Here is a 115,343-nt window from a genome sequence, read left to right as displayed (position 1 = left end):
GTAGTAGGCGCCGGGGTCGGGATACGCGGCGGGGTCGGTGTAACCCGGCTCGTCACCGTAGCCCTGCTGCTGTTCGCCGTAGCCGGGGCCGTAGCCCTGCTGCGGTATGCCGTAGGCGGCGGGGTCGTCGGGGACGGGCGCGTAGGGGTCGTAGCCGGGCTGGGCCGGGATGTAGCCGTAGCCCTCGCCGTAAGCGGCCTGCTGCTCCTCGTACGTGCCGGGGGCCGGCGGCGCGGCGGGCGGCGACGGGTACTGGCCGTCCCACTGCTGGGCGGGGTCGGCGCCCTGGGCGTAGTTCGGGTCCTGGTAGCCCTGCTCCTGGTAGCCGTAGCCGGCTTCGGCGCCGACCGGGGGCGCGTAGGGGTCGTAACCGCTCTCGGCCGGGTCGTAGGCGCCGCCGTCGTACGCGTCCTGCTCGTAGGCGTCCTGCTCGTGCGCGGCCTGTTCGCCCTGCTCGGCCGGTTGTTCTTCGGCGTCGGGGAGGTCCGGGGCCGCAGGTGCGTCGGGCGCGAGAGCGCCCTCGGCCTCGGCGGCGGCCTGGAGACGGCGGGCGCGGCGGCCCTCGCCGGCGGCCTGACCGGGGATCTCGGCGGTGAAGGTGCCCGACCCGGTCGCCGTGGCGCCGTCCGCCTCCGGCAGGTCGTCGTCGATCTCGCGGCGCCGGCCGGGCAGCGCCAGCACGATCACCACGAGCAGCAGCAGGCCCTGGGCGCCGAGCCAGCCGATGTGGGTGGCGGGCTCCTCGAAGGTGACGTCGAGGCGGCCGCCGGTGGCCGGCAGTTCGAAGCCCTGTGCCCAGCCGTCCACGGTGGTGCGGGGCAGGGCGGCGCCGGCGAGGGTGGCGTGCCAGCCCGGCGCCGCGCTGTCGGCGAGTCGCAGGACGCGGCCGGCCGGACCCGCGGGTACGTCGGTGTGCGCCTCGACCCGGCCCGCGGACACCGCGACGGGCTGGGCGCCCTTGCTGGTGATGGTGATCCGGGACACGTTGACGTTGACCCGCCACAGTTCGGTGCCGCCGGTCTGGCTGACCCGGGACAGACCGGGGGTGCTGTCCAGCACCCGGCCGTAGGAGTGGGGCGCGCCCTTCTGCGCGAGGACGTAGCGGATGGCGTAGCCCGCCAGCCGGCTGCCCTGATCGGCGCCCGAGCCGGCCACGAGGTTGGCGACCACGCCGTCCAGGGCGCTGTCCGGGTCGGCCTCGGCGGCGAGCTCCGCGTCGCCGAGGCGCACTCCGGAGCCGCGGACCAGGGCGTACGAGACGCTGCCCGCGGTGCCGCTGAGGACCAGGGTGCGGGGCTGGTCGCCGGAGAGGCTCTCCTCGGCGACGAAGGCGGGGACCTGCTGTGGGTCGACGCGCTTGATCGGGCCGTTGGCGCCGTCGACCACCCAGGTGAAGGCGGCCAGCAGCGGCGCGGCGGCCGCGGCGATGGCGATCAGGCCGGCCACCGGCTGGCGCCAGCCGAAGCCGCTGGCGGCGATCCGCTCATTGGCGTTCTCCGCGCCGATGGCGGCGGCGGCCAGCAGGGCGAGGCCGTAGACGAGGGTGGCCGGGCCGGCCCAGTCCTTGCCGTTCTCGATGACGGCGAAGAGCAGACCGGTCGCGGCGGCGGCCCAGGCGGCGACGATCGCGGTACGCCGGGTGTCGCGCATCAGCGCGGCGAGGGCTGCCAGCAGCACGCCGACCAGCAGGATCCCGCCGGACGCCTTGGGGCCGCCGGGGCTGAGCAGCAGCAGGTCGGCGCCCGAGGCGGAGCCGGTGCCGTACGGCAGGCCGGCCTCGTTCATCAGCCGTCCCGGGTGGCCGAGCAGCGACAGCGACCAGGGGGCCAGCAGCACGATCGGTGTGATGATCAGCGCCGCGAACCGCAGCAGGTGCGGGACGAGCAGTTGCCGCCCGCCGCCGACCAGCCGCCAGCCGAGGGTGACCGCGGCCAGCACCAGGGCGATCGGCCAGGTGACCGGCGTGAAGGCCGTGGTGAAGGTCAGCATCAGCGCCAGCGCCCAGGTGGCGCGCCAGCTGGGGCGGGTGCCGCGTTCGATGGCGGCGGGGCTGAGCTGGAGACCGGTCGCGGCGACCGCGGCGCGGGCCATCAGCGGCAGCAGGATGGCCAGGACCGCGGTGCCGAGGCGGCCCGCGGCCAGTGCGCCGGTGACCGCGGGCAGGAAGGCGTAGGCGACCGAGGCCCAGGCCCGCAGCAGGCGGGACTCCACCAGCGGGCGGGAGGCGAAGTAGGCGGCGACACCGGCCAGCGGCACCGAGGCGACCAGGAACAGCGTCAAGGTGAGCCCGGTGGAGCCGAACAGCACGGTGGCGAAGATCGCGAGGACCGCGATGTAGGGGGGCGCGTCCTGGGTGCCGCCGGTGCCCAGCGCGTGCCAGGACCCGGCGTAGGTGGACCACAGATCGGAGGCACCGGGGTCGGCGGGCAGCAGGGCCCCGCCGGCCAGCGCGCCGCCGCCGAGCAGCGCGCGGCAGGCGGCGAGCGAGACGATCAGCAGCAGGGCGAAGAGCACCGGGCCGGGCTTGCGGGCGATCTGCTTGAGCCGGGCGAACTGCTCGATCTCCAGGAAGTCGCCGTCGTCGTCGCCGGGTCCGGACTCGACCCCGGCGCCGCCGTGGCGTCCGGCGGCGGCCGAGGCGTCGTCGGCGCGGCCGGCGAGATTGCTGACAACCTGGTCGACGGTGGCGCGGACGGTCGCGCCGGGCGGCGGGAAGAGCGGGCGCAGTTCGGAGGGGGACACCTGGCCGCGACCGCGCCGGTGCCGGGCGGCGAGCAGCCGGCCGGGCCGCAGCAGTACGCCGAGCAGGCCGACGATCTCGTCCACGGCCTGGCCGGGGACTTTGCCGACGAGATAGGCGAGGGTGCGCAGCAGGGTGCCGACGACGATCCGCAGCACCACATAGGGCAGCAGCGGGCCGCGGGTGTTGGCGAGCAGCGTGTAGACGGCGCCGGCCTTGTCGACGCGGTGCGGGTTGACCGCCGAGCGGCCGGCGCAGTCCACGGGGCGGCGCTCGCGGGAGGCGGCCTCGGCGTGGCGCAGTACGGCGTCGGGGGCGATCAGGACGGTGTGGCCGGCGGCCTGGGCGCGCCAGCAGAAGTCAACGTCGTCGCGCATCAGGGGCAGCCGGCGGTCGAAGCCGCCGAGCTCCTCCCACACGTCGCGGCGCACCAGCATGCCGGCCGAGGACACCGACAGGACCGGGCGCACCTGGTCGTGCTGGCCCTGGTCCTGCTCGCGTCGCTCCAGGCCGGTCCAGCGGCGTCCGCTGCGGGCGATGCTGACGCCGACTTCGAGCAGTTGCCTGCGGTCGTACCAGCTGCGGAGTTTGGGACCGATGATCGTGGCTGATGGGGACGACTCGGCGGTACGCAGCAGGGCGGCGAGCGCGCCGGGGTCGGGTTCGCAGTCGTCGTGCAGCAGCCACAGCCACTGGACGGGTTCGCCGTGCGGCTGTTCGGGCTCGTCGTAGACGTCGTCGTTCCAGCTCCGGCTCACCGGGTCCCAGCCGCTGCGGCGCTGGAGGTACGGCAGCTGCTCGGCGGTGAGCGGCGCGGCGACGCGGGCGGCTTCCTCCACGGCCGCGCCGAAGCCGGTGCGGCGGGCGAGGTGCAGGACCCGCTGGTCACCCAGGGACTCGATGAGCAGGCGGGCGGAGTCGTCGGCGCTGCCGGTGTCGGCGGCGATGACGTCCTGGACCGGGCGGTCCTGGGCGAGCAGCCCGGCGAGGGCTTTGGGCAGCCAGCGCGCGCCGTCGTGGGCGACCAGCACGGCGGTGACGACATGGCGCGGGAACTCAGGGGTGCCGGCCGCTTGAGCGGCCGGAGCTGGGCTGTTCACGGACATCGAGGTTCTGGCCCCGGTTCGCTGGACTGCGGGTGGACGGTTGCGCCCGCTCTGCGGCGGGCCCACGTCTTGGACGGCCCCCCACACTAACGGCTCAAGCGGGGGCCGCCGTCCGGGTGCGGGCCCTGGAGGGCTCGGCCAGGGCTCTGACGCGGTCGCCGGGAGGGCGGGCCGGGGCGGCGCGGGCCGGGGGAACGACGCAGCCCGCCCTCCGTGCCGGTGGACACGGAAGGCGGGCTGCGCGCGGGCGGTCGAGGGCGGGGCCCGCGCTTCAGACGACGCCCTTCTTCAGACGGCGGCGTTCGCGCTCGGACAGGCCGCCCCAGATGCCGAAGCGCTCGTCGTTGGCCAGCGCGTACTCCAGGCAGTCGGAGCGGACCTCGCAGGCGAGGCAGACTTTCTTCGCCTCGCGCGTGGAACCGCCCTTTTCGGGGAAGAACGACTCGGGGTCGGTCTGCGCACACAGCGCGCGCTCCTGCCAGCCGAGTTCCTCGTCGGCCTCTTCGGCCAGCAGCAACTGGAACTGCTCGGTCATGCGCGCCCCTCGTCTGTCGTGCTTCCCCGTGATGCCTGCCGTCACGATGTCCGGCTGAAACGACACGAGTGAAATTACAAGTGTGCCGATCCGGGCCAGTCAAGCCGGAATCTGCTATTGGGCCCGTTATTCACTCCGCTGAACCAAGGGGTAACGGAAAGTGTTGATATCGGCCAAAAAACTATCGTCCGCCAACCATGGTCCTGCCGACCAACCGCTCACATACCGTCAGACGCTGCGGCGACGTGCCGCGTTCCACTGTTCGAGTGAAGCGTTGTGGATCACATTTCGATCACAGAAGCACAACGTCACACCGGGTGGTGTGTGTTCCCGGACCGAAATCGGATCTGCATCGGATCTGCACGGATGCCGCACCATCTATCCGCACCTTCCCGTGCACAAACCTTTCACCACTGTGCGTTACCGGATCGGGTGAACATGGCGGAAAAAACGGACATTGAGTTGACAGCGGACCGCCCGGAACGGTCTCCTTGGCCTCATGTCCGCCGAGTACAACGCGCCTTCCCGGACTCGCCACCGCGAGTCCCGCTGCGTCGCGCTCGCGCAGAGCTGTTGTTGTTCCTGTCGCTGCCGCTGAACCCCTGCCCGGTCCCGGTACGGACCGGCACCTCCCCTTTCAGGCGCATCGCAGAGGAACACACCCCATGTACTCCGACGTCTCCATCGCCGGTGACCCACTCGCTCTGCCCCACCTGCTCCCCCCGGTGCCGCAGCACCCCAGCACCGTGGCGGAGTTCGCCGGACTCGCCCGCTCCATCGCCGCCGACCGGGAGCGCTGGGCCGCCCAAGTGCGCTACGACGCCACCACGCGTTGGTACGCCCGGCTGCGGACCGGTCCCGGCTACGAGGTGTGGCTGCTGAGCTGGCTGCCCGGCCAGGGCAGCGGTCTGCACGACCACGGTCACTCCTCCGGCGTCCTCACCGTCCTGAAGGGCGCGCTGCGGGAGCGGGTGCGGGGCCCGGGCGGTGAGTCGGTCCGGGTACTGACCGCGGGTCACCAGCGGGCGTTCGCACCGGGATATGTGCACGAGGTGGTCAACGACTCGCTGGAGCCGGCGGTGAGCGTGCACGTCTACTTCCCGGGGCTCACGGCGATGACGCCGCACGGATGCACCGGCGGCGGCCGGACGCCCGACCTGGCGGACGCGCAGGCCCCGGCGGCCCCGGCCGGGGCGTGACCGGGGCGTGACCGGTCGGCCCGGGTGGGCGGGCTGACAGACTGGGGACCATGCGAATCGTGGTTCTGGCCGGAGGTATCGGAGGAGCGCGCTTTCTGCGCGGCCTCAAGGCAGCGGCGCCGGAGGCGGACATCACCGTCATCGGCAACACCGGAGACGACATCCATCTGTTCGGGCTGAAGGTCTGCCCCGACCTCGACACCGTCATGTACACCCTCGGTGGCGGCATCCACGAGGAGCAGGGCTGGGGCCGGGCGGAGGAGACCTTCGCGGTGAAGGAGGAGCTGACCGCGTACGGCGTCGGACCCGAGTGGTTCGGGCTGGGCGACCGTGATTTCGCCACGCACATCGTCCGTACGCAGATGCTCGGCGCCGGCTATCCGCTGAGCGCGGTCACCGAAGCGCTGTGCGCCCGCTGGAAGCCCGGTGTGCGGCTCATCCCGATGTCGGACGACCGGGTGGAGACCCATGTCCTGGTCGAGGTGGACGGCGAGCGCAAGGCCGTGCACTTCCAGGAGTACTGGGTGCGGTTGCGCGCGTCGGTCACCGCGCACGCGGTCGTGCCCGTCGGGGCCGAGGGTGCCAAGCCGGCGCCCGGGGTGCTGGAGGCGATCGCCGCCGCCGATGTGATCGTCTTCCCGCCGTCCAACCCGGTGGTCAGTATCGGCACGATCCTCGCGGTCCCCGGTATCCGTGAAGCGATCGCCGAGGCCGGAGTGCCGGTGGTCGGTCTGTCGCCGATCGTCGGCGACGCGCCGGTGCGCGGGATGGCGGACAAGGTGCTGGCCGCGGTGGGCGTCGAGTCGACCGCCGCCGCGGTGGCCGCGCACTACGGCAGCGGGCTGCTCGACGGCTGGCTGGTGGACACGGTGGACGCCGGCGCGGTGGCCGAGGTCGAGTCGGCGGGCATCCGCTGCCGGGCCGTACCGCTGCTCATGGAGAGCGTCGAGGCCACCGCGCGGATGGCCCGGGAGGCGCTGGCACTGGCCGAGGAGGTACAGGCGTGACCGCGGTCGTGCCGGACCCGGGGCGCGCCGCGGAGGCCGCGCCCCGCTACGAGGTCTTCGGGGTGCCGGGGATCGGGGAGGTGCAGCCCGGGGCGGACATCGCCAAGCTGATAGCGGCGTCCGGGGCGGAGCTCGCCGACGGCGATGTGCTGCTGGTGACGTCCAAGATCGTCAGCAAGGCCGAGGGGCGCCTGCTGCGGGCCGAGGACCGTGAGGCCGCGATCGACGCCGAGGCGGTACGGCTGGTGGCGCGCCGCGGGCCGACCCGGATCGTGGAGACGCGGCACGGTTTCGTGATGGCGGCGGCGGGGGTGGACGCCTCCAACACCCCGGCCGGCACGGTCCTGCTGCTGCCCGAGGACCCGGACGGCTCGGCCCGGCGGATCCGCGAGGGGCTGCGCGAGGTGCTCGGCGTACGGGTCGGGGTCGTCGTCACCGACACCTTCGGCCGCCCCTGGCGTGAGGGCCTCACCGATGTGGCCATCGGCGCCTCCGGGGTGCGGGTGCTGGGCGATCTGCGCGGCGTCCGGGACTCGCACGGCAACGAGTTGAGCGTGACGGTCACCGCGACCGCGGACGAGCTGGCCGCCGCCGGGGACCTGGTCAAGGGCAAGGCGACGGGCCTGCCGGTCGCGGTCGTACGCGGACTGGCGGCGCTGGTGGACCCCGACCCCGGGCCGGCCGACCCGGGGGCCCGGCCGCTGGTGCGGAACGCGGCGAACGACATGTTCCGGCTCGGTACGTCGGAGGCGGTGCGCGAGGCGGTGTCGCTGCGGCGGACCGTGCGGGAGTTCACCGACGAGCCGGTGGACCCGGCCGCGGTGCGCCGGGCGGTCGACCTGGCCGTCACCGCGCCGGCGCCGCACCACACCACGCCGTGGCGTTTCGTGCTGGTGGAGTCGGCGCGGACCCGGACACTGCTGCTGGACGCGATGCGGGACGCCTGGGCGGCGGATCTGCGGCGCGACGGTTTCTCCGAGCAGAGCGTCGCCAAGCGGCTGCGGCGGGGGGACGTGCTGCGCGCGGCGCCGTATCTGGTGGTGCCGTGCCTGGTCGCCGACGGGGCGCACACCTATCCCGACCCGCGGCGGGCGGCGGCGGAGCGGGAGATGTTCGTGGTGGCCGCGGGGGCCGGGGTGCAGAACTTCCTGGTCGCGCTGGCCGGGGAGCAGTTGGGGTCGGCATGGGTGTCGTCCACGATGTTCTGCCGGGACGTGGTGCGGGAGGTCCTGTCGCTGCCGGCGGACTGGGATCCCATGGGAGCCGTCGCCATCGGCCGGCCGGCCGTCCCCCCGGCCGCGCGGACGCCCCGGTCCGGCGCGGATTTCCTGGTCGTGCGCTGAGTCATGCGCTGATCTGCCGTCCGGGCGGCCCGTGCCCGGGCTCGGCCCTGGGCACGGGCCCCGGCTTCCGGAGCGGTCAGGAATCGCGGGTCGGCGGGTTCGGCGCCAGCCGGGGCCCGTGGCGGGGCGGGGCGTGGGAGCCGAGCAGGATGAGGCGGGCGGCGCGGTGGCGCTGGCCGGCGTACGGGGCCAGCAGCCGGAGCATGTCCTCGTCGCTGGAGCGCCGGGTGCCCTCCAGCGCGTAGCCGATGTGGTGCGGGAGGTGGAGGTCGCCGACGGTGAGGGCGTCGGCGGCGCCGTGGCTGCGCTGGAGGGTCTCCGCCGCGGTCCACGGGCCGATGCCGGGGATGGTCCGCAGGCGGGTGGCGGCGTCTTCCACCGGCAGGCTCGCGAAGGTGTCGAGGCGGGCGCCGACCCGGACCGCCCGGAGGATCGTGGAGGCCCGCTTGTTGTCGACGCCTGCGCAGTGCCAGTCCCAGGAGGGGATCAGGGCCCAGCCGCGCGCGTCGGGCATGACCCGCATCCGGTCGGCCGGCGCGGGGCCGGGAGCGGGCTCGCCGTGCTGGAAGAGAAGCAGCCGCCAGGCGCGATTGGCCTCCGTCGTCGTGACCTTCTGTTCCAGGACGGTGGGGATCAGCGCTTCGAGCACCAGCCCGGTGCGGGTGAGCCGCAGACCCGGGTGACGCCGGTGGGACTGGTGGACCACCCGGTGCCGCGCCACGAAGCCCGAGGGGTCGTCGTGCGCGCCGAGCAGCCCGGGCAGGGCGTCCAGCAGCCATTCCGCGCCGGGCCCCCACGCCTGCCCCTCCAGCTTCGCCGGGCTGCCGGTGATCCGCAGGGTGCCCGGCCCGGCGGGCGTGCGGCTGGCCCGCCACACCGCGCCGTCCGGGGTGATCCGGAAGGAGGGGTCCCCGGCGCCGCGGCGCCAGGGCGCCACGGTGAGCCGGACGTCGAGCGGCCCCGGCGGCACCCAGCCGCGCGTCAGCGCCACCGGCACGGCGACGGAGGCCCCGACCACGCGCCTGGGCGCGGGCAGGGCGCCGGCCTGGGGACGCGTTCGGGGCGGAAGCACCCGCCGAGCGTACCCGGCCGCCGATCCGGGCTTCCGCCCGAGCTACTGGAGCTCCTGGGACTACTGGTCGGAGGAGAAGCGGATCGCGCCCGCCTCGATGCGTGCCCCGCACCACACCCGGGCGCCGGCGAGCAGTTCGTTGTCGGGGCCGACCTCGGCGCCGTCGCCGATGACGACACCGTCGAGGACGGTCCGGGCGCCGACGGTCGACGCCGCGCCGATCAGTGAGTTCTTGATCACCGCGCCGGTCTCCACCCGCGCCCCGGCCAGCACCGTGCTGCCGTCGATCCGGGCCCCGGAGCCGATGACGGCGCCCTCGGAGACGCAGGTGCCGCCGGAGAGCTTCGCGTCGTCGGCGACCCGGGCGCCGGGCAGCACGAGGCGTTCGCCGTGCCGGCCGGGCACGGCGGGCGAGGGGGCCCGGCCGAGGACGAGATCGGCCGAGCCGCGTACGAAGGCGTGCGGAGTGCCGAGGTCGAGCCAGTAGGTGGAGTCGACCATGCCCTGCAGATGAGCCCCGGCGGCGAGCAGTTCGGGGAAGGTCTCGCGCTCGACGGAGACCGGGCGCCCGGCCGGGATCATGTCGATGACCGAGCGGGTGAAGACATAGGCGCCCGCGTTGATCTGGTCGGTGACGATCTCCTCGACCGTCTGGGGCTTCTCCAGGAAGGCGGTGACGCGGCCGTCCGGGTCGGTGGGGACCAGGCCGAAGGCCCGCGGGTCCGGCACCTTCGTCAGGTGCAGCGAGATGTCGGCGCCGCTGCGGCGGTGGGTGGCGACGAGGGCGGGGATGTCGAGTCCGGTGAGGATGTCGCCGTTGAAGACCAGCACGGGGTCGCCGGGTGCGGAGCGCAGCCGGTGCGCGACGTTGCGGATCGCGCCGCCGGTGCCGAGCGGATCGCTCTCGGTGACGTACTCCAGGTGCAGGCCGAGCGCGGAGCCGTCGCCGAAGTACGGTTCGAAGACCTCGGCGAGGTAGGAGGTGGCGAGCACGATGTGCTCGATCCCGGCCGCGCGGGCCCGCGCCAACTGGTGGGTGAGAAAGGGCACACCGGCCGCCGGGATCATCGGCTTGGGGGTGTGCACGGTGAGCGGCCGCAACCGGGTCCCCTTGCCGCCGACCAGCAGAATGGCCTCGGTCGCGACGCGACGCGGCGTGCGCCCGGTGATGTCGGTGGCATCCCTGAGATCCGTGGCGCCGGGGCTCACCGGAAGACTCTGTGCGGGAATCGGTGCTGACATGGGGAAGATAGTGACATAAGCCTTAAAGCCGATGAAACAGAGCCTGATGGCCGATCAGCTGCGTCGCGCAACGGTACCTGTACGGCCCACCGCCGCCGGCCCGATCACGCCAGGTAGCCTGACCGGCGTGACGCCCACCACTCGCACGCCCGCCGCGCTGCTCGCCGATGCCCTCCGCGCGGATTCCGCCAGGCCGTTGATCACCTTCTATGACGACGAGACCGGCGAAAGGGTTGAGTTGTCGGTGGCGACTTTCGCCAACTGGGTCGCCAAGACGGCGAATCTGCTGCAGAACGATCTCGGGGCCCAGCCCGGCGACCGGCTCGCGCTGCTGCTGCCCGCGCACTGGCAGACCGCGGCGTGGCTGCTGGCCGCCTTCTCCACCGGCGTGATCGTCGCACCGGGCGGAGATCCGGGCGGCGCCGACCTGGTGGTGAGCGGACCGGACACCCTGGACGAGGCGCGTGCCTGCCGGGGCGAGCGGGTGGCGCTGGCGCTGCGGCCGCTCGGCGGGCGTTTCCCGCAGCCGCCGGCCGGTTTTTCCGACTACGCGGTAGAAGTACCGAGCCAGGGTGACCGCTTCACCCCCTACGCGCGGCTGGGCGCGGACGCGCCCGCGCTGGAACTGCCGGGCGGCGGCGCCGTACTGACCGCCGGCGAGGTGGTGGACCGCGCGCTGGTCTCGGCGCGGGACCTCGGCATCGAGCGCGGCTCCCGGCTGCTGTCCGGCCGGTCGTACGACACCTGGGACGGGCTGGCGGCCGGGCTGCTGGCGCCGCTGGCCGTGGACGCGTCGGTCGTCCTGTGCCGTCATCTGGACGCGCTGCCGGCCGAGCGGTTGGCCCGGCGCGAGGACGCCGAGCGCGTCACGCACAGCGTGGTCAGCTGATCGCACGATCGACCGGGTAGGCCGTACGACAAGCGCTTCATCGTACGACCGTCCACATCGTCGTATGATCGGCCGCATTACCGTACGACTGTCCGCATGGCCGCACAGCGCGGCACATCGCCGTACGACCATCCGCATCGTCGTACCAGTACATGTCCTATGAGTATTAAGTCGTCATACGCGCAACGCCATCGACCGACGCGGGCCGACCCGGCACCGTCCGTCCTCCTGGTGGACGCCCGGGTTTCCTCCGGACCGCACGGGGAATTCGGCAACGCGGGCAACCAACCGGCGCGTTCGACTGTCTGAACGAGTGCCGGTCGGGCATTCGGGTCCGATCCCCCGAACACGACCGGCCCCGGCCACCGCCGGGCGAACAACCGAGGGACGGGCACCGACGTGACCACGCCAGACGAGCCCCAGCAGGACGGGCCCGCCGCCACCGCGGCCGCCGAGGGCTCCCCCGAAAAAGACAGCGGTGATGGCGGTGACAGCACCGGAGCCGGCGACATAACCCCGCCCGGGGCCGGGTCCGCGGCCGAGAGCACGCCCGAGCCCGAGGCGACACCCGTCCCGGTGACCGATGCTCGGCCGGTGGTCCTCACCAAGGCCGCGGCCGAACCCGTCGCCGAGTCCCCGTCCGCGCCCCCGGCCGAGACCGCCGACCCGGCCGTCGTCCCCCGGCCGAAGTCCCCTTACCGCTGGCTGAAGATCCTGGCCGCCTGCGTCGCGTTCCTCGTCCTCGCCCTCGGAGCGGGCGGCTGGTACTTCTACCAGCGGCTCAACGCCAACATCACCACCGACACCACGGCCGAGAACGAGCTGAGGGCGCAAGCCGCGCAACGGCCCGCCGAGGGCCCGACGAAGGCCGAGAACATCCTGCTCATCGGCTCGGACAACCGCGGTGACGGCAACGAGAAGTACGGTCAGGACACCGGCACCCAGCGTTCCGACACCACGATCCTGCTGCATCTGACCGCCGACCGCAGCAGCGCCACCGCGGTCAGCATCCCGCGCGACCTGATGACCCATGTGCCGGAGTGCACCAAGGCCGACGGCAGCACTGTCGCGGCGCGCTTCGAGCAGTTCAACTGGGCTTTCGAGTTCGGCGGCGCCGCCTGCACGATCCGCGCGGTCGAGGACATGACCGGCATCCGGATCGACCATCACCTGGTGGTGGACTTCGGCGGCTTCAAGAAGATGGTGGACGCGGTCGGCGGTGTGGACGTCTGCGTCGCCGAGCCGGTGCACGACAGCAAGGCCCAGCTCAATCTGCCCGCGGGGCTGCAGAAGCTGAACGGCGAGCAGGCGCTGGGCTATGTACGGGCCCGCGAGAGCCTGGGCGACGGCAGCGACACCGAGCGGATGCAGCGGCAACAGGACTTCCTGGCCTCGCTGGTGAAGAAGGTGCGCAGCGACGGCGTGCTGCTCAACCCGATCAAGCTCTATCCGCTGCTGTCCGCGGCCACGTCCTCGCTCACCGCCGACCCGGGTCTCGACTCGCTCAACGAGCTGTACGACCTGGCGCACAGCATCCAGCAGACGCCGACCGGGGCGATACGTTTCCTCACCCTGCCGCAGGAGCCCTACGCCGCGGACCACAACCGCGACCAGCTGAAGCAGCCGGCCGCCGACCAGTTGTTCGCCGCGCTGCGCGCCGACCAGGCGGTGAACGTGACCGACGAGGAGCCCGCGAACTCCCCCGGCGCCTCCCCGACCGCCTCGCCCGCCACTTCGCCGACGGGCTCCGCGACCGCCTCCCCGACCGCCGGCCCCACGGGTACCCCCTCCGGCACCGGCACCCCCACCGGGACCCCGACCAGCGGGAGTCCGGCCCCCGTCCCCACCTTCAAGGGGACGACCGCGGACCGCGCCATCTGCGGCGGGGATCAGTGAACGGCGGCTGAAAGGTCGGCTCGAAGCCCGGGCAGGATAAGCGGGTTTGTCCGGTTGTAGGGGCGCGGGATTTGTCACGGGCGCATATCGGCGCTGAACTTGGCGGCTAGTGTGAGCGCTCCGGCAGCTCCCGGACGGAGGACCCGAGGGACCGTGGACACGCAAGGCCGTAGGAATATCGACCCGGCGGACCAGTGGGTGCTTGACCCGGCCACGGGCACGTACCAGTTGCGGCTGGAACCGGATGAGGCGCCGTCACCGACCGTGCCGCCGCAGGGCGACTACCGTGACGCGGCCGAGCGCGCCGCCGTCCCGCGTCCCGCCGACGCGTCGCGCCGTACGCCCGCCGCTCCCGCCGACGCCGCCCCGGCGGCGCCCGCCACCGACCTGGCCGGCTCCGGGCCGCGCCGGCGCCGCAAGGCGAAGCAGGGCATGTCCTCCCGCAGGAAGAAGGCGCTCGCCTGGACCGGCGGCACCGTCGGCTTCGTGCTGCTCGCCAGCAGCGTCGGCGGGTATCTGGTCTACGAGCACTTCAACAACAACATCACCACGGTCGACGTGGGCGACGCGGGCAGCAAGAGCGTCACCCACTCGGGACCGATAAACATCCTGGTCATCGGGACCGACAGCCGGCAGGGCCTGGGCTCGCAGTACGGCGACACGGGCAGCGTCGGGCACGCGGACACCACGATCCTCTTCCATGTGTCGGCGGACCGCAGCAACGCCACCGCGGTGAGCATCCCCCGGGACATCGTGACGGGCATCCCGGACTGCCCGACCAAGCAGAAGGACGGCTCCACCAAGGTCATCCCCGGCACGCCCCGGCAGACCACCACCCCGAAGTTCAACGAGAGCCTCGGCCAGGAGGGCCGCGACCCCGGCTGCACGATGCGGCTGGTCTCGCAGATGATGGGGAATCTGCGGATCGACCACTTCATGATGGTCGACTTCGAGGCGGTCAAGACGCTGTCCTCGGCGGTCGGCGGTGTCGACGTCTGCCTGGCCCGCCCGCTGGTCGACCCCAAGTCGCATCTCGACCTGAGCGCCGGACCGCACAAGATCCAGGGCGAGCAGGCGCTGGAGTTCGTCCGCACCCGGCACGCGCTGCGGAACCAGAGCGACCTGGACCGGATCAAGCTGCAGCAGAACTTCCTCAGCGCGATGATCCGGAAGATCAAGTCCAGCGGCACCCTGACCAGCCCGAGGAAGCTGTGGACGCTGGCCAACGCCGCCACCCACGCGCTGACCGTCGACACCGCGATCGGCAGCGTGACCAAACTCAGCAGCCTGGCCGGGGACCTCAGCGCGGTCGACACCAAGCACATCACCTTCGCCACGCTGCCCGTGGTGGACAACCCCGACGAGAAAGTGCACGCGACCGTCGTCGTCGACGACACCAGGGCCCCGCAGCTCGTCTCGATGATCAAGAACGACGTCTCGCTCACCCAGGTCAAGAAGCCGGCCGCCGCGCCGGACCCGAGGCTGGTCGGCCCCCGCGCCGCCGCGCTCGACACCCGGGTCACCGTCCGCAACGGCAGCGGGGTCTTCGGAGCCGCCCAGGACACCGTGAACTGGCTGCAGAACACCCAGGGTGTGAGCCGCTCGGCCAACGGCGGCAACGCGTCGGCGCCGAGCACCAGGACGATCCTGGAGTACGCGCCCAACCAGGCCGACCAGGCCCGCTCACTGGCCGCCATGATGGGCCTGCCGGCCGCCGCGCTCCACCAGGGCACGGTGAACGCGCAGCCGCTGGCGTACATGACGCTCACCCTGGGCGCCGACTTCACCAAGCCGGGCACCCCGATCGGCGCGACCACCGTGCCCGACGGCGTGCAGAAGACCGAGGCGGACAGCACGGCATGCGTCGGATGACCAGGGCGACCGGCCGGCCGACCGCATGGAGGACCTGAGCGACCGTGGACACGCAAGGCCCCGAATTCGTGGATCCGGCGGACCAATGGGTGCTCGACCCGGCCACCGGCACCTACCAGTTGCGGCTGGACCCGCCGCCGCAACCGCGACCGCAGCCTCAGTCGGAACCCCGGTCACAACCGGAGCAGCACCCGTACCAGACCCCGGCCGACCCGCCGGACCCGCCGGCGCCCGCCCGCGCGGAGCACATCGCGGCCCCCCGGCCCGCTCCGGGACCCGGCAGCCGGCGGGCGCGTACGGACCAGGGGCGTCGTAGGGCCGCGGGAGCCGGGCAGTCCGGCCGCCGACGGGCGAAGCCCCGCAGGTCCGGCAGGCGGCCCGCGGTGCTGTGGACAGCGGTCGGCGCCGGTGTGGCGGTGGTGGCCGGCGGTATCGGCCTGCTGTCCGCCGGCGGCTCGGAGCCCGGCATCCGCACGGTGGACGTCGGTGACGCTGGGGCGGCCGCGCTGTCGGCCAGCGGTCCGATGAACGTCCTGCTCATCGGGACCGGCGACGGCGGCACCGGGCAGACCGGCGCGGCGTCCGCGATCCTCGTCCACCTGGCGGCGAACCACGAGAACGCCACCGCGCTGGCCGTCCCGGAGAACCTGGTGACGAGCATCCCCGGCTGCCCCACCGGTAAGGGTCCCTCGGGGGTGGCCGGTTCGCCGCAGGGGAAGACCTCCCCGACGGTCCGGGACAGCCTCGGCGGCGGGCGCGACCCTGGATGCGTGATGCGGCTGGTCGCCCAGGTGACGGGACTGAAGGTCGACCACTTCCTGCTGGCCGACCAGGCCGCACTGAAGACCGTGGCGACGGCGGTCGGCGGCCTCGACGGCTGCCTCACCCAGGTGACCCGCGCCGGACAGAGCCCGCCCGAACCCAACCGGGTCGACGCGCGGGAGCAGCTCCTGGCCGGACTGGTGCGCGCGGTGGCGCCGGGCGGCTCCCGCGACTCCGGCGGCTCGACCGGCCCGGCGGCCGGTAAGGACCGGACCGCGACCCTCGTGCGGACCGCCTCCACCGCGCTCACCATGGACACCCCGCTCGGCAGCGTCGCCGCGCTGAGCGGCCTGGGCGCGCTGTTCGGCACGGTCGACCCGGCGCACTTCACCTTCACCACGCTGCCGGTACTGGCCAACCCGGCGGACCCGGCGCACGGCACGGTGGTCCTGGACCGGGCCAGGGCCGCCCAGCTCCTGTCGCTGATCAGGAACGACGTCTCGCTGTCGCAGGGTCCCGTCCAGCCGGACCCCAAGCTCGTCGGTCCCAAGGCCACCCCGCACAACACCCGGGTGCTGGTCTACAACGGCACGGGCGTCTTCGGCGCCTCCCAGGACGTCCTCAACTGGCTGCAGAACGACGAGGGCGTCAACCGCTCCACCAACGGCGGTGACGCGCCGTCCCACGCCGCGAGGACCACCTTGAAGTACGCCCCCAACCAGGCCGACCAGGCCCGTTCGCTGGCCGCCATGATGGGCCTGCCGGCCTCGGCGCTGATCCCCGGCACCGTGAACGCCGCGCCGCGCGCCAATATGACGCTCACCCTCGGCGCCGACTACACCGCGCCCGGCACCCCGATCGGCCCGCCGACCACTCCGCCGAAGGGGCTCGACATGCTCACCGCGGCGGCCGGCGGCTGCGGCGCGTAGTCCGCGCCACCGCCTTTCGGCGGCGTGCGCGGGATCAGGAGGCGGCCGGGGTCCGGTCCGCCTCGGGCGCGCCCCGGCGGTCCATGACCGCCGGACGGCGGCTGGCGATGACCTTGCGGGCGAGCGAGCGCGGGCTGGTGACGAAGCCGTAGCCCCAGCACATGTGCATGGTGGCCAGGGCGAGCGGGATACGGGCCCGGGCGCCGAAGGGCAGGCCGCGCCCGGCCGGGAGGGACCCGGCGGTGATGCCGACGACGTAGGCGGCCGGGACGAGCAGCGCCCACGGGGTGAGGGCCGCGCCGAGGACGAGGCCGGCCGCGTTCGCGACCAGGGCGACCGGGGCGGCCAGGTAGCGGAGGTTGACCGAGCCGCGGTGGTAGCGGGTGACGACACGGCGCCAGCGGCCGTACTCCTTGTACTGCTTGGCGAGGGTGCGGACGCTCGGCCGGGGGCGGTAGGAGACCCGCAACTCGGGTGAGAACCAGATGAGATGACCGGCTTCGCGGATGCGGTAGTTCAGCTCCCAGTCCTGGGCGCGGATGAACTCCACGTTGTAGCCGCCCTGCTGCTCCAGCACCTCCCGGCGGAAGACACCGAGGTAGACGGTGTCGGCCGCGGCGGCCGCGCCGCCGGTGTGGAAGGCCGCGTTGCCGACGCCGATCTTGGCGGTCATCGCGGCGGCGACCGCGTGCTCCCAGTTGTTCTCGCCCTCGGCGTGCATGATGCCGCCGACATTGGCCGCGCCCGTCTCGTCCAGCAGGCGGACGGCGGTGGCGATGTAGTCCGCCGAGAGCATGCCGTGCCCGTCCACCCGGACCACGACCGGGTGCCGGGACGCCTCGATGGCCGCGTTCAGCGCGGCCGGGGTGCGGCCGGTGGGGTTGGGCACGGTGTGGACCCGGGAGTCCTCGGCGACCAGCTCGGCCGCGATCGCGTCGGTGCGGTCCTTGGACGGGCCCAGCGCGATGACGACTTCCAGCTCGCCCGGATAGTCCTGCTCCAGGATGTGCCGGACGGAGTTGCGCAGATGGCGCTCCTCGTTGAGCACCGGCATGATCACGGAGACTGCCGGGGACGCGGAGTTCGCAGCGGGGTTCATGGGGCCTTCGTAACGGCGTTCGGGGCGGGGTTCGTCGCGGGGTGCATCGCGGCAAACGTTACCGCTTACGGGGGACCCCAGCGCGTGGGGCCAGGACCTACAGTCTTATTTGTCCCTAGCCTGAACGGGTCTTCGTCCCGCTGGCTGGAGGTCTCCCCCTTGCCGCCCACCCGCCGCCGCCCGCCGCCGCCCGGCAATCGTCCGCCGGGCGGCCGGCGTCCCCGCCCCCGTCCGCCGATCCGCTGGAGCACGCGGATCGCCGGCGGTGTGGCGCTGCTGGTGATCACCGTCAGCGGGATCGGCCACGCGGTCGTCGACGGGGTCAACGGCGCGATCGGCCGGGTGGACGCCTTCGGCGGGATGCAGGGCCGTCCGGACGGTACGAAGGGCACCAACTTCCTGCTGGTCGGCACCGACGGCCGCGACGGCCTGGACCCGGCCGACCGGCGGCGCTATCACCTGGGCGGCGCGCCCTGCCACTGCACGGACACCATCATGCTCGTGCACCTCTCGGAGGACCGGCAGCGGGCCGGCATCGTCAGCATCCCGCGCGACAGCTACGTACGGCTGCCCCGCGACCCGGTCACGGCCCGCTCCGCCTCCCCCGCAGCCCTGGACGGCAAGGCCGCCGCCGACCCGCCCCCTGCCGCCACCACCCGCCCGGCGAAGATCAACGAGGCCTATGCGGAGGGCGGCGCCAAGCTCACCGTGCGTACCGTGGAGCAACTGACCGGTGTGCACATCGACCACTATCTGGAAGTGGACTTCGCCAGCTTCATGAAGACCGTGGACGTCATCGGCGGCGTCAAGGTCTGCACGACGGTTCCGCTGAAGGACTCCTTCACCGGCCTCGACCTGCCGCCCGGCACCACGACGCTGGACGGCGGCCGGGCGCTGCAGTACGTGCGCTCCCGGCACATCGACGGCTCGGCGGACCTGGGCCGGATGCAGCGCCAGCAGCGCTTCCTGGCCCAGGTCATCCACAAGATCACCAGCGGGGACACCCTGGCCAACCCGGTCGAGCTGAGCCGGGTCGCGAGCACCGCCCTCGGCTCGGTCCGGGCCGACCAGCAACTGGGGGCCGGGGACCTGATCGCGCTGGCCAAGGGCCTGAAGGGACTGTCGGCCAGCTCCTCGGAGTTCGTCTCGGTGCCGCTGAGCGATCTCGACTACGAGGTCCCCGGTATCGGCTCCACGGTGAAGTGGGACGAGACGAAGGCGGGCGAGCTGTGGGCCGCGATCCGCGCCGACCGCCCGCTGGCCCCGGCGCGCGTGCGGAACGGGCACAAGGTCACCAAGGTCGAGGTCGATCCGGCGCAGATCCGCGTGAAGGTGTCCAACGGCACCGACACCGACGGACTGGGCGCCCAGGCGCAGCAGGCGCTGCGCGCCACCGGCTTCGTCACCCCCGGCCTGCCGACCACGGCCGCGCACGCCGTGCGGCGGACGGTGATCGACTACGACCCCCGCTGGGACCGCTCGGTGCGGTCGGTGGCGGCCGCCCTGCCGGGCGCGGAGCTGGTGCCGGTGGCCGGGCAGGGCTCGGTGATGGCGGTCACACTCGGCGCGGACTTCGCCGAGGTCAGGCCGGTGACGGTGGCGGCGGACAGCGTGGTGGAGAACGCCGTGACCGGGGACGAGGTGGTCTGCTCGTAGAGCGGGGCGCGGCGACGCTACTGGTCCAGGCCCTCCGCCGTCCGCTCCCGGCGCAGTTCGAGGATGGCGCGGCGCCGGGCCAGCCGGTGGGTGCGGCGGATCTGGGCCTCCTGCCGGCGGCGGTGGTCCCGGTCGGTCTCGGGGACCACCTGGGGCACCGGGCGCGGATTGCCCTCGGCGTCCACGGCGACGAAGACCAGATACGCGCTGGCGACGTGGTTGGCCGGACCCGACTCGTTCCAGCGCTCGGCGATGACACGCACGCCGACCTCCATGGATGTCTTCCCGGTCCAGTTGATCTGGGCCTTCACATGGAGCAGGTCGCCGACCCTCACCGGTTCGAGGAAGGCCATCTCGTCCATCGCGCCGGTCACCGCCGGGCCCTCGGAGTGGCGGCCGGCCACCGCGCCCGCCGCGTCGTCCACCAGTTTCATCACCACCCCGCCGTGCACGGTGCCCAGCAGGTTGGTGTCCTGCGCGCTCATGATGTGGGAGAGGGTGATCCGGGAGGCGGAAGTGGGCTTGCCCGGGATCACCGGGACGGCCGGGGTGGGCAGCGGCGCGGGGGTCTGCGGGCCGCCCTCCCCTCGGGCGGAGGACTCGATCATGTCCTCCAGCTTATGTGCGTCACGGAACCGCTGCGGTGGACCTGCCAATGCATCGGATGTGCTACAGATCCGCCGCCGATTGCGGGTCACCCGGGACCGGCGGGCACACTGGCGGGCATGAACGGTTGGAGCGATGACACCGAGCGGCGACGGCTCACCGAGCCCCCGCTGCCCCCAGAACTGTCGCCGCGCCGCGCCGCTGCCGCCGGCGGGGTCCCGCCGCAGGCCGGCCGCCGCCAGCAGCCCGGTGGAGGTCCCGGGGGGAGCCCCGGTGGCAGCCCCGGTGGCGCGTTCGGCCCGCCCGACAGCGGCCGGGTGAGCGGTACCGGCGGCGGCCCGGGCGGCCGGCGCTGGAGCACCCGTAAGAAGATCGGCTACACCGCGCTGGGTCTGGTCGTGGTGCTGCTGGTGGTGTCCGTCTCCACGTACTTCTGGGCGGACTCCAAGGTGCGCCGCGAGGTGGACCTCAGCAAGGTGGAGGACCGGCCGCCGACCGGCAAGGGCACCAATTACCTGATCGTCGGCTCGGACAGCCGGGCGGGTCTGACCCCGGCCGAGGAGAAGCAGCTGCACACCGGCGCCGACAGCGGTCAGCGCACCGACTCGATGATGATCCTGCACACCGGCTCCAACGGCACCACGATGATGAGCCTGCCGCGTGACTCGTACGTCACCATCCCGGCCTTCACCGGGCAGCAGACGCACAAGCGGTACGCGGCCTCCACCCACAAGCTCAACCGCGCGTACTCCGACGGCGGGCCCGAGCTGCTGACCCGCACCATCGAGTACAACACCGGCATCCACATCGACCACTACGCCGAGATCGGCTTCGCCGGCTTCGTGAACCTGGTCGACGCGCTCGGCGGTGTGAACATGTGCCTGGACAAGCCGCTGCACGACAAGGCGTCGGGCGCGGACTTCTCGGCCGGCTGCCAGAAGCTCGACGGCAAGCAGTCGCTGGCCTTCGTGCGGCAGCGGCACCAGGAGGCCGACCAGGACCTGGGCCGGATGCGGAACCAGCAGAAGTTCCTGTCCACCCTGGCCCACCAGGCCGCCTCGCCGGCCACCGTCCTGAACCCGTTCAAGCTGTACCCGGTGATCGGCTCGGGCCTGGACACGCTGATCGTCGACAAGAAGATGAGTCTGCCGGACCTGGCGTCGATGTTCTGGGCGATGAAGGGCGTCACCGGTGGCGGCGGTCAGTCGATCACGGTGCCGATAGCCAACGCCAACTACAGCACCCCGAACGACGGCGACGCCGTCAAGTGGGACATGACGAAGGCCAAGACGCTGTTCGACGAGCTGAAGAACGACCAGAAGGTGACCGTCGGCACCCCGAAGTAGCCCGCCCCGAAGGGCATGTGTCCGGGAACGTGCGAACGGCCCCGGTCCCGCGACGAATTCGTCGCGGGACCGGGGCCGCCGGGTTTTCCGGGCTTGCGGTTTCCCGGTCCTCCGGTCTCCCGGTCCGCGTCAGTGACGCGCGGCCGGCTTGCGGCGCCGCAGGGCGAAGACCGAGCCGCCGCCGACGACGACCAGCGCCGCCGCGATACCCGCGATCATCGGGGTACTGCTGCTGCTACCGGTCTCGGCCAGGTTGGTGCTGCCACCGGCGGCCGGGGACGGCGCGTTGGTGTCGGCCACCACCGGAGCGGCGGCCGAGGTGGTCGCGGCCACCGTCGGGGTGCCGGTCGGGGTGCCGGCCGCCGGAGTGGTCGGCGTCCCGGTGGGTGCCGTGGTGGCGGGCGAGGTGGTCGGAGCCGCCGGGGTGGTGGGCGGCGGCGGGGGCGGAGTGGTCTCGCAGGGGGTGCCGTTCTTGACGTCCGCGGTGCCCGAGACGACGTCGCCGTTGGTCTTGACGACGCTGATGGTGTAGGTCGCGCTGGGCTGCCAGTCGACGGGGAAGGACACGTCGACGCCGGACGCGGATCCGACCACGTTCTCCTTCTGGCCGACCACGGTGTCGCCCTGCTTGACGGTGATCGTCACAGAGGTGCCGGAGCCGTCCTTGTCGTGGACGGTGATGACACCGTGGCCGGAGTCGCAGGTGGCGTCTCCGGTGAACTCGGTGATGCTGCAAGCGAACGCGCTGCCTGCAACGCCCAGCGCCAGAGCGGCTGCGGCGGAGGCGACGCCAATGGATCGCACTGCTATGGCGGTGCGGCGGTTAATAGACACGTCTTCCCTTCACGGGACTCGGATCACAAGCAGAGAAAGGCCGTTCAGCAGACGCATTGGGCCCCCCGTCCCGCTGATGGCCCTCACAGCTCTACAAGCCCCCTCGCACGCTTGTCAATTGATCGCAAACCCTCCGCTAAACCACCCGAACTACCCAAAGGACTCCTCGTGGGGCGCACTTCGAGCTGCGGTTATTACAGAGTTGAGACGCGGGAGGTTACGCGTGGAGGTCGCGCGCGACAACGATCCCCAGCACTTGGTTGGCGCCTTCACGCACTCGTTCTCACACCCGGGTGATCATCGGCGATGCGTCGCGGCGGGCCGGCCGCCGGGAATGCGCGAAGGTTATCCGCATCGATCCCGGCCGCATCGGTACGGCCGGGTTGTGGCTAGGCTGCCCGCCGTGACCCACCTGACAGAACCCGACATCCGCGACGGATCGGCACCCGCCGCCCAGGAGCACGGGACACCGCGCAGCGCCTACGTCCTCGCCGTGCTCGTCGGAGCCGCCGCGGTCGCCGCGATGTGCTGGAGCGGGCTCAACCACGATGTGCGCTACTGCCTCGGCGGCATGCGGGCGGCAGGACGCGGCGGCATCCCGGCGTCCGGGACGTTCATCCACCGGCCGCTGGCGTACCGCTGGCTGCTGTCGGGCCTCGATCACCTCACCACCGGTCCGGTCGCCCTGCGCGAGGCGTGGATACGGCTGGTGGTCATCGTCCTGACCGCCGCCGTCATCTGGTGGCTGCGCGGCGGACTCGCCCGCTACCTGGCCCGGCGCGAGGCCGGCGCGGTCGCGGCGGGCATCGGGCTCACCCTGCTCTTCGCCCCGGCCTGGGACTTCCTGCAACCGGAGTGGTTCGCGGTCTGGCTCGCCGTCGCGGGGCTGGCCGCCGGGACGGCACTGCGCCGGCTGCGGTACGCGGTCCCGGCGGCGGGTGTGCTGATAGCCCTGGCGGTGCTGGTCAAGTACACGACCGCGCCCACCGCGCTGCTGCCGCTGGGCGCGCTGATCGCGATGGACCGGCGCCGCGGCTGGTGGACCGCCGTCGCGGCCGCCGTCGCCACCCCGGCCGGCTTCGTCCTGGCCATCGCCGTCCAGCCGCGCGAGTGGCGGTGGTTCAACGAACTGTCCGCCCTCAACCCCAGCGGGCCGCTGCAGAACGGCTTCCACACCGCCGACCTGGCCCATCTCGTCGACACGGTGGGCACCGAGGCGCTGATGAACCCGCTGGTGGCGCTGCTGCCGGCCGCCGTCGTCCTGCTCGCCCGCGGCGCGGCGACCCGCCGGGAGCGCTGGGCATGGCCGCTGGTGACCGCCACCGGGGTGGCCGGAGTGCTGGTCGCGCTGATCGTGCAGGGCCAGTGGTTCCAGTACCACCTCGCCGCGCTGCCGGTGCTGGCCGCCGCCCTGTGGGGGCTGGTGCTGGCCCGCTCCCCGCACCGCTGGCTGGTCGCCGCCGCCCTGCTGCTCGGGGTGGCCGTGCCGCTGCTCGCCGGGCAGTCCCTGGCGTGGCGCAGCGCTCACGCGCCCCTCGCCTTCGCCCTGGTGTCGGTGGTGGCCGCCGCCGCGCTCTGCGTGGCCTTCCGCCCGGCCGAGGCACCGCCGCGGTATGCCGCCGCGGTCGCGACCGTCCTGGCGCTGTCGATCCCGGTCTGGCCGACGACCCCTTACTCGTACGACACCCGGCACTCCACCTTCACCGCCCTGGAACGGGTGCGGGACCGGCAGGACCTCGGGCGCTGGCTCGACGGGGTGCGGGAGCGGATCGGGCCGGACACCCCGGTCACCTATCTGGCGTTCGGGGACGTCGGCTACCAGCTGGGCAATCCGACCCACTGCCGCTACCCCACCCCGGACTTCCTCCAGCGCACCCTCTACGACCGGGACATCACCAGCCAGGCCAGCTACCGGGAGAATCTGCGCTGTGTGGCCGATCCGACCGCGCGCTTCGCGGTGCTGGACACCTGGTGGTTCCCGCTGAGCAAGGTGGCGCCGGAGGTGTCGGCGGCGATCCGGGCCCGGTACGACTGCGCTTCGCCGGTGGCCACCGACCCGGCCTTCCACCTGGTCGTCTGCCCGCGGCGGTGAGGGCGCCCTCCCGGGCGTTCCCACGCCCGGGAGGGCGCCGCGGCGGGTGGCGCTACGGCAGGTTGCGCGCCATGACGATCCGCTGCACCTGGTTGGTGCCTTCGTAGATCTGGGTGATCTTGGCGTCGCGCATCATCCGCTCCACCGGGTAGTCGCGTGTATAGCCGTAGCCGCCGAGGAGCTGGACCGCGTCGGTGGTGATCTCCATCGCCACATCGGAGGCGAAGCACTTGGCGGCGGCGCCGAAGAAGGTCAGGTCGGCGTCGACCCGTTCGGACTTGGCCGCGGCGGCGTAGGTGAGCTGCCGGGCGGCTTCGAGCTTCATCGCCATGTCGGCCAGCATGAACTGGATGCCCTGGAACTCCGCGATGGCCTTGCCGAACTGCTTGCGCTCGTTGACATAGCCCTTGGCGTAGTCCAGCGCGCCCTGGGCGATGCCGAGGGCTTGGGCGGCGATGGTGATGCGGGTGTGGTCGAGGGTCTTCATCGCGGTGGCGAAGCCGGTGCCCTCGGCGCCGATCAGCCGGTCGGCGGGGATGCGGACGTTGTCGAAGTAGACCTCGCGGGTCGGGGAGCCCTTGATGCCGAGCTTCTTCTCGGGGGCGCCGAAGGAGACGCCCTCGTCGCTCTTCTCCACCACGAAGGCGGAGATGCCCTTGGTGCGCAGCTCCGGGTCGGTGACGGCCAGCACCGTGTAGAAGCGCGACTGGCCGGCGTTGGTGATCCAGCGCTTGACGCCGTTGAGCACGTAGTCGTCGCCGTCACGGACCGCGCGGGTCTTCATGCCGGCCGCGTCCGAGCCGGCGTCCGGCTCGGACAGGCAGTAGGAGAACATGCCCTCGCCGCGGGCCAGCGCCCCCAGGTACTTGGCCTTCAGCTCCTCGGAACCGGCCAGTTGCACCGGCAGCGAGCCGAGCTTGTTGACCGCCGGGATGAGCGAGGAGGAGGCGCAGACCCGCGCGATCTCCTCGATCACGATGACGGTGGACAGCGCGTCGGCGCCGGAGCCGTCGTACGCCTCGGGGACGTGGACGGCGTGCAGGTCGTTGGCCTCCAGCGCCTCCAGCGCCTCCTGCGGGAAGCGGGCCTGCTCGTCCACCTCGGCGGCGTAGGGCGCGATCTTCGCCTCGGCGAGCGAGCGGACGGAGGCCCGCAGCGTGTCCTGCTCCTCGGAGGTCCGGAAGAAATCGAAGTCGGAGGATCCTGCCACAGTGTCTCACTCCCCGAGTGCTAACTACCGTTAAGTAACCGTACGATCCTAGGACGGTGACGGGCCGGCGGCATATGGTCTGCGCCGCCCCGGACGGGTGACGTTCACGACACCTTGTCGCCGAGGGTGTCCAGGCTGTGGGTGGCGACGAAGTCGGTCATCGTGTCGTTGCGCATCGCCTCCCAGAGTTCGGAGCAGGCGTTGTCGTCCAGCAGCACCACGGACTGCTTCTGGATCATGTCGAAACCGGCCACCGGGGCGTTCATGAACGCCATGTCGGACGAGCGGACGCCGCGCAGATTCCACACCAGGTCGCGCAGGTCGCCGTTGGACAGCTGGTCGTCGACGCTGACCACCGAGGTCACCTGGTCCAGGGTGTGCTTGAGCTTGAGCGGATTGCTGAAGGTGCCGCTCGACAGCATCTTGGACAGCACCGCCCGCAGGAAGTTCTGCTGCCGGTGGGTACGGTCCAGGTCACCGTTCGGCAGGCCGTAGCGCTCGCGCACGTAGTCGAGTGCCTCGGAGCCGTCCATGTGGTGGGTGCCGGCGCTCCAGACGGCGCCGGGGCCGCCGCCGTGCAGCCGGGATACGGTCTTGTCCACGGTGATGTCCACGCCGCCCTCGGCGTCGGTGAGCTGCTTGAAGCCGCTCCAGTCGATGACCGCGAGATGGTCGATCTTCACCTTGGTCATCCGCTGCACGGTGTCGATGAGCAGCGGCGGGCCGCCCCAGGAGAAGGCGGCGTTGAGCTTGGCCTTGCCGTGGCCGGGGATGTCCACCCAGGAGTCGCGGGGCAGCGAGACGACATAGGCGTGCTTGTGGTCGGCCGGCAGGTGGACCAGCATCATCGTGTCGCTGCGCTGGGCGCCCGGCTTCCACTCCGGGGCCTTCGCGTCCTTGCCGGTGGTCGGCAGGTCGGAGCGCGCGTCCAGGCCGACCAGCAGGAAGGTCTCGCTGCCGTCCTTGGAGGGCGGCGGCAGGGCGGAGGCGGGCACATTGGTCGGGAAGACGCCCGCGATGCGGTCGACGCGGCCGGTGTAGTGCTGGAAGGCCCAGTAGGAGGTGCCGGCCGCCAGCAGGACGCCGACACACAGCAGGACGAGGGCGCCGTACAGGACCCTGCGGGTGCGGCGGCGGCGCCGCACCTGGCGGGCCGGGTCGTCGGCGGTGCCGGGGCCCTCCGCCTTCCCGATGCCCGGCAGGGGCTCTTCCCCGGCCGTACCGTCCCTCGGGTCATCCCCCGCGCCGTCCCGGAGGCCGCTCCCCTTGCCGTCCTCCATGCCGTCTCCCGCGCCCTCGCCCGGGCCCCGCTCCGTACCGGCACCGTCTCTGGCACCGTCGACACTCTCGGCCACAACCCACCCCTTAGATGTATGCACGCATTGTGGACCGACTGGCCACCTGGGATACCTCATTCGGTTCACCCTGTGCGGACTATGCTTCGCCGCATGCCTCTGAAGCTCACCGTCATCGGCACCGGCTATCTCGGCGCCACCCACGCTGCCGCCATGGCCGAGTTGGGATTCGAGGTGCTCGGGCTCGACATCGACCCGGCCAAGATCGAGATGCTCTCCCGCGGCAAGGTGCCGATGTACGAGCCGGGTCTGGAGGACCTGCTCGCCCGGCACGTTACCGGCATGGACGGCTCCAGCGGGAGGCTGCGTTTCACCACTTCCTGGGAAGAGGTCGCCGACTTCGGCGATGTGCACTTCGTGTGCGTCAACACCCCCCAGAAGCACGGCGAGTACGCCTGCGACATGAGCTACGTGGAGAGCGCCTTCTCGCTGCTCGCCCCGCATCTGCGCCGCCCGGCGCTGGTGGTCGGCAAGTCGACGGTGCCGGTCGGCAGCGCGACCCGGCTGGCCGCGCTGCTGCGCGAACTCGCCCCGGCCGGACCGGACGCCGAGCTGGCCTGGAACCCCGAGTTCCTGCGCGAGGGCTTCGCCGTGAACGACACCCTGCACCCGGACCGGATCGTGGTCGGTGTGAACAGCGAGCACGCCGAGGAGCTGCTGCGCCAGGTGTACGCGGGCCCGCTCGCCGAGGGCACGCCCTTCGTGGTGGCCGATTATCCGACCGCCGAGCTGGTCAAGACCGCGGCGAACGCGTTCCTCGCCACCAAGATCTCCTTCATCAACGCGATGGCCGAGGTCAGCGAGGCAGCCGGCGGCGATGTCGCCAAGCTCGCGGAGGCGATCGGCCACGACGACCGGATCGGCCACAAATTCCTGCGGGCCGGCATCGGTTTCGGCGGCGGCTGCCTGCCCAAGGACATCCGCGCCTTCATGGCCCGGGCCGGTGAACTGGGCGCCGACCAGGCGCTGACCTTCCTGCGCGAGGTCGACTCGATCAATATGCGCCGCCGCACCCACATGGTGGAGATGGCCCGCGAGGCGGTCGGCGGCGGCTTCCTGGGCCGCCGGATCGCGGTGCTCGGCGCCAGCTTCAAGCCGGACTCCGACGACGTACGCGACTCCCCCGCGCTCAACGTGGCCGGTCAGATCCACCTGCAAGGCGGCCAGGTCACGGTCTACGACCCCAAGGGCATGGAGAACGCCAAGCGGCTCTTCCCCACCCTCGGCTACGCCCCCACGGCGATCGACGCGGTGCGCGGCGCCGAAGTCGTCCTGCACCTCACCGAATGGCGGGAGTTCCGCGAACTGGACCCCGTCGCGCTGGCCGAGGTCGCCGGACACCGCCGCATCCTGGACGGCCGCAACGCGCTCGATCCCGCGCTGTGGCGCAAGGCCGGGTGGACGTACCGCGCGATGGGCCGCCCGTCGGCCTGAGGCCGGAGCCCGGTGCCGGCCGCTCGAAGCAGGTCGTTCGCCAACCGCTCGCCCGAAGGCCGGCCGTTCGAAGGCCGCTCGCTCGAAAGCCGGCCCGTCAGCGGGTCTTGTCGGCGCCGGCCTTGCGGCGCTTGGCCCGGTGGGCCGTGCTCGCCTGCGGACGCGCCTCGGCCAGGAACGATTCCGCCTGCTCCACGGCGTCGCGGGCCGGGATGGCCCGGAAGACCCAGGTGCGGTAGGACCAGAAGCGGAACAGCGTCGCCACCCCGATACCGGCGAACTTGAAGACATTGCTCTGCAGTTGGCTGTCCCAGCCGAAGCCGTAGGTCGCCAGGTACAGAACGCCGTTCTCGATCACCAGGCCGATCGCGCTGAAGAACAGGAACAGGCTGAGTTCCTTGGTCCGCCCGGCCTTGTCACGGTCGCGATAAGTGAAGTACCGGAACCCCACGTAGTTGAAGACGATGGACACCATCGTGGCGAGAATGCTGGCCCGCACGGTCTGCAACTGGGTGCCGTGCCGGACGAGGTTGAAGACGCCGATGTTGACCAGGACGCCCACCGCGCCGACTGCTCCGAACTTCGCGATCTCGCGGTAGACCCGCCTCAGCCTGACTCGCATCGCGCGCAGTCCGCTCATAAATCGCTCGGCCCTGTTCTGTGGGGGGTCGGGTGCTTGGTGAGATCGGGGTGATGAAGTGAGGAATCCCCCACATGCTAGCCGCCCGGTGCGTCAATACCCCGACCGAGGGCGTTATTCGTCTGCTCGTACGCCGGATACCCTGGTAGAGCCAGTTTGCCGGGGTGCGGTTCCTCTTCGGACGGAGCCGGGCCCCGTGTACCACGCGCATCTCCGGCAGGAAAAAACGTGACCTTCCCCGTAGTCGGCATGGTGGGGGGCGGCCAGCTCGCCCGTATGACCCATGAAGCGGGCATCCCGCTCGGTATCCGGTTCAAGATTCTCAGCGACACCCCGCAGGACTCGGCGGCGCAGGTGGTGGCCGATGTGACGGTCGGCGACTACCGCGACCTGGCCACCCTGCGGGCCTTCGCGGCCGGCTGCGATGTGATCACCTTCGACCACGAGCATGTGCCGACCGAGCACCTGCGCGCGCTGGAGGCCGAGGGGGTCGTCCTGCGCCCCGGCGCCGACGCGCTGGTGCACGCCCAGGACAAGGGGGTGATGCGGACCCGGCTCGCCGCGATCGGGGTGCCCTGCCCGCGCAACCGGATCGTCACCGACGCGGCCGATGTGACGCGGTTCGCGGACGAGACCGGCGGCTTCCCGGTCGTGCTCAAGACCGTACGCGGCGGCTACGACGGCAAGGGCGTGTGGATCGTACGGTCCGAGGCGGACGCCGGGCAGCCGTTCCGGGCCGGTGTGCCGGTGCTGGCCGAGGAGAAGGTGGACTTCGTCCGGGAGCTGGCCGCCAATGTGGTGCGCTCGCCGCACGGCCAGGCGGTGGCTTATCCGGTGGTGGAATCCGTGCAGGTGAACGGCGTGTGCGACACCGTGATCGCGCCCGCGCCGGGCCTGTCCGAGGAGATGTCGGCGCGGGCGCAGGGGCTGGCCCTGACCATCGCCCGCGAGCTGGGCGTGATCGGGCACCTGGCGGTCGAGCTGTTCGAGACCACCGACGGACGCGTGCTGGTCAACGAACTGGCCATGCGCCCGCACAACAGCGGTCACTGGACGATGGACGGGGCCGGCACCTCGCAGTTCGCCAACCATCTGCGGGCGGTGCTCGACCTGCCGCTCGGCGACCCGCGGCCCCGCGCGCCCTGGACGGTGATGGCCAATGTCCTCGGCGGCGACTACCCCGACATGTACCCCGCCTATCTGCACTGCATGGCCCGCGACCCGGGACTGAAGATCCACATGTACGGCAAGGACGTGAAGCCGGGCCGCAAGGTCGGGCACGTCAACACCTACGGCGACGACCTGGCCGAGGTGCGCGAGCGCGCCCGGCACGCGGCCGACTATCTGCGAGGAACGATCGATGAGTGACGCACCCGGGACCGACCCCGTCATCGGCATCGTGATGGGCTCCGACTCGGACTGGCCGGTGATGGAGGGCGCGGCGCAGGCCCTGGACGAGTTCTCGGTGCCCTACGAGGTGGATGTCGTCTCCGCGCACCGTATGCCGCGCGAGATGATCGCCTACGGCGAGCAGGCGGCCGAACGCGGCCTCCGGGCGATCATCGCCGGCGCGGGCGGCGCCGCGCACCTGCCGGGGATGCTGGCCGCGGTGACCCCGCTGCCGGTGATCGGCGTGCCGGTGCCGCTGAAGTATCTGGACGGCATGGACTCGCTGCTGTCGATCGTGCAGATGCCGCCCGGGGTGCCGGTGGCCACCGTCTCGGTCGGCGGCGGACGCAACGCGGGGCTGCTGGCGGTACGGATGCTGGCCGCGCACGATCCGGCGCTGCTGGCGCGGATGCGGGAGTTCCAGGTGTCGCTGAACGAGCAGGCGACGGAGAAGGGCAAGCGGCTGCGGGCGAAGGTGTCGGGGGCGGCGGGGTTCGGCTTCGGGCACTGACGCGATCCGGGGCTGGCGCGCGTCCGCGCTGGTCGAGCGTTGCCGGGGTAGTTTTCCACAGGGCTTCCGGCGGTGGGTCGGCGCGGCTCAATAGAGTGTTCGGCATGGACCTTCTGAGCCGTGCCCGTCACCTGCTTGCCGCTCACCCCGTCGTGGACGGTCACAACGACCTGCCGTGGGGCCTGCGCGAGCAGGTGGCGTACGACCTCGACCGCCTCGACATCGCGGCCGATCAGACCGGTCGTACGCACACCGACATCCCGCGGCTGCGGGCCGGCGGCGTCGGGGCGCAGTTCTGGTCGGTGTTCGTGCCGGTGGAGCTGACCGGCGGCGCCGCCGTCACCGCCACGCTGGAGCAGATCGACGTGGTCCGGCGGATGACCGAGCGATATCCGGCGGATCTGCTGCTCGCGCTCACCGCCGACGACATGGAGGCCGCCCGTACGCAGGGCCGTATCGCCTCCCTGATGGGCGCGGAGGGCGGGCACTCCATCGACTGCTCGCTGGCCGTCCTGCGCCAGTTGTACGGACTGGGCGTGCGCTACATGACGCTCACCCACAACGCGAACACGCCGTGGGCGGACTCCGCGACCGACGAGCCCGCGGCCCACGGCCTCACCGCCTTCGGCGAGGAGGTCGTCCGCGAGATGAACCGGCTCGGCATGCTGGTGGACCTCTCCCATGTCTCCCCCGACACCATGCGGCACGCGCTGCGCGTCGCCGAGGCCCCGGTGCTGTTCTCCCACTCCTCGGCCCGGGCGGTCTGCGACCACGTCCGCAACATCCCGGACGACGTCCTGGCCCTCCTGCCGGCCAACGGCGGCGTCGCCATGGCCACTTTCGTGCCCAAGTTCATCCTCCCCGCGGCGATCGACTGGACGCTGGAGGCCGACGCCAATATGCGGGCCCACGGACTGCACCCCCTGGACACCACCCCCGAGGCGATGACCGTGCAGCACGCCTTTGAGGCCACCCACCCCCGGCCTCCGGCCACCGTCTCGACCGTCGCCGACCACCTGGACCACATGCGGGAGGTGGCCGGAATCGAGCACCTCGGCCTGGGCGGCGACTTCGACGGCACCGCCTTCACCCCGACCGGGCTCAGCGATGTCGCCGGCTACCCCAATCTGATCGCCGAGCTCCTGGACCGGGGCTGGTCGGACGCCGACCTCGCCCGGCTCACCTGGCGGAACGCCGTCCGGGTGCTGCGCGACGCCGAGTCGGCGGCGGTCACCCTGCGGGCGAAGCGGGGTCCGTCGACGGCGGGCATAGACAGCCTCGACGGCTGAGGGGCAGGTCAGTCGGGGGCCGGTCGGGGCGGGGCGGCTGGCACTCAGCCCCGGGCTACTCAGCCTCGGCCCCGGACTCCGCGTCGGCTCAGGCGATGATCTGCTCGGGCGGACGGCGCGGCACGATCTCCTGCGCGAGGAAGAGCGCGAAGACCGGCGGGCGCTGCTGCAGCAACTCCAGCCGGCCGCCGTCCGCCTCGGCGAGGTCGCGGGCCACCGCGAGGCCCAGTCCGGTGGAGTTGCGTCCGCTGACCGCGCGTTCGAAGACCCGGGCGCCGAGGTCGGGCGGCACACCGGGGCCGTCGTCGGAGACCTCGACCACGGCCTGGTTGCCGGTGACGCGGGTGTGCAGGGCGACGGTGCCGGCGCCGTGCATCAGGGAGTTCTCGATGAGGGTGGCCAGCACCTGGGCCACCGCGCCGGGGGTGCCGACCGCGCGCAGCGAGCGGGTGCCGGAGAAGACCAGGCTGCGGCCCTCGGACTGGTAGGCGGGGCGCCACTCCTCGACCTGCTGGCGGATCACCTCGTCGAGGTCGAAGTCCACGGCGGAGCCGGACCGGGGATCGCGGGAGTTGGTCAGCAGCCGCTGCACCACGTCGGTGAGCCGCTCGACCTGGCCCAGCGCGATAGTGGCCTCCTCCTTGACCGCCTCCTTGTCCTGGGCGGTGGCCACGATCTCCTCCAGCCGCATGGACAGCGCGGTCAGCGGGGTGCGCAACTGGTGCGAGGCGTCGGCGGCGAGGCGGCGCTCGGCGGTGAGCATCCGCCCGATCCGCTCGGCGCTGGCGTCCAGCACATCCGCGATCCGGTCCAGCTCGGGGACTCCGTAGCGGCGGTGCCGGGGCCGGGGGTCGCCGGAGCCGAGCCGCTCGGCGGTCTCGGCGAGGTCGGTGAGCGGGCTGGCTAGCCGCCGGGCCTGCCGGACGGCGAGGGCCACCGCGGCGAGCACCGCCAGCAGCGCCACCGCCAGGATCACCAGCAGGGTGCGGCCGATCTGCTGGCTGACCTTGGAGCGGGCCTCCTCGACGGTGACGGTCTCCCCCGAGTCACCGCTCTGGGTGGAGGAGATGGCCGCGCCGTGCGGCCGGTCGCCGAGCCGTACCTCCGGGTGGCCGGGCACCCGGACCACCGCGAAGCGGCCGTTGGAGATCAGCGGGTCCAGATGCCTGGCGTCCAGCGCCTCCTTGGCGTTGATGCGGTTCTCCACCACGCCGACCAGCCGCACCGCCTCGGACTGCACACCGTCCTGGGCACTGCTCTGGATGGTCCTGGTCTCCACGATGACCAGGGAGATGCCGAAGACCGCGATCACGACGAGCACCACGGCCAGCGTGGAGGAGATCAGGCGGCGGCGCATGAGAGGCGGCGGTTCAGTTCTTCTCGAACCGGAAGCCCACTCCGCGGACGGTGGAGATGAACCGGGGGTTGGCCGCGTCGTCGCCCAGCTTCTTGCGCAGCCAGGAGATGTGCATGTCGAGGGTCTTCGTGGACGACCACCAGGTGGTGTCCCATACCTCGCGCATCAGCTGTTCGCGGGTGACCACCCGCCCCGCGTCCCGGACCAGCACCCGCAGCAGGTCGAACTCCTTGGCGGTGAGCTGGAGTTCGTCGTCCCCCATCCAGGCGCGGTGGGACTCGACGTCGATCCGCACCCCGTGGGTGGAGGGCTGGGCCGGCTCGGTGGTGCCGCGGCGGAGCAGGGCGCGGACCCGGGCGAGCAGTTCGGCGAGGCGGAAGGGCTTGGTGACGTAGTCGTCGGCGCCGGCGTCCAGGCCGACGACGGTGTCGACCTCGTCGGCGCGGGCGGTGAGCACCAGTACGGGGAAGGTGTGGCCCTCGACGCGGATCCGGCGGCACACGTCGAGACCGTCCATGTCGGGCAGACCGAGGTCGAGTACGACCAGGTCCACGGCGCCGAGCAGCGCCGTCTCCAGTGCGGTGGGTCCGTCCTCGCGCACCTCGACCTCGTAGCCCTCACGGCGCAGCGCGCGCGCCAGTGGCTCCGAGATGGATGCGTCGTCCTCAGCGAGAAGTACGCGGGTCATGGGCTTGATGGTAGTCCGCACGGGACGGTCCCGACTCGGTGGTACGCACGGGGCTGTGGACAAGCCGTTACGCGCTGCGCTGGGAGGTGCCCTGAGCAGGCGCTTTGCCGGGCGGTCGGCGGGCGGGGCCGCTGCCGGGCCGGATCAGCGCGCGCCCGGCGGCGTGCGCCGTCTCACCGGGCCGTCCCGCTAGGAGGGTGCGGCGAGCTCCGCCCACACCGTCTTGCCCGGCTGGCCGTCGTGGCGGATCACGCCCCAGTCCAGGCACAGTCGCTGCACGATGAACATACCGTGGCCGCCGGGGCGCCCCGCGCGGTGGGGAGTGCGGGGGGCCGGGTCGCCGGGGCCGCCGTCCACGACCTCCATGCGCAGCGCCTTGGGGCTGTGCCACAGCCGCAGTTCGTCGGGGCCACCGGCATGCAGGCAGGCGTTGGTGACGAGTTCGGAGACCACCAGCAGGACATCCTCGGCGGCCGCCCGGCGATCGGCGGTGGCGGCCGGCAGCCAGCCCCAGTCGTGCAGCGCCTGCCGGGTGAAGTCCCGGGCTCGCGGCACGACGCCGCTCTCCCCCGACAGCGTCAGTCGCCTCATCGGCTCCGGCGGTCGGGTGTGCACGTCGGGCTCGCCTTCGGAGCCTCCCGCGTCCGGGCCGCGATCGTCCGCGGCGTAGGGCCGGGTGGTGCTCATCTGGGCCTCACCTCACGGATGTCCAACTGCGGTCCGACAGTCTTCTGCCCGGTCGATCTCCGGGAACACGTCCGGAACGGCGCCAATGCTCGTACGCTCCGGCGAAGGTCACTCACGCCTTGCCCCCCGTCCACACTCCACTAATCCTGAAGCGCCTGGTCGAGCGTGTCATGCAGGGTGAAGACGGCTTCGGCCCCGGTGATCTCGAAGACCCGGGCGACCGTCGGCCGCATCGCCGCCAGATGGACGGCGCCGCCGATGGCCTCGACCCGCAACCGGGCGCCGAGCAGCACATTCAACCCGGTGGAGTCGCAGAAGGCCAGATTCGCGCAGTCGATCACCAGCCGGGTCACGCCGGCGTCCACCGCCGCGCCGAGCGGCTCGGCGAGGACATCCGCAGTGTGGTGGTCCAGCTCTCCCGACGGCGTGAAAACCGCGGTGTGGCCTACCTGCCTGACCTCGACACGCAGCCTGCCCAGGTCGGCGGTGCCGACCGCCTCGCGGTCCATGTGAACTCCTTATTGCATCCCTGGTGACGCGTTCCGACCCTACGCGTTCGGGGCCACTGACGGTAGTCGGCACGTTTCCCGCACTTTTCGCCCACCCGCCGCGGACCTGCTGATGTCCCCCGCCAGGACTTGCGGCACGCCCCGGATGAGGGGTACAGGTGGATATACGGCATTGGCACGGCCATGCGCCGGCAGCCGACGCCGAAGCAAGGAGAGGGAGGAGCACATGACACCCCGGCTCGGCCTGGATCACCCGCAGGAACAGCTCGAGGGTCTTGAGGGGCTCCCGGAGATTCCCCCCTACGACGAGATCGGACCGGTCGACGCGCGCGCCCTGTCCAAGACGCTCTTCTCCCGCCTCCGGACGCTGGAGGAGGGCACCCACGACTACGCGTACGTCCGCAACACGCTGGTGGAGCTGAATCTGGCGCTGGTGAAGTTCGCGGCCTCCCGGTTCCGCACCCGCAGCGAACCGATGGAGGACATCATCCAGGTCGGCACGATCGGCCTGATCAAGGCCATCGACCGGTTCGAGCTCAGCCGCGAGGTGGAGTTCCCGACGTTCGCGATGCCGACGATCGTCGGTGAGATCAAGCGGTTCTTCCGGGACACCAGCTGGTCGGTACGGGTGCCGCGCCGGCTCCAGGAGCTGCGCCTGGACCTGGCCAAGGCCGGCGACGAGCTGGCCCAGCAGCTGGACCGCACGCCCACCGTGCGGGAGCTGGCCGAGAAGCTGGACCTGCCCGAGGACGAGGTGATCGAGGGCATGGCGGCGAGCAACGCGTACACCGCCAGCTCGCTGGACGCCCAGCCCGCCGAGGACGACCCGGAAGGCGCGCTGGCCGACCGGATCGGCTACGAGGACCACGACCTGGAGGGCGTGGAGTACCTGGAGTCGCTGAAGCCGCTGATCGCGAGCCTGTCGTCGCGGGACCGCGAGATCCTCTCGCTGCGCTTCGTCGGCAATCTCACGCAGTCGGAGATCGGCGAGGAGCTGGGGATCTCGCAGATGCACGTGTCCCGGCTGCTCACCCGCACGCTCTCGCGGCTGCGCCGGGGGCTGATGGTCGAGGAGTAGCCCCCGGGGCAGTAGCCCCCGGGACGGCCGGGCGCCGGGTCAGCGCGGACCCACCGGTTCTCCCGCCCGCCACACCGCCGCCGTCAGGGGCACGCCCGGGCGGTAGGCGAGGTGGAAGTGGCTGGGTGCTTCCAGCAGCTGCAGGTCGGCGCGTGCGCCCGGGGCGACGATACCGATGTCGGTACGGCGCAGGGCGCGCGCGCCGCCGTACGTAGCGGCGCGGACCGCCTCGTCGGGTGTCATGCCCATGTCCCGGACGGCCACCGCCACGCAGAACGGCATCGAGGTCGTGAAGGACGAGCCCGGGTTGCAGTCGGTGGACAGCGCGACGGTGGCGCCGGCGTCCAGCAGCCGGCGGGCGTCCGGGTACACCGCGCGGGTGGAGAACTCCGCGCCGGGCAGCAGGGTGGCGACCGTGGTGGCGGCGCCGCCGGCCAGGGCGTCGACATCCGCGTCCGTGAGATGGGTGCAGTGGTCGGCGGAGGCGGCGCCGAGTTCCACCGCGAGGCGGACACCGGGGCCGGGGCCGAGCTGGTTGGCGTGGACGCGAGGGATCAGGCCGCGGGCCCGGCCGGCGGTGAGGATCGCGCGGGCCTGGTCGCCGTCGAAGGCGCCCCGCTCGCAGAACACGTCGATCCAGCGGGCGTGGGGCGCGCACGCGTCGAGCATCGCGCCGGTCACCAGGTCCACGTACCCGGCCGGGTCACCGGTGAATTCCGGAGCCACCACGTGCGCGCCGAGGTAGGTCACCTCGTCGGTGTGCGCCGCGGCGATCCGCAGGGACCGGGCCTCGTCATGCACGGTGAGGCCGTAGCCGGACTTGGTCTCCATCGTCGTGGTGCCCTGGGCGAGGGCTTCGCCGAGGTGGCGCGCGACGTTCGCCGACAGCTCGGCGTCGGAGGCGGCGCGGGTGGCGGCGACGGTGGTGCGGATTCCGCCCGCGCGGTAGGGACGGCCGGACATCCGGGCGGCGAACTCGGCGCTGCGGTCGCCGGCGAAGACCAGGTGGGAGTGCGAGTCGACGAAGCCCGGGAGCAGCGCCCGGCCGTCCGCGTCGACCCGATTGTCAGTGGCGGGTGCTTTGCTGTTCGCACCGGTCCAGACGACGCGGTCGCCCTCGATGACGACGGCCGCGTCCTGGATCAGACCGAGGGGATCGCCGGGAGTGGTGAGGGAGGGATCGTTGGTGACCAGGCTGCCGATGTTGGTGATGACCGTGCTGGTCGTCATCGCCTTCGCTTTCCATGTCCTTGTCCGGCGGGGAGCCGGGGTGGGGGCCCGGGCCGGGGCCGGGGCGGGGTTCGAGGACGAATCCGGGGGCGGGTCCGGGGGGGCCGTCAGCTCCGGGCGGCGGCGACCGCTTCGGCGAGGGCCGCGGGCACGTCCTCGACGAGTTGGTGCACACCGTCACGGACGATGTGCCGCCCGCCGACCACGGTGTGCCGTACGTCCGCTCCGGTCGCCGCGAATACGGCGGTCTCGGCGCCGAGCCGGGGCGGTGGTCCCGCGGTGCGCACCGAGTCGAGCGCGACGGTGGTGAAGTCGGCGAGCGCGCCGGTCTCCAGCCGGCCGGCCTCGGGCCAGCCCAGACTGGCGTGTCCGTTCTCGGAGGCCGCCCGCAGCAGCTGAGCGGCGGTCCAGTGGCCGCGGGTGCGGCTGCGCAGCCGCTCGTTCAGCTCCATCCCGCGCGCCTCCTCGAACAGGTCGATGACCGCGTGGCTGTCGCTGCCCAGGCTCAACTGGCAGCCGGCGCGGCGTAGTTGGGGCGCCGGACCGATGCCGTCGGCCAGGTCCCTCTCGGTGGTGGGGCACATGCAGACGGTGCTGCCCGCGCCGCCGAGCAGGGAGATGTCCTCACCGGTGAGATGGGTGGCATGCACAGCGGTGGTGTGCCGACCCCAGAAGCCGGAGTCGGCCAGCAGGCGGGCGGGGGTGCGACCGTGCACGGCCATGCACGCGGCGTTCTCGGCGGGCTGTTCGGACAGGTGGATGTGCACCGGCACACCGCGGGTGCGGTCGGCGAACTCCCCGTAGCCGTCCCGGTCGGAGAAGGCCCGCACCGAGTGCAGCGCGGCACCGATCCTGGCGTGGCCGCCGCCCTTGAGCTGGGACCAGCGGTCGTACCACCGGTCGGCGGTGCCGTCCCCGAAGCGGGTCTGGGCGCCTTCCAGCGGGCGGTAGCCGCCGCGGATCAGGCCGCCGTGCAGATAGGCGGCGTCGAGCAGGGTGATCCGGATGCCGGCCTCGCCGGCGGCGGCGATCAGTGCCTCGCCCATGGCGTTGGGATTGTCGTACGGGGCGCCGCCGTACTGATGGTGCAGATAGTGGAATTCGCCGACGCAGGTGATGCCGGTCAGCGCCATCTCGGCGTAGACGGCGCGGGCGAGCCGGAAATAGGAGTCGGGGGTGAGGTGGAAGGCGACCGAGTACATGATGTCGCGCCAGGTCCAGAAGGTGCCGCTGCCGACCTGGACGGTGCCGCGCAGGGCGCGGTGGAAGGCGTGGCTGTGGGTGTTGGCCAGGCCCGGCAGGGTCAGGCCGCGCAGCACGGTCGCGCCGGGCGGGGGCGTCGCGACACCGGTACGCACTTCGGTGATGAGACCCTCGGCGCTGGTCAGGGCGACGCCCGGTTCGACAGTGGGTTCGAGCCAGGCGTGCTCCAGCCAATAGGTCACCTGCACGCGAGACCCTCCAGTACGTCGGCCAGTGCGGTTACCCCTGCGACGCAGTCGTCCTCGCCCGCGGCTTCCGCCGGGGAGTGCGAGACGCCGGTGGGGTTCCGTACGAACAGCATGGCGGTCGGCACGGCCTGGGAGAGGATTCCGGCGTCGTGTCCCGCGCCGGTCGGCAGGACGGGTACGGGGGAGGTGGCGCCGGACGGGGGCGCGGAGGCGGTCGCGGCCGTGGTCGAGGGCGCCCCGGAGAGGCTCTCCGCCGGGGCGAGCAGTGCGGTGAGCCGGTCGCGGAGGTCGTGCGCGAAGTCGACCACCGGTGTGAAGGACTCGCGGACCACCTGGATGTCCACACCGTCGCGGGCGCCGCGCTCCCGGGCGGCCGCCTCGATGGCGGCGACGAGTTCGGCGAGGGTGTCCTCGTCGGCGGCGCGGGAGTCGAGCCAGCCGCGGACCAGGGAGGCGATGGCGTTGACACCGTTGGGTTCGACCGCGACCTTGCCGAAGGTGGCGAGCGCCCCGGCCAGCCGGGCCCTGTCACGGGCGGCGAGCACCGTCTCGGCGTAGGTGAGCATGGGGTCGTGCCGGTCTTCGAGCCGGGTGGTGCCGGCGTGGTTGGCCTCCCCCCGGAAGTCGAAGCGCCAGCGGCCGTGCGGCCAGATGGCGGAGGCCACCCCGACCGGGGCGCCCCGGAGGTCCAGGGCGCGCCCCTGTTCGACGTGCAGTTCCACGAACGCGTCGACCCGGGCGAGTCGTTCGGGGTCGGGACCGATGGCGGCCGGGTCGTAGCCGGCCTGTTCCATGGCGGCGGCCATGGTGACGCCGTCGGCGTCGCGCAACTCCCTGGCCTGCTCCGGGGTCAGCCGGCCCGCGGTGAGCCGCGAGCCGACGCAGGCGACACCGAAGCGGGCGCCCTCCTCGTCGCCGAAGTTGACGACGGCGAGCGGCTTGCGGGGCGTGGCGCCGCGGTCGCGGAGTTCGTCCAGGGCCGCGAAGGCCGAGACGACGCCGAGCGGACCGTCGTAGGCGCCGCCATCCGGCACGGAGTCGAGGTGCGAGCCGGTGACGACCGCCTGGCCGGCCAAGGGGTCGCCGAGCCAGGCCCATTGGTTGCCGTTGCGGTCCTGCTCGTAGGTCAGCCCGCGCGCCGCGGCCTGGTCGCGGAACCAGGCCCGGCAGTCGGCGTCCGCGGAGTTCCAGGCGTAGCGGCGGTATCCGCCGGAGGCGGCGCTGCGCCCGAGCGGGAGGAGGTCGCGCCACATTTGGTGGAACCCGGCGGGTGTGCTTCCCGCCGAGGGTTCCGTCCCCAAGCCCCCGTCCTCGGACGCCGGGCGGGCCGGCTCGCCACCGTCACGCGTCAACGGTGCCCTCCCGCATCGGGATGCGCACCCCGCGGTCGGCGACCACGGACTCCGCGCTGTCGTAGCCCGCGTCCACATGCCGGATGATGCCCATGCCGGGGTCGTTGGTGAGCACCCGGCGGATCTTCTCCCCGGCCAGGGCGGTGCCGTCGGCGACGGTGACCTGCCCCGCGTGCAGGGAGCGGCCGATGCCCACGCCGCCGCCGTGGTGGATGGAGACCCAGGAGGCGCCGGAGGCGACATTGACCATGGCGTTGAGCAGCGGCCAGTCGGCGATGGCGTCGGAGCCGTCGAGCATCGCCTCGGTCTCGCGGTAGGGGGAGGCGACCGAGCCGCAGTCGAGGTGGTCGCGGCCGATGACGATGGGCGCCTTGAGGGTGCCGTCGGCGACCATCTCGTTGAACCGCTCGCCGGCCCGGTCGCGTTCGCCGTAGCCGAGCCAGCAGATACGGGCCGGCAGGCCCTGGAAGTGGACGCGTTCACCGGCCAGCTTGATCCAGCGGGCCAGCGACTCGTTCTCCGGGAAGAGGTCCAGGATGGCCCGGTCGGTGGCGGCGATGTCGGCGGGGTCACCGGACAGCGCGGCCCAGCGGAAGGGGCCCTTGCCCTCGCAGAACAGCGGGCGGATGTAGGCGGGTACGAAGCCGGGGAAGGCGAAGGCCCGCTCGTAGCCGGCGAGTTGCGCCTCACCGCGGATGGAGTTGCCGTAGTCGAAGACCTCGGCGCCGGCGTCCTGGAAGCCGACCATCGCCTCGACGTGCCGGGCCATGGACTCGCGGGCGCGCTGGGTGAATTCGGCCGGCTTCTCGGCGGCGTAGGCGGCCATGTCCGCGAAGTCGACGCCGATGGGGAGGTAGGCGAGCGGGTCGTGCGCGGAGGTCTGGTCGGTGACGATGTCGATGGGGGCCTGCATGGCGAGCAGTCGCGGCAGCAGTTCGGCCGCGTTGCCGAGGACGCCGATGGACAGCGGACGGCGGGCGTCCCGCGCTTCCGTGGCGAGCCCCAGGGCGTGGTCGAGGGAGTCGGCCCTGGTGTCGAGGTAGCCGTGCTCGATCCGGCGGTCGATGGCGCGGGGGTCGCAGTCGACGCAGATCACGACGCCGCCGTTCATGGTCACCGCGAGCGGCTGCGCGCCGCCCATGCCGCCGAGCCCGGCGGTCAGGGTGATGGTGCCGGCCAGCGAGCCGCCGAAGTGCTTGGCCGCGACCGCGGAGAAGGTCTCGTAGGTGCCCTGGAGGATGCCCTGCGTGCCGATGTAGATCCATGACCCGGCGGTCATCTGCCCGTACATCGTCAGCCCGAGCGCTTCGAGCCGCCGGAACTCCTCCCAGGTGGCCCAGTCCCCCACCAGGTTGGAGTTGGCGATCAGCACCCGCGGCGCCCACTCATGCGTCTGCATCACCCCGACCGGACGCCCGGACTGCACCAGCATCGTCTCGTCCTGCTTCAGCCCGCGCAGCGTCCGCACCATCGCGTCGAACGAGTTCCAGTCCCGCGCGGCCTTCCCGGTGCCCCCGTACACCACCAGCTTGTCGGGGTGCTCGGCGACCTCCGGGTCCAGATTGTTCTGCAGCATCCGCAGCGCGGCCTCCTGCGGCCACCCCAATGCGCTCAGCTCCGTACCGCGCGGTGCGCGTACCGGCCTCGGTCCCGTCATCGGTCCGGCCTCCTCGTCGTCGCGATCCCCAGTGGTGCGATTCATTCACATCCTGGCCAGGTGAATAGCCCTAGTCAACAAGGGGCCCTCCGGGGGTTGACCGGGGGAGGTGGCTCCTCCGGCCGGGTTGCCCTCCGTGCGAGGTCCCGCCGGGCCCCTCGGCGGGGAGGCGGCTCCCCGGTTGACCACCGGGGGCGGGCGGGGCGGCGCAATGGCCGGCTCCTCCGGGCGGGGCAGCAAGCCAGGGCCCCGCGGCGCACCTTGCCCCGGCAGCCCCCCGGCCGACCGGCCACGACGGGCGTTCCCCGGCCGACCCCAGCCCGGGCGGGCGGCCCGCCGGACGCGGCCGCGGACACAGGCCCGCCCGGCACCCCGGCGGGGAGAGGCAGGTTCCCGGTCTGGCCGCGGGGTTCGATCCCGTCGGCCGTCGGGCGGGGAGGCGGAAGTGGGCTCCGGGACGGCGTACGCCCGTTCGAGGATCCGCGTTTTGATGCCCTGCGGGGCAGGCGGGGGTCGCGCGGGGCGACCGGCAGTGTTGTGCGGCCGCCGCCCACAGGGGCAGGTGGCGGAGGTGGGGTGGGAGGTGGTGGGATGGTTGGCGTGATGGATGACCTGGGGGGACGGCGGGCGCGGGCGCTGCGTGCGGCGGTGGAGGAGGGGCTGGTGAGGGAGGGGGAAGAGGTTGTCGGGCTGCTGGACGTCGTGGGGATCGAACGCTCGGCGGCAGCGCTGCAAGCCGCCTTCGCCATCCCCGGGGTGGACGTCACCCACACCTTCGCCGTCAAGGCCGCCTCGCTCGTACCGGTCCTGGCACTGCTCGGGGAGTGCGGACTCGGCGCCGAGGTGGCCAGCCCCGGTGAACTCGCCGTGGCCCGCGCGGCCGGCATCCCGGCCGAGCGGACCGTGCTGGACTCGCCCGCCAAGACGGTCAGCGAACTGCGCGAGGCGCTGACACTGGGCGTCGCGGTGAACGCCGACAACCCGCAGGAGCTGGAGCGGATCGACGCCCTGCGCGCCGCCGCCCCCACCTCCTCACCGCTCGGGCTGCGGGTCAACCCGCAGATCGGCGGCGGCAGCATCGGGGCGATGAGCACCGCGACCGCCACCTCCAAATTCGGCGTCGCGCTGCGCGACCCGGGCGCCGAGGAGTGGGTGCTGCGCGCCTACGCCGAACGTCCCTGGCTCAACCGCCTGCACACCCACACCGGTTCGCAGGGCGTACCACTGGAACTGATGGCCGCCGGGGTCCGGGCCGCCTACGACATCGCCGAGCGCGTCAATCAGGCCGCGGGCCGGCCGCAGATCACCGTCCTCGACATCGGCGGCGGCCTGCCGGTGAACTTCCGCTCCGACGCGACCGCTCCGTCCTTCGCCGACTACGCCGACCTGCTCCGCGCCGAGGTCCCCGGCCTCTTCGACGGCCGCTACGGGCTGGTCACCGAGTTCGGCCGCTCGTTGCTGGCCAAGAACGGCGCGGTGCTGGCCCGTGTCGAGTACGTCAAGTCGGCCGGCGGCAGGCCCATCGCGGTCACCCACGCCGGGGCCCAGGTCGCCACCCGGACCGTCTTCGCGCCGGAGGCCTGGCCGATCCGGGTGCTCGCCCTGGACGGCGAGGGCCGCGAGAAGACCGGCGAGCCGGTGGACCAGGACGTGGCCGGGCCCTGCTGCTTCGCCGGTGATCTGGTGGCCCGGGGCCGCGCGCTGCCGCTGCTCGCCGCCGGCGACCATGTGGCCCTGCTCGACACCGGCGCCTACTACTTCTCCAACCACTTCGCCTACAACTCGCTGCCCCGCCCGGCGGTCCACGGCTTCACGGTCAGCGCGGCCGGCGCCGTGGCCTTCACCCCGGTCAGGACCGCCCAGACCCGGGCGGAGCTCCTCGCGGAGAGCGGCGGCGGCCTCCCGCCCCTGCGGCGCGCCTCGGCCGTGTCCGGCCCATAGCCTCCCCGGACTCCGGCCGAGCCCGTTCCGTCCTCGGACCTCAAGGCAGTGTGAAGACGACGGCGACAACGCGTCACCCGCTGCTGCGCCGATCAGCCGAGATGCGCCCAGACCACCGTCGCGCGGCGGGGAGGCGAACCGCTCCCAGGCCCCGCCCCGCCCGCAGCCGATCCCGCGCAGCCAACCCCCGCCGAAACGGACCGGCCGCCCGCCGGCCCCGGCGAAGCGGCCCCGGTTCAGCGGCGGCGCCGGCCCCCGCCCGGGGCCGCGTCGCCCGCGGCTATGCCGGTGAGTTGGTAGGCGGCCGGGTCGCCGTCGGGGCGGACCCAGAGGAGGGCGTCGTGGGAGCGTTCCAGGCGGGCCAGGCGGCGGGTCTTGGCCCACAGGCCCGCGCCCGCGCCGGCCATCAGCATGCCTCCCGCGCAGGGGAGCAGCGCCGAGGAGCCGGCGGCGATCAGGAAGGCGGCCAGCAGCGACCAGCGGCGGCGCCGGACCCAGGTGCGGGCGGTCACCCGGCGGTCCTGGAGGAAGACCGACTTGGCGGCGCGGGAAGCGCCCGCCGCCCGCCGTCCGTAGCGGCCGCCCCTGATCAGGAACGCGGCCACCGCCGCCACGATGAACAACGCCGCCCCGGCCATGACCCCGATCCGGCGACCGGTCGGGCTGAAGGTCACCGCCGTGCCCGCGGCCGCCGCGATCACCCCCAGCCACCACAGCCAGCACGCCGCCGCCCGCACCGTCACCGCTACCCGTACCAATGTGTAGGCCCCGCGCACCACGTCCTGCTCCCTCCTCGTCTCCGCTAAGTGCTGGGGAGGGTACTTTGCGATTCTCAGATTTTCGTTAAGACGTAAGAACTTGGCCGACCTGCTCAGTCGACGAACACGCCCCGGGCCGCCGCGTGCGCGTCGAACTCCTCCAGCCGGGCCTGGGCGTCCGGAAGCGCGTCGCACATCGACTCCAGGAGCACCCGGCCCAGCAGCATCGGCGCACAGGCGGTGTCGAAGGCGAGACCGGTGCCGACGGCGGCCGGCAGCAGGAGGTCGCTGTGGGCCGCGACCGGGGCGAAGGCGCTGTCGGCGACCGCCACCACCGTCAGGCCGGCCTGCCGTGCGTGGGCCAACGCCTCCACCACCTCGCGCGGGTGCCGGGGCAGCGCGAAGCAGAGCAGGGCGGTGGCGCCCGCGCGGACGGCCGTGTCGATCCGGTCGGCGAGCATCGTGCCGCCCTCGTCGAGCAGCCGGACATCGGGGTGGACCTTCGCCGCGAAGTAGGCGAAGCCCCGGGCCTGGGCGCCGGCCGCGCGCAGGCCGAGCACCGGCAGCGGGCGGGACGCGGCGAGCACCGCTCCCGCCCTGGCCACCGGCTCGGGGTCGGCGAGCAGCGCGGCCAGATGCCGCAGGTTCTCGATCTCGGCGTGCACGGCCTGCTGATACTCGTTGAACGCGGCGGCGGCCGGCAGCAGTTGGGCCGGAGCGACCTCGCGCAGGTGCCGGCGCAGCGCGGGATAGCCGTCGAAGCCGAGCGCGACCGCGAACCGTGTCACGGACGGCTGGCTGACGCCCGCGAGTTCGGCCACCTCCACGCTGGACAGGAAGGGGGCCTCGTCGGCCGTACGGACCAGGCAGTGCGCGATCCGCCGCTGGGTCGGTGTCAGCCGGTGCGACTCGAACAGCTTCAGCAGCCGCGCCGAGGCATGGGCCGGGCCACCACCCGAAGCGTCCCGCGCGGCGGCAGCGCCGACCGCGCCGCCCGCACCCGGGCCGCCCACATGGTCAGCGCCGACCGCGCCGGCCGGACCGCCCGCACCGCCCCCGCCGTCCGGATCAGCCGTCACCACCCTGCCGTCACCCGCATCGCTCATCGCAGTCCCGTCCCCGGCCCGTGGTCCACCGGCCGTTATTCACTGGGATATGACTCTGCATGAAGCTATGCAGTCAGGCAAGCCCGGCGTCCGCACCGCCTCAGCTCTGGCCAGCGCACGACCAGAACGCCTCGCCGGCCTCCGCGTGCACCCCGTACACCGCCACCGCCTCGAACAGCAGCGGCAGCGTCCCGCAGACGCATATGCACAGCGCCAGCGTCCCCTGCCACGAGGCCGTGCCCCGCCGGCCGGTCCGGGCCGCCGCGCGGAAGAACAGTCCGCAGGCCGCCGCGCCCGCCAGCCCGCAGAGCAGCGCGGCCCATGCCAGCGCGAACAGCGACCAGGGCAGGGGTAGTTGACGGCACAGCGCGCCGGCCCGCTTGCCGTGCCGGTCGTCCAGCACGGCCGTGCCGATCAGCAGCAGGACGCCCAGCACCACCAGCCCCGGCGCGACGAGCACCCTTCGCCGCCACCGCTGCGACGGCCCCGGCAGCGCCGCCGGCCCCCCGGCTGCCTCCGGCCCGCCGCCGCGCGCCACGCCGGTCACTTCCCCCACCATCACAGCCCCCCGTGGCCGTCTCCGCGCCCGCGACCAGCGATTCTCCGCCGTTCTCCGCACTGCCCCGCCAGCGTAACGGAAGGGCCGGACAGGTGATCGACACCTGTCCGGCCCCTGTGGACAACCTCAGCGCCACCCCGGACGAAAGCTCAGCGCCGCCCGAGGGCGAACCGCCGGGCACCGTCCGCACAAGCTCCGTTCAGCGCGGCCCGGGGACGTGACCCGTCAGCTCCGCACCCCTCAGTTCCGCCGCCCGGACTCGTCCAGTTCCTCCGTGCCCCGCCCGTCCTCGTCCAGCGGACGGGCGCCGCCCGGAGCGGGGAAGCCGCCCGGGAGCGTCGCGCCACCGGCGGCCGGCGCCAGGGCGCGGTCCGCGTGCCCCGGCCACCAAGCGGCGTGGCCGATGAGCGCGGTGAGGCTCGGTGTGAAGAACATCGCCATCACGAACGCGGCGACCACGATGCCGAAGGCGATCGCGAAGCCCATCTCGGTCAGGAAGGTGTTCCCGGACAGCATCAGGGTGGCGAAGGTCGCCGCCAGGATGAAGCCGGCCGAGGCGATCGTCGGCCCCGCGTGCCGCAGCGCCTGCGCCGCGGCCTCACGTGGGTCGCGGCCCTCGCGGGCCTCCTCCCGCAGCCGGGCGATCATCAGGATGTTGTAGTCCGTTCCGATCGCCACCACGAACAGATACATGATGATCGGCAGCAGGAAGATCAGCCCGTCGCCGCGGCCGAAGATCAGTACCGTGGCCCCGAGGGTCGCGCCGAAGCCGAGGGCCACCGACGCGATCAGGTACCAGGGCGCGACCACGCTGCGCAGCAGCAGCCCCAGGATGATCATGATCAGGATCGCGGCCACCGGGAAGACCGTGCGGTAGTCGTGGTCGACCGCCGCGTTGATGTCCCGGTAGATCGAGGACGTGCCGCCGACCACCGCTTCCGTTCCGGGTGGCGCGTTGTCGGCCGCCACCGTGCGGACCTTGCCGACCGCCGAGATGGCCTGGTCACTGGCGCCCGAGTACTTGAGCGTCAGGGAGAACAGCGCGGTGGTCCGGTCCTTGCTGAGGCCGGTCTTCTGGTCGAAGGAGGCGTCCGCCACCCCGTCCGCCCGGCCCAGCTTGTCCTTGAACGCGGTGAAGTCGACACCGGTCAGCGGTTTGCCGTTACTGCTGGTGAGGAAGACCGAGGTCGGGTCGGCGGCGCCGGCCGAGTACACCTTGCTCATGGTGTCCTGGACGACCATCGACTCCTTGGTCTTCGGGATGGAACCCGAGGCGAGGTCGTAGTTCGCCTTGTAGCCGAGCGTGCCGAGCGCCAGCAGCACCATCACGAGGCCGGAGACGATCGCCACCATGCCGGACTTGCGCCCGACCAGGCGCCCGATGGCGGCGAAGGTCGCGTCGGACGGCTCCTGGTTCCACTTCTTGCCGGGCCAGAACAGCGCCCGGGGCGGGATGACCGAGCAGATCGCCGGGAAGAGCGTCAGGCCCGCGATCAGCGTGACCGCCACCAGGATGGCCAGCGCCGGGCCGAGCTGGGTCAGGAAGCCCAGGGTGGACAGCGTCAGCGCCAGGAAGGAGATGATCACCGCGCCGGCCGCCGAGGCGATCGCCTCGCCGACCCTGGCGACGCTGTTGACCATCGCCTCCTTCGGATCGTCACCGGCCCGCAGCCGTTCCCGGTAGCGGAACATCAGGAACAGGAAGTAGTCGGTGCCGACCCCGAGCACCACCACGATCAGCAGTGCCGAGACCGAACTGTTGGCCTGCAGTCCGAAGATCTTGGTCGCGTCCGCGATCAGCGCGTTGGAGGTGCTGAAGACCAGGGCGATCAGCACGAACAGCGGCATGATCGCGATGATCGGCGAGCGGAAGATGATCAGCAGGGTGGCGATGATGATCAGTACCGAGCCCAGCAGGGCCACGATGTCCGAGGTGTTGCCGGCGTCCTTCTGGTCGAGCGCCTGCCCGGCCTGACCGCCGACCTGCACCTTCAGATGGGTGCCCTGGGCGAGATCCTTGGCGTCCGTACGCAGCGCCTGGGCCGCGTCGGCCTGCTTGGGCTGGCCGGCGCTCTTCTTGTCCATCTGGACCAGCGCCGTCTGGTACTTGCCGTCCTTGGACGGGGTGCCGGCGATGACCTTCTGGACCTGGTCGATCTTCTTGGCGCCCAGACCATCGGTGATCTTGGTGATGTCCGCCTTGTCGGCAGCGGTCAGCGGGGCGTTGTCGGTCCGCTGGTAGAGCACGATCGCGGACGGGGTGAAGGACGAGGGGAACGCCTTCTCCTGGAGGTCCATCGCCTTGATCGACTGGTAGCTGCTGGGGAGGAAGCTGCTCTCGTCGCTGTTCGACGGCAGACTCGGCGCGGTGGCGATGATGGCGACGGCCGCGATGACCCACGCGACAATCGTCCAGACGGGATGACGGACGACGGTGCGTCCGATGCGGTGGAACATGCGGTGCTGCCTCCATGGCAGGACGTATCACCGCCACCCTTTGGAGCGGGGCCCGGGTATCGGCGACCCGGACGGCGTTGCGCGCTGTCCGGTGGTGATTGGTGTGGTTGTCGATGTGGTGGGTGAGCCCGATCTTACTTGCCGCCCGGCAAGTGACAACCACGGCCCCCCTGCCACCATCCTCCCGGTCACAGCGGGGGCAGCAACCGTTTTTGCGGCTTCCCCATCGCGTTGCGCGGCAGCTCGGCCAGGAAGCGCACGGCCCGGGGGCGCTTGTGCGCCGACAGTCGCGCCGCCACGAAATCGGTCAGCTCCGCCTCGGTCACACCGGAGGCCACCACATAGGCCACGATCTGCTGCCCGAGGTCGGCGTGCGGGGCGCCGACCACGGCGGCCTCCCGGACCGCCGGGTGGGCCAGCAGCGCGTTCTCCACCTCACCGGCGCCGATCCGGTAACCCCCGGACTTGATCAGGTCGGTGGAGGCCCGGCCGACGATCCGGTGGACACCGTCCGGCTCGATCGCCGCGATGTCGCCGGTACGGAACCAGCCGTCGGCGGTGTACGAGGCGGCCGTCGCGTCCGGCCGGCCGAGATAGCCGTCGAACAGGGTGGGGCCCTTGAGCTGGAGTTCGCCGATGCCGTCCGCGGCGTCGGCCACGCGGGTGACGATGCCCGGCAGCGGCGTGCCGACCACGCCGGGTCGCCGCTCCCCGGCGGCCCGGGTGCTCAGGGTGATCAACGTCTCCGTCATGCCGTAGCGCTCGACCGGCTCGTGCCCGGTCAGCCGGCGCAGCTCCTCGAACACGGGGGCGGGCAGCGGCGCGCTGCCGGACACCAGCAGCCGGGCCCCGGACAGTGCCCTGGCGGCCTCCTCGTCGCGGACCACCCGCTGCCACACGGTGGGCACCCCGAAGTAGAGGGTGCCGCCGGCCGCCGCGTATCCGGCCGGGGTCGGCCGGCCGGTGTGCACCAGCCGGCTGCCGGCGCGCAGCGCGCCCAGCACGCCCAGCACCAGGCCGTGCACATGGAACAGCGGCAGGCCGTGGACGAGGGTGTCGTCGGCGGTCCACTGCCAGGCGGCGGCCAGCGCGTCCAGGTCGGCGGCGATGGCGGCGCGCGAGATCAGCACCCCCTTCGGCGGACCTGTCGTGCCCGAGGTGTAGAGGACCAGCGCGGTGTCCCCGGCCGGCGGCCCGGTGTGGTCGGCGCGCTCGGCGAAGTCCACGGTCAGCGGCTCGGCGCCCGAGTCCCGCAGGATGTGCTCGCGTTCACCGGAGCCCGCGTCCGGCGCGATCGGTACGACCGGGACGCCCGCCAGCAGGCCGCCGACGACCGCGGCGACGGTCTCCAACGAGGCGGTCGCCTCCACCGCGAACGCCTTCGTCCCCGCGGCCCGCCGCGCCACCGCGCCGGCGGCGCCCAGCAGCTCCTCGTACGAGCAGGCCCTGCCGTCCACGGTCAGCGCGTCCGGCCGGTCCCGTTCCCCGTACAGGGCGGTGAGCAAGGGCACAGCGGGCATGGCGGTCCTCCTCGGGGACGGCAGACCCCCGGGGAAGAAGGGGGCTAACCCCAGTGTGGCCCACCCCCGTTGCTCCCTACGGTGAGTCCATGGACGCCCGCGACCCTGAACTCAGCAAAGAACTCTCCGCCACCTTGCAGGCCCGCAAGGACCTCGGGGCGGAGTACGAGTCGGAGCTGGTCGACTCGTTCCTGGACAAGGTGGCCGCGCGGGTCGACAGCCATGTCGAGCAGCGCGTGCGCCGCGAACTCGCCCAGCAGCAGACCTCGATCGCCCGGGCCGACCGGCGTCCCGTCGGGCCGCCGCGGCAGGGCGCGCGGTTCGCCCGCTACGGGTTCGCCGGGTTCACCATGATCGCCGCGATCCCGCTGTCCGCGATCGCGGCGACCCAGGCGCACGCGGCGGGCCTGTTCATCACCTGGGCGGGGATCGTCGGTGTCAACGTCGCGCAGGCCCTGAGCAGCGTCCACGGCCCCCGCGGCAAGCAGGAGAAGGACGACTGGACGTAGGAGACAGGCCGAGGGGCCCGAGGGGCCGCAGGAAGACCGAAGAGTAAGGGCGGGAACCGCCGCACCCCCTGGGTTACAAGGCCCAGAGGGGCGGGACGACGGCGGTTCCCGCCGGGACGCGAGCCGGGTCAGGGCCGGGCATGCGCGTCCAGGGTCACCATGGAGTCCGGGAGCCGCTCCGAAAACCTTGGCGCCACATTCGGTGGATCGTCCCGGCGGGTGGAGTACCCGCCGCTTCGACAAGACCAAATGTGCCGGACGGTTGTTAAGCCCGTGCTGCGCGTACGTGTCGCGGGTGTACCAGTTCCGGGAATCCCGGACCGGCTTTCGGCCGCCGGGCGGTACGGGTCCGGGCGGCCCCTCGCCGGTCAGGCGCCGCCGTGGCCGGCCAGGAAGGCCAGCAGGTCCTGCCGGCTGACCACACCGGTCGGCTTGCCGTCCACCAGGACGATCGCCGCGTCGGCACTCTCCAGCACCGTCATCAGGTCCGCGACCGGCTCGCCCGAGCCGACCTGCGGCAGCGGCGCGGACAGGTGCTTGTCCAGCGGGTCGTCCAGCTGGGCGCGCTGGGTGAACAGCGCGTGCAGCAGCTCGCGCTCCACCACCGAGCCGATCACCTCGGCGGCCATCACATCGGGGTGGCCGGCGCCGGGCTTGACCACGGGCATCTGCGAGACGCCGTACTCGCGCAGCACCTCGATGGCCTGCCCGACCGTCTCGTCCGGGTGCATATGGACCAGATTCGGCAGGCCGCCCTCCTTGCGGGCGATGACGTCGGCGATCCTGGCCCGGCCCTCGCTCTCGTCGAGGAAGCCGTGCGAGCTCATCCACACGTCGCTGAAGATCTTCGACAGATAGCCGCGGCCGCTGTCCGGCAGCAGGACGACCACCACGTCGTCCGGGCCGAGCCGCTCGGCGACCCGCAGCGCCGCGACGACCGCCATGCCGCAGGAGCCGCCGACCAGCAGCGCCTCCTCGCGGGCGAGGCGGCGGGTCATCCGGAAGGAGTCCTTGTCGGAGACGGCGACGATCTCGTCGGCCACGTCGCGGTCGTAGGCGGTCGGCCAGAAGTCCTCGCCGACGCCCTCCACCAGATAGGGCCGGCCGGAGCCGCCGCTGTACACCGAGCCCTCGGGGTCGGCGCCGATCACCTGGACGCGGCCCTCGCTGACCTCTTTCAGATAGCGGCCGGTGCCGGAGATGGTGCCGCCGGTGCCGACGCCCGCCACGAAGTGGGTGATCCGGCCGTCGGTCTGCGTCCACAGCTCGGGGCCGGTGGAGTGATAGTGCGACAGAGGGTTCTGCGGGTTGCTGTACTGGTCCGGCTTCCAGGCGTTGGGCGTCTCGCGCACCAGCCGGTCGGACACGTTGTAGTACGAGTCGGGGTGCTCGGGGTCCACGGCGGTCGGGCAGACCACGACCTCGGCGCCGTACGCGCGCAGGACGTTGATCTTGTCGGTGGAGACCTTGTCCGGGCAGACGAAGACGCAGTGGTAGCCCTTGCGCTGGGCGACCATGGCCAGGCCGACCCCGGTGTTGCCGGAGGTGGGCTCGACGATGGTGCCGCCCGGCTTGAGATCGCCGCTGCGCTCGGCGGCCTCGATCATGCGCAGTGCGATACGGTCCTTGACCGACCCGCCCGGGTTGAAGTATTCGACCTTGGCCAGCACGGTTGCCTGAATGCCTTCGGTCACACTGTTGAGCTTCACCAGCGGGGTGTTGCCGACGAGGCTGATCATCGAGTCGTGAAACTGCACCGTTAGTCTCCGGGTTCTCCGAGATGGGTACGGCCAGCCTAGGCCGGAAACCCGAGGTCGACCGCCAACGTTGGCGTTGGTAGCGGTGCCCTGCGGGGCACCGTGTTCATGTACGGGGCAAGCGCTGGGGCAGTGGAGGTGGCCGGCTCGATGTCGAGGGCGAGAGTGGCACGGCGGATCGCGACCGCGGCGGCGTTCGGCGGCGGTGGCATCAGCCTGCTGGGCGGGGCGGCCGTCGGGATCCTGCTGACGGAGGTACGGCTGGCCAAGCGGGTGGTGGGCGGCTCGGACGACGAGCCGCCGAAGGCCGACGGCCGCTACGGCTCGGCCTTCGCGCAGCCGACCGGCCGGGCGCCGCTGCGGTTGAGCTTCCTGGGTGATTCCACGGCGGCCGGCCAGGGTGTGCACCGGGCCCGGGAGACGCCGGGGGCGCTGCTCGCCTCGGGGCTCGCGGCGGTGGCCGAGCGGCCGGTGCAGCTGGTGAACGTGGCGCAGCCGGGCGCCCAGTCCGACGATCTGGCCCGCCAGGTGTCGCTGCTGGTCCACGAGGAGACGGCGCCGCCCGATGTGGTGGTGATCATGATCGGCGCGAACGACGTGACCCGGCGGATGCCGCTGTCCACGTCGGTGCGGCTGCTGTCGGACGCGGTACGGCGGCTGCGGGCGGCCGGTACGGAGGTGGTGGTCGGCACCTGTCCCGATCTGGGCTCCGTCGAGCCGGTCTACCAGCCGCTGCGGTGGCTAGCCCGGCGGGCCAGCAGGCAGCTGGCGGCGGCGCAGACCATCGCGGTGGTGGAGCTGGGCGGGCGGACGGTGTCGCTGGGCGATCTGCTGGGGCCGGAGTTCGAGGCGCGGCCGCGCGAGCTGTTCGGGCCCGACAATTACCACCCCTCCGCGGAGGGGTACGCGACCGCGGCGATGGCGATGCTGCCGACGGTGTGCGCGGTGCTGGGGCTGTGGCCCGAGGCCGACGAGCATCCGGATGTGCGCCGCGGCGAGGCGTTCCTGCCGGTGGCTCAGGCGGCCGTCGCGGCGGCCTCCGAGGGCGGTACGGAGGTCACCGCCGCCCAGTCCGCGACGGGCCCGCGCGGCCGCTTCGCCCTCCTCAAACGCCGCCGCCGTCGCCCCCTCCCGGGCGCCCCCGCCCACCCCGAGCCAGCGGAGGGCGCCGCACCCTGACCACCCCGGGCCCGCAGCCCGGCAACGACCGCAACGCGTTCCCCCCACCGCGGCCCGCCCCCACACCGCGGCCGCCCGCCCGCGCAGTTCCCCACGCCCCTACCGGGGCACCCCACCGCCGGGGCCGGAAACGCGCGACGGCGCCATACGCCCCGTAGGGGCGCGGGGAACTGCGCGACCAGCCCCCACCGGCCCGCCGCCCGGCAACCAACCGCAACCCATTCCCCCCGTCGCCGCCCGCGTCCACCCCGCGGAGCGCCCCGCAGGGGTGACTCAAGGGGCTACGGGCGGGTAACTTCCTGGAGTCCGGAGGAAAAAAGACCACGCCGCTCGTCGAGGAGTGCCGCGATGCCCGAAGCCGTCATCGTCTCTGCCGCCCGTTCGCCCATCGGGCGTGCCTTCAAGGGGTCGCTCAAGGAACTGCGACCGGACGATCTGGCCGCGACGATCATCCAGACCGCGCTGGCCAAAGTCCCTCAGCTGGACCCGCGGGAGATCGACGACCTGATGCTGGGGTGCGGTCTGCCGGGCGGGGAGCAGGGGTTCAACATGGGGCGGATCGTCGCCGTGCGGATGGGCATGGACCACCTGCCGGGCTGCACGGTCACCCGCTACTGCTCCTCCTCCCTGCAGACCACCCGGATGGCGCTGCACGCCATCAAGGCGGGCGAGGGCGATGTGTTCATCTCGGCCGGGGTCGAGATGGTCTCGCGGTTCGTGAAGGGCAGCTCCGACAGCCTGCCGGAGACGACCAACCCGGTCTTCGCGCAGGCGCAGGCCCGTACCCAGCAGCGGGCCGAGCAGGGCGGCGGGGAATGGCACGACCCGCGGGCGGACGACCTCGTCCCGGACGCGTACATCGCGATGGGCCAGACCGCGGAGAACCTCGCGGCGCTCAAGGGGATCACCCGGCAGGAGCAGGACGAGTTCGGGGTGCGCTCGCAGAATCTGGCCGAGGAGGCGCTGAAGAACGGCTTCTGGGAGCGGGAGATCACCCCGGTCACACTGCCGGACGGCACCGTCGTGGCGAAGGACGACGGCCCGCGCGCGGGGGTGACCCTGGAGGGCGTGGCGGGCCTGAAGCCGGCCTTCCGCCCGGACGGCACGGTGACCGCGGGCAACTGCTGTCCGCTGAACGACGGCGCCGCCGCGCTGGTGATCATGTCCGACACCAAGGCCGCCGAGCTGGGCATCACCCCGCTGGCCCGGATCATCTCCACCGGCGTCTCCGCGCTGTCCCCGGAGATCATGGGCTACGGACCCGTCGAGGCGTCCCGGCAGGCGCTGCGGCGGGCCGGGATGTCCATCGGCGACATCGACCTGGTCGAGATCAACGAGGCGTTCGCCGCGCAGGTCATCCCCTCCTACCGCGGCCTGGGCATCGACCTGGACCGGCTGAACGTCAACGGCGGCGCGATCGCGGTCGGCCACCCCTTCGGGATGACCGGCGCCCGGATCGCCGGCACGCTGATCAACAGCCTGCAGTTCCACGACAAGCAGTTCGGCCTGGAGACGATGTGCGTGGGCGGCGGCCAGGGCATGGCGATGGTCGTGGAGCGCCTCTCCTGACCCCCCACACCCGTGCGCCCCGGCTGACACCCTTCCCCCACCCTTTGTCACCCATCGTGTTCAACCGGCTCCATTGCGCACTCTCTGTGATATAAGTCGCAACCAAAACGCCCCCGGGATGTGATTTTTCCCCGGGGGCGCTTCGTTCTCGCAGGTCAGCCTGCTGAGTCGAGCCAGGACCGGCGTCGCGAACCCGCCCAATTCAGCACGTTCCGCTCTGTAAAGGCCCGGGATTTAGCGGCAGAGTGAGGTGGGGAAAGTTTCGTCCACCATCCACGTGGGCACTGCTCGTGTCGCGTCAGTCGGGAGAACGTCAGTGAGCGCCAACTTCACCGTCCTGCTGGTCGCCGCGGGCCTCGCCGCGGCCGCGGGTTCCGCCGCCGTACTCTCCGCCCGCGGCCTGCGCCGCGAGCTGACCGCGCTGCGCCGCGAGCTGGCCGGGCTCCGGCCGCCCGGGCCGCGCGCCTCCTCGGCGGACATCCGCACGGCGGTCGCCGACGCCCTCGCCGACGAGCGGGAACGCGAGCTGGCCGAGGCCCGCGCCTTCTGGGCGGAGCAGGAGTCCCGGGAGACGGCGGGCGAGGGCATCTTCTTCCGCGGCGGCCTCTACGGCGCCGCCGACGCCGAGGGCGTCTACGAGGGTGCGTACGAGGCCGCCGCGGACTACGAGGTCCCGCCGGTGCTGCCCCTGCTGCCGCGGCAGTCCGACTTCGCCGGCCTGGAGTCGGAGGCGCCCGAGGCGGCGATGCCCGCGCCCGGCACCATCCCGCACCCTTCGGGTCCCGACTTCGCGCCCTCCCCGGTGGTCGCCTCCCGCGACCAGACCGCCGAGCGGCTCGCCGATCTCGCCGACGCCCGTATCCCGCTGTCGGACGTACGGCCCGGGCCGCTGGGGACGCTCGACGTGTATGTGTTCGCCGACGGCACCACCTTGTGCATGACCCCCGGGCACCGCGAGACCGCCCTCACGCTCTCCGAGGCGCTGGACCGCGGCGAGCTCCCGGTGCTGCGCGGCGGCTCGGCGATAGCGGGCGCCTACGCGCTCACCTTCGCCTACGGCGAGGAGAGCGTCTATGTCCTGGCCGACCGGGTGGTCGCCTCGCTCTGAGGCCGGACCCCCGGGACCGCGCCGTTCAGCCGATGGCCCTGGCCGCGGCCGCCGACCGTTCGCCCGCCTCCCGCAGCACGCCCTCGACCCGCTCGGGGTCCCGTTCGCGGCCCACCGCCGCCGCCAACTCGTGGCCGGCCACGGCCAGTTGATCGCCGACCACGAAGATGCCGTCGTCCGGCAGCCGGTGCGGCTCCCGGCCGGGGAACTCCAGCAGCTGCGCCTGCCACGCCAGCCAGCGGGCCAGCTCCAGGCCCTCGGCCGCGGCGCCCGCCTGGAGCCGGCGTTGCGGAAGGGCCCGCAGGCGTCCGGCGAGGCGTTCCACAGCGGCGAACAGCGCGGTGCGATCGGACATGAGGAAGACCCTACCGGGACCGGGTGACCCTCTTCGCACCCATATCCGCACGTCCGAGATGGTTGCCAACGCACCACGGGTGGGGCACGGTGGGGTTACCGGACCACATACCGGAGGCGCCGATGTACCAACAGCACTTCTCCGAAGAAACCCACCGGAATCTGCTCTCCCATATCCCGCAGTCCACCGGCCGTGAGGTCGGCGACTGGCTCCGGGCCCTCGCCGACGGGCCCTCCTTCCTCCGCTTCGACGAGAAGGTCAGCTGGCTGCGCAGCGAGCACGACCTCTCCTACGGCCACGCGAAGGCCATCGCCCACGAGTACGACCTGCGCCGGGCCGCCCGCAATCTGCGGTAGGCCGGCCCGCCCGCTCCCGGGCCGCACCTCGTAGGCCGCACCTCGTAGGCCGCGAACACTTCGTACGACAACGGCGGGCCGACCGGAAAGCAGTGCTTCCGGGGCGGCCCGCCGGGCATGAGCGGGTGAGGCGGAGGACGCGGCGACCGGACGGCGGTCAGTCGCGGAGGATGGCGATCAGCCGCAGCAGTTCCAGATAGATCCACACCAGCGACAGCGTCAGGCCGAACGCCGCCAGCCACGACTCCTGCTGCGGGGCGCCGTAGCGGATGCCGTCCTCGATCTGCTTGAAGTCCAGGGACAGGAAGAAGGCGCCCAGGCCGATGCCGAGCAGGCAGAAGACGATGCCGAGGCCGCCGGTGGTCAGGCCGAGGCCGTTCGAACTGCCGAAGGCGTAGAAGAGCAGGTTGGCGAAGAGGGCCAGCACGAAGCCGACCGCGATGGCCAGGCCGATCCGCTGATAGCGGGCGGTGACCCGGATCAGCCGGGTCCGGTAGGCGATGAGCATGCCGGCGAAGACCGCCATGGTGCCGAGCACCGCCTGCACCGGGGCGCCCTGCCAGGCCTCGTTGTACATCCGGCTGATCACGCCGAGGAAGACGCCCTCGAAGACCGCGTAGCCCAGGATCAACGCCGGTACCGGCCGGCGCTTGAAGTTCTGGACCATCGCCAGCACGAAGGCGATCAGCGCCGAGCCGACGGCCAGTCCGTACTGGTGCGGCAGCACGGTCCAGCCGAGCACCGCGCCGACCACGACCAGGCCGAGCGTCATCGCGGTGCGGGCGACGACGTCGTCGATCGTCATCCGGCCGGTCTGCGCGGGTCCGGCGGCCGGGCCGGCGTACATCCGCTCCATCTCGTCCGGCGTGAGCGGCCGGCCCTGGGGCTGCGGCTGTTCGTAAGGATTGCGCGCGTACGGGTTGGCACCCGGTGCGCCAAAAGGATTGCCCTGCTGGGCGCCCGGCGCACCTTGCGCGCCGAAGCCGGCGTATTCGTTCCCGCGGGTGAAGCCCCGCCGGGAGAAGACCGGGTTGCTGCTCCTCATGTCACTCCTCCATCGGCCGCGTGCTGCGGCACTGCCGTCAAGGGTAATAGCTTGGCAAAAAAGTGGGATACGCCTGGAGGAGGATCTTCCCCTGACCTGGGCTCCCACTCCGGACGGAGGCCGCGGGAGAGTCCCGGCGTATGTGCGGCGGGTCGCTTGCCGACTCCCCTTCGTGGCGCGGTCCGTTGACGGGCGGCAGCGTACGGGCCGCCGACGACGGCGCGGTGAACGGCCGCTCGACGGCGGTGGCGCCCGGGACGACGCGGACGGCGTGTCGCGGGGAGGGAGCGCCCCGGCGCGGGACCGCCCCCGGGGGATACGCGGTGGACGCGGCGGCTCCGGCGCGGTATCACTGTGCTGTGGAAACGAACGTGCGTTCGAACATCAGGGAGCAGGCCATGCCACGCCCCGACCACACCCGCGCCCTGCACGCGGCGCTGCTCACCGCCGCGCGCGGTCTGCCGGTGATTCCCCTTTCCCGCACCAAGCTGCCCGCCGTTCGTTCCCCGCACCGCGACGAGCCGCGCCCGAGCGTCTGCCGCGGCGAGTGCGGCCGGCCGGGACACGGGGTGCACGACGCCAGCACCGACCCGGCCCGGATCCGCGCGCTGTTCGCCGTCGCCCCCTGGGCCACCGGTTACGGGATCGCCTGCGGGCAGGCACCCCACTACCTGATCGGGCTGGACCTGGACGTGAAGCACGGCCGCGACGGGGTGAGCGCGCTGGAGGCGCTGGAGGCGGCGCACGGCTTCAGCCTGCCGCAGACCGTCACCGTCCTCACCCCCAGCGGGGGCCGCCACCTGTGGCTGACCGCGCCCGGCCCGGTCCCCAACTCGGCCGGCCGGCTCGGCCCGGGCATCGATGTGCGCGGCGCGGGCGGTTATGTCGTCGGTCCCGGTTCGCGCACGGTGGCCGGCCGGTATCTGCTGCTGCCCGGGAGCCGTCAGCACCCGCTGGGCGAGGCCCCCGCCGCGCTGCTGCGGCTGGCCGTCCCGCCGCCGCCCGCGCCGCCGCGCCCGGCGGCGGCCGCCGAGCCCCGGCACCCGGCCGAGAAGCGCGCCGCCGCGCTCGTGCGGTTCGTACTGGACTCGCAGGAGGGCGAGCGCAACGGGCGGCTGTTCTGGGCCGCCTGCCGGGCCTACGACGCGGGCCTCGGCGAGGCGCTGGCGCCGGCCCTGGTGACGGCGGCGGTGCACACCGGGCTCAGCGAGCGGGAGGCGGCCGCCACGGTCGCCTCCGCGGGGCGGCTGCGGGCGTCGGCCGAGCCCTGCTGACCGGGCGCCGGCCGGCCCGGGTATCCGAGGAGGGGTGCGGCGCCGTGACCCGGGCCGGCCGGCTTCGTTCACGGCTGCCGTGAAGACCTGCGCCGACGCCTCGTCCGCGAAGCTCTCGTTCGTCAACCACCATGCGGGGTGCGGTGCCCGGAGCCGGACTTGAACCGGCACGCCCCCGAGGGGCAGCGAGGTTTAAGCTCGCCGTGTCTGCGTTCCACCATCCGGGCCGGCGGGGCGCAGAGAAAAGCGTATCCGGGTTGAGAGACGCCAACAGGACGGCCAACTGGCCATGTTGTCTGATTTTAGGGGTTACTGACGGGACGTTAGCTCGTCCCAGAAGACCTCTATGCACCACAGGCGCCGTTCCCGCCGGCGCCGGACCTCACGCAGAAGTGACGTGAAATCGCTCTCCGCAGTCGACATCCGGCGGAGAATATGTCATGTCCGGCAGATGAGGGGCGACGCCCGGGGCCCGTCGGGGTCGGCCGGACACGCGCAGGACGCGTTTCCGGCCGACCGTCCTCACGACAGCCAGGCAGTACGGGTGGGCGGCAGATCGGAGAGACCGTCGGCGGCGGTGCGTACGGCCAGCACCTGGTTGACGCCGATGCGGTTGCGTTCGAAGGACACCGCGGACGCCGCCATGTACAGCCGCCAGACCCGGGCCCGCCCCGGGGACGTCACGGCGACCGCCTTGTCCCAGCCGGCCTCCAGATTCCGCACCCAGGCCCGCAGCGTGCGCGCGTAGTGCTCGCGCAGCGCCTCCATGTCCCGCGCCTCGAACCCGGCCTGTTCCAGCCAGGAGACGGTCGAGCCGACCGGGGCGAGCTCACCGTCGGGGAAGACATAGCGGTCGATGAACTCGTCGATCCGGTAGGTCTCCTCGTCGGCCAGCGGACGGCGGGCGATCTGGTGGTTGAGCAGCCGGCCGCCGGGCCGGAGCAGCCCGTAGAGGGTGCGGGCGTACTCCAGATAGCGCTCGCTGCCGACGTGCTCGGCCATGCCGATGGACGAGATCGCGTCGTAGGGCCCGTCCGCCACGTCGCGGTAGTCCTGCACCCGGATCTCGATCCGGTCGGTCAGCCCGGCCTCGGCGACCCGCTTGCGGGCGTACGCCGCCTGCTCGGTGGACAGTGTGATGCCGGTGGCCCGCACGCCGTAGTGCTTGACGGCGTGCAGCACCATCGAGCCCCAGCCGCAGCCGACGTCCAGCAGCCGCTGCCCCTCGCGCAGCTGCAGCTTGCGGCAGACCAGGTCGAGTTTGGCGTACTGGGCCTGCTCCAGGGTGGTGTCGGGCTCGGGGAAGACCGCGCAGGAGTAGACCATGGACGGCCCGAGGACCGTCTCGTAGAAGTCGTTGCCGACGTCGTAGTGATGGGCGATGGCATCCTTGTCGCGGCGCTTGGTGTGCGCGATGCCGCTGCGCCTGCGGACCTCCTCCGGCGGCGGCGAGGGCGGCAGCCCGGGCCCGGCCAGCGTCAGCGCGCTGCGGATCAGCCGGTAGGTCGCCGGGTCGCGCAGTATGCCGCGGGCCCGGCGCAGCGTCTCGGCGGTGGTGGCCGGCACCGCGGTGGCGGACGGATCCCGCTCGCCGCGGTCCCAGAAGAGTCCGGACAGGTGGTCCAGCGCCGTGTAGAGATCGCCCTCTATGTCCAGGTCGCCCGCCACCCAGGCCCGGACCAGACCGAGTTCGCCCGGCCGCCAGAGCAGCCGGCGCAGTGCCCGGCGCCGGCGGATCACGAGTACGGGCGGGCCGGACGGCCCGGCCTCGCTGCCGTCCCAGGCACGCACGCGCAGCGGGAACGACGTCGAGAGGGCATGTTCGGCGAGGTCGAGGATGCGATGAGCCGCGTCAGCCATGCATACGAGCCTACGACCGAAAACGCCGGCTGACTCCCCCGGACGCGTAAATCTACGTTGCGGATACACACACTTTACGCCGGAAGGGCGCCCGCACCACGGATGGCGGGCGCCCTTCGGCTGTGACAGTGCGGGCAATGGTCCTTTTCGCGGCGGACCGTCCTGGATCGTGCCAGGTCAGGAGGCCGCGGCGGTCTCCGTTGCCTTCTCGGCCGAGGGGGCCGGGACGCTCGGGCGGACCTCGGCGACCGGGGCCGGCTTCGGCCGGGCGGCCGCGTAGAACTCCTCGCGGGGGTTCTCGATGGCGCCGAGCGAGACGACCTCGCGCTTGAGGAACATGCCCAGCGTCCAGTCGGCGAAGACCCGGATCTTGCGGTTCCAGGTCGGCACGGCCAGGCCGTGGTAGCCGCGGTGCATGTACCAGGCCAGCCGGCCCTTGAACCTGATCTTGGTCTTGCCGACCACGATCATCGCGACGCCCTTGTGCAGACCGAGGCCGGCCACCGCGCCCTTGTTGGCGTGCTTGTAGTCGGCCTGCGGGAAGCCGCGCATCCCGGAGATCACGTTGTCGCCGAGCACCTTGGCCTGACGCAGCGCGTGCTGGGCGTTCGGCGGGCACCAGGCGCCCTCGCCGGCCGCCAGGTCGGGCACCTGGGCGTTGTCGCCGGCCGCCCAGATGTAGTCGGTGCCGCGCACCTGGAGGGTGGGGGCGGTGTCCACGTGGCCGCGCGGGCCGAGCGGCAGGCCGAACTTCGCCAGCGCCGGGTTGGGCTTCACACCGGCCGTCCACACGATGGTGGAGGCGTCCACCTCGAGACCGTTGGCGAGGACGACGTGCTTGTCCACGCAGGAGGTCATCGAGGTGCTCAGGAAGACCTCGACACCGCGCTCGCGCAGGTGCTCCAGGCCCCACTGGCCGAGCTGCGGGCCCACCTCGGGGAGGATCTTGTCGGCCGCGTCGACGAGGATGAAGCGCATGTCCTCGCGCTTGACGTTCGGGTAGTACGCGGCGGCGTCGCGGGCCATGTCCTCGACCTCGCCGATGGTCTCCGCGCCGGCGAAACCGCCGCCGACGAAGACGAAGGTCAGCGCCTTGCGGCGGACATCCTCGTCGGTGGTGGAATCGGCCTTGTCGAGCTGCTCCAGTACGTGGTTGCGCAGGCCGATGGCCTCCTCGACGCCCTTCATACCGATGCCGTTCTCGGCCAGGCCGGGGATCGGGAAGGTGCGGGAGACGGCGCCGAGCGCGATCACCAGGTGGTCGAAGGGAAGCTCGTAGGACTCGCCCACGAGCGGCTCGACCGACGCGACCTTGCGGTCCTGGTCGATGGTGGTGACCCGGCCGGTGAGCACCTCGGCCCCGGGAAGCACGCGTCGCAGCGGGACGACGACATGCCGCGGGGAGATGCTGCCTGCTGCGGTTTCGGGGAGGAAGGGCTGGTACGTCATGTACGAGCGCGGGTCGACGACCGTGACGGTCGCCTCGCCGTACCGCATCTTCTTCAGAATGCGGCGCGCCGCGTACAGGCCGACGTAACCGCCGCCTACTACGAGGATCCGTGGACGCTCCGTGGTGCTCATGCTTCGAGTATCCAGCACGGAGGGGGGCACCCCTCGTGAGCCCCTTCACAAGGTACTGGACACCCTGTGCTACCCTGCCCGGCTTCACGACCTGGGGGTACGTCCTTCCTGTGCGCCGGACCGGGTCCCGGGTGGGTGCGGCTGGCCCTGAGCAGCGTCGATCGATCACCGGGTGCTTCGGACGGGACGGGCGTCACACCGCCGCAACACGACCTGGCCGTGGATTTCAGGGGGTTGGCAGGGGTAAGGCCTGCGAAAATCGGGCCCCTGGGCGGGAACTTCATGTGAAGAGTTTCACAAAGCTTCTGGAGCGGGCGCGCCGGGGCGGTCGGCGGGGCCTCAGCCGGCCGTCGGGCCGGCCTCCCCGATCACGCCCCACGCGAGGCCGTCGAGGATGTCGTGCTCGCTCACGACCACCTCTTTCGCGCCCGTCCGCTCCATGATCCGCAGCAGGATGAGGGCGCCCGCGGCGATCACGTCGACGCGGCCCTCGTGCATCACGGGGATCGCGGCGCGCTCGGCGTGGGTGGCGGCCAGCAGCCGGTCGGTGATGTCGCGGACGGTCTCCAGCGGGACGCGCGAGTGGTGGATGGCCGCGGAGTCGTAGCGGGGCAGGCCCAGCGCGATGCCGGCCACGGTGGTGACGGAGCCGGCCAGGCCGACGAGGGTGCGGGCCCGGTCCAGCGGGACCGCGCCGGCCGCTTCGTCGAGGGCGGCGTCGACGTCGGCCCTTATGGCGGCGACCTGTTCGGGGGTGGGCGGGTCGGCCAGCCGTCCGTCGCGCAGCAGGTGACGCTCGGTCAGCCGGACGCAGCCGATGTCCACCGACCGGGCGGCGGTCACCGCCCGGTCGCCGAGGACGAACTCGGTGGAGCCGCCGCCGATGTCCACCACCAGATACGGGGACACCAGACCGTCGGCGGCGGTGAGTTCGCGGGTGGCGCCGGTGAAGGAGAAGGCGGCCTCCTGGTCGCCGGTGATCACCTCGGGCGCGACCCCCAGGATGTCGACCACCCCGCGGACGAACTCGTCCCGGTTCTCGGCGTCGCGCGTCGCGGACGTGGCCGCGAACACCACCCGGTCGGCGGGCACGCCGTGCTCCCGGATCACCTCGGCGTACTCCCGGCACGCGGCGAACGTCCGCTCCAGCGCCTCGGGGGCGAGCCGGCCGGTGCGGTCGACTCCCTGGCCGAGCCGCACGATGCGCATCCGGCGGTCCAGATCGGTCAGGGTGCCGGCGGCCGGATCGAGATCGGCGACCAGCAGACGGATCGAGTTGGTGCCGCAGTCGATGGCAGCCGCACGCCCCTTTTCTCGCTCGCTCGCCTCCGGGCGCTCAGACCCGCTGTCGACGCTCCTCGACACTGCGTTCCCTCGTTCCTCGGTCACTTGGTCTCTTCGCTTTCGACACCGGCGCGCCCTTTGGCTCGCTCACTCGGTTGTCCGGCGCCCTCGAAGGCGTCGCTCGGCCCGACCGGAACGCAGGGGCCCTTGGCCCACCAGTCGGGGAGCAGGGCGAGGGTCTCGTCGCCCAGCGGATTGACGCCGGGGCCGGCCGCCAAGGCGTGGGCGGCCAGGACGTGCAGGCATTTGACGCGGTCGGGCATGCCGCCGGCGCTGGGGAAGCCGGGCAGCACCTCGATGGCGTCGCGGCGGGCGATGTAGTCCTCGTGGGCGGCGCGGTAGGCCGCGGCCAGCTCCTCGTCCTCGGCGAGCCGGGCATTCATCGTCTTCATCACGCCCTCCGCCTCCAGGGTGCCGATCGCGGAGGCCGCCTTCGGACAGGTGAGGTAGTAGGTGGTCGGGAAGGGCGTGCCGTCCGCCAGCCGGGGCTGGGTCTCCACCACATCCGGGTTGCCGCAGGGGCAGCGGTGGGCGATCGCGCGCAGACACCGCGGCGGGCGGCCGAGCTGGGCCCGGACGGCGGCGATGTCCGCGTCGGTGGCCGGGGCGGGGTAGTCAGGGGTGGTGTTCATATGCCGTTCTGCAGGACGGGGACATTCGGGGACCGTGCGGGGCGTACGAGGGACGTGCCGTACGTGGTGCGGGCGGGCGGAGTCATGGGCGGCGGCTCGCTCAGTGGCGGGCGGCCGGCGCCGGCGCCGCTTCCGGGGCCGCGTCGGCCCGGTCGACGCCGTCCCACAGATTGTCGTACCACGGGCGGTGCGCCGCGGCCTGATCGGTGGAGCCGTGCCGGGCCGCCGGGTCGGCGGTGGGGACGGGGACCGGACCGGCGACCTCGAAGCCGGTCTCGCCGGGCAGCACGTAGTGCAGGCGCTCGCGGGCCTGGGCGCGGACATAGTCCGGGTCCTCCCAGCGCGCCTTCTCCTCGCGCAGTTGCTCGACCTTCGCCTTGGTCCGCTGCGCGGCGCGCCGCTGGTCGGCGATGTCGGAGCGCTGCCCGATGTACTGCCGCATCGGGTAGGCGAGCGCCACCACCAGGGCGCAGAGCACCAGCGCGAGCAGCGCGGCGCGGCCGGTCAGCTTGTTGCCGCGCACCGGCCGCCGGGACGCGGCGCGGTAGACCCGGGCCTGCGCCTCCTGGCCGATCGCCTTCAGCCGGACCGCGGTCGAGAACCGATCCGCCCCCACGCCGTGACTCCCCTCGCCGCCTTGCCTGTCGTCCTGATGCCGTTACGTCCCCGCCCACGGTACGGGACCGGGTGCGGGGACGTAGGGAGGCGGGGGACGTAAAGCTCGGTGCGTGGGGCTCAGTGCGTGGAGGTCAGTGCGTGGAGCTCAGTGCTTGAAGCGGGGGAAGGCGGAGCGGCCGGCGTACACCGCGGCGTCGTCCAGGATCTCCTCGATACGCAGCAGCTGGTTGTACTTCGCGACGCGCTCGGAGCGGGCCGGGGCGCCGGTCTTGATCTGGCCGCAGTTGGTGGCGACCGCGAGGTCGGCGATGGTGACGTCCTCGGTCTCGCCGGAGCGGTGCGACATCATGCACTTGTAGCCGTTGCGCTGGGCGAGTTCGACCGCGTCCAGCGTCTCGGTCAGGGAGCCGATCTGGTTGACCTTGACCAGCAGCGCGTTGGCGGTGGCGTTGTCGATGCCGCGCTGGAGCCGCTCCGGGTTGGTGACGAAGAGGTCGTCGCCGACGATCTGCACCTTGCCGCCGAGCTTGTCGGTGAGGACCTTCCAGCCGGCCCAGTCGTCCTCGAACAGCGGGTCCTCGATGGAGACCAGCGGGTAGGACGCGACCAGGTCCTCGTAGTACTCGGTCATCTGGGCGGCCGAGCGCGACTCGCCCTCGAACGCGTACTTGCCGTCCTCGTAGAACTCCGAGGCGGCCACGTCGAGCGCGAGCGCGATGTCCTGGCCGGGGGCGTAACCGGCCTGCTTGATGGCCTCGATGATGAGGTCCAGCGCGGCGCGGTTGGACTCCAGGTTCGGCGCGAAGCCGCCCTCGTCGCCCAGACCGGTGGACAGGCCGCGGGACTTCAGCACGGCCTTGAGGGTGTGGTAGACCTCGGTGCCCCAGCGCAGCGCCTCGGAGAACGACTCGGCGCCGATCGGCGCGATCATGAACTCCTGGATGTCGACGTTGGAGTCCGCGTGCGAGCCGCCGTTGAGGATGTTCATCATCGGGACCGGCAGGACGTGCGCGTTCGGGCCGCCGAGGTAGCGGAAGAGCGGCAGGTCGGACGCCTCGGAGGCGGCGTGCGCCACCGCCAGCGAGACACCGAGGATGGCGTTGGCGCCGAGCGAGGACTTGTCCGGGGTGGCGTCCAGGTCGAACATCGCCTGGTCGATCAGCCGCTGCTCGGTGGCGTCGTAGCCGACCAGCTCCGGGCCGATCTGCTCGATGACGGCGAGCACGGCCTTCTCCACGCCCTTGCCCCCGTAGCGGTTCTTGTCGCCGTCGCGGAGTTCGAGGGCCTCGAAGGCGCCGGTGGAGGCGCCGGACGGGACTGCGGCACGGCCCGTGCTGCCGTCGTCGAGGCCGACCTCCACCTCGACAGTGGGGTTGCCTCGCGAGTCGAGGATTTCCCGGGCTACGACGACGTCGATGGACGGCACGTTGTCTCCTTCTGAGATGTCTTCTCGTCTTTATCGGGACGAGCCTAACCGGCTTCCGGGCCGGGGTCGGTGCTAGGCCCGGCCGCTGAGACGGAATACCCCGGCCGGGCACACGGGGGGGAGTGTGTGCCCGGCCGGGGCGGTCAGGGGGTGGGTCAGCTCAGGTGCAGGTGCTGGCCCGGGTAGATGAGGTTCGCGTCGCGCACGATGTCGTGGTTGAGGGCGAAGAGCTTGTGCCAGCCGCCCTGCACGTGGTGCGCCTGGGCGATCTTGGAGAGGGTGTCGCCGTGGACGACGGTGTACTCGCCGTCGCCGTTGCGGACCACCGTGTGGGTGGTGCTGTGGCGCGCGTGGTGCGCAGGGGCCGGCGCCGGCTTCGGGGTGCTCGGGGCCGGGGCGGTGGTGCTGGAGCTGCCGGACGACGAGGACGAAGAGGATGAAGAGGACGAGGACGACGGCGACGACGAGGCACCGGTGTTGAGGACCGGCGCCGGGCCGCCCGCGGTCAGGCCGCCGGCCGGGGCGCAGGTCCAGGCACCCGGGCCCTGGAGGGCGAGCAGCTTCTCGGCGGTGGCGATCTGCTGGTCCTTGGTGGCGAGGTCGGCGCGCGGCGCGTACTGCAGGCCGCCGGCCGCTTCCCAGCTGGACTGCGAGAACTGCAGGCCGCCGTAGTAGCCGTTGCCGGTGTTGATGGACCAGTTGCCGCCGGACTCGCACTGGGCGACGGCGTCCCAGGTGGACACCGATGCGGCCGAGGAGGAGGTCGCGCCGATCAGCGGAACGGCCAGCGCGGTGCCGGCGACTCCGGCGAATGTGGCGAAACGGACGAGCTTGGAGGCACGACGGTGCTTACCCATGATGTTTTGTGTCCTCACCGACGCCTACGAGGTCAGCTGTCGGGTGCGGGCGTGAGTTGCCCGGCCGGGACCGCGTGTTGCTGGTGCGGCGCCTCGGCTTAACCCCTAGCCGGTCTCCGGCCTTGAGTACGTGACGCAGCGGGGTGAGCTGTCCGGTGCTGCGTGCGGCGTACGGCCGGGGTCCGGCGGAAGACCATGGGTCCCCCGCTCCTGCCTGCGGCGCTTTCGCGTCGACTGTTCCCGTCGGGCGGCGGCAGGACTCGGCGTTCCTGCCCGGCGGGGCCCGCTGTGGCGAGCGTCAAAACGTTAAGCACAAGGCGGCAGATAGGACAAACATCCCGGTTCCGGCCGCCAACTGCGTCCACTCACTCCGCCGGTTGGCAGAACCGCAGGTCAAAGCGGTGAATTTCAGCGCTCTGCAAGCGAGCGGTCACAGGAGCCGGAGAGAGCCTTGTCACATCTTCGGACGAGCGCCGCGAGCGGTACGTCCGCTTTGTCGGTCGGTCGTCAGCAACCCTTTTTTCAGCCGAGGTTGATGATCTGTCCGGGTTTGATGAGGTTCGGGTTGTCGCCGATCGCCTGGTGGTTGATGTCGTAGAGGTGACGCCAGCCGCCCTCGGCGTGGGTGGCGGTCGCGATGCCCGAGAGCGAGTCGCCGAAGCCGACGGTGTAGTGACCCGTGGGCGAAGTGCCCGGAACATCATTCTTGTTGGCGGTATCGGGTGAGGTGGGGTTCGCCGGGGCGCCGCCGTCCGTCACCGAGAGGACCACGGTGCGGGTCGCCTGGTCGTGCGCGGCCAGTTCCTCGTCGGTCGGGCTGTACGGCTTCGCGTGCCGCCCCGGACCGCCGCTCGGTACGCCACTGGTGGGGCCGGCGGGGCCGCTGGGGTCCGTCGGGGCCAGCGTGGTGGCACCGCCCGGGTCGGGCATGCCCAGCGGCGGTGTGGTGGCCGTGGGCGGCGCGGGGGTCACCGGTGTGATCGGTACGACCGGCGGGGCGGTGGGGTCGGTGCCGGGGACTCCGGGCGGGCCGGCCGTCGGCGTGCCGGGAGTGGCCGGCGGCGAGGCGACCGGCGGAGCTGGCGTGACCGGAGGCGCGGTCGGGTCCGTGGTCGGAGCGGTGGGGTCGGTGGTGGGCGCCGTGGGGCCGGAGGTGGGCGCGGTCGGCGCGGGCGCGGGCGTGTGCTCGCCCGGCTGGGCCGGGGTGGGCACGGCGGTGTCACCGGGGTCGTCGGTCGGTGTGCTGTCCGGGAGCAGTCCCGTACCCGTCTCGCAGCCGGGCCAGGCGCCCGGGCCGAGTTCGGTCAGCATCTTCTCGGCCACGGCTATCTGGTCCGCCTCGGAGGCGAGATCGGGCCGCTCGGCGAACGCCTTGCCGCCGTACTGGTCCCAGGTGTCCTGGGTGATGGCCAGGCCCCCGTAGAAGCCGTTGCCGGTGTCGGCGTTCCACATGCCGCCGGTCTCGCAGAAGGCCACCCGGTCCCAGGTGGTCCGGTCCGCGGCGTGCGCGGTGACCGCGCCGAAGAACGGGAGGGCGATGCCGGCGCCGGTCGCGGCGGCGGTCGCCATGGTCACCCGCGCCGTGGAGGGCGGTCGGGGACGTCGGTGCCGGCCGTTGGCTGACGAGAGCATTGCGGTCGCCTTTCTTTCTGGCCTCACGTGCCCTCGCGCGCCGCTTTTCGGTCCTGTTGACCTGCGGACCCGGCCGATCGGGCCGGGATGCCGTCCGCAGCGGTGCGCGCGGTGGGGATGGGCGCGTCGCGCGAGCCGTGCGTGCCTCGCGTTGACCGCAGAACGTAGCGGGGTTGACGGCTCGATCACAAGCCGATGTAGCGATCATCACGTCGGGGTCACGGTGATGACGGACCGTCACCTCACTGGTGGTTACCCAGTGGTGTCTCTGCGGTGAATTCCACCGGGAGCGAGCGCAGTCCCCGCATGATCAGACCGCCGCGCCAGCGCAGTTCGCCCGGGGCGGCGCCCAGCCGCAGATCGGGCAGCCGGGTGAGGAGCGCGGCCAGCGCGGTTCTGGCCTCCAGCCGGGCGAGCGGGGCGCCGAGGCAGTAGTGGATGCCGTGGCCGTATCCGAGGTGCGGATTGTCGCGGCGGGCGAGGTCCAGGGTGTCGGGTCCGCCGAAACGGGCCGGGTCCCGGTCGGCGGCGGCCAGCACCACCAGGACCGGGTCGCCGGCCGCGATCGCCCGGCCGCCGATGGTCAGCGGCGCAGTGGCGTACCGCCAGGTGGCCAGTTCCACCGGGCCGTCGTAGCGCAGCAGTTCCTCGACGGCGCTCTCCAGCAGGGCGCTCTCGCCGCGGGCCAGCGACTCCTGGAGCCGCCGCCGTTCGGCGGGGTGGCCGAGCAGGGTGTGCACGCCGTTGCCGATCAGATTCACCGTGGTCTCGAAGCCGGCGAAGAGAAGGATGAAGGCCATCGCCGCGGCTTCGTTGGCGGTCAGTTGCTCCCCGTGGTCGCTGGCGCGGATCAGACCGGAGATCAGGTCCTCGCCGGGGCCGCCGCCCGGACTGCCGCCGAGGCCGGCGCGCTTACGGTCGATCAGCTCGACCAGATACGCCCGTATCCGCTTCACCGACCGCGCGACACCACCCCTCGGTCCGCCCCCGTGCCTGATCATCATCCCGGCCCAGTCCCGGAAGTCGTCCTGGTCCTCGGCGGGCACGCCCAGCAGGTCGCAGATCGCGTAGATCGGCAGCGGGAACGCGAACTCGTGGATCAGGTCCGCCTGCCCGCGCGCGGCGAATCCGTCGATGAAACGGTCCGTCAGCTCCCTCACCCGCGGCTCGAACTCCGCCACCCGGCGCGGGGTGAAGGCCTTCGACACCAGCCGCCGCAGCCGCGTGTGGTCCGGTGGATCGATATTGAGCAGATGCGTCATCAGATCGGCGCCCCGCTCCCCGGGGATCCCCGTCTTCCCCCGCGCCCGCGAGTCCTCGGCGTGATGCACCGGGTTCTTGCTGAGCCGCCCCTCGGCCAGCGCCTCCCGCGCCTCCCCGTACCGCGTCACCAGCCACGCCCCGACCCCGCTGGGCAGCTCCGTCCACCGCACCGGGGCGTGCTCCCGCAGCCAGGCGTAGGCCGGATACGGATCGGTGGCGAACTCCCACGTGAAGAGCTCGGGCACCGGGCCTTCTTCTTCGCGGGCGTCGCGCTCGTCACGGCTGCCAGGCTTCAGGGGCTGTGTCACCCCGCGACGCTATCCGCCCCGCCCACGTTGCCACCGGGCGGCCCGTTCACTCTTTCGGCGGACGGATCTTCGTTTTCGCTGGGTAGGCTGGCTGTAAGTGCCAGAATCCGTCGTTATGGGAGCGCCGATGAGCACCACAGCCGGGGACGACGGTCAGGACCCGGGCCCCGTGTGGCCGACCCCTCCGCCCGGTGGGTGGACCGCGGATGACTTGGAGCACATTCCGGGCCTCCCTCCGCACACTGAACTGATCGACGGGGGCCTGTTCTTCGTGAGTCCGCAGACCTATTTCCATATGGCCGTGCTGCGCCTTCTGGAGAGCGCTTTGCTGGACCAGGCACCCCCCGAGTTCGATGTGGTGCGGGAGATGACCACCACGCTGGGCGAGCAGGACCGTCCGGAGCCCGACCTGATGGTGGTGCCCTACACCGCCTTCACCCAGATGCGTCAGACCTCCTTCGATCCGGCCGAGGTGGTGCTGGCCGTGGAGATCGTGTCGAAGGAATCCGCGACGCGTGACCGCAGGATCAAACCGCACAAGTACGCCGCTGCGGGGATCCAGCACTTCTGGCGGGTGGAGGAGAACGCGGGACTGCCGGTGGTGTACGTGTACGAACTCGATGCCAGCACCGGCAGCTACGCGGTCAACGGTATCCACCACGGTCAGCTGAAGGTGCCGGTCCCGTTCCTCATCGACATCGACCTCACCAAGCTGCGTCGGCGCCGGGACCCGGCGGGAGCCCCGGTCCAGCCGCGTGAGGACACCGACCCCCAGATCTGACCGGCCCCCCTCCCCGCGCCGCTACTCGTCCTCGTCCTCTACCTCGTCCCCCGCGGGAGCCCCTCCACGGCGGGCCGCCTCCGCGGTGCGGATGGTGGTGCGGTAGTGGCGGGCGGCGTGGCGGAGGGCGGCTTCCGGGTCGATGCCGGCGGCCTGGGCGGCGGCGGCCTGGGCGAGCAGATGGTTGCCGAGGTGGGCCTCGGTCGGAGGGCGGGTGCTGTCGGGGGCGGGCGGGGTGGGGGGCAGCGGGAGGCCGGCGGCCCGGGCGCGGGCGGTGAGTTTGGCGGCCAGGGCGAGGGCCGGGGAGGCGAGCGGGACACCGTCGGTGACCGATTCACGGGCCTTCTCGACTCCCTTGAGCCGTATCCAGTTCGCCTGGACCTGCTCCGGGGTCTCGGCCACCTCGTCGCCGTAGATGTGCGGATGGCGGTGGACGAGCTTGGCGACCAGCCCGGCGGCCACGTCATCGATCCCGAAGGGCTCCTCCGGATGGCCGCCGGCGATCGCCGCGTGGAAGACCACCTGGAGCAGTACGTCCCCCAGCTCCTCGCGGATCGCCTCCCGGTCGCCCTCCTCGATCGCCTCGACCAGCTCGTACATCTCCTCGATGCCGTAGGTGGCCAGCTCCTCGTGGGTGCGCAGGCTGCTCCAGGGGCACTCGGCCCTGATCCGGTCCATCACCTGGACGAGGTCCAGCAACCGGGCACCCGGCAGGTCGTAGGAGCCGGGCAGCAGCTCCAGATCGGGCATCGCGACCCGCCCCGAGCCGCCGAGCCGGGCCAGCTCGTCGGTCACGGCCGGCGCGGCGCCGCCGGACGGCGGGAGATAGACGACCGTACGGCCGCCGGCGGTCGCGTCCACCAGCTCCTGGCCCCGGGGGTCGGCGATCTCCACCGCCACCCCGGCCTCGCGCAGATAGGGCAGCTGCGGATGCTCCGGGTCGGGGCACAGCACGCGGTCGGCGTCGTGCAGGGTCCGCCAGGCCGGCCAGGACAGCTGGCCGGGAGCGACCCGGTGACTGCTGGTGAGCAGCACCAGACGGCCGGGCGCGCCCGCACCGCCCGAGCCGCCGTTCACATCTGCCTCGTCTTGATCCTTCACACCTCGAACGTACCTCGCGCCACCGACAACGCGGTCACGCGCCCGGGCGGCCCGCGGTCAGGCGCCGCCGTTGTCGGTGGTGAGGGAGGCGGCGATCGGCGTCTTGTCGACCACCCACGGGTCGCTCTGCGCTCCGATCGAGCCCTTCTTGGCGTCCCACGTGCCATAGCGCGGATTGACCCGCACGCCGATCGACGTCGCGGTCTTCGCCAGCGCCTGCGCCAGCGCGGTGTTGCCGCCGTCGCTGCCCGGCTGGAGGCCGAGTCTCTGGATGAGCTTGCCGGAGGCCACGTCCCGGTAGAAGAAGTGGGTGACGTCGGACTTCGCGACGCCGTAGTTGACCAGCAGCGTGCTGTCGAGCTTCGACTCGCTGCCGCCGAACTGCGCGAGCGCCGCCTGGTGGTCCTGCTCCACCTCGCTGTCGCTGACCGTCACATGGGACGCGGTCAGTGCCTGGCCGAGCACCTCGTCCTCCACCAGCCGGCCGAGCATCTGCGTGGACAGATCGCCCGCCGAGTCGAGCAGTTGGGCGCCCTGCGGGGAGCCGGAGACGGCGGTACGCAGCTCGTTGACCTCGGACTGGAGGGCGGAGACGGTGATCCGGTGGTCCCCGACCACCGCCGCGGCGCCCGCGTCGGCAGGTCCCGAGCCGCACGCGGTGAGGGCCGGCGAGGCGAGCAGGAGCCCGGCGGCGGCGATCGAAACGGCGGTGCGGCGGCGGACCATGGTGCCTCCCGGCGGGGCGTGCGCCCCGCGAAGCTGACGTGATGGCGATGATCGATCGAGCACGAGGATATTGAGCCGGGGCCGCGGATATCCAGCACTCTGCCGAACGTGATCTCCGCGAGCGGCAGTCTGTGGGTGCGCTGTGGACGCTATCAGCCACGTGGGCGCGATTTTTGGCCTCGCTGAGGCCAGGCGAGGCCACGCCAGGCGGGGGCGACCGCACCCCCCAGGGGCCCCACTCCGCCCCGGCCCCGGCTCCTGCCTCGGCCCCGCCTCAGCCTCAGCCTCGGCCTCAGCCGATGTCGGCGACCGGTGCGTCCCAGGCGTCGCGGTCGACGGTCAGCTTCACGCCGCCGTAGGTCTCCGTGGAGTCGACCTGGTACTGGTGGCCGCGCCGGTGCCCGGTCCACAGCCCGGACGCGAAGGGAAAGCCGGTGGTCGTGGTGTCGCCGCCGTCGTAGCGCGCGTACCACAGGGCGTCCGGCAGGTCCGTCCGGTTCGGCTCGGCCTGGGCGACGGCGGCGGCGCTGGAGGAGGTGAAGCCGTAGAAGCCCGCCCAGAAGGCGCGGGCGTGCAGCGCCTTGTCCCAGGACTGGATGTAGGTGAGGACGGAGTCGACGCACGCCGTGTCGCTGGTGTCGTACGCCTCCATGTCGAGGTAGATCGCGCCGGACGAGCGCATGCCCAGCGCCTTGGCCCGGGCGACGGCGTCGGCGCCGTCCGCGGCGCCGAGCGAGGCCGCGTTGGCGGCGGTGATCCGCTCGGGGTTGCCGCTGGTCTGGCAGGGCGGCTGGGCGCCGACGTAGAGCGGGATCAGCTTCCAGCCCGCGCCGCTGACCGTCTCCACCCAGGAGGAGGTCAGCTGGGGCTGGGCGCAGCCGCGGTTCTTGCCGCCGATGTAGACGGCGGCGGCGCCGTAGGGGCCACTGGACCGCCAGGCGCTCATCGTGCTCGCGCTGGGCGCGGTGCAGGTGTCGAAGGCCAGGCCGGTGAAGACGACCGCGGAGCTGGGGTGCGGAACGCCCGGCAGGCCGCTGACGGTGATGGGGCCGGCGTGCTTGGCGCCCGCGGGCGTGGCGGTGGACTTCGCCGGAGTGGACGTCGCGGTGACCGCCGCACCGGCGCTCTTCTGCTTCAAGGTGGCCTTGCCGGAAGCCGCAGCCGGGGAAGTCGGCGTCCCGGTGGCGGCCTTGGCGGCGCCGCCCGCGCCCGCCGCACCCGCCCCGGCCGACGGGCTGCCACTCGGCGCCGCGGCGACCGTGCCGGTGCTCGCCTTCCCCCCGGTGGTGGCCGCCTCGGCGAAGGCCGCGCCGCCCCCGATGACGGCCACCGCCACGGCTATGGCGGTGTAGCGGGGCCACTTGGACCTGGGCAGGCGGCGATGCGACATGTGACGTCCTCGGCTTGCTCGACGCGGCGGGGTGCGGCCGGCTCACGACGGAGCCGCCCGGGCTCGCCGGCCCACGGTGGGGATCACAGCCGAGCGGGCCAAGTATGCAGGTGGCCAAGGGAGTTGACAATCATGCCACCCGCCCCGGCCGCAGCCGCGGCTCAGCGGACCCCGGGCCCGGCCGCACACCGCCGGCGTACCCGCCGCGGCGGCGGCCCCGCGCCGGGCACCTCCCGCGCGGGGCCGGGGGTCAGCCCCCGCACTGGGCGAGCATCGCCTGCTTGTCAGCGGTGGTCACCGGCAGCTCGTACTTGAGGGAGACCTCCGCGATCCGTACGGCGTAGGAGCAGCGGATCTGCTTGTTCGGCGGCAGCCAGCTGGCCGCACCCGAGTCGCTCTTGGAGCCGTTGGAAGGACCGTCCACCGGAAGGAGGTTGAGCGGGTCGTTGGCGATGTCCTCGCGCTTGCCCTTGGTCCAGTGGGCGGCGCCCATCTGCCAGTCGTAGGACAGCGGCATGACGTGGTCGATCTGGACGGCGGTGGCCTTGGCCTTGACCCAGTGGATGGCCTTGCCCGTGTAGGGGTCGTCCAGGGTCATGGACATCACCACACACTTCGAACCGGACCGGAACGTGAGGTTCAGACCGTCCCGTTTGAGCAGGTCGTTGCGGGTGTCGCAGCCGTTGTGCGAGAACGGCACGCCGCCGGGGGCCGAGTCCATCCAGGCGGCGCCGAACGCGTCCCTGCTGTAACCGGTCTTGGGACCGCGTCCCTTGGTGGCCACCTTCTTGATCAGCGTGACCGCCTTGGCCCGGTCGGCCGCCGAAGTGATCGCCGCCAGCCCCGCCTTGGTGCCGTCGGGGTTGTCCAGCGGGCTGACCGCCCGGCCGTTGCTGACCACGGGGCCGCTCCCCGCCGCGGTGTCGCCGCCGGCGGCGGTGCGGCCGCCGCCATTGGGTCCGTCGGCGCCGATCGTGGTCTCTTTACAGCCGGCGACGGCGAGCAGTGCGGCCAGGGCCGCAGTGCAGGCGAGGCTCCGGGATATGCGTCGGTCCATCTACCACCTCGGGGAGGGTGTCGTCGTTGTGGGTGGCATGACCGCCCATCTGCTGTGCCGTTCATCTGGGTATCTGCCCCGATGACGCCGAAATAGCACGGAGTTGGCGGGCCGGCGGCGGTGGGCGGTGGTGGGCCGCGCCGAGCGCGCCGGCGCCGGCGCCGCCCGTCGGTACCTTCGAACAGCGGTGGCACGCCGAGGGGTTGGTACGGCCGGTGCCGCGCCGGGCGGCGACACCGGTCCGCGGCGGCGCGGGGCCGGTCACGCGGGGGTCTGCCGGGGACTCCGGCCTCAGGGCGGCGGCAGCGCGGAGCGCGGCGCCCGCGCCGTCCGCCGCCCGTGTAACCGAGATCTCACGGCGGGCAGCATACGGGTCGGCCCGCCGCGCCGCGGCCGGGATGACACGCTCGGTCCGTCCCATGGGTCCCGCCCGCACGAGCCGTCCCGTATCTTTTCCGGCAGACCCCGACCCCGTTTCGGAGGAGGACGACCGATGGACAGGGCCGAGGCTGTCATTCCGGCGCAGGACGGCGCCAAGGACACCGCGGCGGTCGCGTCCGCCGCCCCGGCCGGGGCGGGCGCCGACGAGACCGGCGCCGGGCACGGACCATGGCTGCGGACGGCAGGCGGGCGGCTCGACCCGTATCTGCTGACCGCCGTGTTCTTCGTGGCGTATCTGCTGCTGTCCGTGACGCGCTACCGGCAGATGCTCACCATGTCCTGGGACCTCGGCATCTTCGAGCAGGTGGTCAAGTCCTACGCGCATCTGCACGCGCCGGTCGCGGATCTGAAGGGGCCCGGGTTCAACATCCTGGGCGACCACTTCAGCCCGGTCACCGCACTGATCGCGCCGTTCTACCGGGTCTTCCCCACGCCGGTGACGCTGCTGGTGGCGCAGGCGCTGCTGTTCGCGGTGTCGGTGATCCCGGTTACCCGCGTGGCCGCGTATCTGCTCGGCAGGGGCCGGGGGCTGGCGATCGGCGCCGCCTATGGGCTGTCGTGGGGGGTGCAGAAGGCGGTCGAGTTCGACTTCCACGAGATCGCGTTCGCGATGCCGCTGCTCGCCTTCTCGCTGGAGGCGGTACTGCGCAAGCGGTGGGCGGCGGCGATGTGGTGGGCGGTGCCGCTGGTCTTCGTCAAGGAGGACATGGGGATCACGGCCGCCGCGATCGGCGTGATCGTCTGGTGGCGCACCCGGCAGGAGCCCGAACCCGAGCCCGAGCCGGTGGGCGGGTCGGCCGGGGACGGGGCGGAAGGGCGGGACCGCGACGGGGACAGTGACCTCGGCCACAAGGACGCCGACCAAGGGGGCCAGGAAAGCCCCGGGGACACCAGCGACACCAGCGACCTCAAGGAGCGGCTGTCCGCGGCGGTGCGCTACGGCCCGTGGGCAATAGCGCTGGCGGGCTTCGGGGTGGCGGCGTCGGTGCTGGCCTTCGGGGTGATCATCCCGGCGTTCAACTCCACCGGCGGCTACGACTACTGGAACAAGCTCAACGGCAACGGCGCCCCGATGCCCGGGCACATCCCCTTCGCCACCGCCGTGCACACCCTGCTGTGGATCCTGCTGCCGACCAGCGGTCTGCTGGCGCTGCGCTCGCCGCTGGTCCTGGCCGCGCTGCCGACCATCGGCTGGCGGTTCGTCTCGCACGACGACCACTACTGGGGCACCGACTGGCACTACAGCGCGGTGCTGATGCCGGTGGTGTTCCTGGCGCTGGTGGACGCGGCCGAGCGGTCGAGGGCCAGCCACCGGCCCTGGCTGCGCTCCTACGCCTCGGGCGCGCCGGCCGCGGTGGCCGGCGCGGCGCTCGCGCTCACCCTCACGCTGCCGCTGGCCTCGCTCGACCAGGGCTCCACCTACAAGGTCGACGCGCACACCAAGGCGGTCGAGAAGCTGCTGGACGAGATCCCGGACGGGGCCAGTGTCGAGGCCAACGTCGGGCCGATCAGCCGGCTGGTGCACCGGACCACGGTGTACTGGGTCGGTGACACGCCGGGCGTGACGCCCGACTACATCGCGCTCGACAACACCTCGGGCTGGGTGCCGGACCCGGTGACGTACGCCGGGCAGCTGCACCCGGGCGTCACCTATCAGGTGATGGCCCAGTCCGAGGGGTATGTGATCCTCCACCGCGGCTGAGCACCGCGGCGGCACCCGGCGGTCGTCCGTGCCACTCGCGGCGGTTTCCGGGCCTGGGACGGATGAGGGCCGAAACTATGATCAGCTCGTCGGGTAGTCGACGTAGGCGAAGCGGCGGGAGTCCGGGGCCCAGCTGTTGACGTTGAGGCTGCCCTGGCCGCCGGGGAAGGCCAGGATGTCGCGCCGGCCGGCACCGTCCGGGTCCATCAGGCGCAGGACGACATCGCGGTCGGCCGGGTGACCCTCGGTGCCGGGCGGGAAGCTGATGTAGAGCACATGGCGGCCGTCGGGCGACAGGTGCGGGAACCAGTTGACGCGTTCGTCCGAGGTGAGCCGGGTGAGTCCGGAGCCGTCGGGGCGCATCCGGAAGATCTGGGCGTGGCCGGGGGCGGTGGCGCCGTGCTCGGAGTTGAAGTAGATCCACTCGCCGTCCGGGCTGAACTCCGGCCCGTCGGCCGGGGCCGGGCTGTCGGTCAGCCGGGTGTCGGGGCCGCCGCCGGCCGGCAGGGTGAAGATGTTCCGGTAGCCCCATTCGTCACCGCCGTAGGGCTCGACCCCGACGTAGGCGAGGGTGCGGCCGTCCGGCGAGACACCGTGCAGGAAGTGCCGGAAGGGGCCGGGCCGCCGCTCGTTGGTCACCCGGCGGGCCGGCCCGCCGGCCAGCGGCACCGCGTGGATGTGCCCGTCGCCCGCCGACAGGTAGAGCGTGCCGCCGTCCGGCGAGAGCACATGGTCGTTGTTGGCGTCGGTGATCCCGCCGGTGTCGATCACCTCGGGCCGGGGACCGGCGCCGGCCCGCGAGCCAGCGGCGGAGCCGGGGCCGTCGTCAGGCGCCTCGGCGGCGATCCGCAGCAGCAGCCCGTCCTGGTTGAAGACCAGCCAGCGCCCGTCCGGCGTCCAGTTGGGCGCTTCCAGGGCGCTGTCCGTCGTCTCGTACACCAGCCGGGGCGCGCCCCCGTCGATGTCGGCGACCAGCAGCCGGGCGCGCTGGCCCGGGGCGAGCGGTCGGATGTTCGTACCAGCGGCGGTGAGGGTCACAACCGCCCACCCTAACGCGAGGCGTGCCCCGCTCCTCAAGGACCGGGAGCGGGGCACGCGTTCAGCGGGCAGGCCTTCGGCGGGGGCAGTCGTTCAGCGGAAGGCCACCGCCCTCAGCAGGACAGGTTGCTGCCCGCCGGGACGCCCAAGATCGAGGTGAAGCTCTGGTAGGCGTTGACCCGGCTCTGCACCTGGGCCGGATTCCCGCCGTTGCACTCGATGCTGCCGTTGATGCTGCGGATCGTCTCGCCGAAGCCGGCGCCGTTGACCATGGCGTTGTGCGGGGTCATGGTGCCGGGTCCGGACTGGGTGTCCCAGTACCACAGGCCGGTCTTCCAGGCGACCGCCGGATCGGTCTGGACGAGGTTGGGGTTGTGCAGCAGGTCGATGCCCAGCGCGTCGCCGGCCGCCTTGTAGTTGAAGTTCCAGCTGAGCTGGATCGGCCCGCGCCCGTAGTACGCGGACTGGCCAGCCGGGCAGCCGTACGACTGGCTGGTGTCGCAGTAGTGCGGGTAGTTGGCGGTGTTCTGCTCGACGATGTAGACGAGGCCGCCGGTCTCGTGGCTGACGTTGGCGAGGAAGGCCGCGGCCTCCTGCTTCTTGACGGTGTCGCTGCCGGTGGTGGCGAAGCCGGGGTACGCGCTCAGCGCCGCGGTCAGCCCGTTGTAGGTGTAGAAGGAGTTCCGGCTCGGGAACATCTGGTTGAACTGCGCCTCGCTGACCACGAACGATCCGTTGCCGGGCGGCGTCGTACCACCGCTGCCGCCGCCGGTGGTGCCGCCGGTGCAGGAGTACGGGTCCCAGTACCAGGTGCTGATCGTCGGGTCGTAGCCCGGGTTGTCGTGCTCGGCGATGTAGTAGTTGCCGTCGGTGTAGCGGACGATGTCGCCGGTGACGTAGGCGTGACCCGCGGCCCAGGCCGGGTACGAACAGCTGCCGGTGCCGCCGGTCGTACCGCCGGTGCCGCCCGAGGAGCCGCCGCAGCCGCCCTGGTCGGCCCAGACGTCGGCGACGCCGGGGGTCTCGCCCTGGGTCCACCACTTGGCCGACCAGTTGTGGCTGTTGTAGGAGGCTGCCATGCCTCCGGTGTAGACCGCGGAGGAGCTCCACGGCGAAGCGCAGGTCGCGGCGGAAGCGGTGGAGGCCATCGGTACCAGGATCGCGAGCCCGATGACGGCCGCGAGAGCGGCGAGGAAGGCGATGATCCGTTGTCTCGACACGTGACCACTCCTTGTGGGGGATTCGAGTGGGGTCGAGTCAGCACTCAAACGGATTGGTCTGGACCTGTCAATAGGCCCAGCCCCATCCGGCGCCCCCGCGCCCGGTCCGTCAGCCCAGCACGGTCGTCAGCAACTCCGCCGTCCACTGGAGCAGTTCGCGCCCCACCACCGGCTTCGCGCCGATCTTCGCGGCCCCGGGGCGCGGCACGAGCACCTGCTTCGCGGCGGCCTTGATCAGGGAGCGCGGGTAGATGCGATTGAGCCGCAGTTCCTGCGACTCGCGCAGCTCCACCGGCCCGAAGCGGACGTTGGGGCCCTGAAGCGTGATGTCACTGACGCCGACCTTGCGGGCGAGCATCCGCAGGCCCGCCACCAGCAGCAGATTCTCCACCGGCTCGGGCAGCTTGCCGTAGCGGTCGGTGAGTTCCTCGCGGACCGCGGTGATGTCCTGCTCGGTGCTCGCCGCGGCGATGGCGCGGTAGGCCTGGAGGCGCAGCCGCTCGCCGGGCGCGTAGTCGTGCGGGACGTGCGCGTCCACCGGAAGCTCGATCTTGACCTCCAGCAGCGTCTCCTCGGGCTCGCCGCCCGTGTCGAGCGCCGAGCGGTAGTCGGCCACCGCCTCGCCGACCATCCGTACGTAGAGGTCGAAGCCGACGCCCGCGATGTGGCCGGACTGCTCGCCGCCCAGCAGATTGCCGGCGCCGCGGATCTCCAGGTCCTTCATGGCGACGTACATGCCCGCGCCCATCTCGGTGTGCTGGGCGATGGTGGCCAGCCGCTCGTGCGCGGTCTCGGTGAGCGGCTTCTCCGGCGGGTAGAGGAAGTACGCGTAGCCGCGCTCCCGCGAGCGGCCGACCCGCCCGCGCAGCTGGTGGAGCTGCGACAGGCCGAAGGTGTCACCCCGCTCCACGATCAGCGTGTTGGCGTTGGGGATGTCGATGCCCGACTCGACGATCGTGGTGGACACCAGCACGTCGAACTTCTTCTCCCAGAAGTCCACCACCACCTGTTCGAGCTGGGACTCCCCCATCTGCCCGTGGGCGGTGGCGATCCGCGCCTCCGGCACGATCTCGCGCAGCCGGGCCGCCGCCCGGTCGATGGACTCCACCCGGTTGTGGATGTAGAAGACCTGGCCCTCGCGCAGCAGCTCGCGGCGGACCGCCGCACCGATCTGCCGTTCCTCGTACGGTCCGACGAAGGTGAGCACCGGGTGCCGCTCCTCCGGCGGGGTGGTGATGGTGGACATCTCGCGGATGCCGGTGACCGCCATCTCCAGGGTGCGCGGGATCGGGGTGGCGGACATGGTGAGCACGTCCACATTGGCCCGCAGCTTCTTCAGCTGCTCCTTGTGCTCGACGCCGAAGCGCTGCTCCTCGTCGACGATGACCAGGCCCAGGTCCTTGAACTTGGTCTCCGAGGAGAACAGGCGGTGGGTGCCGATCACCAGATCGACCGAGCCGTCGCGCAGCCCCTCCAGTACCGCCTTGGCCTCGGTGTCGCTCTGGAACCGCGACAGCGCGCGCACGTTCACCGGGAACTGCGCGTACCGCTCGGAGAAGGTGCCGAAGTGCTGCTGCACCAGCAGCGTGGTGGGGACGAGCACGGCGACCTGCTTGCCGTCCTGCACGGCCTTGAACGCGGCCCGCACCGCGATCTCCGTCTTGCCGTAGCCGACGTCGCCGCAGATCAGCCGGTCCATGGGCACCGACTTCTCCATGTCCTCCTTGACCTCGGCGATGGTGGTGAGCTGGTCCGGGGTCTCCGCGTAAGGGAAGGCGTCCTCCAGCTCGCGCTGCCAGGGGGTGTCGGCGCCGAAGGTGTAGCCGGGGGCGGCCATCCGCGCCGAGTAGAGCCGGATCAGGTCGGCGGCGATCTCCTTGACCGCCTTCTTGGCCCGGGCCTTGGTCTTGGTCCAGTCCGCGCCGCCCAGCCGGTGCAGCGAGGGGGCCTCGCCGCCGACGTACTTGGTGATCTGCTCCAGCTGGTCGGTGGGCACGAACAGCCGGTCGCCGGGCTGGCCGCGCTTGGCCGCCGCGTACTCGACCACCAGATACTCGCGGGTGGCGCCCTGCACGGTGCGCTGCACCATCTCCACGTAGCGGCCCACGCCGTGCTGCTCGTGCACGATGTAGTCGCCGCCGACCAGGGTGAGCGGGTCGATGGTCTTGCGGCGGCGGGACGGCATCCGTCCCATGTCCTTGGTGGACGACTTCTGCCCGGACAGGTCGGTCTCGGTGAGCACCGCGAGCTTCAGGGCGGGGTCGATGAAGCCGTGCTCGATGGAACCGGTCGCGACATGGACCACGGAGGGCGCCAGCGCGGCCAGCGGGCCCGACGGGCCTCCGGCGCCGTCGGCCTCCGCGGCGGACCGGGCGGCGATGCCCTCGCCGCGCAGCACCTCCACCATCCGGGCGGCCGGGCCGTGGCCCTCGGTGACGAAGACGGTGCGCCAGCCCTCGGCCAGCCAGCCCTTGGTGTCGGCCAGCGCCCTGGCGGTGTCGCCGCGGTACAGCTCGGGGGCGCGCATGCCCAGCCGCAGGGTGTCGCCGAACTCGCGCTCCAGGCTGGTGTCACCGCTGGCGCGGCGGCCGGCCGCCAGCTCGTCGGTCTCGTCGGCGGCGAAAGGGCTCACCGACCACCAGGGGATGCCCAGCTCGCGGGCCCGGTCCCGTACGTCGGCGATCGCCCACAGCGAGGCCGCGCCCAGGTCGACCGGGGCCTCGCCGCCGCCCGCGGAGGCCGCCCAGGACGCCTCCAGGAACTCCTGGGAGGTGGCCACCAGGTCGGCGGCCCGCGTCCTGACCCGCTCCGGGTCGCAGACGACCGCCATCGAGCCGGCCGGCAGGACGTCCAGCAGCAGTTCCATGTCGTCGACCAGGACGGGGGCCAGTGACTCCATGCCCTCGACCGCGATGCCCTCGGCGATCTTGAGGAGCATCTCGTCCAGCTCCGGGTGCTCGGCGGCCAGCGCGGCGGCCCGGGCCCTGACCTGCGCGGTCAGCAGCAGCTCGCGGCAGGGCGGCGCCCACAGGCCGTGCTCGGCGACCTCCAGGGAGCGCTGGTCGGCGACCTTGAAGTAACGGATCTCCTCGACGTCGTCGCCCCAGAACTCCACCCGCAGCGGGTGCTCCTCGGTCGGCGGGAAGACGTCCAGGATGCCGCCGCGCACCGCGAACTCGCCGCGCTTCTCGACCAGCTCGACCCGGGCGTACGCGGCTGCCGCCAGCCCGTCGACCACGGTGCCCAGGTCCGCGCTCTGCCCGCTGCGCAGGAACACCGGCTCCAGGTCGCCCAGGCCCTTGACCTGCGGCTGGAGCACGGAGCGGATCGGTGCGACCACGACCTGTACGGGTCCGGCGGCCGGGTCGTCGGCGCTGGGGTGGGCGAGCCGGCGCAGCACCGCCAGGCGGCGGCCCACGGTGTCGCTGCGCGGCGAGAGCCGCTCGTGCGGCAGCGTCTCCCACGCCGGGTACTCCACCACGGCGTCGGCCGACAGCAGCGAGCGCAGCGCGGAGGCCAGGTCCTCGGCCTCCCGCCCGGTGGCCGTGACCGCGAGTACGGTGCGCCGGGCGCGGGCCGCCAGCGCGGCGATCGCCATCGGGCGGGCGGCGGGCGGACCGACCAGGTCCACCAGCGGGCGCGCGCCGGACGCGGCGGCGGCCACCGCCTCCGCGAGGGCGGCGTCCTCGACGACGACGTCGACCAGACCGTTCAGACTCATCAGGATTCCGTCCCGGGGGGCAGGCAGCGAAGAAGCACGCTGCCGTACGGGCAACGCGAACCGCCCGACACGTGTCACGGGCCGGGGGTAGCTTCCAGCGTACGACCTACCGCCCACCCCCACCCACCGCCTCCGGCGGGGGGCCCAAGTCCCACGCCGCCCCACCCGCCACGAACCCCGGCAACGACCGCAACGGGCCCGGCCCGCTGCCGACTGCCACGCCACCGTGGCTGGTCGCGCAGTTCCCCGCGCCCATGCGGGGCCCACCCCCCGCCGGGCGGCAAGCTCGCCACCACCCGCCCAGGGCCGGCGCCCCTTGCCCGGGGCCCGCACCACCGAGGGCACACGACGCGCCCCGAAAGGGGCGCGAGGAACTGCGCGACCGGCCCCCACCGGCCCAAGGCCCGGCAACGACCGCAACGGGTCCGGACCGGTCCCGGCTGCCAAGCCCGCCGTGGCTGAGCGCGCAGTTCCCCGCGCCCCTGCGGGGCGCACCCCCGCCGAGCGCCCACACCGGCAAGGGCGAGACGTGCCCCGAAAGGGGCGCGGGGAACTGCGCGGCCAGGAGGAGACGGTGCGAGGACCGGCGAGGACGGTCAGGGGCTGCCCCCCGCCGGATTCGCGGCTGCCCCCGGAGCGCGGCTTCCCGCGCTCCGGGGGCAGCCGGGCCCCAGCCCCAGCCCGGCAAGGGTCACGCTCGGGCTCAGTCCGTCGCGATCGCGCTGAGGACGTTCATCCGCGCCGCCCGGAAGGCCGGCAGCAGGGCCGCCAGGAGACCGACCACCGCGGAGCCGATGAAGACGGAGATGATCGTCGGCCACGGCACCTTCAGGATGCCCAGGCCCTGGGAGGCCAGCACCTGCTGGGCGCTGGACCCCCAGCCGAGGCCGAGGCCCAGGCCGACCAGTGCGCCGAAGAGGGCGATGACCACCGATTCCAGCCGGATCATCCGGCGCAGCTGGCGCCGCGACATCCCGATCGCCCGCATCAGCCCGATCTCACGGGTCCGCTCGACGACCGAGAGCGCGAGGGTGTTGACCACGCCCAGGACGGCCACGATGATCGCCAGGCCGAGCAGGCCGTAGATCATGTAGAGCAGCTGGTTGACCTGGCTCTGGATCAGCTTCTTGTAGTCGGCCTGGTCGCGGACCTGCACCTGCGGGTAGTCCTTGACCGCGGCCTTGAGCGAGGCGTAGGCGGCGTCCTGCTTCCCGTCCACGGCCTTGGCGAACATCATGAAGTCGCCGGGCATCCGGCCCGCCGGCAGCAGCCGCCGCGCGGTGTCGATGTCGGTGAACATCGTGCCGTGCTCGATGGCCGTGTCGTCGCTGGTGACGGCGGCCACCTTGAGCTTCGCGGTGGAGCCGCCGACCAGGGCGACGGTCAGCTCGTCGCCGAGCTTGACCCCGTTGTCCTTGGCGAAGCCCTCCGGCACGGACATCGCGTCCTTGCCGTAGGCGTCCGCCAGCTTGCCGCTCACCGTGTCGAGCCGCAGGTCCTGCGCGTAGCTGGCGTCCGCCGCGGTGATGTCCGCCTTGACCGCCTTGCCGGACGGAAGCGTCAGCTTGGCGTTGACCAAGGTGTAGTCGGTGAAGTGCTGGATGCCGCGGGCGGATTTCACCGCCTTCTCCACCGCGGGGGTGAAGGTCTGGCCCCCGTTGGAGCCGATCTGGAGGATGAAGTCGGCGCCGACCGACTTGTCGAGCTGGTCGTTGGCGGAGGCGACCATCGAGGAGCCCACCACGGACATGCCGGAGACCAGCGCCAGGCCGATCATCAGCGCCGAGGCGGTGGCGCCGGTACGGCGCGGGTTGCGCAGCGCGTTGCGTTCGGCGAGGCGCCCCACCGGGCCGAAGAACCGCAGCACCACCGCGCTGACGGCGCGCACGATGAAGCCGGCCAGCAGCGGCCCGACGACCACGAAGCCGATCAGCGTCAGCAGCACGCCGAGTCCGAGCAGTCCGCCGCCGGCCGAGGCCTTGGCCGCCTGGGACGCGGCGATGAGGGCGAAGCCGCCGGCCGCGCAGATCAGCACGCCGATCGCGGCACGGATTCGCCCGGCCCTGGCGTCGGCGGGGGTGCCGGCGTCGCGCAGCGCGGCCATCGGGGAGATCTTCCCGGCCCGGCGGGACGGGATGTAGGCGGCCAGCACCGTGACGACGACGCCGAGGACCAGGCCGACGATCGGTGTGGTGGCCTTGATCGTCAGCTCGGACGTGTCGAGCTTCATGCCGACCTTGCCCATGACGTTCATCAGCCCGATGGCCAGTCCGACGCCGCCGCCGACGCCGAGCACCGAGCCGGTGACGCCGAGCAGGAACGCCTCGATCAGTACCGACCGGTTGACCTGCTTGCGGCTGGAGCCCAGCGCCCGCATCAGGCCGATCTCCCGGGTGCGCTGGGCGACCAGCATCGAGAAGGTGTTGACGATCAGGAAGACGCCGACCAGCACCGAGATACCGGCGAATCCGAGCATCGCGTACTTCATGAAGTCCAGGAAGCCGCCGATGTCGTTCTTGTCCTTCTGCTTGGTCTCGGCCGCGGTGTCGACGGTGTAGCCGTGGCCGATGGCCGCCGTGACGTTCTGCTTGAGCCGGTCGTCGCTCGTGCCCGGGGCAGCGGTGAGCCCGAAGCCGGTGTAGGCGTGCGGGTCACCGAGCAGCTTGGCCTGCGCGGTGGCGGTGTCGACGTAGAGCACCGCCGCGCCGGGGTTGGTGGTCTTGAAGGTCGCTATGCCGCTGATGGTGACGTCGAAGTCGCCGGGCGCCGCGATGACGCGCAGTGAGTCGCCGATCGCCAGGTGGTGCTTCTTCGCGGTGTCCGCGTCCAGCACCGCGTCGGTGGCGGCGCTCGGCACGTGGCCCGAGGTGATCGTGACGGCCTTGGTCTCGGTCGGGTCCCAGTTGCTGACGATGGTCGGGGCGCCGCTGCTGGGGCTGATGCTGTCGTTGCGGGCGTCGGCGACCGTGACGTCCTGGCTGGTGACGTCGGGGTAGGAGGCGGCGACGCCCGGCACCTTCAGCAGCTTGCCCTGGAGCGCGGCCGGCACCGCGTCCGGCTTGCCGGTGGCCTGCGCGTCGTCGACCTTCTTGGCGCTGATGGTGACGTCGGAGGCGGTGGAGCCGAAGAGCTTGTCGAAGGTCGAGGTCATGGTGTCGGTGAAGACGAGCGTCCCGCACACGAACGCCACCGACAGCATCACGGCGACCACCGAGAGCGTCATACGGCCCTTGTGCGCGTAGAAGTTGCGCACCGAGGTCTTCAGGACGATCACGACGTGCTCCCGTGGGCGTCGGAGGAGCCGGTGACCGGGGCGGACGGCAGGGAGAGGGTCCGGGCCGAGGTCAGGGAGGGAGCCGGGGGCGAAGTGCGGGCCGAAGTGCGGGCCGGCGTCCGGGAGTCGTCGCCGGTGAAGCGCAGCATGCGCTCCAGCACCGACTCGGCGGTCGGGCTGGTCATCTCGTCGACGATCACGCCGTCCGCCAGGTACAGCACGCGGTCGGCGTACGAGGCCGCCACCGGGTCGTGGGTGACCATGACGATGGTCTGGCCGAGTTCGTCCACCGAGCGGCGCAGGAAGCCGAGGATCTCGGCGCCGGCCCGGGAGTCGAGGTTTCCGGTCGGCTCGTCGCCGAAGATGATCTCGGGGCGGGCGGCGAGCGCGCGGGCCACCGCGACCCGCTGCTGCTGGCCGCCGGACAGCTGCGTCGGGCGGTGCTTGAGCCGGTCGGCCAGGCCGACGGTCTCCACCACCCGGTTCAGCCAGTCGCCGTCCACCGTGCGGCCGGCGATGTCCATCGGCAGGGTGATGTTCTCCACCGCGTTCAGCGTCGGCAGCAGGTTGAAGGACTGGAAGATGAAGCCGATCTTGTCCCGGCGCAGCCGGGTGAGCTTCTTCTCCTTCAGCCGGGTGATCTCGGTGCCGCCGACCCAGATGCTGCCCTCGGTGACCGTGTCGAGCCCGGCCAGGCAGTGCATCAAGGTGGACTTGCCGGAGCCCGAGGGGCCCATGATCGCGGTGAAGCGGCCCCGCGCGATGTCCACGTCGACCGAGTCCAGGGCGAGGACCCGCGTCTCGCCGGAGCCGTACGCCTTGGTCACCGCGCGGGCGGCTGCGGCCACGGCCGAACGCTCTCCGTTGCCCCCGGACTTGGGAATCGTCACTGCCGTCGTCACTTTCACTCCTGATGTCGGTCTGCGGTGGGTGCGGTCTGCGGTGCGGTGTGCGGTGTGCGGTCTGCCGCTGGTACGTCTCAGCCTGCTGGAGCGTGCGCGGCGGCACGATGGGGCAGGTCTCCGTTCCGGTGGTGGGGGTAGCCCCACCCCGCCGCGGGGGTGGGGCTCTCCACCCCTGGTAAGACCGTAGGGACCGGCGGCGGCCGGATCGTCATCCGGCGGTACGAACCGTCGGGCGCCCGAAGTAGGTAGCTCCCCCTAAGGGACCGCTACCTGCGGCGTACCCGGGTGTCGGGGTCCGCGACGGGTACGTGCGAAGGTGTCGTGTACACGGAAGTGCCGCCGGGCGCGCGGGAGTTGGGCGGCGGCGCGGGAGCCGGACCCGGGCGCCGGGTCCGGGCGGCCTCCGGGGCGGGTCAGTTCAGGCTGAGCCGTACCGGGCGCGTCCCGCCGAGCAGGGCGGCCAGCGCGCGGTCCACGTCGGGGCCCGCGTACCAGTCGCCGGTGTGGTCGACGGCGTAGACCCGGCCCTCGGCGTCGATGGCCAGCAACGCGCCGGTGTCCGGCTCCTCGCCGAGCGGGCTGATCTCCGTCTCCAGGGCCCGGCCGAGGTCGCCGAGGGTGCGGGCCAGGTGGAGGCCGCGCAGCGGGTCGACCAGCACGGCGCCGGGCGCGATCTGCCGCCCGGGTCCGGACACCGCCGGGATGCGCAGGCCGCCGAACTCCGCCCACGCCTCGATCGCGGCCGGGAACACCGCGTGGCGGTGGCCGCCGGGCGAGGTGTGGGCCCGCAGCAGATCGGCCCACTCCTCGGCCTGCTTGATGTCCCAGCGGCCCGGCTCCCAGCCCGCGGCCCGCAGTGCGGCGTCCACGCCGACCGGGAAGCGGGTGCTGGCCGGCATGAAGTCGCTCACGCCTCTTCCGCCGCGGGATCGAAGGGGCGCACCCCGAAGTGCGCCAGCAGGGGCGCGCAGGAGCGGCAGGGCGGGGCGTAGGCGCCGTGCGCGGGGTCGCCGTCCTCCCGGATCCGGCGGGCGGTGAGTTTGGCGCCGCGCAGCGACTTGCGGGCCTCGTTCTGGGTGAGCGGGCGGCGGGAGGCGCGCTTGCCGCGGCTGGCCTCGACAGCCGTGAGGTGGCGGGAGATCAGTACGGCCTCCGGGCAGCGGCCGGTGAAGCGTTCGCGCTGCCCGACCGGCAGCGCGTCCAGGAAGTCCCTTACCACGGGGTGGAGTTCGGCCGGCTGTTCGCCCTTGGACCCGGTGCAGGTCAGCACCTCGTCCCGGACGGACAGCGCGGCGGCCACCGCGGGCAGGATGCCGTCCCTGCGGTGCCGCAGCACCGGTGGGCCGCCGGGATCGTACGGCGCGCTCCAGTGCGGCCTCGGGTCGGTGGCCCCCGCCGCCGGCAGGTGGATTGTCATATTGTGCGTACATCCCTCCGTGCGCCCGCCCTGGGGCGGGCGGTCCCCCGTATGGTGATCAGAGTGCCAAACCGGCGGTCGGATGGGGAAGCGGATCGCCGTCCGTCACCCGCTCCGTGTGGGCCATGTCACCGCCCCATAACGGTGGGTCGGTGGCACGTACACAGGGCGTACACAGGTACGACAGATGCCATGGACGATACGGCCCCGGTGGCGGGAGGATCATCAGTCGGCCCGCCCAGCGGGTCCCCCCACCGCCGAAACAGGGAATGTGACCCTCATGCGCAAGACCCGATGTGCCGCCGCCACCGCCGCCGTACTGCCCGTCCTGCTGCTGGCCGCGGCCTGCTCCGGCAACTCGTCCGACGCCGACGGGAACGCCAAGACCGGCACGGCGAAGCCGTCGGCCTCGACCACGCCCCCGGGCAAGGTGCCGCTGACCAAGGCCCAGCTCACCAGCGCGCTGATCACCACCGCCGATGTGCCGGGCTGGACGGTCCAGGTCTCGCAGACGACCGCCACGGACTCCCAGGACGATTCGACGCTCACCGCGGACAAGCCCCAGTGCCAGCCGCTGGCCGACATCACCAGCAGCAAGCCGAAGATCCCCCGGATGGCCTTCGTCGGCGCGGCCTTCGCCAAGACCACCGGCCAGACCAACCCGGACCAGATCGACCAGATGCTGGTCGCCAGCCAGGCGCCCGGTGACGCGCAGAAGGTCATCGACTCGGTGAAGGCCGCACTGGGCACCTGTACGTCCTTCAGCGCGGTCGACAACACCGGGACGAAGACGCCGTTCGCCATCACCAAGGGCCCGGCGGTGGCCACCGGTGACGCGTCGGCGTCCTATGTGATGACCGACACGGCCGACAAGAAGACCGGCGCCGCGCTGGTGACCGTGGTGAAGACCGGCGACACGATCACCGCCTACCTGTCGGTGAAGGCGGCCGGCGGGCCCGGCCAACTGCCCCTCGACGTGGCCCGCAAGCAGAGCGACAAGCTGAAGGCGGCGCAGGCGAAGTAGCCGTGCGGCGGCCAGGCGCGGGGGGGCCGCCGGGCGCGGTGCGCGAAGGCGGCTGGCGGGTCGGGTGGTTCGGGCGCCCGTAGCGGCGTCGTGCTTGTCCCCGCGGTCCCCCGGGCCGCCGCACCGCCGACCGGCGAAGTGCGCCCCGCAAGGGCGCGGGGAACGGCGCGACCGGCCCACCACCGGCCCGGCCCGGGCGGGGGCCGCGCCGGACCAGGAGCGCTTCCCGCCCGCCTCCGCGTGGCAGCCGGTCGGCCACGCGATCTGCGGCGTCGCGTGCCGCCAGACCCGGTGCCGTAAGGTCGCGCGGCAGCGGGCCGTCGTCGCCCGCGGGTCCGGGCGGGCGACGGGACGGCCGCCGGGGGCCACGAGACCTGGGGAACACCGCGATGCCGCTACGTATACGCACCCGCCGACCCGCCCGCGGCCCCGCCGGCGTCCGGGCGGCCGTGCTCGCCGTCGCCCTGCTGCCGGCGCTGGCCCTCACAGCCGGCTGCGGCTCGGGCGGGGGCGCGAAGCGGCCGGAACCCACGATCGCGTCCGACGCGGGACCCGCCGCCCTGCTCGTCAAAGCGCTGCTCACCTCCTCCGACATCCCGCACGTCACGGTGGTGCCGGCCGCCGCTGGCGCCCAACTGCTGGGCGGGCCGCAGCAGGTCGACCAGCCGGGGTGCGGGCCGATCGCCGATCAGTGGGCGGGCCGCCCCGCGCACCCGCGGCAGGTCTACGTCGGCGCGACGGTCACCGACACCGCCGCCGCGGACAAGAACGCCAAGACCATCAGCCTGGAGGTGATCGCCTCCTACCGGCCGGGCGAGGCCGCCTCGGTGCTGGACGGGCTGACCACCGCGCTGCGGACCTGCCGCGGCTACCGGCTCACCCGGGGCGGTGTCACCACGTCGTTCCAGGTGCGCCCGGTGCCGGACGGCGGCGTCCGGCTGGGCGACCAGCAGGTCGCCTACACGCTGGCCGACACCGCCGCCGGCGCCCGGGGGACGGTGCTGGTCACGGTGGTCCGCAGCGGGGACACCACCGCGGCGTACGAGACGCTGCGCGTGGACCACAAGGCGGCCGCACTGCGGGCCGCGATCCCGCTGGAGCAGACCGCCAAACTGCGCGCGGCGGCCGGGGGCTGAGTCGCCCGCACTTTCGGATATCCGAGTTTTCCACCGGGCGTGGGCGGTAGTCGGACCGGTTGTCCACAGGTGCGCGAGCGAGGCCGACGCGACCTGCGCCGAAACCCCTAGGCTGTCCGTCAGCGGTTGAAAAGCAGGCAGGAGCAGGGGGAAACGGCCATGACGACAGATCGGCAGGGGTTGGGAGCGCCTCCCGGACCGGTCGCCGCGGGGCGGTCGGCGCCGCCCAACGCGGCCTACGCCGGACAGGTCGTGCACTTCCCCGATCCGGTGCGGGCGGCCCGGTATCCGCAGGGCGTGTGGGTGGACGACGAGGGGTATCCCGACTTCTCGCCCTACGCCCGGGCCGCCGCCGAGATCGCGCAGCCGCCGGAGGGCTTCGGCGTGGACGAACTGCGGCTGACCGACTACGTCTCGGCCAACGCCGCGCTGCACGCCGCCGGCCACGAGCTGTGGGGCAGCCTGTCGCCGGTGGCCACCCCGCACGGCTGGACCTGGCACCATGTGCGCGGCAGCCGCCGCCTGGAGCTGATCCCGGTCGAGGTCAAGGCGCTGCTGCGGCACCACGGCGGACTGGCCACCTCCGTCGCCGACCACGGCAAGCGCGGCACCCGCCCGCTGCAGGACCCCCGCCCGGTGCACTTCGCGCTGCCCAAGGACCCGGTGGCGGTCGGCGAGGAGCAGGTGCGCGACGTCGAGGAGGAGTTGGGCTACCGGCTGCCGGGCGCCTACCGCGCCTTCCTCAAGGCGGCCGGCGGCTGCGCGCCCCGGGGCGTGGCCCTCGACGCCGGGCTGGGACTCCTGGTCGACCAGCCGTTCTTCACCGTCCGCGAGGACGCCGCGGTGAACGACCTGGTGTACGTGAACAAATGCCTGCGGGACCATCTCACCAAGGACTATCTGGCCATCGGCTATGTGCAGGGGGGCATCCTCGCGGTGAAGACGCGCGGCGGGCGGACCGGTTCGATCTGGTTCTGCGGCTATGACGACGTGCGGGACGGCGAGCGCTGGAGCGGTCCGGCGGACCGGGTGGCGGAGCTGCTCCAGCCGTGCGGGGACACGCTGGACGCCTTTCTGCTGCGGCTGGCCGGCAATCCGGCGGAGCTGGAGACGGTGGCGAATCTGATGGTGGACGGCGGTTTCGCCGCCGCCGTGGCTGTGGAGGGGTGAGGCGCACATGGTCACTTTCGCGCAGGCCCAGGAGCGCGCGGAGCGCTGGGTCAACGGCGGTGTGTCCGCGTACGAGACCCGCGAGATCCGGGTCCGTGAGTTCGACCTCGGCTTCGTGGTCTGGTCCGAGGCGCGGCCGGACGGCCCGACCTCCGACGAGGGCGCGGTCCGGGTCGTCATCGCCCGGGACAGCGGTGAGGCGACCCTCTGGCCCGGCCTGCCCATCGGTGAGCTGATCCGACGCTACGAGGAGGAGTACGGCCCGGTCCCGAGCGACGCGGTGCCGGAGCCGCCCCGGCGGGTGGACCTGGAGGCGACCTCCTTCCTGCTCACTCCCCCGCAGCGGCTCCAGGACCAGACCGACCCGCGGGGTGTCCCGGACCCCTACTCCGCTTCCGCCGCCGGTTCTTCCGGTACTTCCCGCACCGGGGCCTCGCGGCACACGGCGTCGGCGTCGGCGGGTGCGCCCGGCCGGGAGGCGGCGGCGCCGGCCTCGACCGCACCGGGCGGCGTCGACTTCCGGCGGCGGCCCGCGGGCCGGGGCTACGACATCGCGGCACCGTCGGCCTCCCCCGCGCCGGTGTCCTCCTCCCCTGTCCCCCCGCCGGTCCCCTCCCCCGCACCCGCACCAGCACCCGCACCCGTTCCTCCGCCTTCTCCGGCTGCCGCCCCCGCTTCCGCCCCGGCTTCCAAGGGCATCGACTTCCGCCGCCCGCCGGCCGGTTCGCCGCCCGCGCAGCCGGAGGCGGGCCACGGCGGCTGGGCCGGGAAGACGGTGCGTGACACCGGGGAAGGGCAGTCCGTCGCGATACCGGCCACCGTGTTCGCGCCGCCGATCAGCGGGGACGACCGGGCGGAGGAGGATCTGCCGCCCGGCTCCGAGGCCAGGACGCAGCTGATGCCCACCCTGAGTCCGCCGCCGGTGAGCAGGCCGGCCCCGCGGCAGGAGTCCCGGCCCCCGGCCGCCGCTCCGCCGCGCCCCGGGATGCCGCACACCGCGGGGGGCTCGTCCTACCCGCCACCGGTCGGGCCGCCCGTACCGCTGCCGCCGCCCGGGCTCGGGGCCGCGGACATCGCCGACCTGGAGACGGCCAAGGCGTCGCGGAGCAGTCTGCTGCCGCCTGCCGGACCGGCCGGCCGGAGCCCGGACGCACCGCCCCCGCCGCGGACACCCGGGAAGCCCGATCCGCAGCACGCGGCCACCCTCTTCGCCGGACCCCCGCCGCCACCGCTGCCACCCCCGGCAGCGGGGCCACCACTCCCTCCCCCGGCGCCGGGGCCCGACCCCCACTACGCCGCCACCGTGCTCGCCCGCCCGGCGAGCCCCTCGCCCCCACCCCCGCCCGGAGCCGGCAGCCCGCCGCCGCCCGCCTACGCGGGTCCGCCGCCGCCACCGGCAGGAGCCGACCCCCACTACGCCGCCACGGTGCTGGCCGGATCGGCGACCCCGCCGCCACCGGCGCCGCCCGCCTACGGCTATCCGCCGCAGCCCGCCTCGTCGGTGCCCACCGTGGGGCCGGGGTACATGGCGGTGCTGCGCTACCGCGCGCCGGACGGCAGCGAACAGCAGGTGATCCGGCGGTCGGCGCCGGGGACGCCGCATCCCGAATGGCAGATCCTGCACGAGCTGCGGTCGCTGGGCGTGCGCCCCGAGCAGGTGCTGGAGCTGCACACCGAGCTGGAGTCGTGCGAGCTGCCGGGCGGCTACTGCGCCCGGATGATCCGCGAGAGCTGGCCCAAGGTGCGGATCAGCCACACCGCGCCCTACGGCCGGGACCACGCCGAGCGCCGCCGGGGCGTGCGGCATCTGCTGACCCATCAGGGCGAGCTGCACCAGGTCGCGGGGGCGCCCGCGCGCCCGCAGCCGCAGCGGGTGCCGATGCCGGACCCGCACCGGGTGCAGCGGGTGCAGCCGGTCGGTCTCGAGGTGATCGGGCAGGAGTTGGCGGACGCGTTCGGCCCGAAGGGCGTCTTCCGCTTCGAGCAGCGCGCGGTCTCGCGCCAGGGCGTGCCGGACATCGTGGCCCAGACCCTGGTGTGGGCGGGGCTGCCGATCGACTTCGGGCCGTTCTTCTGGGCGCAGGTCCAGCCGGGCCAGCCGGTGCCGACCCTCGCCGAACTCGCCAAGCAGCGCGGGGTGCGGCCGGCCGCGGACGCCGGCTCGTATCTGGTGATGGGCAATGACTTCGGCAAGCAGCTGTGCGTGCAGTACGGCACCGCGCATATCGTCGCGGTGCCGCTGGAGGCCGCGGCGGGCGGGCCGCCGGTGCCGCCGCAGTTCGTCAACTCCAGCCTGCCGGAGTTCGCCCGCAGCCTCGCGCTGCTCGGCCGGATGTGGCGGCTGCGGCTGGGACTGACCCCGGAGCAGGCCGGCCGCTGGACGGTCGACTTCCAGGCGCGGCTGGCCGCCCAGGACCCGGCGGCGATCGCCTCGCCGGACAACTGGTGGTCGGTGCTGGTCGAGCAGATGTGGGACGGGCTGCTGTAGCCGTCCCGGTGACCGTCCGGCGACCATTTGGTGCGGGCCGGGTGGAAGGTGTGCCTTCCACCCGGCCCGTCCGTGTTTCCGGGGTAGGAGACACCTCGGAGTGTCGACACTCGTACAATTCGGACCTAAGCGAAAAATGGGCACCACGGATCAGCCCGACGGCGAGGGCGAGAGGCAGTGGCCATGAGTAGTGATACGACCGCATCGACAGCGGCGCGGGGGCGCTTCGACAGCGTGCGGACCCGCGGTTACCGGCCCGACCAGGTGGACCGCTTCCTGGACGAGCTGTCGGAGGACCGGGACGCGGCGTGGGAGCGGGCGGCCCGGCTGACCGTGCTGGCCAATGAGATGGACGCGGAGTACATCGAGCTGCGGCAGCAGGTCGACGCGCTGACCTCGGCCGCCTTCGACGTACTCGGCACCGGCGCCCAGGAGTTGCTGCGGCTGGTCGAGGAGGAGGCGGCGGCGGTACGGGACCGCGCCGAGGCCGAGGCGCAGTACGCGCGGGACGCGGCGGACACCGCTCGCCGCACCCTTCAGGACGAGGCCAGGGCGGCGGCGTCCGCGCGGCTGGTGGCCGCCGAGGACCAGGCGCAGCGGGTGCTGGACGAGGCGGGCGCCCGGGCGGCCGAGATCCTGGGCCGGGCCCGCGCCGAGGCGGACGCGGTGCGCGGCGAGGCCGGCGCCGCGCTGGACGCGATCCGGGAGGACGCCGATCGCGGGCGCGGCGAGGCGGAGCGCTCGCGGCGCGAGCGGCTGGCCACGCTGGAGCACGAGTTGGCCGAGCGGGACGCCGGGGTGAACAGCCGGCTCGCCGATCTGCTCGCCGACGCGGAGCACCGGCTCGCCGAGGCGCACCGGGAGCGGACCGACGCGGAGGAGTCGCTGCGGGCCGAGCAGGCGGCGGCCGAGGCCCGGGCCGGCGAACTCATCGCGCAGGCGCGGGCGCAGGAGGACCGGGTGCGGCGCGAGGCCGAGCGCATGCTGCGCGAGCACGAGCAGCACCGCGACGACATCCGGGCACACCTGGCCCACATCCGGGCCACCCTCGCGGCGCTGACCGGCCGCGGCCTGCCCGAGGACCAGGAGCCGCCGGCCCCGGCCGAGCCCGCCTGAGCGGCACCCGCCCGACCCCCGCTTGCCCGGCCCTCACCCGGTCCCGCCCACGGCCGCCCGGGCCCGGCCGTCCTCACACCGCCGGCGCCGGCACCATCACCGAGACGCGGAAGCCGCCGTCCGGGGTCGGCCCCGCCGCGAAGCCGCCGCCGTGCGAGGTGACGCGCTCCCGCATGCCGAGCAGGCCGTGGCCGCCGCTGGGGAGCGGGGTGGTGGGGGTGCCGTCGGAGGGGCCGTTGGTGATCAGGACGGCGATCTCGGCCTCGCGGTAGGCCAGCCGGACATGCGCCTTGGCGCCGCCCGCGTGTTTGTGGACATTGGTCAGGGCCTCCTGGACGACCCGGTAGACCGTCGCCTCGACCCGGGGCCCGCACGGTCTGGACTCCCCCTCGACGGTCAGCTCGACCCCCATCCCCGCCGTCTGCGACTCCTCCACCAGGGCGGCCAGCTCCGCCAGACACGGCCCCCCGACCGTATCGGCGTCCGCACACGTATCGCCCGCGCCAGCCCCCTCGGTCCTCTCGCCGGCGGCGCCCATGAAGACCGCGTCGCCGCTGCCGGCGCTGCCGCCGCTGGCGACCGGCACCGGCGCCGGCCGCGCCACCACCTCGGAAGCCGTCCGCAGGACCCCCAGCATCTGCCGCAGCTCGGTGAGCGCCTGCCGCCCCATGTCCCCCAGCAGTTCCGCGCTCGCCGACGCCTGCTGCGGGTCCTTCAGGGCCACCGCCTTGAGCGCCGCCGCGTGCACCACCATCAGGCTGACCCGGTGGGCCACCACGTCGTGCATCTCCCGGGCGATCCGGGTGCGCTCGTCGGAGCGGGCCCGCTCGGCCCGCTCCAGCGCCTTCTCGGCCAGCAGTTCCAGCTCGCGTTCCAGCCCGTCCGCCCGCTCCCGCAGGCTCTCCACCAGCCGGCGCCGTGCCCGGGCGTACAGCCCGAGCAGCACCGGCGGCGCGGTCAGCCCGAGCGCCATCAGGGCCGAGACGATCAAGGTGAGCGGCACCGACATCGAGTCGCCGTCGGTGGAGCCGCGCAGGCTGTCCTCGAAGTTGAGGAAGGCGACGAGCATGGTGCCCAGGCCGTTCATCGCGGCCAGCGCCGCGGTGATCCGGCGCGGCACCTCCGAGGCGGCCAGCGTGTAGAGGCCGACCAGTGAGAGCAGGAAGCCCATCTGGGCCGGCGACACCGCGACGCCGACAAGCACCACCGCCACCGGCCAGCGCCGCCGCAGCAGCAGCACCGAACCGACCACGATGCCCAGCAGCGCCCCCGCGCCGGGCATGATCCCGGTCTTCTGCGCGAAGGTCCCGCCCTCGAAGGCGCATTCCAGCGCCGATACCGCCGCCAGCGAAGCGTCGAGCAGGAAGCCGCGCCGCCTCGTCCACCACCACCATCCGGTCCGGGGCGGTCCCGCGGCCCCGTCGTCGTGTACGTGCGCCCCCGTCGTACTCATGGCCTCCAGCCTAGGCCGTACCCCGCGGAAGGCACCGGCCCCTTCTCCGTCCGTCAGGTGGGCGGGCCGTCTCGCCGTGAGAAGGGCCACCTATCCTGGAGCGGTCGGACAGCGCGGTCCGCGAGTACGCCGCAAACGTCTCGGGTACGTACGTCGGGTATGTACGCAGGGGCGCGTACGGCGAATTCCCCGTCCATCACCCTGCACAAGGAGCCGCACCTGTGAGCAGCGCCGACACCGCCCCGGACAGCAGCACCACCTTGCGAGCCGATATCCGACGCCTGGGTGAGCTGCTGGGCGGCACCCTGGTGAGGCAGGAGGGTCAGGAACTCCTCGACCTCGTGGAGAAGGTACGCGCCCTGACGCGCAGCGACGGCGAGGCCGCCGCCGCCCTGCTCGGCCGTACCGACCTGGAGACCGCGGCCAAGCTGGTCCGCGCGTTCTCCACCTACTTCCATCTGGCGAACGTCACCGAGCAGGTGCACCGGGGCCGCGAGCTGCGGGAGCGGCGCGCCCTGGAAGGCGGTCTGCTCGCCCAGACCGCCGACCTGCTCAAGGACGGGGACCCCGAACACGTCCGCGAGACCGTCCGGAACCTCAACGTCCGGCCGGTCTTCACCGCGCACCCCACCGAGGCGGCCCGCCGCTCGGTGCTGAACAAGCTGCGCCGGATCGCCGAACTGCTGGAGGCCGGCCACAACAGCGGCGGCAACGGCGACAAGCGCCGGGCCGATCTGCGGCTCGCGGAGAACATCGACCTGCTGTGGCAGACCGACGAGCTGCGGGTGGTCCGCCCGGAGCCCGCCGACGAGGCGCGCAACGCCATCTACTACCTGGACGAGCTGCACGCGGGCGCGGTCGGCGACGTACTGGAGGACCTGGCGGCCGAGCTGGAGCGGGTCGGTGTGCCGCTGCCGGCGCAGACCAGGCCGCTGACCTTCGGCACCTGGATCGGCGGCGACCGGGACGGCAATCCCAATGTCACCCCGCAGGTCACCTGGGACGTCCTGATCCTCCAGCACGAGCACGGCATCACCGACGCGCTGGCGCTGGTGGACCTGCTGCGCGGCGCGCTGTCCAACTCGATCCGCAACTCCGGCGCGAGCCAGGAGCTGCTGGACTCGCTGTCCAACGACCTGGTGGCGCTGCCGGAGATCAGCCCGCGCTACAAGCGGCTGAACGCCGAGGAGCCCTACCGGCTCAAGGCCACCTGTATCCGGCAGAAGCTGATCAACACCCGGGAGCGCCTGGCCAACGGCACTCCGCACGTCCCCGGCCGCGACTACCTGGGCACCGCCGGGCTGCTGGGCGATCTCCAGCTGATCCAGGACTCGCTGCGCGCCCACCGCGGCGGGCTGATCGCCGACGGGCGGATGGACCGGACGATCCGCACCCTGTCCGCGTTCGGCCTGCAACTGGCCACGATGGACGTCCGCGAGCACGCCGAGGCGCACCACCACGCGCTGGGGCAGCTGTTCGACCGGCTGGGCGAGGAGTCCTGGCGGTACGCCGACATGCCCCGCGACTACCGGCGCAAGCTGCTGGCCAAGGAGCTGCGTTCGCGCCGCCCGCTGGCCCCGACCCCGGCGCCGCTGGACGAGGCGGGCGCCAAGACGCTCGGGGTGTTCCACACCGTCCGGGAGGCCTTCGAGCGGTTCGGGCCCGAGGTGATGGAGTCGTACATCATCTCGATGTGCCTGGGCTCGGACGACGTCTTCGCGGCGGCGGTGCTCGCCCGTGAGGCCGGGCTGATCGATCTGCACGCCGGCGTCGCCAAGATCGGCATCGTGCCGCTGCTGGAGACGACCGACGAGCTGAAGATCGCGGACAAGCTGCTGGACGAGATGCTGTCCGACCCCTCCTACCGGCGGCTGGTGTCGCTGCGCGGGGATGTCCAGGAGGTCATGCTCGGCTACAGCGACTCCTCCAAGTTCGGCGGCATCACCACCTCGCAGTGGGAGATCCACCGGGCGCAGCGCCGGCTGCGTGACGTGGCGCACCGGCACGGGGTGCGGCTGCGGCTGTTCCACGGCCGCGGCGGCACGGTCGGGCGCGGCGGCGGCCCCTCGCACACCGCGATCCTGGCGCAGCCGTGGGGCACCCTGGAAGGTGAGATCAAGGTGACCGAGCAGGGCGAGGTCATCTCCGACAAGTATCTGATCCCCTCGCTGGCCCGGGAGAATCTGGAGCTGACGGTCGCCGCCACGCTCCAGGCGTCCGCGCTGCACACCGCGCCGCGGCAGTCCGACGAGATGCTCGCCCGCTGGGACTCGGCGATGGACCTGGTCTCGGAGGCGGCGCACTCGGCCTACCGGACCCTGGTCGAGGACCCGGACCTGCCGGCCTACTTCTTCGCCTCGACCCCGGTCGACCAGCTCGCCGAGCTGCACCTGGGCTCGCGGCCGTCGCGCCGCCCGGACTCCGGCGCGGGCCTGGACGGACTGCGGGCGATCCCGTGGGTGTTCGGCTGGACGCAGTCGCGGCAGATCGTGCCCGGCTGGTTCGGCGTCGGCTCGGGTCTGAAGGCCGCCCGCGAGGCGGGTCTGGACGCGGTCATCGACGAGGCGTTCGGGCAGTGGCACTTCTTCCGCAACTTCCTGTCCAACGTCGAGATGACGCTGGCCAAGACGGATCTGCGGATCGCCCGGCACTACGTGGAGACACTGGTGCCCGACGAGCTGAAGCATGTCTACGCGGCGATCGAGGCCGAGCACGAGCTGACGGTGCGCGAGGTGCTGCGGATCACCGGGGAGAGTGAACTTCTGGCGGCCAGCCCGGCGCTGGCGCGCACCTTCCGGATCCGCGACCAGTACATGGACCCGATCTCGTACCTCCAGGTGACGCTGCTGGCCCGGCAGCGGGCGGCGGCGGCCCGCGGCGAGGAGCCGGACCCGCTGCTGTCCCGGGCGCTGCTGCTGACCGTCAACGGTGTGGCGGCGGGCCTGCGCAACACCGGCTGATACCAGCTGGCACCCGCTGGCACCGGTCAGCGCTGCCGGACCGTACGACCGTACGAATATATGAGCGCAGACGACCGGCCCCGCGTCGAAAGGCGCGGGGCCGGTCAGTTCTCGCGGTGGCCGATCAGGCGGGGCCTGGGTTCGAGGCCGGACAGGCCGTTCCAGGACAGGTTCACCAGGTGGGCGGCGACCTCCGCCTTGGCCGGGCGCTGGGCGTCCAGCCACCACTGGCCGGTCAGGGCGACCATGCCGACCAGCGCCTGGGCGTAGAGCGAGGCCAGTTTGGGGTCGAAGCCGCGCTGTTCGAACTCACGGCCGAGGATGTCCTCGACCTGGGTGGCGATGTCGCTGATCAGCGAGGCGAAGGTGCCGGTGGACTGGGCGACCGGCGAGTCACGGACCAGGATGCGGAAGCCGTCGGTGGACTGCTCGATGTAGTCGAGCAGCGCGAACGCGGCCTGTTCCAGGAGTTCGCGCGGGTGGCCGCCGGTGAGCGCCCCCGTCACCATGTCGAGCAGGCGTTGCATCTCGCGGTCCACGACGACCGCGTAGAGGCCTTCCTTGCCGCCGAAGTGCTCATAGACCACCGGTTTGGACACGCCCGCCTGGTGAGCGATCTCCTCGACGGACGTGCCCTCGAAACCGCGCTCGGCGAACAGGGCGCGGCCGATGGCCAGCAGTTGCTCGCGCCGCTCCTTGCCGGTCATGCGGACCCGCCGGGCGCGCGGCGCGGCCGGGCCCGGCCGACCGGCCGGCGTCGGGACGTCCTCCCGGGCGTCCCCGCCGCCTGTGCCGTCGCTGGGGCCGCCTCGGTCGCTCATCCGACCATCATGCCGCCTGCTTGACGGGCTCCTCGACGGTGTCGGTGCGCCGGGCGGCGATCCGCTCCTCGGTGGGCCAGCGGACATCGGTGGCCCAGCCGGCCATCTCGAACCAGCGGATCACCCGGGCGCTGGAGTCGACCTGGCCGCGCAGCACGCCGTGCCGGGCGGACGTGGGGTCGGCGTGGTGGAGGTTGTGCCACGACTCGCCGCAGGACAGCACGGCCAGCCACCAGACGTTGCCGGAGCGGTCCCGGGACTTGAACGGGCGCTTGCCGACCGCGTGGCAGATGGAGTTGATGGACCAGGTCACGTGGTGCAGCAAAGCCACCCGAACGAGGGACCCCCAGAAGAACGCGGTGAACGCGCCGTACCACGACATGGTGGCCAGGCCGCCGATCAGCGCGGGCAGCAGCAGCGAGATCGCGGTGTAGAGCCAGAAGTCCCGCGAGATGCGGCGGATGTCGTTGTCCTTGATCAGGTCGGGCGCGTACTTCTGCTGCGAGGTCTGCTCCTCGTCGAACAGCCAGCCCATGTGGGCCCACCACAGGCCCTTCATCAGCGCGGGCAGCGTCTCGCCGTAGCGCCACGGGCTGTGCGGGTCGCCCTCGGCGTCGCTGAACTTGTGGTGCCTGCGGTGATCGGCGACCCAGCGCACGATCGGGCCCTCGACCGCCATCGAACCGGCCACCGCCAGCACCACCCGCAGCGGGCGGTTGGCCTTGAAGGAGCCGTGCGTGAAGTAGCGGTGGAAGCCGATGGTGATGCCGTGGCAGCCCAGGAAATACATGCCGACCATCAGCCCGACATTGAGCCAGCTGAGTCCGTGTCCCCAGGCCAGGGGCACCGCGGCGGCCAGCGCCACGAAGGGGACGCAGATGAACAGCAGCAGCGCGATCTGTTCGATCGAGCGTTTCTTCTCACCCCCGAGGGTGGCCAGGGGTACCGGCTCCTGTCCTGAGGGCCCGGGTTCCCGGGACTCGGTGATCACGTCGGTCTGAGTGGTCATGGCTGTCCCTTGAGTCGGCGACATCTGGGGGGTGTCTGGTGGCGGTCGAGGTGGTCGGCGGCCGGTCGTGTCGGTTACGCCCGTAACCTACGGCTCCGTAAGTATTGCAGCGGCGCGCGCCGGGGCAACAGGACCACTTGGCCCTATCGGTCCTTTGATGTCTTTTCCCACGCCTTCCCGCCGGGCGGCTCTCCACTCCGGAGCGCCGCCGCATCAGGCCGGATCACCGTCGCGGGCACGGGGGGTCGTACGGCATGATGGTGGCCAGCAGACCGGCAGGCCCGACGTCAGGTCGGGAGAGTCGAGTTGATCCGCCGTGGTGTAATCGGCAGCACTGGGGCTTTTGGTGCCTTAAGTCCGGGTTCGAGTCCTGGCGGCGGAGCGGATCGTTTTCCTGGTCGGACCCGTCGGTATCCTGCGGGTGTCCAACACCCGAAGCCGAGGAGTCTCCCGCGTGAGCCCCAACCGCCCGGCTGCCGTCGTCATCCTCGCCGCCGGTGAGGGCACCCGTATGAAGTCGGCGACCCCCAAGGTGCTGCACACGCTGTGCGGCCGCTCCCTGGTCGGCCATGTCGTCGCCGCCTCCCGCGCGCTGGAGCCCGAGCACCTGGTCGTGGTCGTCGGCCACGCCCGTGAGCAGGTCACCGAGCATCTGTCCGGGCTCGATCCGCGGGCGCTGACCGCGGTCCAGCACGAGCAGCACGGCACCGGGCACGCGGTCCGCACCGGCCTGGACGAGCTGACCCGGCGCGGCGTCGCGCTGGACGGCACGGTGGTCGTCACCTACGGCGACACGCCGCTGCTCACCGTCGGGACGCTCACCACCCTGGTGGCCGCGCACGAGGGCGACGGCAACGCGGTGACGGTACTGACCGCGCAGGTGCCCGACCCGACCGGCTACGGGCGGATCGTGCGCGGCGCCGGCGGGGACGTCACCGCGATCGTGGAGCAGAAGGACGCGACCGACACGCAGCGCGCCATCGCCGAGATCAACTCCGGGGTGTACGCCTACGACGCCCGGCTGCTGGCCGAGGCGCTGGGCAAGGTCACCACCGACAACTCGCAGGGCGAGGAGTATCTGACCGACACCCTGGCCATCCTGCGCGAGGCGGGCCACCGGGTGGGCGCCTTCGTGGCCGCCGACCACCGCGAGATCGCCGGGGTCAACAACCGGGTGCAGCTCGCCGAGGCCCGCCGGGTGCTCAACGACCGGCTGCTGGAGCGGGCCATGCTGGACGGCGCCACCATCGTGGACCCGGCCTCGACCTGGGTGGACGTCACCGTCACCTTCGCGCCCGACGCGCTCGTCCACCCCAACACCCAGCTGCTGGGCGCCACCAGCCTCGCCGAGGGTGCCGAGGTCGGTCCCAACTGCACGCTCACCGACACCGCGGTCGGCGCCGGCGCCAGGATCTCCAACACCGTCGCCGACCACGCCGAGGTCGGCGCGGGGGCGAGCGTCGGACCGTACGCGTATCTGCGGCCGGGCACCCGGCTGGGCCCGAAGGCCAAGGCCGGTACGTATGTCGAGATGAAGAACGCCACGATCGGCGAGGGCACCAAGGTGCCGCACCTGAGCTATGTGGGTGACGCCACGATCGGCGAGCACACCAACATCGGCGCCGCCAGCGTCTTCGTGAACTACGACGGCGAGGCCAAGCACCACACCACGGTCGGGAGTTACTGCAAGACCGGGTCGGACAACATGTTCGTCGCACCGGTGGTGATCGGGGACGGCGCCTACACCGCCGCCGGCTCGGTGATCACCAAGGACGTACCCGCCGGATCGCTGGCCGTCGCACGCGGCCAGCAGCGCAACATCGACGGCTGGGTCGCCCGTAAACGCCCTGGCAGTGCCGCTGCGCAGGCGGCCGAACGCGCAGAGCGGCAAGGCGACCCACTGGGCGAGTGAGGGTCGTCTCATCAGGCCCTTCCGAGGTGCACAGGTGTCCCGGATGGGGCGTACCGTGTGCGGTGCACACAATTCCGCCGGCCCGCCCGTCTTCGGGCGACGCTGTGTCGAACACCAGTCGAACTCCGAGGAGACGGTGCAGTGACCGGGATCAAGACGACCGGTGAGAAGAAGCTGATGCTCTTCTCCGGCCGCGCCCACCCCGATCTGGCGGAGGCGGTGGCATACCAGTTGGGGGTCGAACTGGTGCCCACCAGGGCCTTCGACTTCGCCAACGGCGAGATCTACGTGCGCTTCGAGGAGTCGGCCCGTGGCGCCGACTGCTTCCTGATCCAGAGCCACACCAGCCCGATCAATCAGTGGATCATGGAACAGCTGATCATGATCGACGCGCTGAAGCGGGCCTCGGCCGCGAGCATCACGGTCATCGTGCCGTTCTACGGCTACGCCCGGCAGGACAAGAAGCACCGCGGCCGCGAACCGATCTCGGCCCGGCTGATGGCGGACCTGTTCAAGACCGCGGGCGCCGACCGGATCCTGACCGTCGATCTGCACACCGACCAGATCCAGGGCTTCTTCGACGGCCCGGTGGACCACCTGTTCGCGCTGCCGGTGCTGGCCGACTACGTGGGCGGCAAGGTGGACCGCTCCAAGCTGACCATCGTCTCCCCCGACGCCGGCCGGGTCCGGGTCGCCGACCGCTGGTGCGACCGGCTGGGCGCGCCGCTGGCCATCGTGCACAAGCGGCGCGACCCCGATGTCGCCAACCAGGTGAAGGTCCACGAGGTGGTCGGTGACGTCAAGGGCCGGGTCTGCGTCCTGGTCGACGACATGATCGACACGGCCGGCACGATCTGCGCCGCCGCCGACGCGCTGTTCGCCAACGGGGCCGAGGACGTCATCGTCACCGCCACCCACGGCGTGCTGTCCGGCCCGGCCGCCGACCGGCTGAAGAACTCCCGGGTCAGCGAGTTCATCCTCACCGACACGCTGCCCACCCCGAGCCAGATCAGGCTCGACAAGGTGACGGTGCTGTCGATGGCGCCGACCATCGCCAACGCGGTGCGCGAGGTCTTCGAGGACGGTTCGGTGACCAGCCTCTTCGAGGACGCCAGCAGCCCGCACTGACCACCGGGGCCCGGTCCCGCTACCGGCCTCGCTGATCGATTTCGTCCGGGGCCTTCCCGCCGGTTACGCTGTCCGCGTTGCTCGGCGAGGGAGGCCCCGGACCCGTTTCCGGACCGTTCTCCGTTATCGGCGCGCTCCTCGTAAGTGGAACGGCCCGTCGTGGGTCGGGCGACGGCAGCTGCTTTCCCACCGTCTTTCCGTACGAGGAGTCCGATCACCATGGCCGAGGTCAAGATCGCCGCAGAGCTGCGCACCGAGTTCGGCAAGGGCGCCGCCCGCCGGGTGCGCCGCGCCAATCTGGTTCCCGCCGTCATCTACGGTCACGGCGCCGAGCCCAAGCACGTCTCCGTCCCCGGCCACGAGCTGCTGCTCGCGCTGCGCACCGCCAACGTGCTGATCTCCCTGGACATCGACGGCGCCGCCGAGCTGGTCATCCCCAAGGCCGTGCAGCGCGACCCGCTGAAGGGCTTCCTGGAGCACGTCGACCTGCTGTCCGTGAAGCGCGGCGAGAAGGTCACCGTCGACATCCCGGTCAACGTCGAGGGCGAGCCGGCCCCGGGCGGCAACCTGCTGGAGCACCTGCTCAACACGCTGCCGGTCGAGACCGAGGCCACGCACATCCCCGAGGGCGTCACCGTCTCCGTCGAGGGCCTGGAGGCCGGCGCGGCCATCCTCGCCAAGGACATCGAGCTGCCCAAGGGCACCACGCTGGCCATCGAGGGCGACATCGTCGTCATCCAGGTCGTCTCCGCGCAGGCCGAGGCCGAGGCCGAGGGCACCGAGGAAGCGGGCGAGGGCGGCGAGGCCGGCGAGCAGGGCGAGACCGCCGGCGCCGAGGCCTGATCCGAGGCCGGAATCCCGGAGCGAAGCACCCGGCCGCCGTCGTACCCTCCGGGGTGCGGCGGCGGCTGCTTCACGCGCGGGGCCTCCTTCCCTCCCGGACCTCGCGCGGGCCTGCTGTCCGGTGCGCCCTGCCCCGATACGACGACACGGAGACGTGGATGAGCGACAACGCAGATCCCTGGCTGATCGCCGGCCTGGGCAATCCCGGTCCCGAGTACGCGGGGAACCGGCACAACATCGGCTTCATGGTGGCCGATCTGCTCGCCGAGCGGATCGGGGGGAAGTTCAAACGGGCGCAGAAGGCGCAGGCGCAGGTGGTCGAGGGCCGGATCGGCCCGATCGGCGCGGGCAGCCCCCGGGTGGTGCTGGCCAAGCCGATGACCTTCATGAATCTGTCCGGCGGGCCGGTGACCTCACTGAAGGAGTTCTACAAGGTCCCCACCGGGCGGATCATCGCCGTGCATGACGAACTGGACATCGACTATCCGACGCTGCGGCTCAAGCTGGGCGGCGGTGACAACGGGCACAACGGGCTGAAGTCCATCACCAAGGCGCTGGGCCCGGACTATCTGCGGGTACGCGCCGGGATCGGCCGCCCGCCGGGCCGGATGGACGTGGCGGCCTTCGTGCTCAAGGACTTCTCGTCGTCCGAACGCAAGGAGCTGGACTGGTTCGTGGACCGGGCCGCCGACGCGGTGGAGGCGCTGATCACCGAGGGCCTGGAGCGGGCGCAGAGCACGTACAACAACTGACGGCGGCAACCGGCGCCGTGGGGTGGGCGGTTGGCGGTGTGCTGCGCGGTGAGGCGCCGAGTTGACCGGATGCCACGCCATGGCCAAAGATCACCGGCATGGCGAATGACGACTCCGAAGGGGTCTCGGGGCTGGCAGTCTTCGCCCGGATGGTGGCGGCGGGGGCGCTGGCGCTGCTGATCCTGGTCGCCGCCGGCTGGGACTCCTGGCAGACCGCGCAATACGTGGTGCTGACCAAGGGGCGCGAGCAGGGCACGGTGACGCTGACCGCGTGCGGCACGTCCGACGAGTGCACCGGACCGTTCGCCCCGAAGGGCTCGGCGCTGGCCCGGCCCCAGGTCACCGTGAGCCTGCCGGTACGCCACCATGTGGGCGACCAGGTGGACGTGGTGATCAAACCCGACACCACCACCGCCATCCGCTCCGGCCCCGGCGGCCTGCTCTTCGCCTGGGTCCCCTTCGGCGGCGCGCTGCTGCTGGCGGCCCTGCTGGTGGCCGGCGGCCTGCGGAACGCCCGCATCGCCCTGATCCTGGCGGGCCTCGGCGGCGCGCTGCTGGGCGCGGCGTTCCTGACCTTGTGAGGCCCCTGGGCGGCCGGCTCAGGCCCCGTCCGGTGCCGGCCCCGCCGGTCCCGCGGTTCGGGCGACCGCGAAGATCCGGCGGAAGGGGAAGACCGTTCCGTACCGGCCGGGCGGATATGCCGTACGGAGCAGGTCGCGGTACTCCGCCACGAACGCGGTGACGGCCTCGTCGTCCTCGCCCAGCGCGGTCAGCACCGGCCGCAGGGTGCTTCCCTTGGTCCATTCCAGCACCGGGTCCTCGCCCTGCAGCAGTTGGGCGTAGGTGGTCTCCCAGACGTCCACGCCTTCGCAGCCGAGTCCGATGAGCCGTTCCAGGTAGTCGGTGGGCGTCAGCACCCGCATGGAGCGGAGGTCGGGCGAGCCGAGCCGGTCCCGCCAGCGCGGGGTCGCGCACAGGTCGGCGAGCAGGGTGTGGCTGGGGGCACCGAAGTTGCCGGGCACCTGGAAGGCGAAGGTGCCGCCGGGGGTGAGGTGCTCCAGCCAGTCGGGGAAGCGGTCGGCGTGCCCGGGGACCCACTGGAGGGCAGCGTTGGAGACGATCAGGTCGTAGTCCTCGTCGGGCGTCCACACGGTGGCGTCGGCCGGCCGGAAGTCCACGCTGCCGCCGCCGCTGGTGGGTCCCGCGTGCCGCGCGGCCTCGTCCAGCATCGGCCGGGAGTTGTCGAAGCCGGTGATCCGGGCGCCGGGCCAGCGGTCGGCGAGCCGGAAGGTGACGGTGCCCGGGCCGCAGCCGATGTCGGCGATCCGGGGCGCGCCGCCGCCGGGCGGTTCGGTGATCCGCGCCACGAGGTCGTCGAACGGCCTGGTGCGGTGGTCGGCGTGCCGGAGGTACTGGCGGGGGTCCCACGTCGGAGACTCTTGCACGGTGCGAACTCCCTGGGCTGGTGCGGAGCCGTCACGAAGGGCATCCGGCGACACGTCGCCGGAGGCGCTCCCGGCCTCGTTGCCCAGACTCCACCCCTCACTATCTTGATGTCAAGAGACTTCATATCGACAGACCTACTACACTGATCGCCATGGAGGACGAGGTCGACCGGCTGGTCGCTGCATGGCGCCGAGAGCGCCCCGACCTCGACGTGGAACCGCTGGAGGTGCTCAGCCGGGTCAGCCGGCTCGCCCGGCACCTGGACCGGGCCCGGCGGCTGGCGTTCGCCGAGCACAGCCTGGAGCCGTGGGAGTTCGACGTGCTGACCTCGCTGCGGCGCACCGGTCCGCCGTATCAGCTCTCGCCGGGGCAGCTGCTCACCCAGACGCTGGTCACCTCCGGCACCATGACCAACCGGATCGACCGGCTCGCCCAGCGCGGGCTGGTGGAGCGGCTGCCGGACCCGAGTGACCGGCGCGGGGTGCTGGTCCGGCTCACCACGGAGGGCCAGGACCGCGCGGACCGGGCACTGGCCGGACTGCTCACCCAGGAGCGGGCGATCCTGGGCGAGCTGAGCGACCGGCAGCGCAACGAACTGGCGTCGCTGCTACGACAGCTGACCGCGCCTTTCGACAACGTCCCCGGCTGACGGCACGAGTTCCACCGGGCCGACCCCGGCCCTGCGGGCCAGCGCGACCGCGGCCAGCGTGGAGTGGACGCCCAACTTCCCCAGCACGTTCTGCATATGGGTGCGGACGGTGTGCGGCGACAGGAACAGCCGCTCGGCCACCGCCTTGCGGCCCAGGCCCGCGACCATACAGCGCAGCACCTCCTGCTCGCGCGGCGTGAGCGACTCCACCAGCTGCTCGCTCTCGGTACGGTGCCGCCGGGCCGCGGTCAGCTCGCGCAGCACCCCGGTCAGCAGCGCGGGCGGCAGATGCGTCTCGTCGCGCAGCACGCCGCGGACCACGGCCAGCAGCCGGGACAGCGAGCAGTCCTTGGCGACCCAGCCGGAGGCACCCGCCTGGAGCGCCCTGGCGGCCCGCACCGGGTCGTCCCGCTCGGCCAGCACGACGGTACGGGTCCCCGGGTAGTCGGCGCGCACCCGCTCCACCAGGGCGAGTCCGTCCAGCACCGGGTCACGCGGTTCGGCCGGCGGCCTGCGCTCGGCCGCCACCGACTGCGGCGACAGCGGTGGCACCGCGGCCAGCGTCACCGGCGGGCGCGGGCCCGAGCCGAGGTCGGCGTCGACGAGCAGTACGTCGTACCGCCGGTTGTCCACCGATGCCCGGTCCAGGCAGCGCTGGGCGGCGGGGCCGCTCCCCGCGGCCGAGACGTCGACATCGGGTTCCGCCGCGAGCGCGGCGGCAAGCGACTCAGCGAAGATGCGATGGTCATCGACGACGAGAACGCGGATTCGTCCCACGGACACCACTCCCGTAAAAGGGCACTCCCCCAGTGGCGGCGGGGCGGCTTTCGCGTGGGATCCGGCACCCGGCCCGGGACCGCCGCCCCTCGCCCGGGTGCCGGACCCCTTGCGTCTCGCCCCCTGATGGACACCGGCCCCCACCGGCGTCGTGGGAAAAGCGTAGGCGTTCAACCGTCGATTGGTACCTCCTTGACGGAAGTTACCGGCCGGACGCCCACGCAATTGCCTTCGGCGGTGCACGGGTGGGGCGGGGGTGACGCGATAGGGCGTCCACCGCCGCCCGGCAACGGTCCCGAGCCCCTGCCGGCCGCCGGCCGGCCCCCGCCCGGTGCAACCTGAGCGCGCAGTTCCCTACCGCCGGCAACGGTGGCGAGCCCCTTCCCGCCGTCGCCCGACCTCAGCCCGGCGAAACCTGAGCGCGCAGTTCCCCGCGCCCCTGACGGGGCACACCTCACCCCGCAGGGCAACGCACCCCCACCCAGGGGCGCGGGGAACTGCGCGAACAACCACGACGCGGCCGCACCCGGCGACGGCGCACGCCGCGGCGGCGTGGGCCGGGCGTCAGGAGAGGCGGTGGGCGCCCCGCCCAGGGGTCGTGGGGAAGTGGCGGGACCGGGGAAGCGCCTGGGTGATCGCGGAAGCGATCTTCGCCTCGGCGGACTCCTCCAGGAGAACGATCGCGGAGCCTCCGAAGCCGCCCCCCGTCATGCGCGCGCCGAGCGCCCCCTCCGCGAGCGCCGTGTCGACCACGAGGTCGAGCTCCGCGCAGGAGATGCGGAAGTCGTCGCGCAGGGAGACGTGCCCGGCGGTGAGGACGGGCCCGATGTCGCGGGTGCGGCCCGCGTCCAGGAGGGCGATGACCTCCTCGACCCGGCGGTTCTCGGTGACGATGTGGCGGGTCAGCCGGCGCAGCCGCTCGTCCGGGAGCACGGCCAGGGCCGCGTCCAGGTCGTCGTAGGCCACATCGCGCAGCGCCGGCAGGCCGAGCGCGGCGGCCGCCGCCTCGCAGCCGGCCCGGAGTTCGCCGTAGGCGCCGTCCGCGTGGGCGTGCTCGACCCGGGTGTCCACCACGAGCAGCCGCATCCCCTCGGCGGCCAGGTCGAAGGGGACCTGCCGCTGGGCCAGCGCCCGTACGTCCAGGTGCAGCGCGTGGCCCTCGGTGCAGCACGCGGACGCGGTCTGGTCCATCACGCCGACCGGGGCGCCCACGTAGACGTTCTCCGAGCGCTGGCAGAGCAGCGCGAGCTCCTGCCGGGGCAGCTCGACGCCGTGCAGTTCGGTCAGGGCCAGCGCGGTGACCACCTGGAGCGCCGCCGAGGAGGAGAGCCCGGCGCCGACCGGCACCGTACTGGCGTAGTGGATGTCGGCGCCGCCGATGTCGTGCCCGGCCTCGCGCAGCGCCCACAGCACGGCCGCCGGGTAGCGGGCCCAGCCCTCGGTGGCGCCGGGCGCGAGCGCGTCCACCGCCAGTTCCACCACCCCGCCGTCCATGTCCGCCGAGTGCACCCGCAGCAGCCCGTCGTCGCGGCGGGCGACCGCCGCCCGGGTGGTGTGCGGCAGCGCGAACGGCATCACATAGCCGTCGTTGTAGTCGGTGTGCTCACCGATCAGATTGACCCGGCCGGGCGCCGCCCAGACGCCTTCCGGGGCGCGCCCGAAGACCTCGGTGAAGGCGTCGGTCAAGGCCTCGCCGGCAGCGGCTTGTGTCATGGCGTCTCCCGCGTAAGCGACTGTGCGAAGGTCCAGGCGTCGCCGACCATCTCGGCGAGGTCGGTGCGGCGCGGCCGCCAGCCCAGCACGTCCCTGGCGCGGTCGGCGGACGCGACCAGCACCGCCGGGTCGCCGGCCCGGCGCGGCCGCACCACGGTCGGGACGGGGTGCCCGGTGACCTGCCGGACCGCCTCGATCACCTCGCGGACCGAGAAACCGGCGCCGTTGCCGAGGTTGCAGATCAGATGCCCGCCCGCCGGGGCCTTGTCCAGCGCCAGCAGATGCGCCTCGGCGAGGTCCGCCACATGGATGTAGTCGCGCAGGCAGGTGCCGTCCGGCGTCGGGTAGTCCTCGCCGAAGACGGAGATCTCCGCGCGCCGGCCCTGCGCCACCTGGAGCACCAGCGGGATCAGGTGCGACTCGGGCTCGTGCCGCTCGCCGTGGGACCCGTAAGCACCCGCCACGTTGAAGTAGCGCAGCGACACCGCGGACAGCCCGTGGGCCGCGCACTGCGCGCCGATCATGTGATCGACGGCGAGCTTGCTCGCACCGTACGGATTGGTGGGGGCGGTCGCCGCGCTCTCGGTGACCGGGACCTCACTGGGCTCGCCGTAGGTCGCCGCGGTGGAGGAGAAGACCAGCGTGCGCACCCCCGACTCCCGCATCGCGGTGAGCAGTTCGAGGGTGCCCGCCACATTGTTGCGCCAGTACTTCTCCGGGTCCGCCACCGACTCCGCGACCTGGGAGGACGCGGCGAAGTGCAGCACCGCGTCGAAGGAGCCGTCGAGCACCTTGGCGGCGTCCTGGACGCGCCCCTCGACGAACCGCGCGCCCGCCGGGACGCCTTCCCGGAAGCCTGTGGACAGATCGTCCAGCACCACCACCTCGTGCCCGGCCTCCAGCAGACGCGCGGCCACCGCGCCGCCCACATACCCGGCCCCGCCGGTCACCAGCAGCTTCTTGCGCGGAGTACTCACGGGGTCGCCACCTCTCGCAGTCGCGTCGCGGCGGACTCCGGCGGCACGTCGTTGACGAAAGCGCCCATGCCCGATTCGGAGCCCGCGAGGAACTTCAGCTTGCCCGACGTCCGCCGAATGGTGAAAAGCTCCAGATGGAGGCCGAACTCCCGCCGGTCCGGGGCGGTGAACGGCGCCTGGTGCCAGCCCGAGATGTACGGCGTGGGCGGCTGGTCGTCGCCGAAGATCCGGTCGAAGCGGCGCAGCAGCTCCAGATAGACCGCCGGGAAGGCGGCGCGGGCCTCCTCGTCCAGCCCGAGCAGGTCCGGCACCCGGCGGTTGGGGTAGAGGTGCACTTCGTACGGCCAGTGTGCGGCGTACGGCGTGAAGGCCGTCCAGTGCTCGCCGGTCAGTACGATCCGGCTGCCGTCGGCGATCTCGTCGGCCAGTACGTCGTCGAACAGATTGCGTCCGCCGGTGCGTTCGCGGTGCTCGGCCAGCGAGCGCAGCATCAGCGCGGTGCGCGGGGTGGTGAACGGATAGCCGTAGATCTGGCCGTGCGGGTGGCCGAGGGTGACGCCGATCTCCTCCCCGCGGTTCTCGAACGGATAGACCTGGACGACGCCGGGCAGCTGCGACAGGTCCTGGGTGCGGTCGGTCCAGGCGTCGAGCACCAGACGGGCGCGGGCCGGGGTCAGGTCGCGGAAGGACGCGTCGTGGTCGGAGGTGAAGCAGACCACCTCGCAGCGGCCCTTGTCGCCGGCCAGCGAAGGGAAGCGGTTCTCGAAGACCACCACCTCGTAGTCGGCGGCCGGGATCTCACTGAGCAGCCCCTCTCGCGACGGGCACAGCGGACACTGGTCCGCGGGCGGGTGGTAGGTGCGTCCCTGCCGGTGCGAGGCGACCGCCACCGCGTCGCCCAGCAGCCTGTCCGCACGGACCTCGGAGGTCGTGGCGACAGGCTCCAGCGGGCGCAGGTCGACGGCGTCGCGCACCACCGAATCGGCGGAGTCGTAGTAGATCAGCTCGCGGCCGTCCGCGAGCAGGGTCGTCGTTTTCTTCACCCTGCGGCACCTCACACCACAATCTCCCAACAGAACCGCACACAATGAACCACAACAGAACAGCTCAGTCAATGCGCGGAGCCTGCCGAACTTCACAATGATCGGAGCAGGCCATCACGGTGTCACGGTGCAGGTAACCAAACAAAGCCGAACAGATGTCGGCAGGTGGGACAGGGGGAGGGCCCGGCGGCGGCCGGCAGCGGGGGCGGGGCCCGCCGGGCCGGGCGGGCGGGAATCCCGGCCGGGCCCGTACGCGGGACAGCCGGCGACCCGGCCGGACCGGGCCGGGCACCGTCCGCGCGGTCGCGGCGGCCCGGCGGCAGGGCCTCGGCGGGCACGCGGATGGCGGGTGGGCGGACGGGGCCGGGAAGCGGACGCATGCAGTGACGATTCTGCTCAGACGGACCCGGCCGTCTCCTCCGCCGCCCGGTCCAGCAGCCCGGTGCGCGCGGCGAGCGCCGCCGCCTCCAGCCGCGACCCCACGCCCAGCTTCATCAGCACCCGTTGCACATGGGTGCGCGCGGTGCTCGGCGCGATCCGCATCCCCGCCGCGATCAGCCGGGTGTCCTCGCCCTCGGCGACCCGCACCAGCACCTCGACCTCGCGCGGGGTGAGCATCTCCAGCAGCCGCGCGCCCTCGTCGTCGGGCTGCCGCGCCGGGTTGAGCAGTTCGGCGAAGGCACCTTGCAGCAGCGGCTGGGCGATCGCCACCTCGCCGGCCCGCGCCTTGGCCATCGCCCGCTCGACGCCCTCGATCCGCTCGTCGTGGCGTACGTAGCCGGAGGCGCCCGCCGCGAAGGCCGCCGCGATGCCGCGCGGATCGGGCACCGGGCCCAGCACCACCACGGCCACCACCGGCCGTTCGCGTTTTATCCGCGCCACCGCGTCGAACGCGCCCGGCTCCGCGGGCGCCGCCGTACCGAACAGGCACACCTCCGGCGACCTGCTCAGCACGAGTTCGGCCGCGCCGGCCGCCGGGGCCGCCGCGGCCAGCACCCGGTGTCCGCGCAGCTTGAGCGCCGAGGCGAGCGCCTCGGCGAGCAGCCGGTGGTCGTCGACCACGACGAGCCGTACGCC

At 72.6% G+C, this 115,343-nt stretch carries 91 protein-coding genes and 2 tRNA genes (2 of these 93 cut by a window edge); 37 read left to right on the top strand and 56 right to left on the bottom strand.

Annotation, left to right across the window (positions count from 1 at the left end):
• Together ACFO3J_RS20505 and ACFO3J_RS20500 are read right to left on the bottom strand one after the other, a co-directional pair.
• Positions 1–3,846, bottom strand: the 5' portion of a protein-coding gene (locus tag ACFO3J_RS20505) for a glycosyltransferase (RefSeq protein WP_386430992.1). It extends 42 nt beyond the left edge of the window; the window shows 3,846 of its 3,888 coding nt (coding positions 1–3,846); its start codon is at positions 3,844–3,846; its stop codon lies off the left edge, out of view.
• 271 nt (positions 3,847–4,117) lie between these two features.
• Positions 4,118–4,381 (bottom strand): WhiB family transcriptional regulator, encoded by a 264-nt coding sequence (locus ACFO3J_RS20500; RefSeq protein WP_031519519.1) that lies wholly within the window; start codon positions 4,379–4,381, stop codon positions 4,118–4,120.
• Between the two features lie 665 nt (positions 4,382–5,046).
• Between ACFO3J_RS20500 and ACFO3J_RS20495 the strand changes: the two genes are divergently transcribed.
• Genes ACFO3J_RS20495 through ACFO3J_RS20485 form a run of 3 tightly spaced genes read left to right on the top strand, consistent with a single transcriptional unit; the run spans position 5,047 to position 7,930 of the window.
• Positions 5,047–5,580: a cysteine dioxygenase gene (locus ACFO3J_RS20495; RefSeq protein WP_386430989.1), complete on the top strand. Its 534-nt coding sequence runs from the start codon at positions 5,047–5,049 to the stop codon at positions 5,578–5,580.
• Positions 5,581–5,630: 50 nt separating this feature from the next.
• Positions 5,631–6,587, top strand: a complete 957-nt coding sequence (gene cofD / locus ACFO3J_RS20490; protein ID WP_386430987.1) for a 2-phospho-L-lactate transferase — start codon at positions 5,631–5,633, stop codon at positions 6,585–6,587.
• Complete coding sequence (locus tag ACFO3J_RS20485; protein WP_386430985.1) at positions 6,584–7,930, top strand: coenzyme F420-0:L-glutamate ligase; 1,347 nt, start codon at positions 6,584–6,586, stop codon at positions 7,928–7,930. Before cofD ends, ACFO3J_RS20485 begins: the two co-directional genes overlap by 4 nt.
• A gap of 76 nt (positions 7,931–8,006) precedes the next feature.
• On the opposite strand, the gene ACFO3J_RS20480 is transcribed toward ACFO3J_RS20485, so the two are convergent.
• Entirely contained in the window at positions 8,007–9,002 is a 996-nt protein-coding gene (locus tag ACFO3J_RS20480) for a DNA-3-methyladenine glycosylase family protein (protein ID WP_386430983.1), read from the bottom strand.
• A gap of 60 nt (positions 9,003–9,062) precedes the next feature.
• Positions 9,063–10,244, bottom strand: a complete 1,182-nt coding sequence (locus ACFO3J_RS20475) for a sugar phosphate nucleotidyltransferase (RefSeq protein ID WP_386430982.1) — start codon at positions 10,242–10,244, stop codon at positions 9,063–9,065.
• Between the two features lie 127 nt (positions 10,245–10,371).
• Here ACFO3J_RS20475 and ACFO3J_RS20470 point away from each other — a divergent pair, with 127 nt between their 5' ends.
• The 4 genes from ACFO3J_RS20470 (at position 10,372) to ACFO3J_RS20455 (ending at position 16,592) form a co-directional block, all read left to right on the top strand.
• Positions 10,372–11,133, top strand: coding sequence for a TIGR03089 family protein (locus ACFO3J_RS20470; protein ID WP_386430980.1), 762 nt, complete (start codon positions 10,372–10,374; stop codon positions 11,131–11,133).
• A gap of 399 nt (positions 11,134–11,532) precedes the next feature.
• Positions 11,533–13,029 carry an LCP family protein gene (locus ACFO3J_RS20465; protein ID WP_386430979.1) on the top strand — a complete coding sequence of 499 codons (1,497 nt, stop codon included), beginning with the start codon at positions 11,533–11,535 and terminating at the stop codon, positions 13,027–13,029.
• Positions 13,030–13,182: 153 nt separating this feature from the next.
• Entirely contained in the window at positions 13,183–14,901 is a 1,719-nt protein-coding gene (locus ACFO3J_RS20460; protein WP_386430977.1) for an LCP family protein, read from the top strand.
• Positions 14,902–14,945: 44 nt separating this feature from the next.
• Positions 14,946–16,592, top strand: coding sequence for an LCP family protein (locus ACFO3J_RS20455; RefSeq protein WP_386430975.1), 1,647 nt, complete (start codon positions 14,946–14,948; stop codon positions 16,590–16,592).
• A 34-nt stretch (positions 16,593–16,626) separates the two neighbouring features.
• Here ACFO3J_RS20455 and ACFO3J_RS20450 read toward each other — a convergent pair whose 3' ends face one another.
• Positions 16,627–17,691, bottom strand: a complete 1,065-nt coding sequence (locus ACFO3J_RS20450; protein WP_386430973.1) for a glycosyltransferase family 2 protein — start codon at positions 17,689–17,691, stop codon at positions 16,627–16,629.
• Positions 17,692–17,835: 144 nt separating this feature from the next.
• Here ACFO3J_RS20450 and ACFO3J_RS20445 point away from each other — a divergent pair, with 144 nt between their 5' ends.
• Positions 17,836–19,347, top strand: a complete 1,512-nt coding sequence (locus tag ACFO3J_RS20445; protein WP_449343647.1) for an LCP family protein — start codon at positions 17,836–17,838, stop codon at positions 19,345–19,347.
• A 17-nt stretch (positions 19,348–19,364) separates the two neighbouring features.
• Here the strand turns inward: ACFO3J_RS20445 and ACFO3J_RS20440 are convergent, their stop codons facing one another.
• Positions 19,365–19,832: an acyl-CoA thioesterase gene (locus ACFO3J_RS20440; protein WP_386431069.1), complete on the bottom strand. Its 468-nt coding sequence runs from the start codon at positions 19,830–19,832 to the stop codon at positions 19,365–19,367.
• A gap of 240 nt (positions 19,833–20,072) precedes the next feature.
• On the opposite strand from ACFO3J_RS20440, the gene ACFO3J_RS20435 reads away from it, so the two are divergent.
• A complete protein-coding gene (locus ACFO3J_RS20435; protein ID WP_386430969.1) occupies positions 20,073–21,299 on the top strand; it encodes an LCP family protein in 1,227 nt (408 codons plus the stop codon).
• 129 nt (positions 21,300–21,428) lie between these two features.
• On the opposite strand, the gene ACFO3J_RS20430 is transcribed toward ACFO3J_RS20435, so the two are convergent.
• Positions 21,429–22,133, bottom strand: coding sequence for an LAETG motif-containing sortase-dependent surface protein (locus tag ACFO3J_RS20430; RefSeq protein ID WP_386430967.1), 705 nt, complete (start codon positions 22,131–22,133; stop codon positions 21,429–21,431).
• A 403-nt stretch (positions 22,134–22,536) separates the two neighbouring features.
• Between ACFO3J_RS20430 and ACFO3J_RS20425 the strand changes: the two genes are divergently transcribed.
• Complete coding sequence (locus ACFO3J_RS20425; RefSeq protein ID WP_386430965.1) at positions 22,537–24,225, top strand: ArnT family glycosyltransferase; 1,689 nt, start codon at positions 22,537–22,539, stop codon at positions 24,223–24,225.
• 52 nt (positions 24,226–24,277) lie between these two features.
• Here ACFO3J_RS20425 and ACFO3J_RS20420 read toward each other — a convergent pair whose 3' ends face one another.
• Positions 24,278–25,435, bottom strand: coding sequence for an acyl-CoA dehydrogenase family protein (locus tag ACFO3J_RS20420; RefSeq protein ID WP_386430963.1), 1,158 nt, complete (start codon positions 25,433–25,435; stop codon positions 24,278–24,280).
• A gap of 104 nt (positions 25,436–25,539) precedes the next feature.
• Complete coding sequence (locus ACFO3J_RS20415) at positions 25,540–26,790, bottom strand: LCP family protein (RefSeq protein WP_386430961.1); 1,251 nt, start codon at positions 26,788–26,790, stop codon at positions 25,540–25,542.
• A 93-nt stretch (positions 26,791–26,883) separates the two neighbouring features.
• Here ACFO3J_RS20415 and ACFO3J_RS20410 point away from each other — a divergent pair, with 93 nt between their 5' ends.
• Entirely contained in the window at positions 26,884–28,224 is a 1,341-nt protein-coding gene (locus ACFO3J_RS20410) for a UDP-glucose dehydrogenase family protein (RefSeq protein WP_386430959.1), read from the top strand.
• A gap of 97 nt (positions 28,225–28,321) precedes the next feature.
• On the opposite strand, the gene ACFO3J_RS20405 is transcribed toward ACFO3J_RS20410, so the two are convergent.
• Complete coding sequence (locus ACFO3J_RS20405; RefSeq protein ID WP_386430957.1) at positions 28,322–28,864, bottom strand: GtrA family protein; 543 nt, start codon at positions 28,862–28,864, stop codon at positions 28,322–28,324.
• A gap of 228 nt (positions 28,865–29,092) precedes the next feature.
• On the opposite strand from ACFO3J_RS20405, the gene ACFO3J_RS20400 reads away from it, so the two are divergent.
• The 3 genes from ACFO3J_RS20400 (at position 29,093) to ACFO3J_RS20390 (ending at position 32,053) form a co-directional block, all read left to right on the top strand.
• Positions 29,093–30,232 carry a 5-(carboxyamino)imidazole ribonucleotide synthase gene (locus ACFO3J_RS20400; protein WP_386430955.1) on the top strand — a complete coding sequence of 380 codons (1,140 nt, stop codon included), beginning with the start codon at positions 29,093–29,095 and terminating at the stop codon, positions 30,230–30,232.
• The gene (purE, locus tag ACFO3J_RS20395; RefSeq protein WP_386430953.1) at positions 30,225–30,764 is read left to right on the top strand and encodes a 5-(carboxyamino)imidazole ribonucleotide mutase; all 540 of its coding nucleotides are present in this window, start codon (positions 30,225–30,227) and stop codon (positions 30,762–30,764) included. Before ACFO3J_RS20400 ends, purE begins: the two co-directional genes overlap by 8 nt.
• Before the next feature lie 104 nt (positions 30,765–30,868).
• On the top strand, positions 30,869–32,053 hold the full coding sequence (locus tag ACFO3J_RS20390) for a dipeptidase (RefSeq protein ID WP_386430951.1): 1,185 nt from the start codon (positions 30,869–30,871) through the stop codon (positions 32,051–32,053).
• Between the two features lie 88 nt (positions 32,054–32,141).
• Here ACFO3J_RS20390 and ACFO3J_RS20385 read toward each other — a convergent pair whose 3' ends face one another.
• The 4 genes from ACFO3J_RS20385 to ACFO3J_RS20370 form a co-directional block, all read right to left on the bottom strand.
• Positions 32,142–33,410, bottom strand: a complete 1,269-nt coding sequence (locus ACFO3J_RS20385; protein ID WP_386430949.1) for an ATP-binding protein — start codon at positions 33,408–33,410, stop codon at positions 32,142–32,144.
• A gap of 13 nt (positions 33,411–33,423) precedes the next feature.
• Complete coding sequence (locus tag ACFO3J_RS20380; RefSeq protein ID WP_093742916.1) at positions 33,424–34,098, bottom strand: response regulator transcription factor; 675 nt, start codon at positions 34,096–34,098, stop codon at positions 33,424–33,426.
• A 189-nt stretch (positions 34,099–34,287) separates the two neighbouring features.
• Positions 34,288–34,785 carry an ATP-binding protein gene (locus ACFO3J_RS20375; RefSeq protein ID WP_386430947.1) on the bottom strand — a complete coding sequence of 166 codons (498 nt, stop codon included), beginning with the start codon at positions 34,783–34,785 and terminating at the stop codon, positions 34,288–34,290.
• 140 nt (positions 34,786–34,925) lie between these two features.
• Positions 34,926–35,294 carry an STAS domain-containing protein gene (locus ACFO3J_RS20370; protein WP_386430945.1) on the bottom strand — a complete coding sequence of 123 codons (369 nt, stop codon included), beginning with the start codon at positions 35,292–35,294 and terminating at the stop codon, positions 34,926–34,928.
• Positions 35,295–35,520: 226 nt separating this feature from the next.
• Here ACFO3J_RS20370 and ACFO3J_RS20365 point away from each other — a divergent pair, with 226 nt between their 5' ends.
• On the top strand, positions 35,521–36,372 hold the full coding sequence (locus ACFO3J_RS20365) for an RNA polymerase sigma factor SigF (RefSeq protein ID WP_386430943.1): 852 nt from the start codon (positions 35,521–35,523) through the stop codon (positions 36,370–36,372).
• Positions 36,373–36,411: 39 nt separating this feature from the next.
• On the opposite strand, the gene hutI is transcribed toward ACFO3J_RS20365, so the two are convergent.
• From hutI to hutU, 4 genes are all read right to left on the bottom strand, one after another.
• On the bottom strand, positions 36,412–37,602 hold the full coding sequence (hutI, locus tag ACFO3J_RS20360) for an imidazolonepropionase (protein ID WP_386430941.1): 1,191 nt from the start codon (positions 37,600–37,602) through the stop codon (positions 36,412–36,414).
• Positions 37,603–37,709: 107 nt separating this feature from the next.
• Positions 37,710–39,053: a formimidoylglutamate deiminase gene (locus tag ACFO3J_RS20355; protein ID WP_386430939.1), complete on the bottom strand. Its 1,344-nt coding sequence runs from the start codon at positions 39,051–39,053 to the stop codon at positions 37,710–37,712.
• Complete coding sequence (locus tag ACFO3J_RS20350; RefSeq protein ID WP_386430937.1) at positions 39,044–40,306, bottom strand: allantoate amidohydrolase; 1,263 nt, start codon at positions 40,304–40,306, stop codon at positions 39,044–39,046. The genes ACFO3J_RS20355 and ACFO3J_RS20350 overlap by 10 nt, the downstream gene beginning before the upstream one ends.
• Positions 40,307–40,394: 88 nt before the next feature.
• The gene (gene hutU, locus ACFO3J_RS20345) at positions 40,395–42,062 is read right to left on the bottom strand and encodes a urocanate hydratase (RefSeq protein WP_386430935.1); all 1,668 of its coding nucleotides are present in this window, start codon (positions 42,060–42,062) and stop codon (positions 40,395–40,397) included.
• Between the two features lie 603 nt (positions 42,063–42,665).
• Here hutU and ACFO3J_RS20340 point away from each other — a divergent pair.
• On the top strand, positions 42,666–44,003 hold the full coding sequence (locus ACFO3J_RS20340) for a diaminopimelate decarboxylase (protein ID WP_386430933.1): 1,338 nt from the start codon (positions 42,666–42,668) through the stop codon (positions 44,001–44,003).
• A 236-nt stretch (positions 44,004–44,239) separates the two neighbouring features.
• Here ACFO3J_RS20340 and ACFO3J_RS20335 read toward each other — a convergent pair whose 3' ends face one another.
• The 5 genes from ACFO3J_RS20335 to ACFO3J_RS20315 form a co-directional block, all read right to left on the bottom strand.
• On the bottom strand, positions 44,240–44,782 hold the full coding sequence (locus ACFO3J_RS20335) for a hypothetical protein (RefSeq protein ID WP_386430931.1): 543 nt from the start codon (positions 44,780–44,782) through the stop codon (positions 44,240–44,242).
• Between the two features lie 92 nt (positions 44,783–44,874).
• Positions 44,875–45,867, bottom strand: coding sequence for a MurR/RpiR family transcriptional regulator (locus ACFO3J_RS20330; RefSeq protein ID WP_386430929.1), 993 nt, complete (start codon positions 45,865–45,867; stop codon positions 44,875–44,877).
• A gap of 100 nt (positions 45,868–45,967) precedes the next feature.
• A complete protein-coding gene (locus tag ACFO3J_RS20325; protein WP_386430927.1) occupies positions 45,968–46,426 on the bottom strand; it encodes a hypothetical protein in 459 nt (152 codons plus the stop codon).
• A 240-nt stretch (positions 46,427–46,666) separates the two neighbouring features.
• Positions 46,667–48,883, bottom strand: coding sequence for an MMPL family transporter (locus ACFO3J_RS20320; protein WP_386430925.1), 2,217 nt, complete (start codon positions 48,881–48,883; stop codon positions 46,667–46,669).
• Positions 48,884–49,071: 188 nt separating this feature from the next.
• Positions 49,072–50,403 (bottom strand): acyl-CoA synthetase, encoded by a 1,332-nt coding sequence (locus ACFO3J_RS20315; RefSeq protein ID WP_386430923.1) that lies wholly within the window; start codon positions 50,401–50,403, stop codon positions 49,072–49,074.
• 89 nt (positions 50,404–50,492) lie between these two features.
• On the opposite strand from ACFO3J_RS20315, the gene ACFO3J_RS20310 reads away from it, so the two are divergent.
• Positions 50,493–50,912 (top strand): hypothetical protein, encoded by a 420-nt coding sequence (locus ACFO3J_RS20310; RefSeq protein WP_386430921.1) that lies wholly within the window; start codon positions 50,493–50,495, stop codon positions 50,910–50,912.
• 368 nt (positions 50,913–51,280) lie between these two features.
• Here the strand turns inward: ACFO3J_RS20310 and ACFO3J_RS20305 are convergent, their stop codons facing one another.
• Complete coding sequence (locus ACFO3J_RS20305) at positions 51,281–52,669, bottom strand: cystathionine beta-synthase (protein WP_386430919.1); 1,389 nt, start codon at positions 52,667–52,669, stop codon at positions 51,281–51,283.
• A 150-nt stretch (positions 52,670–52,819) separates the two neighbouring features.
• Between ACFO3J_RS20305 and ACFO3J_RS20300 the strand changes: the two genes are divergently transcribed.
• The 3 genes from ACFO3J_RS20300 to ACFO3J_RS20290 all read left to right on the top strand — a co-directional run bounded on the left by ACFO3J_RS20300 (position 52,820) and on the right by ACFO3J_RS20290 (position 56,525).
• Positions 52,820–53,848, top strand: coding sequence for an SGNH/GDSL hydrolase family protein (locus ACFO3J_RS20300; RefSeq protein ID WP_386430917.1), 1,029 nt, complete (start codon positions 52,820–52,822; stop codon positions 53,846–53,848).
• A 348-nt stretch (positions 53,849–54,196) separates the two neighbouring features.
• On the top strand, positions 54,197–55,417 hold the full coding sequence (locus ACFO3J_RS20295) for an acetyl-CoA C-acetyltransferase (protein ID WP_386430915.1): 1,221 nt from the start codon (positions 54,197–54,199) through the stop codon (positions 55,415–55,417).
• Between the two features lie 316 nt (positions 55,418–55,733).
• Complete coding sequence (locus tag ACFO3J_RS20290) at positions 55,734–56,525, top strand: hypothetical protein (RefSeq protein WP_386430913.1); 792 nt, start codon at positions 55,734–55,736, stop codon at positions 56,523–56,525.
• A 25-nt stretch (positions 56,526–56,550) separates the two neighbouring features.
• Here the strand turns inward: ACFO3J_RS20290 and ACFO3J_RS20285 are convergent, their stop codons facing one another.
• Positions 56,551–56,880: a hypothetical protein gene (locus ACFO3J_RS20285; protein ID WP_386430911.1), complete on the bottom strand. Its 330-nt coding sequence runs from the start codon at positions 56,878–56,880 to the stop codon at positions 56,551–56,553.
• A gap of 122 nt (positions 56,881–57,002) precedes the next feature.
• On the opposite strand from ACFO3J_RS20285, the gene ACFO3J_RS20280 reads away from it, so the two are divergent.
• Positions 57,003–57,236, top strand: coding sequence for a DUF4287 domain-containing protein (locus ACFO3J_RS20280; protein WP_386430909.1), 234 nt, complete (start codon positions 57,003–57,005; stop codon positions 57,234–57,236).
• 157 nt (positions 57,237–57,393) lie between these two features.
• Here ACFO3J_RS20280 and ACFO3J_RS20275 read toward each other — a convergent pair whose 3' ends face one another.
• Positions 57,394–58,281 carry a Bax inhibitor-1/YccA family protein gene (locus ACFO3J_RS20275; RefSeq protein ID WP_386430907.1) on the bottom strand — a complete coding sequence of 296 codons (888 nt, stop codon included), beginning with the start codon at positions 58,279–58,281 and terminating at the stop codon, positions 57,394–57,396.
• Between the two features lie 398 nt (positions 58,282–58,679).
• Here ACFO3J_RS20275 and ACFO3J_RS20270 point away from each other — a divergent pair, with 398 nt between their 5' ends.
• Positions 58,680–59,555, top strand: a complete 876-nt coding sequence (locus ACFO3J_RS20270; protein WP_386431067.1) for a bifunctional DNA primase/polymerase — start codon at positions 58,680–58,682, stop codon at positions 59,553–59,555.
• 144 nt (positions 59,556–59,699) lie between these two features.
• Here the strand turns inward: ACFO3J_RS20270 and ACFO3J_RS20265 are convergent.
• From ACFO3J_RS20265 to ACFO3J_RS20220, 10 genes are all read right to left on the bottom strand, one after another.
• Positions 59,700–59,782 (bottom strand) — tRNA-Leu (locus ACFO3J_RS20265).
• Between the two features lie 295 nt (positions 59,783–60,077).
• Entirely contained in the window at positions 60,078–61,415 is a 1,338-nt protein-coding gene (locus ACFO3J_RS20260) for a class I SAM-dependent methyltransferase (protein WP_386430905.1), read from the bottom strand.
• A gap of 177 nt (positions 61,416–61,592) precedes the next feature.
• Entirely contained in the window at positions 61,593–62,996 is a 1,404-nt protein-coding gene (locus tag ACFO3J_RS20255; protein ID WP_386430903.1) for an NAD(P)/FAD-dependent oxidoreductase, read from the bottom strand.
• A 339-nt stretch (positions 62,997–63,335) separates the two neighbouring features.
• Entirely contained in the window at positions 63,336–64,361 is a 1,026-nt protein-coding gene (locus tag ACFO3J_RS20250) for a Ppx/GppA phosphatase family protein (RefSeq protein WP_386431065.1), read from the bottom strand.
• Positions 64,362–64,381: 20 nt separating this feature from the next.
• Positions 64,382–64,972 (bottom strand): DUF501 domain-containing protein, encoded by a 591-nt coding sequence (locus ACFO3J_RS20245; protein ID WP_386430901.1) that lies wholly within the window; start codon positions 64,970–64,972, stop codon positions 64,382–64,384.
• A 100-nt stretch (positions 64,973–65,072) separates the two neighbouring features.
• The gene (locus ACFO3J_RS20240) at positions 65,073–65,588 is read right to left on the bottom strand and encodes an FtsB family cell division protein (RefSeq protein ID WP_386430899.1); all 516 of its coding nucleotides are present in this window, start codon (positions 65,586–65,588) and stop codon (positions 65,073–65,075) included.
• Positions 65,589–65,735: 147 nt separating this feature from the next.
• Positions 65,736–67,016 (bottom strand): phosphopyruvate hydratase, encoded by a 1,281-nt coding sequence (gene eno / locus ACFO3J_RS20235; protein WP_386430897.1) that lies wholly within the window; start codon positions 67,014–67,016, stop codon positions 65,736–65,738.
• Between the two features lie 155 nt (positions 67,017–67,171).
• Positions 67,172–67,873, bottom strand: a complete 702-nt coding sequence (locus ACFO3J_RS20230; RefSeq protein WP_386430895.1) for a transglycosylase family protein — start codon at positions 67,871–67,873, stop codon at positions 67,172–67,174.
• 522 nt (positions 67,874–68,395) lie between these two features.
• Positions 68,396–69,442: a transglycosylase family protein gene (locus tag ACFO3J_RS20225; protein ID WP_386431063.1), complete on the bottom strand. Its 1,047-nt coding sequence runs from the start codon at positions 69,440–69,442 to the stop codon at positions 68,396–68,398.
• A gap of 305 nt (positions 69,443–69,747) precedes the next feature.
• Entirely contained in the window at positions 69,748–71,064 is a 1,317-nt protein-coding gene (locus ACFO3J_RS20220) for a cytochrome P450 family protein (RefSeq protein WP_386431061.1), read from the bottom strand.
• A gap of 127 nt (positions 71,065–71,191) precedes the next feature.
• Between ACFO3J_RS20220 and ACFO3J_RS20215 the strand changes: the two genes are divergently transcribed.
• Positions 71,192–71,857, top strand: coding sequence for a Uma2 family endonuclease (locus tag ACFO3J_RS20215; RefSeq protein ID WP_386430893.1), 666 nt, complete (start codon positions 71,192–71,194; stop codon positions 71,855–71,857).
• A gap of 21 nt (positions 71,858–71,878) precedes the next feature.
• On the opposite strand, the gene ACFO3J_RS20210 is transcribed toward ACFO3J_RS20215, so the two are convergent.
• The 4 genes from ACFO3J_RS20210 to ACFO3J_RS20195 all read right to left on the bottom strand — a co-directional run bounded on the left by ACFO3J_RS20210 (position 71,879) and on the right by ACFO3J_RS20195 (position 76,131).
• Positions 71,879–72,958 carry a nucleoside triphosphate pyrophosphohydrolase gene (locus ACFO3J_RS20210; protein WP_386430891.1) on the bottom strand — a complete coding sequence of 360 codons (1,080 nt, stop codon included), beginning with the start codon at positions 72,956–72,958 and terminating at the stop codon, positions 71,879–71,881.
• Between the two features lie 57 nt (positions 72,959–73,015).
• Complete coding sequence (locus ACFO3J_RS20205; protein WP_386430889.1) at positions 73,016–73,684, bottom strand: SurA N-terminal domain-containing protein; 669 nt, start codon at positions 73,682–73,684, stop codon at positions 73,016–73,018.
• A gap of 292 nt (positions 73,685–73,976) precedes the next feature.
• A complete protein-coding gene (locus ACFO3J_RS20200) occupies positions 73,977–74,729 on the bottom strand; it encodes a glycoside hydrolase domain-containing protein (protein WP_386431059.1) in 753 nt (250 codons plus the stop codon).
• Between the two features lie 595 nt (positions 74,730–75,324).
• Positions 75,325–76,131 (bottom strand): HNH endonuclease family protein, encoded by an 807-nt coding sequence (locus ACFO3J_RS20195; RefSeq protein WP_386430887.1) that lies wholly within the window; start codon positions 76,129–76,131, stop codon positions 75,325–75,327.
• Between the two features lie 493 nt (positions 76,132–76,624).
• Here ACFO3J_RS20195 and ACFO3J_RS20190 point away from each other — a divergent pair, with 493 nt between their 5' ends.
• The gene (locus tag ACFO3J_RS20190) at positions 76,625–78,274 is read left to right on the top strand and encodes a DUF2079 domain-containing protein (RefSeq protein WP_386430885.1); all 1,650 of its coding nucleotides are present in this window, start codon (positions 76,625–76,627) and stop codon (positions 78,272–78,274) included.
• 81 nt (positions 78,275–78,355) lie between these two features.
• Here the strand turns inward: ACFO3J_RS20190 and ACFO3J_RS20185 are convergent, their stop codons facing one another.
• From ACFO3J_RS20185 to ACFO3J_RS20155, 7 genes are all read right to left on the bottom strand, one after another.
• Positions 78,356–79,312: a TolB family protein gene (locus ACFO3J_RS20185; protein ID WP_386430883.1), complete on the bottom strand. Its 957-nt coding sequence runs from the start codon at positions 79,310–79,312 to the stop codon at positions 78,356–78,358.
• Between the two features lie 113 nt (positions 79,313–79,425).
• Positions 79,426–80,532 (bottom strand): glycoside hydrolase family 19 protein, encoded by a 1,107-nt coding sequence (locus ACFO3J_RS20180; protein ID WP_386430881.1) that lies wholly within the window; start codon positions 80,530–80,532, stop codon positions 79,426–79,428.
• 109 nt (positions 80,533–80,641) lie between these two features.
• Positions 80,642–84,253 carry a transcription-repair coupling factor gene (gene mfd / locus ACFO3J_RS20175; RefSeq protein WP_386430879.1) on the bottom strand — a complete coding sequence of 1,204 codons (3,612 nt, stop codon included), beginning with the start codon at positions 84,251–84,253 and terminating at the stop codon, positions 80,642–80,644.
• 703 nt (positions 84,254–84,956) lie between these two features.
• On the bottom strand, positions 84,957–87,527 hold the full coding sequence (locus ACFO3J_RS20170; protein WP_386430877.1) for an ABC transporter permease: 2,571 nt from the start codon (positions 87,525–87,527) through the stop codon (positions 84,957–84,959).
• Positions 87,524–88,429: an ABC transporter ATP-binding protein gene (locus tag ACFO3J_RS20165; RefSeq protein WP_386430875.1), complete on the bottom strand. Its 906-nt coding sequence runs from the start codon at positions 88,427–88,429 to the stop codon at positions 87,524–87,526. The genes ACFO3J_RS20170 and ACFO3J_RS20165 overlap by 4 nt, the downstream gene beginning before the upstream one ends.
• Positions 88,430–88,845: 416 nt before the next feature.
• Positions 88,846–89,331 carry an SUKH-3 domain-containing protein gene (locus tag ACFO3J_RS20160; RefSeq protein WP_386431057.1) on the bottom strand — a complete coding sequence of 162 codons (486 nt, stop codon included), beginning with the start codon at positions 89,329–89,331 and terminating at the stop codon, positions 88,846–88,848.
• An 8-nt stretch (positions 89,332–89,339) separates the two neighbouring features.
• Positions 89,340–89,849 (bottom strand): YwqJ-related putative deaminase, encoded by a 510-nt coding sequence (locus tag ACFO3J_RS20155; protein WP_386430873.1) that lies wholly within the window; start codon positions 89,847–89,849, stop codon positions 89,340–89,342.
• A gap of 280 nt (positions 89,850–90,129) precedes the next feature.
• On the opposite strand from ACFO3J_RS20155, the gene ACFO3J_RS20150 reads away from it, so the two are divergent.
• The 5 genes from ACFO3J_RS20150 (at position 90,130) to ACFO3J_RS20130 (ending at position 96,783) form a co-directional block, all read left to right on the top strand.
• Positions 90,130–90,873, top strand: a complete 744-nt coding sequence (locus ACFO3J_RS20150; protein WP_386430871.1) for a sensor domain-containing protein — start codon at positions 90,130–90,132, stop codon at positions 90,871–90,873.
• 389 nt (positions 90,874–91,262) lie between these two features.
• Positions 91,263–92,009, top strand: coding sequence for a hypothetical protein (locus ACFO3J_RS20145; protein WP_386430869.1), 747 nt, complete (start codon positions 91,263–91,265; stop codon positions 92,007–92,009).
• 159 nt (positions 92,010–92,168) lie between these two features.
• Positions 92,169–93,179 carry an HNH endonuclease gene (locus ACFO3J_RS20140; RefSeq protein WP_386430867.1) on the top strand — a complete coding sequence of 337 codons (1,011 nt, stop codon included), beginning with the start codon at positions 92,169–92,171 and terminating at the stop codon, positions 93,177–93,179.
• 7 nt (positions 93,180–93,186) lie between these two features.
• Positions 93,187–95,667 carry an SUKH-4 family immunity protein gene (locus tag ACFO3J_RS20135; protein ID WP_386430865.1) on the top strand — a complete coding sequence of 827 codons (2,481 nt, stop codon included), beginning with the start codon at positions 93,187–93,189 and terminating at the stop codon, positions 95,665–95,667.
• A 183-nt stretch (positions 95,668–95,850) separates the two neighbouring features.
• On the top strand, positions 95,851–96,783 hold the full coding sequence (locus ACFO3J_RS20130) for a DivIVA domain-containing protein (protein WP_386430863.1): 933 nt from the start codon (positions 95,851–95,853) through the stop codon (positions 96,781–96,783).
• A 73-nt stretch (positions 96,784–96,856) separates the two neighbouring features.
• Here the strand turns inward: ACFO3J_RS20130 and ACFO3J_RS20125 are convergent, their stop codons facing one another.
• Positions 96,857–98,236, bottom strand: a complete 1,380-nt coding sequence (locus ACFO3J_RS20125) for a sensor histidine kinase (RefSeq protein WP_386430862.1) — start codon at positions 98,234–98,236, stop codon at positions 96,857–96,859.
• Positions 98,237–98,457: 221 nt separating this feature from the next.
• On the opposite strand from ACFO3J_RS20125, the gene ppc reads away from it, so the two are divergent.
• A complete protein-coding gene (gene ppc / locus ACFO3J_RS20120; protein ID WP_386430860.1) occupies positions 98,458–101,196 on the top strand; it encodes a phosphoenolpyruvate carboxylase in 2,739 nt (912 codons plus the stop codon).
• Between the two features lie 104 nt (positions 101,197–101,300).
• On the opposite strand, the gene ACFO3J_RS20115 is transcribed toward ppc, so the two are convergent.
• On the bottom strand, positions 101,301–101,903 hold the full coding sequence (locus tag ACFO3J_RS20115) for a TetR family transcriptional regulator (RefSeq protein WP_386431055.1): 603 nt from the start codon (positions 101,901–101,903) through the stop codon (positions 101,301–101,303).
• Between the two features lie 121 nt (positions 101,904–102,024).
• A complete protein-coding gene (locus ACFO3J_RS20110) occupies positions 102,025–103,026 on the bottom strand; it encodes an acyl-CoA desaturase (RefSeq protein ID WP_386430858.1) in 1,002 nt (333 codons plus the stop codon).
• Positions 103,027–103,336: 310 nt separating this feature from the next.
• On the opposite strand from ACFO3J_RS20110, the gene ACFO3J_RS20105 reads away from it, so the two are divergent.
• The 6 genes from ACFO3J_RS20105 (at position 103,337) to ACFO3J_RS20080 (ending at position 108,242) form a co-directional block, all read left to right on the top strand.
• A tRNA-Gln gene (locus ACFO3J_RS20105) sits at positions 103,337–103,408 on the top strand.
• 72 nt (positions 103,409–103,480) lie between these two features.
• Positions 103,481–104,938 carry a bifunctional UDP-N-acetylglucosamine diphosphorylase/glucosamine-1-phosphate N-acetyltransferase GlmU gene (gene glmU / locus ACFO3J_RS20100; protein WP_386430856.1) on the top strand — a complete coding sequence of 486 codons (1,458 nt, stop codon included), beginning with the start codon at positions 103,481–103,483 and terminating at the stop codon, positions 104,936–104,938.
• A 141-nt stretch (positions 104,939–105,079) separates the two neighbouring features.
• Positions 105,080–106,066, top strand: a complete 987-nt coding sequence (locus ACFO3J_RS20095; RefSeq protein WP_386430854.1) for a ribose-phosphate diphosphokinase — start codon at positions 105,080–105,082, stop codon at positions 106,064–106,066.
• A 219-nt stretch (positions 106,067–106,285) separates the two neighbouring features.
• Positions 106,286–106,909 carry a 50S ribosomal protein L25/general stress protein Ctc gene (locus tag ACFO3J_RS20090; RefSeq protein WP_386430852.1) on the top strand — a complete coding sequence of 208 codons (624 nt, stop codon included), beginning with the start codon at positions 106,286–106,288 and terminating at the stop codon, positions 106,907–106,909.
• Positions 106,910–107,067: 158 nt separating this feature from the next.
• Entirely contained in the window at positions 107,068–107,661 is a 594-nt protein-coding gene (pth, locus tag ACFO3J_RS20085) for an aminoacyl-tRNA hydrolase (protein ID WP_386430850.1), read from the top strand.
• A gap of 98 nt (positions 107,662–107,759) precedes the next feature.
• Complete coding sequence (locus ACFO3J_RS20080) at positions 107,760–108,242, top strand: hypothetical protein (protein ID WP_386430848.1); 483 nt, start codon at positions 107,760–107,762, stop codon at positions 108,240–108,242.
• Between the two features lie 18 nt (positions 108,243–108,260).
• Here the strand turns inward: ACFO3J_RS20080 and ACFO3J_RS20075 are convergent, their stop codons facing one another.
• On the bottom strand, positions 108,261–109,106 hold the full coding sequence (locus tag ACFO3J_RS20075) for a trans-aconitate 2-methyltransferase (RefSeq protein WP_386430846.1): 846 nt from the start codon (positions 109,104–109,106) through the stop codon (positions 108,261–108,263).
• A 152-nt stretch (positions 109,107–109,258) separates the two neighbouring features.
• On the opposite strand from ACFO3J_RS20075, the gene ACFO3J_RS20070 reads away from it, so the two are divergent.
• On the top strand, positions 109,259–109,756 hold the full coding sequence (locus ACFO3J_RS20070; protein ID WP_386430844.1) for a MarR family winged helix-turn-helix transcriptional regulator: 498 nt from the start codon (positions 109,259–109,261) through the stop codon (positions 109,754–109,756).
• On the opposite strand, the gene ACFO3J_RS20065 is transcribed toward ACFO3J_RS20070, so the two are convergent.
• From ACFO3J_RS20065 to ACFO3J_RS20045, 5 genes are all read right to left on the bottom strand, one after another.
• Positions 109,715–110,533, bottom strand: a complete 819-nt coding sequence (locus ACFO3J_RS20065) for a LuxR C-terminal-related transcriptional regulator (RefSeq protein ID WP_386430842.1) — start codon at positions 110,531–110,533, stop codon at positions 109,715–109,717. The two genes, ACFO3J_RS20070 and ACFO3J_RS20065, sit on opposite strands and share 42 nt — an antisense overlap.
• 564 nt (positions 110,534–111,097) lie before the next feature.
• Positions 111,098–112,246 (bottom strand): galactokinase, encoded by a 1,149-nt coding sequence (gene galK, locus ACFO3J_RS20060; protein WP_386430840.1) that lies wholly within the window; start codon positions 112,244–112,246, stop codon positions 111,098–111,100.
• On the bottom strand, positions 112,243–113,223 hold the full coding sequence (gene galE / locus ACFO3J_RS20055; RefSeq protein WP_386430838.1) for a UDP-glucose 4-epimerase GalE: 981 nt from the start codon (positions 113,221–113,223) through the stop codon (positions 112,243–112,245). The genes galK and galE overlap by 4 nt, the downstream gene beginning before the upstream one ends.
• Entirely contained in the window at positions 113,220–114,266 is a 1,047-nt protein-coding gene (gene galT / locus ACFO3J_RS20050; RefSeq protein ID WP_386430836.1) for a galactose-1-phosphate uridylyltransferase, read from the bottom strand. The genes galE and galT overlap by 4 nt, the downstream gene beginning before the upstream one ends.
• Before the next feature lie 396 nt (positions 114,267–114,662).
• A protein-coding gene (locus ACFO3J_RS20045) for a helix-turn-helix transcriptional regulator (RefSeq protein WP_386430834.1) crosses the window boundary here: on the bottom strand, positions 114,663–115,343 show its 3' portion. Its footprint extends 3 nt past the window's final position; 681 of the gene's 684 nt are visible here — the last part of the coding sequence; its start codon lies off the right edge, out of view — the gene reads right to left on this strand; it ends in the stop codon at positions 114,663–114,665.

The sequence above is a fragment of the Streptomyces polygonati genome, assembly GCF_042650325.1.
GTDB lineage: Bacteria > Actinomycetota > Actinomycetes > Streptomycetales > Streptomycetaceae > Actinacidiphila > Actinacidiphila polygonati.
This window is presented reverse-complemented; position numbering and strand designations above follow the sequence as displayed.

What these genes read in the sequence shown, in the direction of transcription:
- ACFO3J_RS20500 (WP_031519519.1), bottom strand. Translation starts at nt 4,381, where the DNA reads ATGACCGAGCAGTTCCAGTTGCTGCTGGCCGAAGAGGCCGACGAGGAA.
- ACFO3J_RS20495 (WP_386430989.1), top strand. Translation starts at nt 5,047, where the DNA reads ATGTACTCCGACGTCTCCATCGCCGGTGACCCACTCGCTCTGCCCCAC.
- cofD (WP_386430987.1), top strand. Translation starts at nt 5,631, where the DNA reads ATGCGAATCGTGGTTCTGGCCGGAGGTATCGGAGGAGCGCGCTTTCTG.
- ACFO3J_RS20475 (WP_386430982.1), bottom strand. Translation starts at nt 10,244, where the DNA reads ATGTCAGCACCGATTCCCGCACAGAGTCTTCCGGTGAGCCCCGGCGCC.
- ACFO3J_RS20450 (WP_386430973.1), bottom strand. Translation starts at nt 17,691, where the DNA reads ATGAACCCCGCTGCGAACTCCGCGTCCCCGGCAGTCTCCGTGATCATG.
- ACFO3J_RS20440 (WP_386431069.1), bottom strand. Translation starts at nt 19,832, where the DNA reads ATGAGCGCGCAGGACACCAACCTGCTGGGCACCGTGCACGGCGGGGTG.
- ACFO3J_RS20435 (WP_386430969.1), top strand. Translation starts at nt 20,073, where the DNA reads ATGAACGGTTGGAGCGATGACACCGAGCGGCGACGGCTCACCGAGCCC.
- ACFO3J_RS20410 (WP_386430959.1), top strand. Translation starts at nt 26,884, where the DNA reads ATGCCTCTGAAGCTCACCGTCATCGGCACCGGCTATCTCGGCGCCACC.
- ACFO3J_RS20405 (WP_386430957.1), bottom strand. Translation starts at nt 28,864, where the DNA reads ATGAGCGGACTGCGCGCGATGCGAGTCAGGCTGAGGCGGGTCTACCGC.
- purE (WP_386430953.1), top strand. Translation starts at nt 30,225, where the DNA reads ATGAGTGACGCACCCGGGACCGACCCCGTCATCGGCATCGTGATGGGC.
- ACFO3J_RS20390 (WP_386430951.1), top strand. Translation starts at nt 30,869, where the DNA reads ATGGACCTTCTGAGCCGTGCCCGTCACCTGCTTGCCGCTCACCCCGTC.
- ACFO3J_RS20385 (WP_386430949.1), bottom strand. Translation starts at nt 33,410, where the DNA reads ATGCGCCGCCGCCTGATCTCCTCCACGCTGGCCGTGGTGCTCGTCGTG.
- ACFO3J_RS20380 (WP_093742916.1), bottom strand. Translation starts at nt 34,098, where the DNA reads ATGACCCGCGTACTTCTCGCTGAGGACGACGCATCCATCTCGGAGCCA.
- ACFO3J_RS20375 (WP_386430947.1), bottom strand. Translation starts at nt 34,785, where the DNA reads ATGAGCACCACCCGGCCCTACGCCGCGGACGATCGCGGCCCGGACGCG.
- ACFO3J_RS20370 (WP_386430945.1), bottom strand. Translation starts at nt 35,294, where the DNA reads ATGGACCGCGAGGCGGTCGGCACCGCCGACCTGGGCAGGCTGCGTGTC.
- ACFO3J_RS20365 (WP_386430943.1), top strand. Translation starts at nt 35,521, where the DNA reads ATGACACCCCGGCTCGGCCTGGATCACCCGCAGGAACAGCTCGAGGGT.
- hutI (WP_386430941.1), bottom strand. Translation starts at nt 37,602, where the DNA reads ATGACGACCAGCACGGTCATCACCAACATCGGCAGCCTGGTCACCAAC.
- ACFO3J_RS20350 (WP_386430937.1), bottom strand. Translation starts at nt 40,306, where the DNA reads ATGTGGCGCGACCTCCTCCCGCTCGGGCGCAGCGCCGCCTCCGGCGGA.
- hutU (WP_386430935.1), bottom strand. Translation starts at nt 42,062, where the DNA reads ATGACGGGACCGAGGCCGGTACGCGCACCGCGCGGTACGGAGCTGAGC.
- ACFO3J_RS20340 (WP_386430933.1), top strand. Translation starts at nt 42,666, where the DNA reads ATGGATGACCTGGGGGGACGGCGGGCGCGGGCGCTGCGTGCGGCGGTG.
- ACFO3J_RS20330 (WP_386430929.1), bottom strand. Translation starts at nt 45,867, where the DNA reads ATGAGCGATGCGGGTGACGGCAGGGTGGTGACGGCTGATCCGGACGGC.
- ACFO3J_RS20325 (WP_386430927.1), bottom strand. Translation starts at nt 46,426, where the DNA reads ATGGTGGGGGAAGTGACCGGCGTGGCGCGCGGCGGCGGGCCGGAGGCA.
- ACFO3J_RS20320 (WP_386430925.1), bottom strand. Translation starts at nt 48,883, where the DNA reads ATGTTCCACCGCATCGGACGCACCGTCGTCCGTCATCCCGTCTGGACG.
- ACFO3J_RS20315 (WP_386430923.1), bottom strand. Translation starts at nt 50,403, where the DNA reads ATGCCCGCTGTGCCCTTGCTCACCGCCCTGTACGGGGAACGGGACCGG.
- ACFO3J_RS20310 (WP_386430921.1), top strand. Translation starts at nt 50,493, where the DNA reads ATGGACGCCCGCGACCCTGAACTCAGCAAAGAACTCTCCGCCACCTTG.
- ACFO3J_RS20300 (WP_386430917.1), top strand. Translation starts at nt 52,820, where the DNA reads ATGTCGAGGGCGAGAGTGGCACGGCGGATCGCGACCGCGGCGGCGTTC.
- ACFO3J_RS20295 (WP_386430915.1), top strand. Translation starts at nt 54,197, where the DNA reads ATGCCCGAAGCCGTCATCGTCTCTGCCGCCCGTTCGCCCATCGGGCGT.
- ACFO3J_RS20285 (WP_386430911.1), bottom strand. Translation starts at nt 56,880, where the DNA reads ATGTCCGATCGCACCGCGCTGTTCGCCGCTGTGGAACGCCTCGCCGGA.
- ACFO3J_RS20280 (WP_386430909.1), top strand. Translation starts at nt 57,003, where the DNA reads ATGTACCAACAGCACTTCTCCGAAGAAACCCACCGGAATCTGCTCTCC.
- ACFO3J_RS20275 (WP_386430907.1), bottom strand. Translation starts at nt 58,281, where the DNA reads ATGAGGAGCAGCAACCCGGTCTTCTCCCGGCGGGGCTTCACCCGCGGG.
- ACFO3J_RS20270 (WP_386431067.1), top strand. Translation starts at nt 58,680, where the DNA reads ATGCCACGCCCCGACCACACCCGCGCCCTGCACGCGGCGCTGCTCACC.
- ACFO3J_RS20260 (WP_386430905.1), bottom strand. Translation starts at nt 61,415, where the DNA reads ATGGCTGACGCGGCTCATCGCATCCTCGACCTCGCCGAACATGCCCTC.
- ACFO3J_RS20255 (WP_386430903.1), bottom strand. Translation starts at nt 62,996, where the DNA reads ATGAGCACCACGGAGCGTCCACGGATCCTCGTAGTAGGCGGCGGTTAC.
- ACFO3J_RS20245 (WP_386430901.1), bottom strand. Translation starts at nt 64,972, where the DNA reads ATGAACACCACCCCTGACTACCCCGCCCCGGCCACCGACGCGGACATC.
- ACFO3J_RS20230 (WP_386430895.1), bottom strand. Translation starts at nt 67,873, where the DNA reads ATGGGTAAGCACCGTCGTGCCTCCAAGCTCGTCCGTTTCGCCACATTC.
- ACFO3J_RS20225 (WP_386431063.1), bottom strand. Translation starts at nt 69,442, where the DNA reads ATGGCGACCGCCGCCGCGACCGGCGCCGGCATCGCCCTCCCGTTCTTC.
- ACFO3J_RS20215 (WP_386430893.1), top strand. Translation starts at nt 71,192, where the DNA reads ATGGGAGCGCCGATGAGCACCACAGCCGGGGACGACGGTCAGGACCCG.
- ACFO3J_RS20205 (WP_386430889.1), bottom strand. Translation starts at nt 73,684, where the DNA reads ATGGTCCGCCGCCGCACCGCCGTTTCGATCGCCGCCGCCGGGCTCCTG.
- ACFO3J_RS20195 (WP_386430887.1), bottom strand. Translation starts at nt 76,131, where the DNA reads ATGGACCGACGCATATCCCGGAGCCTCGCCTGCACTGCGGCCCTGGCC.
- ACFO3J_RS20190 (WP_386430885.1), top strand. Translation starts at nt 76,625, where the DNA reads ATGGACAGGGCCGAGGCTGTCATTCCGGCGCAGGACGGCGCCAAGGAC.
- mfd (WP_386430879.1), bottom strand. Translation starts at nt 84,253, where the DNA reads ATGAGTCTGAACGGTCTGGTCGACGTCGTCGTCGAGGACGCCGCCCTC.
- ACFO3J_RS20160 (WP_386431057.1), bottom strand. Translation starts at nt 89,331, where the DNA reads ATGCCGGCCAGCACCCGCTTCCCGGTCGGCGTGGACGCCGCACTGCGG.
- ACFO3J_RS20155 (WP_386430873.1), bottom strand. Translation starts at nt 89,849, where the DNA reads ATGACAATCCACCTGCCGGCGGCGGGGGCCACCGACCCGAGGCCGCAC.
- ACFO3J_RS20150 (WP_386430871.1), top strand. Translation starts at nt 90,130, where the DNA reads ATGCGCAAGACCCGATGTGCCGCCGCCACCGCCGCCGTACTGCCCGTC.
- ACFO3J_RS20145 (WP_386430869.1), top strand. Translation starts at nt 91,263, where the DNA reads ATGCCGCTACGTATACGCACCCGCCGACCCGCCCGCGGCCCCGCCGGC.
- ACFO3J_RS20140 (WP_386430867.1), top strand. Translation starts at nt 92,169, where the DNA reads ATGACGACAGATCGGCAGGGGTTGGGAGCGCCTCCCGGACCGGTCGCC.
- ACFO3J_RS20135 (WP_386430865.1), top strand. Translation starts at nt 93,187, where the DNA reads ATGGTCACTTTCGCGCAGGCCCAGGAGCGCGCGGAGCGCTGGGTCAAC.
- ACFO3J_RS20130 (WP_386430863.1), top strand. Translation starts at nt 95,851, where the DNA reads ATGAGTAGTGATACGACCGCATCGACAGCGGCGCGGGGGCGCTTCGAC.
- ACFO3J_RS20125 (WP_386430862.1), bottom strand. Translation starts at nt 98,236, where the DNA reads ATGAGTACGACGGGGGCGCACGTACACGACGACGGGGCCGCGGGACCG.
- ACFO3J_RS20115 (WP_386431055.1), bottom strand. Translation starts at nt 101,903, where the DNA reads ATGACCGGCAAGGAGCGGCGCGAGCAACTGCTGGCCATCGGCCGCGCC.
- ACFO3J_RS20110 (WP_386430858.1), bottom strand. Translation starts at nt 103,026, where the DNA reads ATGACCACTCAGACCGACGTGATCACCGAGTCCCGGGAACCCGGGCCC.
- ACFO3J_RS20090 (WP_386430852.1), top strand. Translation starts at nt 106,286, where the DNA reads ATGGCCGAGGTCAAGATCGCCGCAGAGCTGCGCACCGAGTTCGGCAAG.
- pth (WP_386430850.1), top strand. Translation starts at nt 107,068, where the DNA reads ATGAGCGACAACGCAGATCCCTGGCTGATCGCCGGCCTGGGCAATCCC.
- ACFO3J_RS20080 (WP_386430848.1), top strand. Translation starts at nt 107,760, where the DNA reads ATGGCGAATGACGACTCCGAAGGGGTCTCGGGGCTGGCAGTCTTCGCC.
- ACFO3J_RS20070 (WP_386430844.1), top strand. Translation starts at nt 109,259, where the DNA reads ATGGAGGACGAGGTCGACCGGCTGGTCGCTGCATGGCGCCGAGAGCGC.
- galK (WP_386430840.1), bottom strand. Translation starts at nt 112,246, where the DNA reads ATGACACAAGCCGCTGCCGGCGAGGCCTTGACCGACGCCTTCACCGAG.